Annotated in this window: 78 protein-coding genes and 2 pseudogenes (2 of these 80 running past the window's edge); 27 read left to right on the forward strand and 53 right to left on the reverse strand. The window is 73.2% G+C overall.

The features are described from left to right. Positions 1–255: the 3' end of a hypothetical protein gene (locus AC0ZLC_RS00250; RefSeq protein ID WP_476749769.1), read on the forward strand. Its footprint begins 408 nt before the window's first position; only the last 255 of its 663 coding nucleotides appear in the window; its start codon lies off the left edge, out of view; its stop codon occupies positions 253–255. A 322-nt stretch (positions 256–577) separates the two neighbouring features. Here AC0ZLC_RS00250 and AC0ZLC_RS00255 read toward each other — a convergent pair whose 3' ends face one another. From AC0ZLC_RS00255 to ggt, 6 genes are all read right to left on the reverse strand, one after another. Further along, positions 578–1,600 carry a TIGR03842 family LLM class F420-dependent oxidoreductase gene (locus tag AC0ZLC_RS00255; RefSeq protein WP_476749770.1) on the reverse strand — a complete coding sequence of 341 codons (1,023 nt, stop codon included), beginning with the start codon at positions 1,598–1,600 and terminating at the stop codon, positions 578–580. A gap of 11 nt (positions 1,601–1,611) precedes the next feature. After that, positions 1,612–3,012, reverse strand: a complete 1,401-nt coding sequence (hydA, locus tag AC0ZLC_RS00260; RefSeq protein ID WP_476749771.1) for a dihydropyrimidinase — start codon at positions 3,010–3,012, stop codon at positions 1,612–1,614. A gap of 195 nt (positions 3,013–3,207) precedes the next feature. After that, positions 3,208–4,491 carry an aspartate aminotransferase family protein gene (locus AC0ZLC_RS00265; RefSeq protein WP_476749772.1) on the reverse strand — a complete coding sequence of 428 codons (1,284 nt, stop codon included), beginning with the start codon at positions 4,489–4,491 and terminating at the stop codon, positions 3,208–3,210. After that, complete coding sequence (locus AC0ZLC_RS00270; protein ID WP_476749773.1) at positions 4,488–5,330, reverse strand: nitrilase-related carbon-nitrogen hydrolase; 843 nt, start codon at positions 5,328–5,330, stop codon at positions 4,488–4,490. Before AC0ZLC_RS00270 ends, AC0ZLC_RS00265 begins: the two co-directional genes overlap by 4 nt. Positions 5,331–5,500: 170 nt before the next feature. Further along, positions 5,501–7,225 carry a hypothetical protein gene (locus AC0ZLC_RS00275; protein WP_476749774.1) on the reverse strand — a complete coding sequence of 575 codons (1,725 nt, stop codon included), beginning with the start codon at positions 7,223–7,225 and terminating at the stop codon, positions 5,501–5,503. A gap of 175 nt (positions 7,226–7,400) precedes the next feature. Then, positions 7,401–9,194: a gamma-glutamyltransferase gene (gene ggt / locus AC0ZLC_RS00280; RefSeq protein WP_476749775.1), complete on the reverse strand. Its 1,794-nt coding sequence runs from the start codon at positions 9,192–9,194 to the stop codon at positions 7,401–7,403. A gap of 264 nt (positions 9,195–9,458) precedes the next feature. On the opposite strand from ggt, the gene AC0ZLC_RS00285 reads away from it, so the two are divergent. Further along, entirely contained in the window at positions 9,459–11,042 is a 1,584-nt protein-coding gene (locus tag AC0ZLC_RS00285; RefSeq protein ID WP_476749776.1) for an alpha/beta fold hydrolase, read from the forward strand. 36 nt (positions 11,043–11,078) lie between these two features. Here the strand turns inward: AC0ZLC_RS00285 and AC0ZLC_RS00290 are convergent, their stop codons facing one another. From AC0ZLC_RS00290 to AC0ZLC_RS00300, 3 genes are all read right to left on the reverse strand, one after another. Then, positions 11,079–11,456: a hypothetical protein gene (locus tag AC0ZLC_RS00290; RefSeq protein ID WP_476749777.1), complete on the reverse strand. Its 378-nt coding sequence runs from the start codon at positions 11,454–11,456 to the stop codon at positions 11,079–11,081. 15 nt (positions 11,457–11,471) lie between these two features. Further along, complete coding sequence (locus AC0ZLC_RS00295; protein ID WP_476750198.1) at positions 11,472–12,215, reverse strand: amino acid ABC transporter ATP-binding protein; 744 nt, start codon at positions 12,213–12,215, stop codon at positions 11,472–11,474. A 198-nt stretch (positions 12,216–12,413) separates the two neighbouring features. Further along, positions 12,414–12,854 carry a DUF6278 family protein gene (locus tag AC0ZLC_RS00300; RefSeq protein WP_476750199.1) on the reverse strand — a complete coding sequence of 147 codons (441 nt, stop codon included), beginning with the start codon at positions 12,852–12,854 and terminating at the stop codon, positions 12,414–12,416. Positions 12,855–13,220: 366 nt separating this feature from the next. Between AC0ZLC_RS00300 and AC0ZLC_RS00305 the strand changes: the two genes are divergently transcribed. Then, entirely contained in the window at positions 13,221–14,996 is a 1,776-nt protein-coding gene (locus AC0ZLC_RS00305; protein ID WP_476749778.1) for an SGNH/GDSL hydrolase family protein, read from the forward strand. A 61-nt stretch (positions 14,997–15,057) separates the two neighbouring features. Here the strand turns inward: AC0ZLC_RS00305 and AC0ZLC_RS00310 are convergent, their stop codons facing one another. The 3 genes from AC0ZLC_RS00310 to pcaDC all read right to left on the reverse strand — a co-directional run bounded on the left by AC0ZLC_RS00310 (position 15,058) and on the right by pcaDC (position 17,941). After that, positions 15,058–15,837 (reverse strand): exodeoxyribonuclease III, encoded by a 780-nt coding sequence (locus tag AC0ZLC_RS00310; protein WP_476749779.1) that lies wholly within the window; start codon positions 15,835–15,837, stop codon positions 15,058–15,060. A 39-nt stretch (positions 15,838–15,876) separates the two neighbouring features. Then, a complete protein-coding gene (locus AC0ZLC_RS00315) occupies positions 15,877–16,512 on the reverse strand; it encodes an MBL fold metallo-hydrolase (protein WP_476749780.1) in 636 nt (211 codons plus the stop codon). A 133-nt stretch (positions 16,513–16,645) separates the two neighbouring features. Next, complete coding sequence (pcaDC, locus tag AC0ZLC_RS00320) at positions 16,646–17,941, reverse strand: bifunctional 3-oxoadipate enol-lactonase/4-carboxymuconolactone decarboxylase PcaDC (protein ID WP_476749781.1); 1,296 nt, start codon at positions 17,939–17,941, stop codon at positions 16,646–16,648. 731 nt (positions 17,942–18,672) lie between these two features. Between pcaDC and AC0ZLC_RS00325 the strand changes: the two genes are divergently transcribed. After that, complete coding sequence (locus AC0ZLC_RS00325) at positions 18,673–19,548, forward strand: NAD(P)-dependent oxidoreductase (protein WP_476749782.1); 876 nt, start codon at positions 18,673–18,675, stop codon at positions 19,546–19,548. Positions 19,549–19,726: 178 nt separating this feature from the next. Here the strand turns inward: AC0ZLC_RS00325 and AC0ZLC_RS00330 are convergent, their stop codons facing one another. The 5 genes from AC0ZLC_RS00330 to AC0ZLC_RS00350 all read right to left on the reverse strand — a co-directional run bounded on the left by AC0ZLC_RS00330 (position 19,727) and on the right by AC0ZLC_RS00350 (position 23,497). Continuing rightward, positions 19,727–19,954 (reverse strand): ferredoxin, encoded by a 228-nt coding sequence (locus AC0ZLC_RS00330; protein WP_476749783.1) that lies wholly within the window; start codon positions 19,952–19,954, stop codon positions 19,727–19,729. Between the two features lie 56 nt (positions 19,955–20,010). Further along, positions 20,011–21,228, reverse strand: coding sequence for a cytochrome P450 family protein (locus AC0ZLC_RS00335; protein ID WP_476749784.1), 1,218 nt, complete (start codon positions 21,226–21,228; stop codon positions 20,011–20,013). 18 nt (positions 21,229–21,246) lie between these two features. Further along, positions 21,247–22,422 (reverse strand): acyl-CoA dehydrogenase family protein, encoded by a 1,176-nt coding sequence (locus AC0ZLC_RS00340; RefSeq protein ID WP_476749785.1) that lies wholly within the window; start codon positions 22,420–22,422, stop codon positions 21,247–21,249. 226 nt (positions 22,423–22,648) lie between these two features. After that, positions 22,649–23,065, reverse strand: coding sequence for a YybH family protein (locus AC0ZLC_RS00345; RefSeq protein WP_476749786.1), 417 nt, complete (start codon positions 23,063–23,065; stop codon positions 22,649–22,651). 54 nt (positions 23,066–23,119) lie between these two features. Next, positions 23,120–23,497: a YybH family protein gene (locus AC0ZLC_RS00350; RefSeq protein ID WP_476749787.1), complete on the reverse strand. Its 378-nt coding sequence runs from the start codon at positions 23,495–23,497 to the stop codon at positions 23,120–23,122. 360 nt (positions 23,498–23,857) lie between these two features. Between AC0ZLC_RS00350 and AC0ZLC_RS00355 the strand changes: the two are divergent. The 4 genes and pseudogenes from AC0ZLC_RS00355 to AC0ZLC_RS00370 all read left to right on the forward strand — a co-directional run. After that, positions 23,858–28,033 (forward strand): annotated as a pseudogene (locus AC0ZLC_RS00355) (type I polyketide synthase); the annotation flags it as partial. Positions 28,034–28,085: 52 nt separating this feature from the next. Continuing rightward, positions 28,086–34,568: a thioester reductase domain-containing protein gene (locus AC0ZLC_RS00360; protein ID WP_476749788.1), complete on the forward strand. Its 6,483-nt coding sequence runs from the start codon at positions 28,086–28,088 to the stop codon at positions 34,566–34,568. Positions 34,569–34,824: 256 nt separating this feature from the next. Continuing rightward, positions 34,825–36,261, forward strand: a complete 1,437-nt coding sequence (locus AC0ZLC_RS00365; RefSeq protein WP_476749789.1) for a flavin monoamine oxidase family protein — start codon at positions 34,825–34,827, stop codon at positions 36,259–36,261. Positions 36,262–36,392: 131 nt separating this feature from the next. Further along, on the forward strand, positions 36,393–37,010 hold the full coding sequence (locus tag AC0ZLC_RS00370) for a TetR/AcrR family transcriptional regulator (protein ID WP_476750200.1): 618 nt from the start codon (positions 36,393–36,395) through the stop codon (positions 37,008–37,010). A 346-nt stretch (positions 37,011–37,356) separates the two neighbouring features. On the opposite strand, the gene AC0ZLC_RS00375 is transcribed toward AC0ZLC_RS00370, so the two are convergent. From AC0ZLC_RS00375 to AC0ZLC_RS00410, 8 genes are all read right to left on the reverse strand, one after another. Next, positions 37,357–37,872: a hypothetical protein gene (locus AC0ZLC_RS00375; RefSeq protein WP_476749790.1), complete on the reverse strand. Its 516-nt coding sequence runs from the start codon at positions 37,870–37,872 to the stop codon at positions 37,357–37,359. After that, the gene (locus AC0ZLC_RS00380; RefSeq protein ID WP_476749791.1) at positions 37,869–38,402 is read right to left on the reverse strand and encodes a flavin reductase family protein; all 534 of its coding nucleotides are present in this window, start codon (positions 38,400–38,402) and stop codon (positions 37,869–37,871) included. Before AC0ZLC_RS00380 ends, AC0ZLC_RS00375 begins: the two co-directional genes overlap by 4 nt. Positions 38,403–38,582: 180 nt before the next feature. Then, a complete protein-coding gene (locus tag AC0ZLC_RS00385; RefSeq protein ID WP_476749792.1) occupies positions 38,583–52,463 on the reverse strand; it encodes a type I polyketide synthase in 13,881 nt (4,626 codons plus the stop codon). Between the two features lie 389 nt (positions 52,464–52,852). Then, positions 52,853–54,442 carry an aspartate aminotransferase family protein gene (locus AC0ZLC_RS00390; protein WP_476749793.1) on the reverse strand — a complete coding sequence of 530 codons (1,590 nt, stop codon included), beginning with the start codon at positions 54,440–54,442 and terminating at the stop codon, positions 52,853–52,855. A gap of 281 nt (positions 54,443–54,723) precedes the next feature. Further along, positions 54,724–56,856 carry a BTAD domain-containing putative transcriptional regulator gene (locus AC0ZLC_RS00395; protein WP_476749794.1) on the reverse strand — a complete coding sequence of 711 codons (2,133 nt, stop codon included), beginning with the start codon at positions 56,854–56,856 and terminating at the stop codon, positions 54,724–54,726. A gap of 304 nt (positions 56,857–57,160) precedes the next feature. Then, entirely contained in the window at positions 57,161–57,955 is a 795-nt protein-coding gene (locus AC0ZLC_RS00400) for an AfsR/SARP family transcriptional regulator (RefSeq protein ID WP_476749795.1), read from the reverse strand. Between the two features lie 981 nt (positions 57,956–58,936). Beyond that, the gene (locus AC0ZLC_RS00405; protein ID WP_476749796.1) at positions 58,937–59,887 is read right to left on the reverse strand and encodes a hypothetical protein; all 951 of its coding nucleotides are present in this window, start codon (positions 59,885–59,887) and stop codon (positions 58,937–58,939) included. Further along, positions 59,878–60,729, reverse strand: coding sequence for a thioesterase II family protein (locus tag AC0ZLC_RS00410; protein WP_476749797.1), 852 nt, complete (start codon positions 60,727–60,729; stop codon positions 59,878–59,880). Before AC0ZLC_RS00410 ends, AC0ZLC_RS00405 begins: the two co-directional genes overlap by 10 nt. Before the next feature lie 807 nt (positions 60,730–61,536). Between AC0ZLC_RS00410 and AC0ZLC_RS00415 the strand changes: the two genes are divergently transcribed. Further along, positions 61,537–63,222 (forward strand): ribonuclease J, encoded by a 1,686-nt coding sequence (locus AC0ZLC_RS00415; RefSeq protein WP_476749798.1) that lies wholly within the window; start codon positions 61,537–61,539, stop codon positions 63,220–63,222. A gap of 64 nt (positions 63,223–63,286) precedes the next feature. Here the strand turns inward: AC0ZLC_RS00415 and AC0ZLC_RS00420 are convergent, their stop codons facing one another. From AC0ZLC_RS00420 to AC0ZLC_RS00465, 10 genes are all read right to left on the reverse strand, one after another. Then, positions 63,287–64,630 carry a sulfite oxidase gene (locus AC0ZLC_RS00420; RefSeq protein ID WP_476749799.1) on the reverse strand — a complete coding sequence of 448 codons (1,344 nt, stop codon included), beginning with the start codon at positions 64,628–64,630 and terminating at the stop codon, positions 63,287–63,289. A 420-nt stretch (positions 64,631–65,050) separates the two neighbouring features. Next, entirely contained in the window at positions 65,051–67,486 is a 2,436-nt protein-coding gene (locus tag AC0ZLC_RS00425; RefSeq protein ID WP_476749800.1) for an SWIM zinc finger family protein, read from the reverse strand. Next, entirely contained in the window at positions 67,483–70,464 is a 2,982-nt protein-coding gene (locus AC0ZLC_RS00430; RefSeq protein ID WP_476749801.1) for a DEAD/DEAH box helicase, read from the reverse strand. The genes AC0ZLC_RS00425 and AC0ZLC_RS00430 overlap by 4 nt, the downstream gene beginning before the upstream one ends. 134 nt (positions 70,465–70,598) lie before the next feature. Further along, entirely contained in the window at positions 70,599–71,180 is a 582-nt protein-coding gene (locus AC0ZLC_RS00435) for a sugar kinase (protein ID WP_476749802.1), read from the reverse strand. Next, positions 71,177–72,358 carry an ROK family glucokinase gene (locus tag AC0ZLC_RS00440; protein ID WP_476749803.1) on the reverse strand — a complete coding sequence of 394 codons (1,182 nt, stop codon included), beginning with the start codon at positions 72,356–72,358 and terminating at the stop codon, positions 71,177–71,179. Before AC0ZLC_RS00440 ends, AC0ZLC_RS00435 begins: the two co-directional genes overlap by 4 nt. A 60-nt stretch (positions 72,359–72,418) precedes the next feature. Then, positions 72,419–73,270, reverse strand: coding sequence for an ATP-binding cassette domain-containing protein (locus AC0ZLC_RS00445; RefSeq protein WP_476749804.1), 852 nt, complete (start codon positions 73,268–73,270; stop codon positions 72,419–72,421). Beyond that, positions 73,267–74,322 carry an ABC transporter permease gene (locus AC0ZLC_RS00450; RefSeq protein WP_476749805.1) on the reverse strand — a complete coding sequence of 352 codons (1,056 nt, stop codon included), beginning with the start codon at positions 74,320–74,322 and terminating at the stop codon, positions 73,267–73,269. Before AC0ZLC_RS00450 ends, AC0ZLC_RS00445 begins: the two co-directional genes overlap by 4 nt. After that, positions 74,319–75,323 carry a sugar ABC transporter substrate-binding protein gene (locus tag AC0ZLC_RS00455; protein ID WP_476749806.1) on the reverse strand — a complete coding sequence of 335 codons (1,005 nt, stop codon included), beginning with the start codon at positions 75,321–75,323 and terminating at the stop codon, positions 74,319–74,321. Before AC0ZLC_RS00455 ends, AC0ZLC_RS00450 begins: the two co-directional genes overlap by 4 nt. A gap of 68 nt (positions 75,324–75,391) precedes the next feature. Then, the gene (locus tag AC0ZLC_RS00460) at positions 75,392–76,384 is read right to left on the reverse strand and encodes a sugar ABC transporter substrate-binding protein (protein ID WP_476749807.1); all 993 of its coding nucleotides are present in this window, start codon (positions 76,382–76,384) and stop codon (positions 75,392–75,394) included. Positions 76,385–76,534: 150 nt separating this feature from the next. After that, positions 76,535–77,272, reverse strand: a complete 738-nt coding sequence (locus AC0ZLC_RS00465) for a GntR family transcriptional regulator (protein ID WP_476750201.1) — start codon at positions 77,270–77,272, stop codon at positions 76,535–76,537. 128 nt (positions 77,273–77,400) lie between these two features. Between AC0ZLC_RS00465 and AC0ZLC_RS00470 the strand changes: the two genes are divergently transcribed. Then, positions 77,401–78,417, forward strand: coding sequence for a Gfo/Idh/MocA family protein (locus AC0ZLC_RS00470; protein ID WP_476749808.1), 1,017 nt, complete (start codon positions 77,401–77,403; stop codon positions 78,415–78,417). A gap of 6 nt (positions 78,418–78,423) precedes the next feature. Here AC0ZLC_RS00470 and AC0ZLC_RS00475 read toward each other — a convergent pair whose 3' ends face one another. From AC0ZLC_RS00475 to AC0ZLC_RS00485, 3 genes are all read right to left on the reverse strand, one after another. Continuing rightward, positions 78,424–79,095, reverse strand: a complete 672-nt coding sequence (locus tag AC0ZLC_RS00475) for a response regulator (protein WP_476749809.1) — start codon at positions 79,093–79,095, stop codon at positions 78,424–78,426. Positions 79,096–79,176: 81 nt separating this feature from the next. Beyond that, positions 79,177–80,217, reverse strand: coding sequence for a hypothetical protein (locus AC0ZLC_RS00480; protein WP_476749810.1), 1,041 nt, complete (start codon positions 80,215–80,217; stop codon positions 79,177–79,179). Between the two features lie 149 nt (positions 80,218–80,366). Next, positions 80,367–81,605, reverse strand: coding sequence for a sensor histidine kinase (locus tag AC0ZLC_RS00485; RefSeq protein WP_476750202.1), 1,239 nt, complete (start codon positions 81,603–81,605; stop codon positions 80,367–80,369). A 258-nt stretch (positions 81,606–81,863) separates the two neighbouring features. Here AC0ZLC_RS00485 and AC0ZLC_RS00490 point away from each other — a divergent pair, with 258 nt between their 5' ends. Continuing rightward, positions 81,864–82,061 (forward strand): hypothetical protein, encoded by a 198-nt coding sequence (locus tag AC0ZLC_RS00490; RefSeq protein ID WP_476749811.1) that lies wholly within the window; start codon positions 81,864–81,866, stop codon positions 82,059–82,061. A gap of 75 nt (positions 82,062–82,136) precedes the next feature. Here the strand turns inward: AC0ZLC_RS00490 and AC0ZLC_RS00495 are convergent, their stop codons facing one another. Continuing rightward, positions 82,137–82,952: an AIM24 family protein gene (locus AC0ZLC_RS00495; RefSeq protein ID WP_476750203.1), complete on the reverse strand. Its 816-nt coding sequence runs from the start codon at positions 82,950–82,952 to the stop codon at positions 82,137–82,139. Between the two features lie 95 nt (positions 82,953–83,047). Between AC0ZLC_RS00495 and AC0ZLC_RS00500 the strand changes: the two genes are divergently transcribed. Further along, positions 83,048–83,821 (forward strand): SDR family oxidoreductase, encoded by a 774-nt coding sequence (locus tag AC0ZLC_RS00500; protein ID WP_476749812.1) that lies wholly within the window; start codon positions 83,048–83,050, stop codon positions 83,819–83,821. Between the two features lie 639 nt (positions 83,822–84,460). Here AC0ZLC_RS00500 and alc read toward each other — a convergent pair. Beyond that, positions 84,461–85,609 (reverse strand): allantoicase, encoded by a 1,149-nt coding sequence (gene alc, locus AC0ZLC_RS00505; RefSeq protein ID WP_476749813.1) that lies wholly within the window; start codon positions 85,607–85,609, stop codon positions 84,461–84,463. Positions 85,610–85,672: 63 nt separating this feature from the next. Beyond that, the gene (gene allB, locus AC0ZLC_RS00510; RefSeq protein WP_476749814.1) at positions 85,673–87,010 is read right to left on the reverse strand and encodes an allantoinase AllB; all 1,338 of its coding nucleotides are present in this window, start codon (positions 87,008–87,010) and stop codon (positions 85,673–85,675) included. A gap of 254 nt (positions 87,011–87,264) precedes the next feature. Here allB and AC0ZLC_RS00515 point away from each other — a divergent pair, with 254 nt between their 5' ends. Beyond that, positions 87,265–88,077, forward strand: coding sequence for an IclR family transcriptional regulator (locus tag AC0ZLC_RS00515; RefSeq protein ID WP_476749815.1), 813 nt, complete (start codon positions 87,265–87,267; stop codon positions 88,075–88,077). Between the two features lie 189 nt (positions 88,078–88,266). Here AC0ZLC_RS00515 and AC0ZLC_RS00520 read toward each other — a convergent pair whose 3' ends face one another. Then, a complete protein-coding gene (locus AC0ZLC_RS00520; RefSeq protein WP_476749816.1) occupies positions 88,267–88,581 on the reverse strand; it encodes a DUF5955 family protein in 315 nt (104 codons plus the stop codon). A 211-nt stretch (positions 88,582–88,792) separates the two neighbouring features. On the opposite strand from AC0ZLC_RS00520, the gene AC0ZLC_RS00525 reads away from it, so the two are divergent. Together AC0ZLC_RS00525 and aceB are read left to right on the forward strand one after the other, a co-directional pair. After that, on the forward strand, positions 88,793–89,392 hold the full coding sequence (locus AC0ZLC_RS00525) for a nucleotidyltransferase family protein (protein ID WP_476749817.1): 600 nt from the start codon (positions 88,793–88,795) through the stop codon (positions 89,390–89,392). 270 nt (positions 89,393–89,662) lie between these two features. Next, on the forward strand, positions 89,663–91,288 hold the full coding sequence (aceB, locus tag AC0ZLC_RS00530) for a malate synthase A (RefSeq protein ID WP_476749818.1): 1,626 nt from the start codon (positions 89,663–89,665) through the stop codon (positions 91,286–91,288). A 74-nt stretch (positions 91,289–91,362) separates the two neighbouring features. Here aceB and AC0ZLC_RS00535 read toward each other — a convergent pair whose 3' ends face one another. Together AC0ZLC_RS00535 and AC0ZLC_RS00540 are read right to left on the reverse strand one after the other, a co-directional pair. Continuing rightward, entirely contained in the window at positions 91,363–92,286 is a 924-nt protein-coding gene (locus AC0ZLC_RS00535; RefSeq protein WP_476749819.1) for a HipA family kinase, read from the reverse strand. Positions 92,287–92,326: 40 nt separating this feature from the next. Beyond that, positions 92,327–93,892: an IucA/IucC family protein gene (locus tag AC0ZLC_RS00540; protein ID WP_476749820.1), complete on the reverse strand. Its 1,566-nt coding sequence runs from the start codon at positions 93,890–93,892 to the stop codon at positions 92,327–92,329. A 142-nt stretch (positions 93,893–94,034) separates the two neighbouring features. Between AC0ZLC_RS00540 and AC0ZLC_RS00545 the strand changes: the two genes are divergently transcribed. From AC0ZLC_RS00545 to AC0ZLC_RS00555, 3 genes are read left to right on the forward strand one after another with little or no spacing between them, the layout of a single operon-like run. Next, positions 94,035–95,546, forward strand: a complete 1,512-nt coding sequence (locus AC0ZLC_RS00545) for an IucA/IucC family protein (RefSeq protein ID WP_476749821.1) — start codon at positions 94,035–94,037, stop codon at positions 95,544–95,546. Between the two features lie 32 nt (positions 95,547–95,578). Next, positions 95,579–96,844, forward strand: a complete 1,266-nt coding sequence (locus AC0ZLC_RS00550) for a VWA domain-containing protein (protein WP_476749822.1) — start codon at positions 95,579–95,581, stop codon at positions 96,842–96,844. Then, the gene (locus AC0ZLC_RS00555; protein WP_476749823.1) at positions 96,844–97,665 is read left to right on the forward strand and encodes a hypothetical protein; all 822 of its coding nucleotides are present in this window, start codon (positions 96,844–96,846) and stop codon (positions 97,663–97,665) included. Before AC0ZLC_RS00550 ends, AC0ZLC_RS00555 begins: the two co-directional genes overlap by 1 nt. Positions 97,666–98,029: 364 nt before the next feature. Here the strand turns inward: AC0ZLC_RS00555 and AC0ZLC_RS00560 are convergent, their stop codons facing one another. Then, a complete protein-coding gene (locus AC0ZLC_RS00560) occupies positions 98,030–98,662 on the reverse strand; it encodes a winged helix-turn-helix transcriptional regulator (RefSeq protein ID WP_476749824.1) in 633 nt (210 codons plus the stop codon). Positions 98,663–98,748: 86 nt separating this feature from the next. Between AC0ZLC_RS00560 and AC0ZLC_RS00565 the strand changes: the two genes are divergently transcribed. From AC0ZLC_RS00565 to AC0ZLC_RS00585, 5 genes and pseudogenes are all read left to right on the forward strand, one after another. Beyond that, a complete protein-coding gene (locus tag AC0ZLC_RS00565) occupies positions 98,749–99,957 on the forward strand; it encodes a pyridoxal phosphate-dependent aminotransferase (protein WP_476749825.1) in 1,209 nt (402 codons plus the stop codon). Positions 99,958–100,080: 123 nt separating this feature from the next. Then, positions 100,081–100,680: a histidine phosphatase family protein gene (locus AC0ZLC_RS00570; protein WP_476749826.1), complete on the forward strand. Its 600-nt coding sequence runs from the start codon at positions 100,081–100,083 to the stop codon at positions 100,678–100,680. A 139-nt stretch (positions 100,681–100,819) separates the two neighbouring features. Beyond that, positions 100,820–101,464, forward strand: coding sequence for a hypothetical protein (locus AC0ZLC_RS00575; RefSeq protein WP_476749827.1), 645 nt, complete (start codon positions 100,820–100,822; stop codon positions 101,462–101,464). 133 nt (positions 101,465–101,597) lie between these two features. Then, the gene (locus AC0ZLC_RS00580; RefSeq protein WP_476749828.1) at positions 101,598–102,020 is read left to right on the forward strand and encodes an acyl-CoA thioesterase; all 423 of its coding nucleotides are present in this window, start codon (positions 101,598–101,600) and stop codon (positions 102,018–102,020) included. A gap of 57 nt (positions 102,021–102,077) precedes the next feature. Further along, a pseudogene (locus AC0ZLC_RS00585) lies at positions 102,078–102,167 on the forward strand (chitosanase); the annotation flags it as partial. A 152-nt stretch (positions 102,168–102,319) separates the two neighbouring features. On the opposite strand, the gene AC0ZLC_RS00590 reads toward AC0ZLC_RS00585, so the two are convergent. The 7 genes from AC0ZLC_RS00590 to AC0ZLC_RS00620 all read right to left on the reverse strand — a co-directional run bounded on the left by AC0ZLC_RS00590 (position 102,320) and on the right by AC0ZLC_RS00620 (position 108,257). Continuing rightward, positions 102,320–103,669 carry a nucleobase:cation symporter-2 family protein gene (locus AC0ZLC_RS00590; RefSeq protein ID WP_476750204.1) on the reverse strand — a complete coding sequence of 450 codons (1,350 nt, stop codon included), beginning with the start codon at positions 103,667–103,669 and terminating at the stop codon, positions 102,320–102,322. Positions 103,670–104,032: 363 nt separating this feature from the next. Next, complete coding sequence (locus AC0ZLC_RS00595; RefSeq protein ID WP_476749829.1) at positions 104,033–105,409, reverse strand: 8-oxoguanine deaminase; 1,377 nt, start codon at positions 105,407–105,409, stop codon at positions 104,033–104,035. Positions 105,410–105,585: 176 nt separating this feature from the next. Continuing rightward, the gene (pucL, locus tag AC0ZLC_RS00600) at positions 105,586–106,533 is read right to left on the reverse strand and encodes a factor-independent urate hydroxylase (RefSeq protein WP_476749830.1); all 948 of its coding nucleotides are present in this window, start codon (positions 106,531–106,533) and stop codon (positions 105,586–105,588) included. Positions 106,534–106,538: 5 nt separating this feature from the next. Continuing rightward, a complete protein-coding gene (gene uraH, locus AC0ZLC_RS00605; RefSeq protein ID WP_358851569.1) occupies positions 106,539–106,928 on the reverse strand; it encodes a hydroxyisourate hydrolase in 390 nt (129 codons plus the stop codon). Continuing rightward, entirely contained in the window at positions 106,925–107,440 is a 516-nt protein-coding gene (gene uraD, locus AC0ZLC_RS00610) for a 2-oxo-4-hydroxy-4-carboxy-5-ureidoimidazoline decarboxylase (RefSeq protein WP_476749831.1), read from the reverse strand. The genes uraH and uraD overlap by 4 nt, the downstream gene beginning before the upstream one ends. Before the next feature lie 200 nt (positions 107,441–107,640). Continuing rightward, positions 107,641–108,009 (reverse strand): helix-turn-helix domain-containing protein, encoded by a 369-nt coding sequence (locus AC0ZLC_RS00615; protein ID WP_476749832.1) that lies wholly within the window; start codon positions 108,007–108,009, stop codon positions 107,641–107,643. Beyond that, positions 108,006–108,257 carry a YkoF family thiamine-binding protein gene (locus tag AC0ZLC_RS00620; protein WP_476749833.1) on the reverse strand — a complete coding sequence of 84 codons (252 nt, stop codon included), beginning with the start codon at positions 108,255–108,257 and terminating at the stop codon, positions 108,006–108,008. Before AC0ZLC_RS00620 ends, AC0ZLC_RS00615 begins: the two co-directional genes overlap by 4 nt. A gap of 137 nt (positions 108,258–108,394) precedes the next feature. On the opposite strand from AC0ZLC_RS00620, the gene AC0ZLC_RS00625 reads away from it, so the two are divergent. From AC0ZLC_RS00625 to AC0ZLC_RS00635, 3 genes are all read left to right on the forward strand, one after another. Continuing rightward, positions 108,395–109,234 (forward strand): TIM barrel protein, encoded by an 840-nt coding sequence (locus tag AC0ZLC_RS00625; protein WP_476749834.1) that lies wholly within the window; start codon positions 108,395–108,397, stop codon positions 109,232–109,234. A 92-nt stretch (positions 109,235–109,326) separates the two neighbouring features. Further along, positions 109,327–110,220: a 2-hydroxy-3-oxopropionate reductase gene (locus tag AC0ZLC_RS00630; RefSeq protein ID WP_476749835.1), complete on the forward strand. Its 894-nt coding sequence runs from the start codon at positions 109,327–109,329 to the stop codon at positions 110,218–110,220. 190 nt (positions 110,221–110,410) lie between these two features. Next, positions 110,411–111,868: a catalase gene (locus tag AC0ZLC_RS00635; RefSeq protein WP_476749836.1), complete on the forward strand. Its 1,458-nt coding sequence runs from the start codon at positions 110,411–110,413 to the stop codon at positions 111,866–111,868. Between the two features lie 757 nt (positions 111,869–112,625). Here AC0ZLC_RS00635 and gcl read toward each other — a convergent pair. Next, complete coding sequence (gene gcl / locus AC0ZLC_RS00640; RefSeq protein ID WP_476749837.1) at positions 112,626–114,410, reverse strand: glyoxylate carboligase; 1,785 nt, start codon at positions 114,408–114,410, stop codon at positions 112,626–112,628. 552 nt (positions 114,411–114,962) lie between these two features. Between gcl and AC0ZLC_RS00645 the strand changes: the two genes are divergently transcribed. After that, on the forward strand, positions 114,963–115,343 hold the 5' portion of the coding sequence (locus tag AC0ZLC_RS00645) for a hypothetical protein (protein WP_476750205.1). The gene runs 402 nt beyond the window's last position; only the first 381 of its 783 coding nucleotides appear in the window; its start codon is at positions 114,963–114,965; the stop codon falls past the right edge of the window.

Here is a 115,343-nt window from a genome sequence, read left to right on the forward strand (position 1 = left end):
ACGACGGAGAGGAGCGGCGGCGGGGCGGTCCCCGGACTCGGGGACGCGGCCTACTCCGTCGTGGACCTCACCACCAAGGACAAGCAGCAGACCCGCGAGGGCGTGGTCGTCGCCCGAGCGTCGAACGCGCTGGTGATCATCACGTACAACGGCAGTGACTTCGAGACGAAGAAGGCGCCCGGTACGGACGAGATCAACAAGGGCGCCATCAAGGCCGCGAAAGAGGCGGTGGCCGCGCTGAAGGCCGCTGGGTAGCACCGGCTCCGGCAGGGCGCACCGCCGGTTCACGCGCTCGACTTGAAGGACCCGAAAGAGGGCGAAGGACAGCCACATGGTCCAGGCGTGGCCGCCGGCCCGGGAGGCGTCCGCCCGGCCGTCGCCTTGGCCGGGAGGGGACTGTCGGCGTGGCGGGGACGGTGCCGGTCATGAGCAGGCCCATCAGGTGAGCAGTGCCGGGAAGTGCCGTGCGGGGAGCGCGCCGGCCCCCTCCCCGGGACGGCGGGAAGGGGGAGAACCGGGGAAGGGCACAACGGCCCTCCTACGGGCGGCCGTCGACGGGAGGGCGGCCGTGACCGGCCTACCGGCCGTTGACGGCGGGGATGACCTTCGTCCCGTACGTGTCGATGACGGCTTCCTGCGCGTCGTGCATGTCGTAGAGGGCGAACTGGTCGACGCCGAGGCCCCGCAGGGCGCGCAGCTTCTCGACGTGCTTCTCGACCGGCCCGATCAGGCAGAACCGGTCGACGATCTCGTCGGGCACGAACGCCGTGTCGGGGTTGCCGCTGCGTCCGTGGTGCGCGTAGTCGTACCCCTCGCGGGCCTTGATGTACGCGGTCAGTTCGTCCGGGACCATGCCGGAGTGGTCGCCGTACCGGGACACCAGGTCCGCGACGTGGTTGCCCACCATGCCGCCGAACCACCGGCACTGCTCGCGGGCGTGGGCGAGTGCCTCGGGCGAGTCGTCCTCGGTGACGTACGCCGGCGCGGCGACACAGACCGTCACCTCGGCCGGGTCGCGGCCGGCCTCGGCCGCGGCCCGCTTCACGGCCTTGACCATGTACTCGGTCAGATAGAGGTCGGCGAGCTGGAGGATGAAACCGTCGGCCTCCTCCCCCGCCATCTTCAGCGCCCTGGGCCCGTACGCGGCCATCCAGACGGGGAGTTCGGCGCCGGGCCTGACCCACGGGAACCGGACGACCGTGCCGCCGAGGTCGGCCTCGTCGCCGCGGCCGAGGGCGCGGATGACCTTCATCGCCCCGCTGATCCTGGCGAGGGTGTTGGGTTTGCGTCCGGCGACGCGCATCGCCGAGTCACCGCGCCCGATGCCGCACACCGTGCGGTTGCCGTACATGTCGTTGAGTGTGGCGAAGGTGGAGGCGGTGACCTCCCAGGTGCGCGTGCCCGGGTTGGTGACCATCGGGCCGACCGTCAGCTTCCGGGTGTTGGCGAGGACCTGGCTGTAGATGACGAAGGGTTCCTGCCACAGGACGGCCGAGTCGAAGGTCCAGCCGTGGCTGAAGCCGTTGCGCTCCGCGCGCTTCATCAGGCTGATGACCCGCGAGGCGGGCGGGTCGGTCTGCAGGACGAGTCCGAAGTCCATGGGCGCCGCTCCTAGTTCAGGTACTGACAGGTCGAGCGGGGGGTGTAGACGCCGTGCCCCGCGCGTCCGGTGAACTCCCGCTCCGTGATGACGAGTTCGCCCCGCGAGAGCACCGTCTCCACCCGGCCGGTGACGTGCTTGCCCTCGTAGGCGGAGTAGTCGACGTTCATGTGGTGCGTCCCGGCGGACATGACCTGTTCGGCGCGCGGGTCGTAGATGACCACATCGGCGTCGGCGCCGGGCGCGATGGTGCCCTTCTTCGGGTACAGGCCGAACATCCGGGCCGGGGTCGCGCAGGCGATCTCGATCCAGCGGCGGCGCGAGATGTGCCCGTCGACGACGGCCTGGTGGAGCAGGTCCATGCGGTTCTCGACGCCCGGCAGACCGTTGGGGATCTTCGAGAAGTCGCCGCGGCCGAGGTCCTTCTGGCCGACGAAGCAGAAGGGGCAGTGGTCGGTGGAGACCACCTGGAGGTCGTTCGTCCGCAGCCCGCGCCACAGGGCGGCCTGGTGCTCCCTCGGGCGCAGCGGGGTGGAGCACACGTACTTCGCACCCTCGAAGCCGGGTTCGGCGAGGTTGTCCGTCGAGAGGAACAGGTACTGCGGGCAGGTCTCGCCGAACACGTTGAGGCCCTCGTCGCGGGCGCGGGCGATTTCGGTGACGGCCTCCTGCGCGGAGACGTGCACCACGTACAGGGGTGCCCCCGCGACCTGCGCGAGCTTGATGGCGCGATGGGTGGCCTCGGCCTCCAGGAGGGCCTTGCGGACCTCGCCGTGGTAGCGCGGATCGGTCTCGCCGCGGGCCAGCGCCTGCTCGACGAGGACGTCGATCGCGATGCCGTTCTCGGCGTGCATCATGATCAGGCCGCCGTTCTCGGCGGAGCGCTGCATGGCGCGCAGGATCTGGCCGTCGTCGCTGTAGAAGACGCCGGGGTAGGCCATGAACTGTTTGAAGGAGGTGACACCCTCCCCCACCAGCAGATCCATCTCCTTGAGCGTCTCCTGGTTCACGTCGGACACGATCATGTGGAAGCCGTAGTCGATCGCGCATGTGCCGTCGGCCTTGGCGTTCCAGGTGTCCAGGCCCTCACGCAGCGAGTGGCCGGGGCTCTGCACCGCGAAGTCGATGATCGTGGTGGTGCCGCCCCAGGCCGCGGCCCGGGTGCCGGTCTCGAAGGAGTCGGAGGCGGAAGTGCCGCCGAACGGCAGCTCCATGTGGGTGTGGGCGTCGACGCCGCCCGGAATCACGTACTTCCCGGTGGCGTCGATCAGCCGCCCGGCCGTCCACGCCCCGGCGGCCGGGGTGCCCGACGCGGCCAGGGCGGCGATGCGTCCGTCCTCGATCAGGACGTCGGCGTGGATCTCGTCGGACGCGGTGATGACGAGGCCACCGCGGATGACGGTACGGCTCATGCTCCCTCTCCTTCCGGTTCGCCCGCGTGCGCCGGATACGGCGGGCCCGCGGGCACTGAGGCGATACCGCTGCTGTGGATCCGTGGGGTCGAGGGCCCGCACCTCCGGTCGACTCGGTGAAGGGGGAAGGGCCGATGGGCCACCACCGTGGGCGGCCCCGGCTCCCCGCGCCGGGCGGGGGACGACCCGTCACCGCTACAGGGTGCTTCTCAGCGCCCCGTCGAGGATCGCGGCGCCCTCCTCCGCCTCGGCGACGGTCAGCGACAACGGCGGGGCGATGCGCAGCACGCTGGTGTCGTGGCCGCCGCCCTTGCCGACCAGGAGGCCCGCCCCGCGGGCCGCCTCCAGGACCGCCGCGGCGGCCTCCGGGTGCGCCTCGCCCGTGCCGGGCTTGACCAGCTCGATGCCGATCATGAGTCCGCGGCCGCGCACCTCCCGTACCTCCGGCAGTTGCGCGGCGACGGCCCGCAGCCGCTCGATGAGCAGACCGCCGACCCGGCGGGCGTTGCCCTGGAGGTCGTGTTCGAGGAGGTAGGTGAGGTTCGCGAGGCCCGCGGCCATCGTCACCGGGGAGCCGCCGAAGGTCGAGATGCTGTTGGAGTCGAGGCAGTTCATGACCTCGGCGCGGGCGACGACTCCCCCGACGGACATGCCGTTGCCGATGCCCTTGGCGAAGGTCAGGATGTCGGGCGGGCCGGCCGCGGCGTGTGCCTGCCAGCCCCAGAAGTGCTCGCCCGTCCTGCCCCAGCCGGTCTGCACCTCGTCGGCGATCCAGAGGATGCCGTGCTCCGCGAGCACCTCGCGGAAGGCCGCGTACAGGCCGTCGGGCGGTGCCGTGAAACCGCCTACGCCCTGGACGGGTTCGGCGATCAGGGCCGCGGGCGCGCGCACGTGGCCGAGCAGGTCCTTCAGGTCGGCGACGCAGGCGGCGATGAAGTCGGCGTCGTCCAGACCGGCATACGGGCCGCGGGAGCGGACACCGCCGTGGACGTACAGCGTCTGGAGGGGTGACAGCGAGGTGGGTGACCAGCCCTTGTTCCCGGTGATGCCGACCGCGCTGAAGGAGCGGCCGTGGTAGCTGTTGCGCATCGCCAGGATCTGGTTGCTCCGCCGGTACGCGGTGGCGAGCAGCAGGGCGGTGTCGTTGGCCTCGGTGCCGGACGTGGTGAAGAAGACCCGCGCGTCCGGGATCCCGGACAACTGGGCGATGCGCTCGGCGAGTTCGACCATCGGCCGGTTCAGGTAGAGCGTCGAGGAGTGGATGATCCGCCCGGCCTGCTCGCTGACCGCCTTGGTCACCTCGGGCAGGGCGTGCGCCGTCATCGTCGTGAGGATGCCGCCGAAGAAGTCGAGGTACTTGTTGCCGTCGGCGTCCCAGACGTGACGGCCCTCGCCGTGGGTGATCTCGATCGGTTCGGCGTAGTAGAGCGCGAGCCAGTCGGGCAGGACGGCCCGGTGGCGTGCGTACAGGTCGGTCACGGCCGCACCAGCCCCTCGTACGCGTCCGGACGGCGGTCCCGGTAGAACGCCCACTGCTGCCGCACGTCCTCGATCAGGTCGAAGTCGAGGTCGCGGACGACGAGCTCCTCGGTCTTGTCGCTCGCCGCGTCCCCGACGAACTGACCGCGCGGGTCGACGAAGTACGACGTTCCGTAGAAGTCGTTGTCGCCGTACTCCTCGATGCCGACCCGGTTGATCGCCGCGATGAAGTACTCGTTGGCGACGGCGGCGGCGGGCTGCTCCAGCTGCCACAGGTGCGAGGACAGACCGCGGTGGGTGGCGGACGGGTTGTACACGAGCTGGGCGCCGTTGAGGCCGAGTTGACGCCAGCCCTCCGGGAAGTGGCGGTCGTAGCAGATGTAGACGCCGACCCTGCCGACCGCGGTGTCGAAGACCGGCCAGCCGAGGTTGCCCGGTTTGAAGTAGTACTTCTCCCAGAAGCCCCTGACCTGCGGGATGTGGTGCTTGCGGTACTTGCCGAGGTAGCTGCCGTCGGCGTCGATCACGGCCGCGGTGTTGTAGTAGAAACCGGACTGCTCGACCTCGAAGACGGGCACGACGATCACCATGCCGGTCTCCCGGGCCAGGTCCTGCATCCGGCGGACGGTCGGGCCGTCCGGTACCGGTTCGGCCCAGCGGTAGTGCTCCGGCTCCTGGACCTGGCAGAAGTAGGGTGCGTTGAAGACTTCCTGGAATCCGATGACCTTCGCGCCCTGGCGGGCCGCCTCGCGCGCGTGTTCCTCGTGCTTGGCGATCATGGATGCGGTGTCACCGGTCCAGGTGGCCTGGACCAGGGCGGCGCGTACGACGTTGGCCATGGTGTGCTCCTTCGACGGGACGTCAGAGAGCTTCTACGCCCGTAGACAAAGGCTGTAGAGGCTCGAAAGTAAGCCTCCGCGGCGGCCTTGCCAAGACCATCGTCGTGAACCCGCTGAGTCGATCATGTTTCACACTCCTGTGGGTGAGCGCGGGCCACCGGGGCGCCGCCTCAGGCGGCGAACCCGGCTACCCGGAGCGCGTGCACGAGGTCCCAGTAGCACTCCTCGGAGGCGCCGCGGGCGGACTCCAGCAGCAGGGGGACCAGGTGGGGCGGGTCCGCGGCCACGCTGCGGGCGGCTTCCTCGGGCGGGCGGACCCGTACGTAGGCGTCGAGCAGCGCGCGGACGTCCCGGTCCCGGCCCGCCGCCGCCAGCTCCAGTACGGCGGCCCCCATCTCCGGGGCGGGCCGGGCGACGCCCTGGCGCAGCATCTGCCGGCCGTCCGCGACGCGGCCCGCCGCGACGAGGGCGTCCGCCGCGGCGACGAGCCGGCCGGCGGGCAGCGAGGCCGCCTCCCACAGCAGTGTGGCCCAGTCGGCGTCCAGGCCCGCCCGGTGCAGTTCGGCGGCGAGCAGCGGGAAGCGGGCGGCGGGCCAGTACGCCGCCTCGACGAGCAGGGCGTGCGCCTCGCCGCTGCGGCCCTCGGCACGCAGGCGCACCAGTGCCGCGACGGTGTCCACGGTGTCCCGCCTTCCCTCTTCGTCCAGCGGCTGTCTGCGGGGTTGCGGGCGTACGGCCTCCTCGGCGGCTCCGGCGAAGCGGGCGCCTCGGGGCGTACGGCGGCCGGGACCCGGCTCCGCGGGGACGACGGGCGCCACCGCGGGGACGGCGACATGGGCGTCGTCCGCCTCCACCATCCCGGCGAACCGGGCCCCGCCGCGGGCGCGGCGCTTGGAGCGCGGCTTGGACACGGAGACCGCAGGCTCGGCGGGCCTGGCGCCGGCGTCGGCGGGGGTCGGGTGAGCGGCGTACGCGCCTTCGTCGACCGGAGCCGGGTGAGCGGCGTACACGTCAGGGCCCGGGTCGGCCGCGACTGGGTGAGCGGCGTACGCGTCAAGGCCCGGGTCGGCCGCCGCGACCGGGTGAGCGGCGTACGCGCCTTGGCCGGCCGCGACTGATCGAGCGGCGTAGGTGTCAGGGTCTGCCGGGTCCGGGTGAGCGGCGTGCGCGCCCGCCCGGGCCTCCGCGAGGTGAGCGGCGTCGACGTGAGCGGCGGGGTCCGGGGTGTTCGGGGTCCCGGGCCCGTCCCGGTGGTCCGGGGTCTGCTGCACCGCGAACGCGGACCAGGAAGCGGGCGCCCCGCCCCTCGGGTGCCCCGTCCGGGAAGGCCCGGCCCCGCCCCCGGCGGCCGGGAGGTCCGCACCTCGCCGCTCGCGGGCGCGCCCCGCACGGCGGTCCAGTTCCCGCATCCGCCGACGCAGCTCCGCGCAGCGCGCCGTGGCACGGTCGTGGTCGTCGCGGGCCCAGTCCAGGTCGAGGCGGATCGAGGCGGCCCTCTCCCGGGAGGCGGCCGCACCCAGCAGGCGCCCGAGTTCGGCCTGGCGTTCGACGGCGTAGCGCTGCTCGCGGAGCATGACGTCGAGACGGTCGCCGAGGGCGTCACGGCCGCCGGGCCGGGCGTCGAACGCGGCGAGCGAGGCCGCGTGCAGCGCGCGGGCCCGCTCCGCCTCCCCGGCGGCGACTGCGGAACCGTACTCCGCCGCGAGGTCCTGGAGGAGCGCCTCCACGACGTCCCAGGGCGGCACCTCCCAGCCGTCCAGGCAGGCCCGCATGCCGTCGGGATCACGCTGCCAGAAGACCCCGCACCAGCCGCCGCCCTGGTCGAGGCGTGTCACAAGACCGTTCAGATAGGCAGCGAACTCCCATACTTCTAACGGGAGTTGTTCCACATCCATCGCCCAACTCCCCGCCCCGACTGGAGTGCTCCGACCCGGTAGCGAACACCAACCGTGTTACGGGACGGCTACGGGGAGTTTTCAGGCGGGAGCGGTCGCTCCCGCGGCTCGCGCTTCCCCGGCCGCAACGTCCGGCCCGGACGCCCTCGGGCGCCCGGACCGGAGCTGAAGTGCTTCACCGCCCGGGCCGCACCACCATCGCCGAGCCGCCTCCCCGGCGCACCCGCTCCGCCGCCGCGAGCCACTTCCCGTCCGGCAGTCGCTGCACGCCCGTGGCGGCGCCGATCTCCGGGTTCTGCCGGAAGCCGTGTCCGAGGGACTCCAGCCGGGCCCGCAACGGGCTGTTCCACAGGGCCGGTTCGAGCTCGGTCGTCGTCTGGTTGCGCTGGCTGGCCCGCGGCGCTGCGATGGCGTCGACCAGCGGCAGTCCCCGGTCGACGAAGCCGGTGAGGGTCTGCAGCACCGTGGTGATGATGGTCGCACCGCCCGGGGAACCGAGGGCCACGACCGGCCGGTCGTGCCGGTCGAGGACGATCGTCGGGGCGATCGAGGAGCGGGGACGCTTCCCCGGCCCCGGCAGGTTCGGGTCGTGGACGCCGGGGCTCGCCGGGGTGAACGAGAAGTCGGTGAGCTCGTTGTTGAGCAGGAAGCCGCGTCCGGGGACCGTGATGCCGCTGCCGCCGGTCTGCTCGATGGTCAGCGTGTAGGCGACGACGTTGCCCCACTTGTCGGCAGCCGTCAGATGCGTGGTGTTCTCGCCCTCGTACGTCGTGGGGGCCGCCGTTCCCGCGGTGTTGCAGGCGGCCGGGTGCCGCGGGTCACCGGGCGCCAGCGGGCTGGTGAGCACCGCGTCGTCCTTGATCAGGCACGCGCGCGAGTCCGCGTACCGCTGCGACAGCAGTTCCTTGGCCGGTACGTCCTCGAAGGCGGGGTCGCCCACCCAGCGCCCGCGGTCCGCGAACGCGATCCGGCTCGCCTCGATGAAGCGGTGCAGGTACCGGACCTCGCTCGCCCTGGAGAGGTCGGTCCGCTCCAGGATGTTGAGCGCCTCCCCGACCGTGGTGCCGCCCGAGGAGGAGGGGGCGATCGAGTAGACCTTCAGGCCTCGGTACGACGTCTTCGTCGGCGCCTGCCTCTTCGCCTCGTAGGCGGCCAGGTCCTTCAGCGTGAGCTCCCCGGGGCGGGCCACGCGTCCCGACGCGGGGTCCACCGGCGGATCGTTCACCGTGTCGACGACGTCTTGGCCCAGCTCGCCGTGGTACATCGCGTCCACGCCACGGCGGCCCAACTCCCGGTAGGTGCGCGCCAGATCGGGGTTCTTGAAGGTCGACCCGACCACCGGCAGCGCGCCGCCGGGCAGGAACAGGTCGGCCGTGTCCGGGAAGTCCGCGAAGCGGGCCTGGTTGGACTCCGTCTGGGAGCGGAAGGTCGCGTCGACCGTGAAGCCGTTGCGGGCCAGCCGCTCGGCGGGCTTCAGGAGGGTACCGAGCGGTTTGCTGCCCCAGCCGTCCAGGGCCTCCTGCCAGGTGGCCGGCGTCCCCGGCGTGCCCACACCCAGCCCGCTGGTGACGGCGTCCGCGAACGGAACCGGCTTCCCGTCCTCCACGAACAGATTCTCGTCGGCGGTGAGCGGCGCGGTCTCCCGGCCGTCGATCGTGTGCACCTTACGGGACTTGGCGTCGTAGTAGACGAAGTAGCCGCCCCCTCCCACGCCCGCCGAGTACGGCTCGGTGACGCCGAGCGCCGCCGCCGTGGCGACCGCCGCGTCGACCGCGTTGCCGCCGTTCTTCAGGACCTCGATCCCGGCGGCGGAGGCGTCCGCGTCGACGCTCGCCACGGCGCCGCCGTAGCCGACGGCGACCGGCACCTTCTCCGCGGCACCGGCCGAGGGCGGCGCCGCCGCGCCCACCGACACCATCGCGGCCGAAGCCGCCAGAACCGCCAGACTCCGTGCCACAGGGCGACGCATCCGTACCTCCAGTCAACAGCCGTCCGCGCAGCGTAACTCCCCTCCACGCTCCCGTCAGGAGCGCCTCGACCATGGTTCGGCGCGAGTGCCGGAGGTCGTCGACTCGCGGGTACGGGCCCGATGCCGTCGGACTCGTGGCCGACGTGCACGAAATGAACACTTCAACAATCGTTACTCGCACGTAACTTACCGACGGGTTACCCGAAGTAAGCCTCCGCGGCTACCTTCGGGTCACTTTGCACTGACACGAGTGAGGAGTGACCCGTGGGACACCCGCGCAAGGCCCTGCGAACCACCGCCGCAGGAGCCGTTTCGGCGACCCTGATCGCCGGCACCGCCCTCGGCCTCGCCCCCACCGCGCAGGCGGCGCCTGCCACCGGCAGCACGGCGGACATCCGCTTCGTCGACATCGCCGGAGACGGCGGCACGATCCTCAGGGCCAACGTGGTCACGCCCGCGGGCTCCGACGGCACCCGGCGCTACCCGCTGCTCGTGCTGCCCACGAGCTGGTCCGTGCCGCAGATCGAGTACCTCGCCCAGGCGCGGAGGCTGGCCGACTCCGGCTATGTGGTGGTCAGTTACAACTCCCGGGGATTCTGGCAGTCCGGCGGGGAGATAGAGGTGGCCGGCCCGCCCGACACCGCCGACGCGTCCAGGGTGATCGACTGGGCGCTGGCGCACACTCCGGCCGACGCCGCGAAGGTCGGCATGGCGGGCGTTTCGTACGCGGCCGGCATCAGTCTGCTCACCGCCGCACAGGACAAGCGCATCAAGGCCGTGGCCGCCCTCAGCGGCTGGGCCGACCTCATCGACTCGATCTACTCCGGCCGCACCCAGCACGTCCAGGCCGCCGCGCTCCTGGGCGGCACGGGCTACCTCACCGGCCGCCCCAGCGCCGAACTCCAGCAGACCCTGAAGAACTTCCTCGGCTCGAACCTGTCGAAGGAGCAGGAGATGATCGACTGGGGGAAGAAACGTTCCGCTGCTTACGCCGTCGACCGGATCAACGCCAACGGCACGGCGGTCATGCTCGCCAACGCCTGGGGCGACTCGATCTTCCCGCCCAACCAGTACGCCGACTTCTACGAGCGGCTGACCGGCCCCAAACGTCTGCAGTTCCGCCCCGGTGACCACGCCACCGCCGAGGCGACCGGCCTGCTCGGGCTGCCCAACGACGTGTGGACGGACACGGGCAGGTGGTTCGACCACTACCTCAAGGGCGAGGACAACGGCGTCGACCGCGAGCAGCCGGTCCGGCTCAAGCCGCGCTCCACGGGCGGCTATGAGGGCTACCCGGACTGGAAGTCCGTGGGCGCCGCCGGCCGGAAGATCTCCCTCGCGGGCGAGAAGACCATCCACACGAACGTCGACTCGGGCGCGAACGGCGGGGTCGTCGTCCTCTCCAGCCTCCTGGACCAGCTCGCCCAGCTGCCGCCGATGGCCTCGATCCCGCTGCTGCCGCGCCGCTGGGCCGCCGTGTGGCAGTCGCCTGCGTACCCGACCGCCCAGCAGGTGCGCGGCACGCCCCGGTTGCACACCACGGTCACCGGCACCAAGGAGAGCGGCACCCTCGTCGCGTACCTCTACGACGTGGGCCCGCTCGGCCTCGGCAAGCTGGTCGGCCACGCGCCGTTCACCTTCCACGGGCAGACGCCCGGCAAGCCGTTCGGCGTCGACCTGGAGCTGTTCTCCACGGCCTACGACGTCCCGGCAGGGCATCGGCTCGCGCTGGTGGTCGACACGGTCGACCCGCTCTACATCGAGCACAACCCGACCGGCGCGCAGCTGACCTTCTCCTCGCCGGAACACGACCCGTCGTATGTGACGGTGCCCCTGCGCGAGCAGTGATCTCCGGCTGCTGCCGGGCGGGCCTGGCCCTCTCAGCTACCGCACACCCGGCAGCAGCGTCCCTGGTTCGGCCGGTGCCGCGGCCTCGGTCTCGGGACTGCGCCGTTCGCACCGGGACACCCGAGGGGTGTACCGGACGAGCGGCCCGCACATCCCGGTGCGGATCGGCGAGGTCACCGTCACCGCGGGGATGAACAGCAAATCGTAGTCGAGGTTCGGCGCGACCCGTTGCCCGGAGGTGCGAAACCCCTCGCGGGCGACCGGCGGCGAGGGGGACACGCCCCTCGACATCACGGCCAACCGGGCCTGAACCGGCGGCAGTACGGGCCGTGCGGACCTCGGCGCGGGCGTGTACGGCGTGACCTGGATCCGGCGAGGGCGGGGCGCGCGGTGCGCACCTGTCGTGCGGATCATGCGAAGCGCTCCCCCTCAGTGCTTGAGAATCTTGGAGAGGAAGTCCTTGGCGCGGTCACTGCGCGGGTCGGTGAAGAACTCGTCGGGGGTGCGGTCCTCGACGATGCGGCCGTCGGACATGAAGACGACACGGTTGGCGGCCGACCTCGCGAAGCCCATCTCGTGGGTGACGACGACCATCGTCATGCCGTCGCGGGCGAGTTGCTGCATGACCTCGAGGACTTCGTTGATCATCTCCGGGTCGAGGGCCGAGGTCGGCTCGTCGAACAGGAGTGCCTTGGGGTCCATGGCGAGGGCGCGGGCGATGGCCACGCGCTGCTGCTGGCCTCCGGAGAGCTGCGCCGGGTACTTGTCGGCCTGCTCGGCGACACCCACCCGGTCGAGGAGTTCGTGCGAGCGCTTGTCGGCCTCGGCCTTCTTGCGGCCGCGGACCTTGATCTGGCCCAGTGAGACGTTCTGCAGAACCGTCTTGTGGGCGAAGAGATTGAAGGACTGGAAGACCATGCCGACCTCGGCGCGGAGCCTGGCGAGGTCCTTGCCCTCGTCGGGCAGCGGCTGCCCGTCGAGCTTGATCGACCCGGAGTGGATCGTCTCCAGCCGGTTGATCGCCCTGCACAGTGTGGACTTGCCCGACCCCGAGGGGCCGATGACCACGACCACCTCCCCCTTGCCGACGGTGAGATCGATGTCCTGCAGGACATGCAGCTCGCCGTAGTACTTGTTCACGTCATGCAGTTCGATCAGCGGATCGACGGCCATCCCGGACCTGCCCACTCTCAGCCGTGTCGGTCAGCGCAAACTATCCACGCGCAACGGGACGCACCGAGCGACACGCCCTGCCCGCGATTAACCGTATTTGAGGGGAACGCGACGACGGCGCGGCGGTGCCGGCCCGCGGACCCCACGCCGTGCCGGCCACCGGACACCGCGGGTCCGGGGTGATCCGGACGGCGGCCGTCAGGCCTCCGCGGCCTCCGCGTAGACCTGCGAGAGCTGCGGGGCGCCGTGCACCGCCCAGTCCAGACCCGCCTCGACGACCGGGATCTCACGGCCCGACGCGAGGCGCACCGCGGGGCTGCCGCCGGGCCACACCTGCCAGGAGGCGCCGGGGACCGTCCGCACGACGACCGAGCCGAGATACAGGCCCGCGTCGTTCGCCAGCCAGGGCAGCGCCTCCGGGTCGTCCCGCCAGCGGGGCAGGAGCTGGTCCAGGGCGGTCAACGAGGCCGGGGAGTCGTCCAGTTCGAGTCCGGCCATGGCGGCTTGGGAGCGGAGCAGCTCGCACTCCGAGAGCAGCTCGGCCACGCCCTCGGGGTCGTCCTCGAATGCCGCGGCCAGCACCTGACTGCGCCCCACCAGGTGCCGCCTGCGCCATCTGTCCAGGAAGGGGATGTCCATCACCGGCCTCTCCATCGGGGAACGTTCGCCGACGGGCCCGCGTTCCCGGCATCTCCACGAATGTATCGTGCGGCAGTTGATCACGGAATCATCCGCATTGGCCGCGCCCGTCGAGGGGCCGGTAAGCAGCTCAGCGCAGGACGGCCGCCGGCAGGTCGCCGCCCAGCGCCGTCACCTGGGACAGGTTGAGGGTGTACCGGACGCACCGGGCTCCGGTGCGTGCCGGGCCCCCTGGTGTCCGCGGTGACCTGACTCCGGATGAGTTCACCACTCGTCCGGACGCGGCTCATTGACGCGTACCGGTCGCCTCCCTAGCTTCATGGTGCACCTGTCACCCCGTCGGTCACCGCTCTGGGAGGAACCGGGATGCGCCGATGTCTTCGGGGAGCGGCCGTGCTCCTCGGCCTGTCGCTCGCCGGCACGCCCGTCGCGTACGCCGAGTCCGCGGCTCCTGTCCCGGCCCCGCAAGCCGGTCCGCTTCCCCTGGAGCGGCTCTTCGACAACACCGCGGTCAGCGACGACGCACAGCCGGGCGAAGCCGACTTCGACGGTTTCGGACGATCCCTGTCGGCGCGGGACCTGACGGCCGCGGGCTGGACGCCCGGTCGCGCGCTGACGGTCCAGGGCGCCCGGCTGACCTGGCCGCGCCGCGCGGCGGGCGAGCCCGACAACGTGCGCGCCGACGGACAGGCGGTGCGGCTGCGGGGCCGCGGGGACGCGCTCGCGTTCCTCGTCGCCGGCACCGGCGGCGGTGACGTGAGCGGCACGGGCGCGGTCCGGTACGCGGACGGCTCCGTCTCCTCGTACCGGCTGACCGCCCCCGACTGGCGCGTCGGTCCGCTCGCCACCAAGGCCGTGGCGCTGCCGCACCTCAACACGCCGGACGGCCGGCTCGCCGAGAAGGCGCGACTGTACGTCGTCACGGTGCCGCTCGCGCGGGCCCGCGAGGTCGCCTCCGTGCGGCTCCCCCGGAACCGGCAGCTGCACGTGTTCGCGCTCTCGGTGCGGCCCTCGACGCGCGCCTGGACGGGCAGTTGGGCCGCGGCGACCTCCGGCTACCAGGCCGTCGGTCCCTGGACGGACCGGACGCTGCGCCTGGTGGTGCACACCTCGGTGGGCGGGTCGCGCCTGCGCGTCCGGCTCGACAACACCTTCGCGTCCGCACCGGTGGACATCGGCGGTGCGACGGTGGCCGTCCAGGCTGCGGGTGCGCGGCCGGCCGCCGCGCCCGTTCCGTTGTCCTTCCTGGGCGCGGCCGGGACCACCGTCCCCGCCGGCGCCCAGGCGTTCAGCGATCCCGTGGGCTTCGACGTGCCCGCGGACGCCGGTCTGCTCGTGAGCTTCCATCTGCCGGGGACGGTGACCGCGGCGCCCGTGCACCGGCTCGCGGTGCAGCGCTCGTACGTCAGCGAGCCCGGCGACCACGCCCGCGACTCGGCGCCCGACGCGTACACCTCCACGATCACCAGCTGGCCGCTGCTGACCGGTGTGGACGTGGGCGGCGGCCCCGGTTCCGTGGTGGTGCTCGGAGACTCCGTCACCGACGGGGAGAAGTCGGCGCCGGACGCCGACCGGCGCTGGCCCGACCTGCTCGCCGACCGGATCCGCGCCTCCTCCGGCATCCCCCGCTACGGCATCCTCAACCAGGGCGTCTCGGCGAACCGCGTGGTCACCGACCGCTATCCCGGCGACGGGATCTCCACCGACAGCGGCGGGGTGAGCGCCCTGCACCGCCTCGACCGTGATGTCCTCGCCCAGACCTCGGCCCGTACGGCGGTCGTCTTCCAGGGCGTCAACGACGTGCGCTGGGGCGCGTCCGCGGACCAGGTGACCGCGGGGCTGTGCGAGATCGCGGACCGGGCCCACGCCCGCGGGATCCGGGTCCTCGCCGCGACGATCGCGCCCTGCGAGGGCGAGAGCCTGTGCACCGCGGCGGCGGACGCGCAGCGGGTCGCGGTGAACGCGTGGATCCGGGACAGCGACGGGTTCGACGGGGTCCTCGACTTCGACGCGGTGCTGCGGGATCCGGACCGCCCGGCGCGGCTGCGTCCCGCCTACGACAGCGGGGATCATCTGCATCCGGGGGACGCGGGGCTGGCGGCGCTGGCGGATTCCGTGGACCTGGGGCTGCTGGCGCCCTAGGTGTATTGCCCTGGGAGGTCGGGGACGCGGTCGGTAGGGCTTCGCCCCGCGTCCCCGGCGGCTACACGTCCAGGTCCACCACGACCGGCGCGTGGTCCGAGGCGCCCTTGCCCTTGCGCTCCTCGCGGTCCACGTAGGCGTCGGTGACGGCCTTGGAGAAGGCCTCGTTTCCGTAGACGAGGTCGATGCGCATGCCGCGGTTCTTGGGGAAGGCGAGCTGGCGGTAGTCCCAGTAGGTGAACGGCTGCTCGTACTTGAGGGGGCGCGGGACCACGTCCGAGAGGCCGGTCTCGCGCAGGGAGGCGAGGGCGGCGCGCTCGGCCGGGGTGACATGGGTGACGCCCTCGAAGGCGGCGACGTCGAAGACGTCGTCGTCCGTCGGCGCGACGTTGTAGTCCCCGAGGACCGCGAACGGGCGGCTGCCCGCCGCGTCACCCGCGACCGCCGCCCTCAACGCCTCGAACCACTGGAGCTTGTACGCGTAGTGCGGGTGGCCGACCTCGCGTCCGTTCGGCACGTACACCGACCAGACGCGGGCCGGGCCGCAGGTCGCGGAGACGGCGCGGGGCTCCTGCACGCCCTCGTAGCCCGGGTCGCCGGGCAGGCCCGTGACCACGTCCTCCAGGCCCACGCGGGAGAGCACCGCCACTCCGTTCCACCGGCCCGTGGCGTGCACTGCCGACTCGTAACCCAGCTCGCGGAGCTGGTCGGCCGGGAAGGCCTCGAGGGTGGTCTTGGTCTCCTGGATGCACAGCACGTCGGTGCCGCTGCTCTCCAGCCAGGCCAGCAGCCTCGGGAGTCGGGCGGTGATCGAATTCACGTTCCAGGTGGCGATGCGCATGCCGTCCAACCTACCGGGCGGGTACGACAACGCGGTCGCTCAGACCTCCGCGGACGCTCCCGGCGCCAGCCGCAGGTGCTCCGAGCCGCCCAGGCTGCCGATCTGGTTGTCGTAGATCGGCCGGGCGAGGTCGGTGAGCAGGGCGTCGTGGATGTCGTACGCGCGCTGCGGCTTCACCTCGCGGACGTAGTCGATGACCTCGGAGATCTTGCTCCAGGGGGCCATGACCGGCAGCATCAGCGTCTCGACGCTCCGGTCGGGCACGGTGAGGGCGTCACCGGGGTGGAAGACGCGGCCGCCGTCGATCAGGTAGCCGACGTTGGTGACGCGCGGGATGTCCGGGTGGATCACCGCGTGCAGTTCGCCGTGCACCTGCACGTCGAAACCCGCGGCGGTGAAGGTGTCTCCGTGACCGACGGTGTGCACCCGGCCAGGGAAGGCGGCGGAGATCTTCTCCGCGACGGACTTCAGGGTCCAGATCGCGGCGGCCGGGTTGGCCTCCATGGCGGCCCGCAGCCGCTCCTCGCTGAAGTGGTCCGGGTGCTCGTGGGTCACGAGGATCGCGTCCGCGCCGGCCGTGGCGTCCTCCTCGCTGAACACACCCGGATCGAGGACGAGCGTCCGCCCGTCCTTCTGGAGACGGATGCAGGCGTGCGACTTCTTCGTGAGCTTCATGCGTCCATCCTGCCTCCGCCGGCGCGCCGGGGCGCCGCGCGGGGTGGTGCTCCCGGCACCCGGCTCCGTCCTGCCGTCCGGGAGAGTGCGGTTGCGTGCCGGTCCGCACGGCGGCCCGCGGGGGCCCGGGCGCTCACTCCTGGGGAGTGGTCTCCTCCCGGATGACCTGCTGCGCCACCTTGAAGGCGCTGTTCGCGGCCGGGACACCGCAGTACACGGCGGCCTGGAGCAGCACTTCCTTGATCTCGTCCGGGGTGAGGCCGTTGCGGAGGGCGGCGCGGGTGTGGAAGACGAGCTCGTCGAGGTGACCGCCCGCGACCAGCGCGGTGAGCGTGACACAGCTGCGGGTGCGCCGGTCCAGGCCGGGACGGTCCCAGATCTCGCCCCACGCGTACCGGGTGACGAACTCCTGGAAGTCCCCGCTGAACGCGTCCGCGGAGGCCAGCGCCCGGTCGACGTGCGCGTCGCCGAGCACCTCGCGGCGGACCTTGATCCCGGCGTCGTAGGGATCGGGCCGGCCCAGCGCCTCGGGCTGCGCGACGGCGGGCGCGATCTCGGCGACGGGCGCCACCGGTGCGGGCGGGGCCGGCACCGGCTGTGCGGGGGCCGCCGGGACCGCCGTCTGGCCGGTCGCCGAGTCGAAGGCGTTCTGCCAGGCCGTGGAGAAGTGCCGTACGAGCAGGTCCGTGACGGCGGCGGGCTGTTCCACCGGCACCAGGTGCGAGGCGCCGGGTACGACGGCCAGCCGGGCGTCCGGGATGCCGGCGACCAGGGTGCGCGCCTCGGCGGGCCCGGTGACCCGGTCCTCGGAGCCGACCAGGACGAGCGTCGGCACCCCGATACGGCCGAGTTCGGCACGGACGTCGAACGCGGCGAGGGCCTCGCAGGCCGCGATGTAGCAGCCCGGGTCGGTGGTCCGCACCATCTGCACGGCCCATTCGGTGATCGCGGGCTGGGCCGCGGCGAACCCGCCCGTGAACCACCGCTCCGGGGCCGAGCGCGCGATCGGCTCGAGCCCGTTCGTCCGTACGATCACGCCGCGCCGGCGGAACTCGTCGGCCGTACCGAAGCGGGGCGAGGCCGCGATCACGGCGAGGGAGGCGAGCCGCTGCGGGTGGCGCAGCGCCAGCTCGACCCCGACCGCGCCGCCGAACGCGCAGCCCGCGTACCCGAACCGCTGGACGCCGAGCGCGTCGAGGGTGGCGAGCAGCCGCCCGGCCACCTCGGTGACGGAACCGGTCGGATACGCCGGCGCGCCACCGTGTCCGGGGAGGTCGTACCGGAAGACCCGCCAGTGCTTCACGAGTTCCGGGATCTGCCGGTCCCACATGTGCCAGGTGGTACCCAGTGAGGGACCCAGGATCAGGACCGGAGCGTCTTCCGGCCCGTCAAAGCGGTACTGCAGGGTGTTCGGTGGTGTCTCACTCACGCCCCAGACCCTCTCACGTATCACGGACGCCCCTATAACGGGGGGATGCTGGATGCCGTCCTGACCAGGTTGAAGACCTTCGGGCGGCATATCGCTCGAGGCATCGGACGCCTCTCACGTCGGGTCCTGCCCTCGTGGGTGCGGCGTTCTGCAGTACGCCTGGGTGCGCGGGTCGTGACGCAGCCGGGTGAACACGGTGCGGCGCAGGCGGCGTTGGCCTGCCGGTCGCCGTGATTGAGCCGACGCGAGTCGCTGATTCTCGGCGGCGGGCGCACCACGATTCGCTGATCCGCGCCGGGCCCGGTGCCGGGACCACTGCGGTACGGGTGCGCACCCGATACGGCGATACCTGCCTGGTGTAAGTCGTCCACGGCCGCGGCTGTCGGGCGCGCAGCCAGTACGCGAGGGGGGTTCCTTCTCCGTCGGCTCCTTCGAACCGCTCTTGGAGGCGCTGTGGGCGGCCGGGTGCTGCCGGCCACCGGCGGCGACCATCTGCCGGTGGCGGCGGGCATCCGCTGGTGAACCCCGCTCCGCACCGGGGCCGTAGCCCGCACTGCCGGTGCGCCCCAGTGCGCCCGATTGACGCCCTGTCGACGGCTGGTCCCGGACGGCCCGGACGGACCCAAGACTAAGTAGAGCGTTCGTCCTAGCGTTGTGCTATTTTTCTTTCACGCGCCAAGTGGAGCGCTCGTTCTAGTGCAGCACAGCAGACCAATGGAGGTCCTCCGCCCATGAGCAGCAACCAGTCCGTCACCGTGATCGGGCTCGGCCCCATGGGACAGGCGATGACCAGCGCCTTCCTCGACAGCGGGTACGACGTCACCGTCTGGAACCGCACCGCTTCCCGGGCCGACGACCTGGTGGCCCGCGGCGCCGTCCTGGCCAAGAGCGTCGAGGACGCCGTCGAGGCCAACGACCTGGTGATTCTGAGCCTGACCGACTACGACGCCATGTACGCCGTCCTGGAGCCTGCGGCCGGCGTGCTGTCGGGTCACGTCTTCGCGAACCTCAGCTCCGACACCCCGGAGAAGACGCGGGCGGGTTCTCGCTGGATCACCGAGCGCGGCGGCGTGCACCTCACCGGTGGCGTGACCGTCCCGCCGGCGGGCATCGGCAAGCCCGAGTCGAAGACCTTCTACAGCGGTCCCCGCGCCGCCTTCGACCGGCACCAGCCCGCCCTGGAAGTGCTGACCGGCACGGACTTCCGCGGTGACGAGCCGGGCCTGGCGGCCCTCATGTACCAGATCGGCATGGCGATGTTCTGGCCGTCCATGCTCAGCTACTGGCAGGCGATCGCCCTCGCCGACGCGAACGGCCTCAAGGCGGCGGACATCCTGTCGCACGCCAACGACACCATGCTCGCCATGCCGCACTTCCTCGGCTTCTACGCCGAGCGCATCGACGCAGGCAACCACGAGGGCGACGTCGACCGCCTCGCGATGGGCCTGGCGAGCGTCGAGCACGTCATGCACACCATCGGCGACGCGGGCGTGGACACCTCGTTCCAGGCCGCCGTGGTGGACCAGTTCCGCCGCGCCATGGACGCCGGCCACGCGGGCGACAGCTTCTCCAGCCTCGTCGAACTGCTGAAGAAGAAGTCCGCGTAACACCTGGCAGGTTCGCACCACACCTCCACGGGCCCTCCGGCCCCGGGTGACGGCAACGGCGCCGCCGCCCGCGTCCGGAGGGCTCCGGACGGGAAGAAGGACGAAGGGGTGTCGCACGTACCGCCGTCATGGGCCGGCGGTACGTGCGGCACCCCTTCGCGTTGACCGGACCGTGCGCCTACGAGGCCGCCGTCCCCTCCTCCGCGGCACCGGCCGGCTCGAGCCGGACCGCCTCGGTCGGGCAGACGTCCAGCACACCGGCGGCGGCTTCGATGTCCTGGGGGTCCGTCAGCTCCCGCCTGCTCACCACGGCGTACCCGCCGCCACCCACCCGGAACAGCTCCGGATGCATCGCCTCGCAGGTCCCGGCGCCCGTGCAGGCCGCCGAGTCGATGGACAGGATCATGCGCCGGCCCTCTTCCGCCGTCTCACGCGGATCGGCCGCGTCGCCGCCCCGCCCGCTCACAGCTCGACCGGCAGCGTCGGCAGACTGCGCAGCAGCCAGTTCTCCTCGAAGTGGATCTGCTCCCGCGGGACCGCCAGGCGCAGGCGCGGGAACCTGTCGAGCAGCGCGGGGACCGCGACACCCGTCTCCATGCGGGCCAGTGCCGCCCCCATGCAGTTGTGCAGCCCGTGCCCCAGGGCGAGGTGCCGCTCGCCGGTGCGCGTGATGTCCAGCCGTCGCGGATCGGTGTACTTCTCCGGGTCGTGGTTGGCGGACTGCAGGCCGGCCACGACGGGCGTCCCGGCGGACACCGGCACGCCTCCTATCTCCAGGTCCTCCTTCGCCAGCCGGAACAGGCCGACGCAGAAGGCCCCGTCGTAGCGCAGGAACTCCTCGACGGCGGTCGGCGTGTGCTCGGGGTGCTCCCGCAGCAGCCGCAGCTGGTCGGGGTGGTCCAGCAGCGCGAGGACCGCCGAGCCGATCAGGTTCCGGGTGGTGTCGATCCCCGCCATGATCATCACGGCGACGAGCGAGACGAGCTCGTCCTCCGTCAGCCGGTCCTCCCCGTCCCTGGCCTGGACGAAGTGGGAGGTGAGGTCGTCGCCCGGACTGCGGCGCTTCTCGACGATGAGCTCACGGCCGTAGTCCACGAGCTCCTGGAAGGCAGCGGCCGTCACCGCCTCGTGGTCGGGGTTGTCGGGGTCCGCGTGGAAGGCGCGCTCGATGGCGTCGAGCATCTCGGCGAAGCGGTCCAGCGGGAACCCCAGGATCTCGCCCGTCACGTCGGCGGGGATCCTGCTGGCGAAGTCCATGACATCAGGCGCGTCCGACTTCTCCAGGCGCGTCAGGGACTCCGCGACGATCCGGTCCACCGGCTCCTTCCAGGCGGCCACGCGGCGCGGGGTGAACGCGCCCATGGCCAGCCGCCGCACCCGGGTGTGGTCCGGCGGATCGAGCACGGTGAGGATGCGCCCGATCAGGGTGCCGGCACCGAAGATCATGCCGGAGCGACGGAACTCCTCACTGCCCCACGCCTCCCCGTCGTTGCTGAAGCGCTGGTCGCTCAGCAGGGCCTTGACGTCGTCGTAGCGGGACAGGAACACCATCGGCACGTTCCCGACGGGGAAGCGGAAGCGGTGGACGGGGTCGTTCACCCGCAGCCAGTCGTACACCGAGTACGGGTCGCGGTAGTAAGCGGAGTCGAACAGCACGGCTGTCTGTGCGGTGGTGCCCATGTCGGCCTCCGGGGGCGGTCAGATGTAGTCGGTTCCGGGCTCCAGCCCGAGGAGCACACGGCCGTGCGCCTCCAGGGAGCCGGGGGGTGTCAGCAGACCGTGCAGGGACAGGGCGGCGATGTCGCGGAACGCCCGCTGAAGAGGATTGCTGTGCGCGATGGTGGACGCGGAGCTGATGTTGTAGAGCATGTCCACGGCTTCCTTGGTGGCCTCCACCACGTAGCCGACCTGGCCGCGGACCGTCGCCTTCTCCTCGGTGGTCATCTTCTCGCCACGGTCGGCCCGTTCCTGGATGACCCGCAGCCAGTCGCGGGACAGCGCCTCGCAGGCGGCGATCCGGTTCGCCGCACGCCCCACGGTGATCTGGGTGTACGGGTGTTCGCGCTGGTCGCTCCAGTTCGTGTACGTGATGGGCTTGCCGGCCACCCGCGCGGAGAACAGGTCGAGGGCGGAGCGCGCGATGCCCAGGTACACGGGGGCGCAGGTGGCCACGACGTAGCTCATCAGGCTGTAGTTGCGGCCCTTGACGTCCGCGTTCCAGCGGTCGCCGGTGGAGGCGTCGTAGACCGAGGCGTCGACCACCCGGTGCGCCGGGACGAACGCGTCCTTCACCGTGGAGGTGGCGCTGCCGGTGCCCGCGGCGCCGAACACGTCCCAGTCGTCGGCGACGGAGATGTCCTCGGCCGGGACCAGGGCGAAGAGTTCCTCCTCCCGGCCGTCGGGGTGCTCGACCAGCGCGGCGTGGATGTTCCACTGCGCCCCGGGCACACCGGTGTTGAACCGCCAGCTGCCGTTGAGCCGGTAGCCCCCCTCGACCGGGGTGAGGGTGCCGGAGGGGGTGAAGCCGCCGGACACCCGCACCGAGCCGCCCGAGAAGACCTCCTCCTGGGCGCGGTCGGGGTAGAGGCTGACGATCCAGGCGCTGGAGATCCACACCATGGCCACCCAGCCCGTCGAGGCGCAGCCCTCGGAGATCGCGGTCAGGATCTCCGCCTGCTCGGCGACCGTGAGGTCGATTCCGCCGAATCGCTCGGGAACCGCGGTGCGGAAAACGCCTGCTTTCTCCAGCAATTCGATGTTCTCGTCGACGACGAAACGCCGCTTCTCGGTTTCCGCGGCATTGCGACGAAGAGTGGGCACCACGTCCCGCACCGCGTCCAGAACGTTCTGCGCTTCCGTGCCGAGCCCGGTCATCAGGACCTCCGAAGTAGTTTTCTTTGAGTCTGCGCGGGCACAACCTCGCCCGTTCGCGGCGCTTTCAAGGTAGGTGCGGGCCGGAACCGGCCGCTCACTCGACGGCAACAGGCCGCCCACCGGACCGGCGCGCCGAGCCGGCCGGCGGGCGGGCAGGCCGACGCCCCCGGGCCGGAGGGGGGTGCCGGCCCGGGGGCGTGCTCGGGGAGCGGCGCGCGCGGCCGCGTTACTCGGGCAGCAGGCTTCCCGCGACCGGCCGGTCGATGGCCATCAGCCACCGGCCGTCCTCACCCCTGCGCAGCACGTCCGTGCAACTGCCCTCGAGGTGCATCGGCTTGCCGTCCTGGTCCGTGCCGTCGATCGTGAAGCGCACACCGATCAGCGCGACGTCACCGGCCACCCAGGAGTGGGTGACCTCCGCCTGCAGACTCGGCTTGGAAGCGAGGAACTCCTTGAAGAACTGGCGTCGGGCCGCGCCGGTGAGCGGCTGTCCGGAGAAGTTGGAGATGGAGTCCGGGCGGTACAGCTTGTCGAAAAGGTCGCCGTCACCGGAGTTGAACACCTGCAGGAATATCTCGTTCTGTGTGTCGGTGTCGTCCGTGAGGTCCGGCTTGTCGAAATCGATGTCGACGGTGAAACCCATGGCTGGAGAACCCTCCGATTGCCTTGACTGGTCGATGGTGCCGGGTGGTGCGGCTCAGTTCTCGCCGTACGGATCGTCGATGGCGTAGCGCCAGTTGCCGTCCGAACCGCGGCGCAGGACGTCGAGGCCGACGCCCTGGAGGTGCTCCGGGTTGCCGTCGTCGTCGGTGGTGTCGATGGTCCAGTCGACGACCAGCAGAGCGGTGTCGTCCGTGACGAACGACTGCCTCGGCACCGCCGTCATCCGCGGCCGGCGGGAGAGGAAGTCGCGGACGGACTCGATACGGGCCTCTCCGGTCAGCGGTTTGCCCGGTTCCCAGACGGCGACGGCTTCGTCGGTGTACATGGAATTGACCGCTTCCACATCACCGGCATTGAATGCCTCGACGTAGAGAGCGGTGTGCTTTTCGACATCGTGGGTGAGTTGCGCCATGTCTGCTTTTTCCTTATCACTCGGTGACCGGGCATCGTCTATTCCGCAGCTCCCGCCGAGAGAGTAACGAGCGGCTGACAACCGGGCGCCCACTGCCAGGTAATCGACGGTTGCCTGCCTCGGTCGGTCCCTTGATTACCGGGCCGTGATCGGACCCTCATTAGCATCGGTGGGCGGGTCCTGCGAAAACGCAATACGCGGACCGCGGCAGGGATTCCCGGTGCGGCGGGTTCGAGGCGGGCGACGGGATCGGCCGGCATAGGCGGAGCCACCCGGGAAAGGGCGGGAAAGGCCGGTCCCGGCTGCCCGCGGGCGTCGCACCACATACTTCACTTCGGGGAGCTGAGCACCATGGCGGGCGAGGAACGACTTCGCGACTACCTCAAGCGGGCCATTGTGGAGGCGCGCGAAGCGCGCGAGCGGCTGCGCGAGGTGGAGGACAGGCAGCGGGAGCCGATCGCGATCGTCTCGATGGCGTGCCGCTTTCCGGGCGGTGTCACCTCTCCGGCCGACCTGTGGCGCCTGGTGAGCGACGGCGTCGACGCCGTGACGCCGTTCCCGGACAACCGGGGCTGGGACGTCGAGGCGCTCTACCACCCGGATCCTGAGCGGGAGGGGAGCAGTTACAGCAGGGAGGGCGGATTCCTGCACGACGCCGACCGCTTCGACCCGGCCTTCTTCGACATGTCACCCCGCGAGGCGCTGACCACCGATCCGCAGCAGCGCCTGCTGCTGCAGGCCACCTGGGAGGCGCTGGAGCGGGCCGGCATCGCCCCCGGAAACCTGCACGGCAGCCGCACCGCCGTGTTCACCGGGGTCATGTACAACGACTACGGCTCCCGGCCCGGCCTTCCGGCGCGCCACACCGAGGGCTACCTGTTCAGCGGGAGCGCGGGCAGCATCGCGTCGGGGCGGTTGGCCTACACCTTCGGGTTCGAGGGCCCGGCCGTCTCGGTCGACACCGCCTGCTCCTCCTCCCTGGTGGCGATGCACCTGGCGGCCCGCTCCCTGCGCGCCGGCGAGTGCACCCTGGCGCTGGCCGGCGGGGCGACCGTGATGGCGACCCCTGTGGCGTTCACCGAGTTCTCGCGGCTGCGGGGGCTGGCGCCCGACGGGCGGATCAAGTCCTTCGCCGCCAGTGCCGACGGCACCTCCTGGGCCGAGGGCGTGGGCCTGCTCCTCCTCGAACGCCTCTCCGACGCCCAGCGCAACGGACACCCCGTCCTCGCCGTCCTGCGCGGCTCCGCCGTCAACCAGGACGGCGCGAGCAACGGCCTGACCGCACCCAACGGCCCCGCCCAGGAACGCGTCATCCACCAGGCCCTCACCGACGCCGGACTCCACCCCGCCGACATCGACGCCGTCGAAGCCCACGGCACCGGAACCCGCCTCGGCGACCCCATCGAAGCCCAGGCCCTCCTCAACACCTACGGCCGCGACCGCCCCGCCGACCGCCCCCTCCACCTCGGCTCCCTCAAGTCCAACATCGGCCACGCCCAGGCCGCTTCGGGGGTGGGTGGGGTGATCAAGATGGTGGAGGCCATGCGGCACGGGGTGCTCCCCCGCACCCTGCACGTCGACGAGCCGACCCCGCTGGTGGACTGGAGTTCCGGCACGATCCGGCTCCTGACCGAGGAACGCGACTGGCCCGACACCGGACACCCCCGCCGGGCCGCCGTGTCCTCCTTCGGCTTCGGCGGCACCAACGCCCACGTCGTCCTGGAGCAGGCGCCCGTCCCCGAGGGCGTGAGCGACACGGATCAGGCTTCCGAAACCCCCGCCGGCACCACCGAGCGGACCCCGGCCACGGTCTCGGCACCGGCACCGGCACCGGCACCCCCCGTCCTGCCCTTGCTGCTGTCCGCGAAGACCGAGAGCGCCCTGCGCGCCCAGGCCGGCCGCCTGCTCAGCCACCTCGACACCCACCCGGCCCGCGACCTCGACCTCGCCCACTCGCTCGCCACCACCCGCACCGTCTTCCGGCACCGCGCCGTCGTGTCGGCCGCGGACCGCGACGGACTGGTCGCGGGCGTGCGAGCCCTGGCGGAGGGCCGCACCGCGCCCGGTGTGGCCCGGGGGGAAGCCGTCGTCGGCAAGACCGCCTGGCTCTTCACCGGCCAGGGCGCGCAACGCCCGGGCATGGGCCGGGAACTGTACGAGACGTTCCCCGCCTACGCCCGCGCCTTCGACGCCGCGGCGGCCGCGCTCGAACCGCACCTGGACCAGCCCCTCGGGGACACGCTGCGCACGGGGCACCGGCTCGACGAGACGGCGCTCACCCAGCCCGCGCTGTTCGCCGTCGAGGTCGCCCTGTACCGGCTCCTGGAGTCGTTCGGAATGGCGCCCGACCTCGTGGCCGGCCACTCCATCGGGGAACTCGCCGCCGCCCACGCCGCGGGGGTCCTCGATCTCGCCGACGCCGCCACGCTCGTGGCCGCCCGGGGCCGGCTCATGCAGAGCGCCCCCGCGGGCGGCGCGATGATCGCCGTAGAGGCATCCGAGGACGAGGCCGCCGCCCTCCTCGACGGGCACGCCCACCACCTGGCCGTCGCCGCCGTCAACGGGCCGCGTGCCGTGGTCCTTGCCGGTGACGCCGATGCAGCCGAGGAGGTGGCGCGGCGGCTGCGGGAGGCCGGTCACCGCACCGCACGGCTGACGGTCAGCCACGCCTTCCACTCCCCGCACATGGACGGCGTCCTGGACGAGTTCCGCCGGATCGCCGCCCGGCTGACCTACCGCGAGCCGGGGATCGCGGCCGTCTCCACGGTCACCGGTGAAGCCGTCGGCCCGGGGCAGTGGTCGTCGCCCGAGTACTGGGCCGAGCAGATCCGCCGGCCCGTCCGCTTCCTGGACGCGGTGCGCACCCTGGAGTCCGCGGGCGTCACCACCTTCCTCGAGGTGGGTCCGGACAACGTCTGCGCCGCGCTGGCCGCCGCCTGTCTGCGCGCGCCCGAGGGCAGGGCCGCGATCGCCTCCCTGCGCCGGGACCGGCCGGAGGCCCCGACCCTGATGGCCGCCCTCGGCGAGGCGTTCGTCCGCGGTACCGCCGTCGACTGGGCCGCGCTGTTCGACGGCACCGGCGCGCGCACGGTGGAGCTGCCGACGTACGCCTTCGACAACGAGCGGCACTGGCTCGAACCGGTGACCGGTGGCACCGACACGTCGGCCGGAACCGACACGGGGCATCCGCTGCTGGGACGGGCGACCACCGTCGCCGGGCTCGGCGAAGTGCTGTTCACCCGGCGGGTCTCGGCGCACACGACGCCGCCGCCCCTGCGGCACGGTGTGTTCGGCACCGATGTCGTCGCCGCCTCCGCGCTGGTCGAGTGCGCGCTGCGCGCCGCCGACGAGACGGGCTGCGCCGGCATCGGCGAACTGCACCTGCGGGCCCCGTTGGTGCTGCCGGCCGAGGCCGCGGTGGAGATCCAGGTCCGCGTCGGCCGGCCGGAGGACGACGGCAGGCGCACCCTGACGGTGCACGCGCGGCCGGCGGCCGCGCCGCACGCCGTACCGGACGACGCGCCGTGGACCCTGCACGCCGACGGATTCCTCCTGCCGGCCGGGCCCGCCACCGATCCGGCGGGCGGCGCCGCGCCGGGCTCGCCCGGCGGGGCACAGATCCGGCTCCCCGACGAACTGGCCGGGGAGGCCGAGCGGTACGGCATCCACCCGCACCTGATCGACGCGGCCCTGCGGTCGCTGCCGCACCGCGCCGCCCCCGACCACGTGCCCGTACCGGTGAACTGGCGGGACGTGCGGCTGCACGCCGTCGGCGCCACCGTCGTCCACGCCGAGGTCACCGGGCGGGACGCGGACACCGTGTCCCTGCGGCTCACCGATCCCGCGGGGCGGCCCGTGGCCACAGCAGGCGCGGTCGGCTTCCGCGAGGTGCCGGCCGAGGAGTTCCAGGCCCCGCGCGCAGCGGGGAGCGCCCCTGTGCCGCCGGTCCGGCCGCGGGCGGGGTCCGCGTCGGAGGCCGGCGCTCCGCTGGGCCGGACACTGGCGGCACTGCCGCCGGCGGAGCGTGAACGCCGGACCCTGGAGCTGGTCCGCATCGAGGTGGCCACGGTTCTCGGACACGCGTCCACGGAGGCCATCGCCCCGGACCGGCCGTTCCAGGAGCTGGGCTTCGACTCGGTGACCGCGGTCGAGCTGCGCAACCGGCTCGGCGCCGCGGCCGGGACGGCGCTCCCCGCCACCGCCGTCTTCGACCACCCCACTCCGGCCGCGCTCGCCGCCCTGCTGTGGGAGCGGCTGGAGCCCGCGCCCGACGACACCAACGAGGCGGTCAAGGCCGGGCTCGACCGGCTGGAGACCCTGCTGGCGACACCGCCGAAGGAAGCGCCGCGACGCGCGGAAGTCGCCGAGCGGCTAAGGGCGTTGGCCGCCACCCTGCACGCCTCCGGAACCCGGCACACGGACACCCCGGCAGACGGTGCGCCCGCCCGGCCGGACGCCCCCGCGGCGATCGGATCCGCCTCGGTCGACGAACTCTTCTCCTTCATCGACTCCCGACTCGGCCGGTCCGCCGACTGACCGTGTCCTGAGCCCGCCCCCACGTCCGCACGCCGAGGAGAATCGATCACGCATGTCTCAAGAGACCAACGAAGAGAAGCTGGTTGACTATCTCAGGTGGGTCACCGCCGACCTGCACAAGGCCCAGCAGCGCATCACCGAGCTGGAGAGCGGCGCGGGTGAACCCGTCGCGATCGTCGGCATGGCCTGCCGCTTCCCCGGCGGCGTCGCCTCCCCCGCCGACCTGTGGCGACTGGTCGCCGACGGTGCCGACGGCATCTCGCCGTTCCCCACCGACCGGGGGTGGGACCTGGACCGCCTCTACGACCCCGATCCCGACCGGCCGGGCACCGCGTACACGAGGGAGGCGGGATTCCTGCACGACGCCGCCCTGTTCGACGCGTCCTTCTTCGGCATCTCCCCTCGCGAGGCCCAGGCGATGGACCCCCAGCAACGAGTCCTGCTGGAGACGGCCTGGGAGGCGCTGGAGGACGCGGGCATCGACCCGGCGACCCTCAGGGGCAGCGCCACCGGTGTGTTCGCCGGCGTGATCGAACAGAGCTATCTGGGGCTGGAGGGGCCGCAGGAACTGGAGGGCCATCTGCTCACGGGCAAGCTCTCCAGCGTCGCGTCGGGGCGGGTGTCCTACACCTTCGGGTTCGAGGGCCCGGCCGTCTCGGTCGACACCGCCTGCTCCTCCTCCCTGGTGGCGATGCACCTGGCGGCCCGCTCCCTGCGCGCCGGCGAGTGCACGCTGGCGCTGGCCGGCGGGGTCACGATCACCGCCACCCCGAGCGGATTCGTCGACTTCTCGCGGCTGCGGGGGCTGGCGCCCGACGGGCGGATCAAGTCCTTCGCCGCCAGTGCCGACGGCACCTCCTGGGCCGAGGGCGTGGGCCTGCTCCTCCTCGAACGCCTCTCCGACGCCCAGCGCAACGGACACCCCGTCCTCGCCGTCCTGCGCGGCTCCGCCGTCAACCAGGACGGCGCGAGCAACGGCCTGACCGCACCCAACGGCCCCGCCCAGGAACGCGTCATCCACCAGGCCCTCACCGACGCCGGACTCCACCCCGCCGACATCGACGCCGTCGAAGCCCACGGCACCGGAACCCGCCTCGGCGACCCCATCGAAGCCCAGGCCCTCCTCAACACCTACGGCCGCGACCGCCCCGCCGACCGCCCCCTCCACCTCGGCTCCCTCAAGTCCAACATCGGGCACACGGTCGCCGCCGCCGGGGTGGGCGGGGTGATCAAGATGGTGGAGGCCATGCGGCACGGGGTGCTCCCCCGCACCCTGCACGTCGACGAGCCGACCCCGCTGGTGGACTGGAGTTCCGGCACGATCCGCCTCCTGACCGAGGAACGCGACTGGCCCGACACCGGACAACCCCGCCGGGCCGCCGTGTCCGCGTTCGGGGTGAGCGGGACGAACGCGCACGTCGTCCTGGAGCAGGCGCCCGTACGGAAGACCACTCCCCCGGCCGCGGGCGACGACGGCGCCGGTGCGAGCCCGCGTCCCGTCCTGCCGTGGCTGCTGTCCGCGAGGACCGAGAGCGCCCTGCGCGCCCAGGCCGGCCGCCTGCTCAGCCACCTCGACACCCACCCGGCCCGCGACCTCGACCTCGCCCACTCGCTCGCCACCACCCGCACGGCCCACGACCACCGCGCCGCCGTCGTCGGCGCCGGACACGAGGACCTGGTGGCGGGTCTGACCGCGCTGGCCTCCGGGGATCTGGATCCGCGGGTCCTGCGCGACACCAGGGGGCACGGCCGGCTCGCCTTCGTGTTCACCGGCCAGGGGGCGCAACGGGTGCGCATGGGGCGGGAGTTGTACGACACCTTCCCCGTGTTCGCGTCCGCGTTCGACGAGGTGGCCGCCGCCCTGGACCGGCACCTCGGCGAGCCGGTGGCCGAGGTGATCCGCACCGGCCGCGGGCTGAGCGAGACGGTGAACGCCCAGCCCGCCCTGTTCGCGGTGGAAGTGGCCCTGTTCCGGCTGCTGGAGTCCTTCGGAATCCGGCCCGACCTGGTGGCCGGGCACTCGGTCGGCGAACTGGCCGCGGCCCACGCGGCCGGTGTCCTCGACCTGGCGGACGCGGCGGCGCTGGTGGCGGCCCGGGCCCGGCTGATGCAGTCCGCTCCCTCCGGCGGGGTCATGGTGGCGGTCCAGGCGGAGGAGCCGGAAGTCGCCGAACTCCTCGCCGGCCGCGACGGGCTCGCGGTGGCGGCGGTCAACGGACCGGGGGCCGTCGTGATCGCCGGCGACGCCGACGCGGCCGAGGAGGTGCGGGCGGTCCTCGCCTCACGCGACCGGCGCACCCGCGTCCTGAACGTCAGCCACGCCTTCCACTCGCCCCACATGGACGGCGTCCTGGACGCCTTCCGGCAGGCCGCCGCCGGCGCGACGTACCACGCGCCGCGCATCCCGGTGGTGTCCACCCTCACCGGCGAGCCGGCCCGCGGCGACGACCTGACGAGCCCCGGCTACTGGGCCGCGCAGCTGCGCGGCACGGTCCGCTACGCCGACGCGGTGCGCGCGCTGCGGGCCGAGGGGGCCACCACCCTGCTCGAAGTGGGCCCGGACGCGGTGCTGGCCCCGCTGGCCGCGCAGAGCGACGACACCCTGACCGCGCTGGCCCCGCTGCGCCAGGGGCACGGCGAGGCGGACACCCTGACCACGTGCCTGGCCCGGCTGCACAACCGTGGTGTGGCCGTGGACTGGCCGGCGTTCTTCGCCGGCACCGGCGGGCGCCGCGTGGCGCTGCCGACGTACGCCTTCGACCGTGAACGCTACTGGGTGTCGCCGCAGGCCCAGGGCGGGCCGGACCCGGCAGGTCTGGGTCTCGACCCCGCGGGACATCCGCTCCTCGGTGCCGCCGTGCGACCGGCCGGCTCCGACGAGGTCCTGCTCACGGGGCGCCTGTCCCCGCACACGCGGCCGTGGCCGGTGGAGCACACCGTGGACGGCAGGGTGGTGGTGCCGTCGGCGGTGCTCGTGGAACTCGCGGTCCGGGCCGGCGACGAGGTGGGCTGCACCGTCCTGGAGGACCTGGAGACCGAACCCGTCCTGGTCCTCCCGGACGGTGCCGGGATGCAGGTCCAGGTCCGGGTGGGCGCCGAGCGGCCCGAGGGCCGTGACATCACGGTGCACGCCCGGCCCGACGGCACCGAGGTGCCCTGGACGCGGTACGCCCGCGGCCTCCTGCGCGTCGGACCGCAGGAGCGGGCCGCCGCTGCGGCCGAGTGGCCCCCGGCCGGAGCGGAACCCGTCGGCCCCTTTGACGTGGCGGCGCTCCTGGCAGCAGGCGGTGCCTGGTACGGGCCGGTGTTCCGCGGTGTGAGCGCGGTGTGGCGGCGTGCCGATGAGGTGTTCGCCGAGCTCGCCCTGCCCGCGGACGCCGCGGCGCAGGCCGATGGGTACGTCCTGCACCCGGCGCTGCTCGACGCCGCCGTCCACGCCGGGCGCGCCGTCACGTGCGGCGGGCAGGACACCGCGCCCCGCGCTGTGACCCGGTGGCGGCAGGTACGCTTGACGGCCCGCGGAGCAGCCGCCGTACGGGTGCGGATGACCCTCGAGGGCGACCGTGTGACGTCGCTGGCGCTGACCGATCGGGCGGGGCTGCCCGTCGCCTCGGTCGGCTCCGTCGCGACGCGTCCGTTGGAGGCAGGCGAGATCGCCCTGGCGGCGGCCCGCCCCGCCGACAGCCTCTACCGGGTCGACTGGAGCGCCCTGAGCGGTGCGCCGTCTACGGGACCGGTGCGGTGGGGACTGCTCGGAGCGGCGCCCGCCGGGGTCCCTGGAGTCCGGTTCGCCGACGCGGAGCGGGCGGCGGCCGCCCTCGCGCAGACACCCGTGGACGCCCTGGTGTACGTGCACCGGCCTCCGAGCGCCGCCGCCGAGGGCATGGCGGCGGTGCACCGTGCGGCCGGCGAGACGCTGGAGGAGGTGCGGCGGTATCTCGCCGAGGAGCGGCTCTCGGACACCCCGCTGGTCGTCGTGACGCGCGACGCGATCCGGGTCCGCCCCGAGGAGGCGTGCGATCCCGGCGCCGCCGCGGTCTGGGGTCTGCTGCGGTCGGCGCAGTCGGAGGCACCGGGCCGGCTCGTCCTGGTGGACACCGCCGACCCGGTGGACACCGGCGAGGAGGCCGCGGGCATGGCAGCGGCGCTGGAGGCGGTGTGGGCCTCCGGTGAGCCGCAGGCCGCGGTGCGGGCGGGACGGGTCCACCGGCCCCGGCTGCTGCCCGTACCGGTGCGGGGCGCCGACGACGCGCCACGATTCCGCCCCGACGGCACGGTGCTGATCACCGGCGGCACGGGAGCCCTGGGCGCGCTGTTCGCCAGGCACCTGGTGCGCCGGCACGGCGTGCAGCAACTGCTGCTGGTCAGCCGGAGCGGCGAACAGGCCGCTGGAGCGGGCGAGTTGGCGGCCGAACTCAAGGAGCTCGGGGCGCAGGTCACGATCGCCGCCTGCGACGTGACCGACCGCGCCGAGCTGGCCGCGCTGCTCGCCGGCATACCGAGCGAGAACCCGCTGACCGGTGTGATCCATCTGGCCGGTGTCCGGGACGACGGGATGATCGGAGCCCAGACCCCGCGGCGGCTGACGGACGTCCTGCGGCCGAAGGCCGACGCGGCCTGGCACCTGCACGAGCTGACCGCCGCCGCCGACCTCTCCGCCTTCGTGCTGTTCTCCTCGGTCGCGGGCATCGTGGGCGGCCCCGGTCAGAGCACCTACGCGGCGGCCAACTCCTTCCTCGACGGCCTGGCCGAACTGCGCGCCGCCCGCGGGCTGCCCGCCACCTCCCTGGCCTGGGGCCTGTGGGCGCAGGAGAGCGGGATGTCCGGCGACCTGAGCGAGACGGACCTGCGGCGCATCGCCCGCGGCGGCTTCCGCCCGGTGGACGACACGTCGGGCCCGGCCGTCTTCGACCTCGCCCTCGGCCTCGGCCGGCCGACCCTGGTGGCCTCGCCGCTGGACCTGACCGCCGTACGGGACCACACGCCGGTCCCCCACCTGTTCCGCGAACTGGTGCGCACCACCCACCGCCCGGCCGCCCGCGACACGGAGGCCGCCGAACCGCTCGCGGTGCGGCTGGCCGCCCTTCCGCGAGAGGAACAACTGCTCGCCGTCACCGAGGCCGTCAAGGCGGAGGTCGCCGCCGTGCTCGGCCACACCGGCACCGAGGGCGTCGACGCGGACCGCTCCTTCCAGCAGCTGGGGTTCGACTCGCTCACCGCGGTGGAACTGCGCAACCGGCTCGGCACACTCGCCGGTGTCCGGCTGCCCGCCACCCTGGTCTTCGACCACCCGACTCCGGCGGCGCTGGCCACCTATCTGTGCGGTGCCCTGGTGGACGGCGGGAGCGACACCCCCTCCGCGGCGCAGGCCACTGACTTCGCGGCGGAGGCGGTGCTCGCCGACGACGTGCGTCCGGCGCCGGAGGTGGTCCGGTGCGTGAGCGACCCGCGGCGGGTACTGCTGACCGGGGCCAGCGGCTTCCTCGGCGCGTTCCTGCTGCGTGAGCTGATGCGCACCACCCGGGCCACGGTGCACTGCCTGGTCCGAGGCGCCGACGAGGCCGCCGCCCGGGACCGGCTGCGGCGCAACCTGGAGCGCTACGGGGTGTGGGACGACATCGATCCGCACCGCCTGTCCGTCCTGGTGGGCGATCTGGCGCAGCCGCGGCTCGGCCTGTCCGAGGAGGTCTTCGACTCGCTGGCCGCGACCGTCGACGCCGTCTACCACAACGGCGCCCAGGTGCACTGGCTGCACCCCTACGAGACGTTGCGGGCGGCCAACGTAGGGGGCACCGAGGAGGTGCTCCGGCTGGCGGCGCGCCACCGCAGCGTGCCCGTCCACTACGTGTCGACCGTCGGCGTGTTCGCCGACGCGGCCGAGGACGGGCGGCCGCTGCGGGTCACCGATCCGACCGGTCCGGCGGAGCGGTTGCCCAGCGGCTATCTGCAGAGCAAGTGGGTCGCCGAGCAGTTGACGGCCGCGGCGGCGGAGCGAGGGCTGCCGGTGTCCGTCTACCGCGTCGACGTCGTCTCCGGTGACCAGGTCAGCGGTGCCTGCCAGACGAACGACTTCGTGTGGCTGAGCCTCAAGGGCCTGCTCCAGGCGGGCTCGGTGCCCGCGGGCGTCGACGGACGGTTCCACTTGCTGCCGGTCGACTACGTGAGCGCGGCGATCCTGCGCGTGTCCCGCCGGCCGGAATCGGCGGGCGGCACCTTCCACCTGTTCAACCGGAGTTCGGTGAGTCTGCGGGAATGCGTCCGCCGGCTGCGGGCCCTCGGCTACCCGCTGGAGGAGGTGGACGGGGACGACTGGCGCCGGCGGGTGGAGGGCGACCGCGGGAACGCGATCCTGCCGCTGCTGCACGCGTTCGAGATGATGACCGGTGACGTCGACCGCTTCTATCCGCCCATGGACACCTCGGAGACCGAGGCCGCCCTGGCGGGCAGCGGCATCGTCTGCCCGGAGATCGACGAGGAGCTGTTCGCCACCTACGTGCGGTACTTCGTGCGGGCGGGGCACTTCCCCGCGCCCTGACCCCTCACATCCACGGACTGCGGCCGACGCCCTCGGGGCGTCGGCCGCTTCGCTTTCACCGGGTCTGTCAGGCAATGTCCCAGCGCTCACGGTGAATGGGGAGCGACGTGTTCCCGGTCTTGACGGAGGTAAACCCTCCAATTACCGCTCGGTGACCGATTCACGCCACTCATCCGCTTAGCTCTTCCTGGCCGAAACGGACTCTGTTCCGCTCCTCCATAACCGGTCGATCCATGCAAAAAGAGAAGGTTCGCCGATGAGTTCACGACCTGTTTCCACACCTCGGCACACCGCCGACGCGACGCCCGGACGCCGCCTGTTCCTCAAGGCGACCGGAGTCACCGCGCTGGCCGGGGCACTGGGCTCGATCCCGTATACCGGCTCCTCCGCCCACGCCGTGGACGAGGTGCTCCCCGACGTGCTCGTGATCGGCGCGGGATACGCGGGCGGCACCGCGGCCCGCGAACTGGCCGCCGCCGGACTGAAGGTGACGGTGCTGGAAGCACGCAACCGCATAGGCGGCCGCATATGGACCGACACCCTGGCCGGCCAGCAGATCGAACTGGGCGGTGGCTGGCTGAGCCCGGACCACCACCTGGTCGCCGCCGAAATGCAGCGTTACGGCCTGAGCAACGTGGGCGACGTGGCACCCACCAAGTCGATCATGCCTGCCTCCAACGGCTTCCAGTCGCTGAACCCGGTCGACGCCAACGCGCGGCTGGGTGAACTGTTCGAGCAGTTCTACGACGGCTCGCGGGAGTACTTCGCGCGTCCCGACAACCCGCTGTACCGGGCGGACCTGCTCCAGCAGTTGGACCAGCTCTCCTTCACCGACCGCATCGCCCAGCTCTCGATGTCCGACCTGGACAAGCAGTGGCTGGCCGGCTACTTCACGGCCTACACCGGAAACGAGAACAGCCGCCGCGCCATGACGTCGATGGCGCAGTGGTGGGCCCTGGGCGGCTGGACGATGGAGGGCTGGGAGAAGCAGACCGCCTTCAAGCCGGCGGGCGGCATGACGCAGCTGCTGCAGAAGATGCTGGCCACACCTGGCATCACCGTCCAGCTCTCCTCTCCCGTCGCCTCGGTGACCAGCACCTCGGGCGGCGTCGAGGTGACCCTGACCAGCGGCCGCGTCCTGAGGGCGGGCGCCGTGGTCGTGACGACGCCCGTGAACCTGTGGAAGACCATCCAGTTCAATCCGGGGCTGCCGAGCACGCACACCGCCGCGACGACCGAGGGCGTGGGGGTCTCCCTGGCCACCAAGATCTGGATGCAGCTGAGCGGAAGCGTGGACGCGGTCTACGCGCAGGGCACCGAGAACTCCGCCCTGCCGCTGATGATCCCCCAGAAGGAGCTTCCCGGCGGCGGTCGGCTGATGATCGGCTTCGCCGGTTCCTCCCTCAACGTGGCGGACAAGGCGGCCGTGCAGGCCGCGGTGCGCGCGTACATACCGGGTGCCACCATCGTCTCCTACCGTGCGCAGCAGTGGGGTGCCGACCGCTACGCCCGCGGCGGGTGGGGCCTGCGGCGCCCGACCCAGCTGCTGCGCCAGCTCCCGGCGCTGCAGCAGCCCCAGGGCCGGGTCGTCTTCGCCGGCGCGGACATCGCCTCCGGCTGGAACGGGGCCTTCATCGAGGGCGCCATCGAGACGGGCCTGCGCGCGGCGCGGCAGGCGGCCGCTCTCGTCTGATACCCGCCGTCCCCCGCGGGACGGCGTGCGGTCCACCGGCCGGCACGTCCCCCCGTCGGCCGGCCGGTGGGCTTCCCCGTGCAGCATCGGGCTGGAAAGAGCGCTCTACTGGTACCATGAACAGGGTGAAGATGAAGCCATCGGACGACACCGGTCGACCGTCAGCCGCCCAGGAGCCGGTGCCCGCGACCCGCGAGCGCATCATCCGGGCGGCCTCGCGGCTCATGCAGCGACAGGGCTACGACGGCACGGGCATCAAGCAGATCTCGCAGGAGGCCCGGGCCACGCTCGGATCTGTCTATCACTTCTTCCCCGGCGGGAAGCAGGAGCTGGCCCTCGCGGCCATCAGCCGCGGGGACCAGGAGTTCGTGGAGGAACTGCGGGCCGCGCTCTTCAGCGACCCCGATCCCTCTCGGGCGGTGATCGTCCTGACCCGGAACCTGTCCGAGAGTCTGCGCAGCTCGGACTGGATGGACGGCTGTCCCATCACGACCACCGCCCTGGGGACGATCGGCCGGATGCCGGACATCCAGTCGGCCGCCGCGGACGCCTTCGCGCGCTGGCGCGGGGTGGTCTTCGACCGGCTCCTGGAGTCCGGGATCCGGGAGAGCGACGCGCGGGACCTCGCCCATACGGTGATCAGCACGCTGGAAGGCGCCGAGCTGGCCGCGCAGGTCTCCCGCAGCAGCCGTCCACTCGAAGTGGCGGGCATCCACCTGTCCCGCCTGATCGCCTCCTACCGCCCGTGAGCTGACCGCCGCCCCGGCGGGGTGTGCGCGGGAACTCGGCACGGGAAGCCGGCCGGCCATGGCGGACCGGCCGGCTTCGCGCGTCCCCGGCGCCGGGACGACGTCCTCCCGCCACAGCCGGGGAGCGAGTCTTTGGCCGCGGCGGCCGGGCTCGCCGTGCCCGGGAGCCTTTTGGCGGCTCGGCGGCCGGGATGCGCCGCGTCCGGGGGCCGCTCGACGGCACACCGTCCGGGATCCACCGCATCCCATCGGCGGCGCGGCGGCCGGGAGTTGTCGGCGGGTGCGACCGGGCCGGTCGGTGCGGAGGGTTCCGTACCGACCGGCCAGGGGCGTCTGCCGCGTCCCGTCAGGCTGCCCGCGCCGAACCGCCTCGCGCCGTCCGCAGGGACTCGCCCAGCGCCCGCACCAGGTCGGCGGGGCGCACCGTGCCCGCCGGGAACCGCCGCGCCTCCAGCACCGTGAGCGCCGCGCTCTCCAGCAGCACGGTGTGGACCAGCGTCTCGTGTGCCGGGTCGAGTTCGTCCCGCGCCTTCGGCCAGGGCGGCGAGTGACGTGCCGGGGGGCGGACGGCGGCCAGCGCCTCGGCGAGAACCTGCCGCCCACGCCGCCGCAGCACCACCTGCAGCGCCACGTCCCGGCGCTCCGCGAAGCTGAGCACTCCGGTCAGCGCCGCGTCGAAGGAGGCCAGCACGGCGGTCGCGAACGCGTCGTCGGACCGCCAGGGGTCCGGCGCCGGGACGGTGGTGCGGGCGGGCCCGCCCGGCCCTCCCCTCGCCCTGGCCAGCCCCGCGTTGAGCGCCTCGACGAACAGGCGCCCCACCACGGTCTCCGGGTGGACGGGCCCGTCGCCCGCCTCGCTCATGACTGCTCCGCCTCGATCGAACGGAAACCGCCGTCGAAGAAGAGCAGTCCCGAACCGCCGTCGCTGCGCATGGAGTTGACCACCCGCCCGATGAAGATGGAGTGGTCGCCGGAGTCGTGGGAGTCCGACAGCTCACATTCCAGCCAGGCCGTGGCCCCGTGCAGCAGCGGCGCCTCGGTGACGGGCCCCGGCCGCCAGTCGAGACCGGCGAACTGCTCCGGCCCCAGCGGCCGCTTCTTGTCGGCGAAGTAGCGGGCCAGCGCCTCCTGGTCCGCGCCCAGCACCGAGACACCGAAGTGCCGGGCGGATCGGATGGCCTGGTGCATGACGGCGTCGTGCGCGACGCAGCACAGCACGGTCGGCGGGTCGAGGGAGACCGAGCTGAAGGCGTTGGCGGTCATGCCGTGGATGTGCTCGCCGCCGACACTCAGGACGATGACACCGGTCGCGAAGCGGGCCATCACCTCGCGCAGCGGAAGCGACTGTGCGGGTGTCCGGTCGACGGTTTCCTGGGCGGACAAGGACTGCATGGCGAACCCTTCGAGAGTTGGTGGGAACGGACGCGGGGGTGGCTGGGGCCGCGTCCGTCCTGTCGTGCCGGGGGCCGGCCGGCGCTATCGCCGGCCGGCCGGCCGGCCATCGGTTGTGGGCGGATGTCGGGCGGACGTCGTCGGAGAGTCGGGCGGACCTTTTCGGATGCCGGTCGGAGGTCAGTCGAGCTCGTCGAACAGGGCGAACAGCTCCTCGTCGGTGGCGGTGTCCAGATCGGCTTCCTTGGCGGGGCCCGCGTCATTACCGGTGTCACCGGGCACCGGGGCCGTCACGAGGGACAGCAGTTCGCGCAGCCGGGCCGTGATGCGCTCCCGGGCGCCGTCCGCCGGTGTCAGCGTGCCGATCGCCGAGCCCACCCGGTGCAGTTCGGCGAGTACCGCCTCGCCGGACGTACCCGCCTCGCCGGACGTGCCCGCTTCCCGTTCGACCAGCTCCGAGAGGTGCCGGGCGAGGGCCGTGGGGCTCGGATGGTCGAACACGAGGGTGGTGGGAAGCCGCAGGCCGACCGCGTGTGTGAGCTGGTTGCGCAGTTCGACCGCGGTGAGGGAGTCGAAGCCGAGGTCCTGGAAGGGCAGATCGGCGGTGACGGCCGCGGGGTCGCCGTGCCCGAGCACCGCGGCGACCTGAGCGCGCACGATGTCCAGCAGTGCGCTCTCGCGCTCCACCGGCCCCAGCGCGGCCAGTTGCCCGACCGGTGAGGCCGCCTCGTCCGAGGCGTGCCCCGCCGCGGCGGGGCGTCCGCGCCCGGCGGGCCGCGGCACCAGATCGCGCAGGACCGGCACGGCCCGCTCGCCCTGGCGGCGCAGCGCGTCCCGGTCGACACCGGTCAGCGCCACCACCGGCCGGGTGCCGGCCAGCGCGAGGTCGAACAGGGTCATGCCCTCTTCGGCGGACAGCGGCCGCAGCCCGACCCGCGCCAGTCGCCGCAGGTCCGTCTCGCCCAGGCCGGCGCTGATCGTGCTGGTGTCGGCCCACAGGCCCCACGCCAGCGACGTGGCGGGCAGTCCCAACGCGCTGCGGTGCTGCGCCAGCGCGTCGAGGAACGTGTTGCCGGCCGCGTAGTTGGCCTGGCCGGCGTTGCCGATGAGACCGGCGACGGACGAGTACAGCACGAACGCGGACAGGTCGCGGTCGCGGGTGAGCTCGTGCAGGTTCCACGCCGCGTCGATCTTCGGCCGCAGCACCGCGTCCAGCCGCTCGCGTGTCAGGTCGCCCACCACGGTGTCGTCCAGCACTCCCGCGGTGTGGACGACGGCCCGCACCGGGAACTCGGCCGGGACCGCCGCGAGCACATTGGCGAGCGCCTCCCGGTCGGCGGCGTCGCAGGCGGCGAACGTCACCTCGGCGCCGAGCTCCTCCAGTTCGGCCCGCAGCCGGGCGGCACCGGGAGCCTGGTCGCCGCGCCGCGACAGCAACAGCAGCCGGCTCGCTCCGTGCGCGGTGACCAGATGGCGGGCCAGTACGCCGCCCAGGGCGCCGGTGGCGCCGGTCAGCAGCACGGTGCCGTCGTCCCAGCGGAGTGCTTCGGAGCCGGTTTCCGAGGCGGAGGCGCGGGTCAGCCGGGGCACCAGGAGGCGCCCGCCGCGTATCGCGATCTGCGGCTCCCCCGAGGCGACGGCCGCGCGCAGCTCCGCCTCCTCGCAGCCGCCGGCACCGATGTCCACGACGGTGACGCGGTCCGGGTGCTCGGTCTGGGTCACCCGCAGCAGCCCCCACAGGCCGGCCCCTTCGAGGTCGTCGACCGGCTCGCCGGGTCCGGTTCCCACCGCCCCGCGGGTGCACACCACCAGCCGGGTGCCGGCGAAGCGGTCGTCAGAGAGGAACGCCTGCAGGAAGGTGAGGGCGTCGCCGAGCCGGGCCCGTGCCCGGTCGGGCAGATCGCCCTCGGCCGCCGCCCCCGGAGGTTCCCACAGCAGGGTGGCGGGCCGGGCGTCGGCCGCCGCCCGCAGGTCGGGCCAGGAGGTGAGCGACGCCACGGGGGGCGTACCGAGAGCGGCCCAGCCGGTGGTGTCCAAGGTGCCGTCCGGGACGGGCAGGGCCGACCAGGCCAGCGGGAGGAACCCGTCGCGTCCCGCGCCGGCCGCCCGTACCGCGTCGGCGGACAGCGGGCGCAGCACCAGCGAGCCCACGGTGGCCACCGGCACTCCGGAGCCGTCGGCCACCGTCAGTTCCGCCTCCAGTGTGTCGGCGGCGGTGTCCGCCGGCAGGCGCAGCCGTACGCGCAGCGCCGACGCCCCGGGGGCGTGCACGGTCACGTCGGACCAGGCGAACGGCAGACGGGCCGGTGCGGACTCGTCCGCGACGCCGGGCAGCAGGGGGTGCAGGGCGGCGTCCAGCAGCGCCGGGTGCAGCCCGAACCGCCCCGCGTGCGCCCGCGCTTCCTCGGGCAGGACGACCTCGGCGTACAGCTCGCCGCCGCCGCGCCACAGCCGTCGCAGGCCGCGGAACGCGGTCCCGTAGGCGTACCCCCGCGCGGCGAGGCGCTCGTACACCCCGTCCAGACCGATCTCCGTGGCGCCGGCCGGAGGCCAGACCAGCAGCCCCTCGGCGCGGCCGACCGCGGGTGCCAGCGTGCCGTGGGCGTGCAGCGTCCACTCGTCCTCGCCGGTGCGGCCGTGGATCTCCAGCGGACGCTCGCCGTCCGCGTCGGGGGCGCCCACGGAGACCTGTATCTGGACGCCGTCGTGCTCGGGCAGTACCAGCGGTGCCGCGAGGTTCAGTTCCCCGACCCGGCCGCTGCCGGCCTGGTCGGCGGCGCTGGTGGCCAGCTCCAGCAGTGCCGTTCCGGGCAGCAGCACCGAGCCCGCCACCGCGTGCTCCGCGAGCCAGGGGTGGGTCCGCAGCGACAGCAGGCCGGTGAACAGCACCTCGTCACTGCCCGCCCTGCGGACCGACGCGCCGAACAGCGGATGGTCGACCGCACCCAGGCCGAGACCGGCCGCGTCGCCGCTGCGCGGGGCCGGGGCGTCGAGCCAGTAGCGCCGGTGCCGGAACGCGTATCCGGGCAGCGGCACCCGGCGGGCGCCGGGCAGCAGGGCGGACCAGTCGTGCTCGCCGCCGCGCAGCCGCGCGAGCGCGAGGGCCGCGACGGCCGTCTCGGGCTCCGGCCTGCCCCGGCGCAGGGCCGGGACCAGCACGGCCGCCTCCTCGGTCAGGCCGTCACGGGTGAGGGACGTCAGGACGCCGTCGGGGCCGAGTTCGACGTAGTGGGTGACGCCCTGCTCCTGCAGGCACCGCACCCCGTCGTGGAAGCGCACGGCCTGGCGGATGTGCCGGGCCCAGTAGTCGGGTGAGGTCAGCTCCTCGTCGGTGGCGAGGGTGCCGGTGACGTCGGAGACGACCGGGATCGCCGGCGGCCGGAAGGTCAGCCGCGCGGCCGCGGACCGGAACGCGTCGAGGACGTCGTCCATGTGCGGCGAGTGGAAGGCGTGGCTGACGGTGAGCCGCCTGGTGCGGACCCGCTCGCGCTCCCACCGGGCGGCGAGTGCGTCGACGGCGTCGGCGTCTCCGGAGACCACCACCGCCCGCGGTCCGTTGACCGCGGCGACGGCGACCGTGCCGTCCTGCGCGTCGAGCACCCGGCGGACCTCGTCCTCGTCGGCCTCGACGGCGAGCATCGCACCGCCCGCGCGGGCCGACCGCATGAGCCGGCCGCGCTCGGCCACCAGCGCGGCGGCGTCGCCCAGGTCAAGGACGCCCGCCGCGTGCGCGGCGGCGATCTCGCCGACGGAGTGGCCAAGGACGAGGTCCGGCAGCAGCCCGTGGTGCTCGAACCAGCGGAACAGCGCCACCTCCACCGCGAACAGCGCGGCCTGCGTGAAGTCGGTGCGGTCCAGCAACGCGGCCTCGGCACTGCCTTCCACCGCGAAGAGGACGTCCTTGAGCGGCCGTTCCAGGGCGCCGTCGAGAGCGGCGCACACCGCGTCCAGCGCCCGGGCGAACACGGGTGCCGTCTCGTACATCTCGCGTCCCATGCCCAGGCGCTGACTGCCCTGTCCGGTGAACAGGAAGGCCGTGCGGCCCGCCGGGACGGCGTGGGAGCGCAGCACGCTGCGGCTGGTCCGTCCCTCCGCGAGGGCGTGCAGGCCGTCGAGGAGGGCGTCGCGGCCGGTGCCGACGACGACGGCGCCGTGCTCCATGAGGGACCGTCCGCTCGCCAGGGACAGGGCGACGTCGGCCGGTCGGAGGTCCGGGCGGGCGCTGAGATGGTCGTGCAGCCGTGCGGCCTGCGCGCGCAGCGCGTCCTCGTCCCGGGCGGTGACGATCCAGGGGACCGTCTCCGGAGCCGGGCCGGGTGCCGCGCCGGTCTCGGGCGGGGCGGGTGGCTGCTCGATGATGACGTGGGCGTTGGTGCCGCTGATCCCGAAGGAGGAGATGCCGGCCCGGCGCGGACGGCCCTCGGCCGGCCATGGGCGGGACTCGGTGAGCAGTTCGACCGCGCCGGAGTCCCAGTCGACGTGCCGGCTCGGCTCCTGCGCGTGCAGGGTTCTGGGCAGTACGCCGTGTTCCATGGCCTTGACCATCTTGATGAGGCCGCCCACGCCGGCCGCCGCCTGCGCGTGCCCGATGTTCGACTTCAGCGAGCCGAGCCACAGGGGGCGGCCGTCGTCCGGACGCTCCCGGCCGTAGGTGTTGAGCAGTGCCGTGGCCTCGATGGGGTCGCCCAGTGTGGTGCCGGTGCCGTGCGCCTCGACCGCGTCCACGTCCGCGGGGGTCAGGCCCGCCCCGGCCAGGGCCTGGCGGATGACCCGTTCCTGCGCGGGCCCGTTGGGCGCCGTCAGGCCGTTGCTCGCGCCGTCCTGGTTGACGGCCGAGCCGCGGACCACCGCGAGGACCTGGTGTCCCCGGCGCCGGGCGTCGGAGAGCCGTTCCAGGACGAGTACGCCGACGCCCTCGGACCAGCCGGTGCCGTCGGCGTCGTCCGCGAACGACTTGCAGCGTCCGTCGGGCGCGAGTCCGCGCTGCCGGGAGAACTCCACGAACGTCGTCGGCTGCGCCATGACCGTCACGCCGCCCGCCAGGGCCATGTCGCACTCACCGCCGCGCAGCGCGTTCGCCGCCAGGTGCAGGGCGACGAGGGAGGAGGAGCAGGCGGTGTCGACGGTGACGGCCGGGCCCTCCAGACCGTAGGTGTAGGCCACCCGGCCGGACAGGACGCTGGAGAGGTTGCCGGCGAGCAGGAACCCCTCGAACTCGCCCGCGTCGGCCGACGCCCGGACCGCGTAGTCGTCGTACATGGCTCCCGCGAACACGCCGGTGGGTGTGCCGCGCAGGGCGGCCGGGTCGATGCCGGCGCTCTCGAACGCCTCCCAGACGGTCTCCAGCAGCAGCCGCTGCTGAGGGTCCGTGGCCGTGGCCTCCCGCGGTGACATCCCGAAGAAGCCGGCGTCGAAGAGGTCGGCGTCGTGCAGGAAGCCGCCGTGGCGGGTGTAGCTCGTGCCGTTGCGGTCCGGGTCGGGGTCGTACAGGGCGGTGAGGTCCCAGCCGCGGTTGGCGGGGAACTCGCTCACCGCGTCCACGCCGTCGGTGGCCAGTCGCCACAGGTCGTCCGGTGAGGACACCCCGCCGGGGTAGCGGCACGCCATGCCGACGATGGCGATCGGCTCGTCGGCCGTCGCACGGGTCCGGGGCCGTCCCGCCGGAGCGGGCCGCTCCGCGGTGCTCGCCCGGGTCACCTCGGTCAGCAGGTGGTCGGCGACGGCGCGGGGTGTGGGGTGGTCGAAGACGAGTGTGGTGGGCAGGCGCAGGCCGGTGGCCCGGCCGAGCTGGTTGCGCAGCTCCACCGAGGCCATCGAGTCGAACCCGATGTCCTTGAACGCGCGTTCGGGTACGACGGCTCCCGACGTGCTGTGTCCGAGGGCCGCCGCGACCTGGGTACGGACCAGGTCCAGCACCGCCTCGGCGCGTTTGTCCCCGTCGAGCGCGGTGATCCGCCGCGCCCAGTCGGATCCGTCCCCGGCCTGGTCCGTGCGGCCCGCCGTGGCGCGGCGGGTCGCACGCCCGGGCAGCAGGTCGCGCAGCAGGAAGTGCGGCGGGCCCGACTCGGGGGGCCGCAGGGTGACCGGGGCGAGCACGGGAGCGCCGGCGCCCAGCGCCGCGTCGAACAGGGCCAGGCCCGATTCCGCGGTGAGCGGCGGCAGGCCGGACCGTCGCCAGCGGGCGCGTTCACCGTCGGTGAGGGTGGCGCCCATGCCGCTGCCGGTGTCCCACAGGCCCCAGGCCAGCGATACGGCGGGCAGCCCGCGGGTGCGACGGTGGTGGGCGAGGGCGTCCAGGAAGGTGTTGGCGGCCGCGTAGTTGCCCTGGCCGGGCGTACCGAGGAGACCCGACACCGAGGAGAACAGGACGAAGGCCGAAAGGTCGGCCCCGGCGGTCAGTTCGTGCAGATGCCGGGCCGCGTCGGCCTTGGGGGCGAGCACGGTGTCGAGCCGCTCGGGGGTCAGGGACAGCGCGGTGGCGTCGTCCAGGACCCCGGCGGTGTGCACCACGGCCGTCAGCGGGTGGGCGCCGGGGACGGAGTCCAGCAGCGCGGCCAGCGCGTCGCGGTCGGCTGCGTCCGCCGCGGCGAGCGTCACCGAGGCGCCCAGGGCGCGCAGTTCGCGGGCCAGTTCCCCGGCGCCCGGCGCGTCGGGGCCGCGACGGCTGGTGAGCAGCAGGTGCTGTACGCCGTACCGGCTCACCAGGTGGCGGGCGAAGAGCGCGCCGAGTCCGCCGGTGCCGCCGGTGACGAGGACGGTGCCGTCCGGGTCGAACCGGGGCGGTGCCGCGTCGGGCGCGGGGCGGGCCGCGGTGAGCCGCGGGGTGTGCGGTGTGCCGGAGCGTACGGCCGTCTCCGGTTCCCCCGTGGCCAGCGCGGCGGCCAGCGGCCGGGCGCCGGTGTCGGCGGGGTCGAGGTCGATCAGCAGCAGCCGGTCCGGGTGCTCCGAGCGCGCCGACCGGATCAGGCCCCACACGGTGGCGGCGCCCGGGTCGGCGATGTCCTCGCCGGGCAGCGCGGCGACGGCCCCGTGCGTGACGACCGCGAGCCGGGAGCCGTCGAACCGCGTGTCGGACAGGAACCGCTGGACGGCGTCCAGGACGCGGGTGAGCGCGGCGTGTCCGCCGTCCTGCCCGTCGTCCTCGCCGCCGTCCTGGGCGCGGGCCGCCCGCAGGACGACGACCTCTGCCGGTTCGGTGTGCGTGAGGTCCTCGCCCGCCTCCGTCCACGCGGGGACCGGCCCCTCCGCCGCGTCGGGGGCGGGGGTCCAGGTGAGCTCGTACAGGGAGCCGGCGGCCGGTGCGGTAAGCCGGTTCCTGGCCACCGGACGCAACGTCAGCGACTCGATGTCCGCTACGGGCGCCCCGGCGAGGTCGGTCAGCGACACACTGACGGTGTCGGTGCCGACCGGACGGATCCGCGCCCACAGTCCGGTCGCGCCGCCCGCGTGCACGGTGACGCCGGACCAGGCGAAGGGCAGGCGGATGGTGCCGTCGTCGTCCGCGGGCGCTGAGGCCAGCACGAGCGGGTGCAGGACGGCGTCCAGCAGGGCGGGGTGCAGCCCGAACCGCGCGGCCTGGTCGCGCAGTTCCTCCGGCAGGCGTACCTCGGCGTACGTGTCCGCTCCCTCGTGCCGTACCGACACCAGGTTTTGGAAGGCCTGCCCGTAGCCGTAGCCGAGGCCGGCGAGACGGGCGTAGGTGCCGTCGTCCGGTGCCGGATCGCCTGCCGCGTCACCGACCGGGTGCGGGTCGTCGGCCGGTGCGGCGTCACGGGTGTGCGCGGTGAGCGTTCCCGAGGCGTGCCGGGTCCAGGTGCGCGGGGACGTCTCGTCGGTGTCCGGCGCGGAGTGCACGGTGAACGTGCGCCGGCCCGTCCCGTCGGGGGTGCCCACGCCGACCTGCAGTCTTACGGCCCCGGACGCCGGCAGCGGCAAGGGCGCCTCCAGCGCCAGGTCCTCCACGTACGGCACGCCCAGGTGGTCGCCCGCGGTGACTGCCAGTTCGAGGAAGGCCGTGGCGGGCAGCAGCACGGTGCCGGCGATGACGTGGTCGGCCAGCCAGGGCTGCCCGCTCAGGGAGATCCGGCTGGTGAATACGGCGTCCCCGTGCTCGGCCAGGTCCACGACGACGGTGAGCAGCGGGTGTTCCGCCGCGTCCAGGCCGAGGCCGCGCGCGCCGGCGGCGGGCTGCGGCGCCAGCCAGAAGTGCTCCCGGTGGAAGGCGTAGGTGGGCAGGGCGACGGCGCTGCCCCCCGGGAAGAAGCCGGCCGCGTCGAGCGGGGCGCCCGCCGCGTACGCCCGGGCGATGCCCTCCGCGACGCTCCTGGTCTCGGGACGGCCGGCCCGCATCAGGGGCACGGAGGTGAACGCCTCGTCGACGGCGGCGCTCGCGAGCGGTGCCAGCACGGCGTCCGGGCCCGTCTCGACGACCACGGTGGCACCGCGCCGCCTCAGTTCGCGGGCGGCGTCGAGGAAGCGGACGGTGGCGCGGATCTGCCCGGTCCAGTAGTCCGGCGAGGTCAGTTCGGCGGCGGTGGCGAGGCGGCCGGTGACGGTCGAGACGACGGGCAGCGCGGGCTCGTGGTAGGTGAGCCCGGCGGCCACCGCGCGGAACTCGTCGAGGATCTCGTCCATGTGCGGGGAATGGAAGGCGTGGCTGACCGTCAGTCGTGACGTCCGGCGGCCCCGGGCGCGCCAGGCGGCGGCGATGTCCTCGGCGGCGGTGGCGTCCCCGGAGACGACCACGGAGCGCGGACCGTTGACGGCGGCGACGGCGAGCGCTTTCTCGCGGCCGGCCAGGTCGGCGAGCACCTCCTCCTCCGTGGCCTGCACGGAGATCATGGCGCCGCCGGGGGTGGCGGCCTGCATCAGCCGGGCGCGGGCGGCCACCAGGGCGGCGGCGTCGCCGAGGGAGAACACCCCGGCCGCGTGGGCCGCCGCGACCTCGCCGATGGAGTGGCCGGCCAGCAGGTCGGGGGTCATGCCGTGGTGCCGCAGGAGGCGGAACAGGGCGCTCTCCACGGCGAACAGCGCGGGCTGGGTGTAGCGGGTCTCGTCGAGCAGCGCGGCGGCCTCGCTGCCCGCCTCGGCGAACATCACCTCGCGCAGCGGCCTGGGGAGCAGCCCGTCGAACGCGGCGCAGACCTCGTCGAGCGCGGCGGCGAAGACCGGGTGGGCCCGGTACAGCGCGCGGCCCATGCCGGGGCGCTGGGCGCCCTGGCCGGTGAAGAGGAACGCCGTGCGCCCCTCCCCCGCGACGCTGCCCGTGACGAGGTCCGCGTGGTGCGGCGTGTCCTCGTCGGCGAGCGCCGACAGGGCCGCCAGACGCTCGGGCAGGCTCCCGCCGAGGAGCACCGCCCGATGTTCGAACGCGGTCCGTGTCGCGGCGAGGGACCAGCCCACGTCGGTGTCGTCGGCGTCGGGCGACAGGTGCCGCCGCAGGCGGTCCGCCTGGGCGCGCAGCGCCGCAGGCTCCCGCGCGGACAGCACCCAGGGGGTGGGGAACCGTACGTCGCCGGCGGTGTCCGGCTCCGTCACCGGCAGGCTCGCGCCCGCGCGGGGGGCGGGGCCGGCGTCCGTGGCGGACGCGTCCGGCCGGGGCCCGGTGGGCGCGCCGGCCGGGTCGTCGGAGGGCCGCGCGGGCGGCTGCGCGGGCGTCGGTACGGGCTCGTACTCCAGGACCACGTGGGCGTTGGTGCCGCTGATGCCGAAGGAGGAGACCGCGGCGCGGCGCGGCCGGCCGGTCTCGGGCCAGCCCCGCGCCTCGGTCAGCAGGCCGATGCTCCCCGCCGACCAGTCGACGTGCGGGGTCGGTTCCTCCACGTGCAGGGTCCGCGGCAGGACGCCGTGCCGCATGGCCTCGACCATCTTGATGACGCCGCCCACCCCCGCGGCGGCCTGGGCGTGCCCGATGTTGGACTTCAGCGAGCCCAGGTACACCGGTTCCCGGTCCGCGCGGCCGCTGCCGTAGGTGGCCATGAGCGCCTCGGCCTCGATGGGGTCGCCCAGTGTGGTGCCGGTGCCGTGGGCCTCGACGGCATCGACGTCCGCGGGGGTCAGGCCCGAGTCGGCGAGCGCCTGACGGATGACCCGCTGCTGGGCGAGACCGCTCGGGGCGGTGAGTCCGTTGCTGGCGCCGTCCTGGTTGACGGCGGAGCCGCGGATGACCGCCAGCACCGGGTGGCCGTGGCGGCGGGCGTCGGACAGGCGCTCGACGAGCAGCATGCCCACGCCCTCACCCCAGCCGGTGCCGTCGGCGGACGCGGCGAACGACTTGCAGCGGCCGTCGGGGGCGAGGCCGCGCTGCCGGGAGAACTCCACGAACATGCCCGGCGAGGACATGACGGCGGCGCCGCCCGCGAGGGCGAGGCTGGTCTCGCCCGACCGCAGGGAACGGATCGCCAGGTGCAGCGCGACCAGGGAGGAGGAGCAGGCCGTGTCCGCGGTCACCGCGGGCCCGATCAGCCCGAGCTGGTAGGCGATGCGGCCCGACATGACGCTGGCCGTGCTGCCGGTCAGGACGTGCCCCTGCACGCTCTCGGGCGCGTCCTGCATCCGGGGCCCGTACTCGAGGGAGGTGGCGCCGACGAAGACGCCGGTGCGGGTGCCGTGCAGGTCCGCCGGGAGCAGTCCGGCCCGCTCGACGGCCTCCCAGGCGGTCTCCAGCAGCAGCCGCTGCTGCGGGTCCATGCCGAGGGCCTCGCGCGGTGAGATGCCGAAGAAGGTGGCGTCGAACTCGCCGGCTCCGGTGAGGAACCCACCGTGCCGGACCGCGCTCTTGCCGCGCCGCTCCGGGTCGGGGTCGTAGATGTCGTCGTCCCATCCCCGGTCCCCGGGGAAGGGCGCCACGGCGTCGACGCCCTCGGACACCAGCCGCCACAAGTCCTCGGGGGAGGCGACACCGCCGGGGTAGCGGCATGCCATGCCGATGACCGCGATCGGCTCGTCGGCGTCCGCGTCCGCGGCGCCGTCGGCGGTTTCCGCGGCGTCCTCGCCGAGCAGTTCCGTCTCGATGAACGCGGCCAGCGCGCGGGGGGTCGGGTGGTCGAAGAGCAGCCCGGTGGGCAGGCGCAGTGCGGTGGCCTCGGCGAGGGCCACCCGCAGCTCCGTCGTCATGAGGGAGCTGAAGCCGAGCTCCTGGAACGGCGTCTGCGTGTCCAGGGGTTCGTCGCCCCGGTACTGGAGCACCGCCGCGATGTGGGCGGTTACCAGTTCGTCCACGGCGTGCCTGCGGCCGGCCGGGGACATGGTCCGCAGCCGCTCGGCGAACTCGCCGCCGGGGCGCCCGGCGGGTGCCTCACCCTCGGGTGCGTGTGCGGCGCGGGGGGCGGCACCCGGGATGTCCTCGCGCTGCTCGGCGGGCGGCCGCCCTCCGCCGTCGTCCAGCCAGTGACGGGTCCGCTGGAACGCGTAGGTCGGCAGATCGATGCGCCGCGCGCCGCTGCCGCGCAGGATCTCGCCCCACTCCACCGGTGCGCCGTTGACGTAGGCGGTGGCCAGGGCAGTGAGGAGGGCACCGGTCTCCGGGCGGTCCTGGCGGAGCAGCGCGACCGCGGTGAGGTCCTCGGCGCTCTGCCGGGCCAGCGGGGCGAGCACCGCGTCGGGACCGATCTCGACGAGCGTGGTGACGTTCCGGGCGTGCAGGGTGCGCACCGCGTCGGCGAACCGGACGGTGCCGCGCAGCTGGTCGGCCCAGTAGTCGGGGGTGCGCAGCTCGTCGCCGTGGGACAGGGCTCCGGTGAGCGTCGAGACGACCGGGATGCGCGGCGCGTGGTACGTGAGCTTTGAGGCGGCCCGGCGGAAGTCCCGCAGGATGCCGTCCATGTGCGGGGAATGGAAGGCGTGACTGACCGTCAGCTGCCGGACGCGCCGGCCCCGCACGCGCAGCACCTCGGCGACCTCCGCGGCCTCGGCCGCGTCACCTGCGATGACGGTGGACCGGTCGGCGTTGACCGCGGCCAGCGCCAATTGCGGGCGCTTCGCGATCAGTTCGGCCACCTCGGATTCGTCCGCCTCTACGGCGATCATCGCTCCGCCGCGTTGCGCGGACTGCATCAGCCGCGCCCGCGCGGCCACCAGCGCGGCGGCGTCGGGCAGGTCGAGCACCCCGGCCACGTGCCCGGCGGCGAGTTCGCCGATGGAGTGTCCGGCGACGAAGTCGGGGCGCAGCCCGAACGACTCGGCCAGCCGGTGCAGCGCGACCTCGACGGCGAACAGGGCCGGCTGGGTGTTGACCGTGTCGTCCAGGCCCTGTCCGGTGCGGATCACCTCGGCGGGCGAGACGGGCAGGTGGTCCGAGAGCGCGGCCGCCACCTCGTCGAACGCCTCGGCGTACGCGGGGAAGGCCGAGTACAGGCGCATCCCCATCCCGACGCGCTGCGCGCCCTGGCCGGTGAACACGAAACCGACGGGGCCGGGACGGGCGATCCCGGTCACCACGGCGGGGTCGACCCGCCCCGCGGCGAGGGCTTCGGTGCCGTCCAGCAGGCCGCGCGCGTCGGGCGCCAGGACGACGGCGCGGTGCCGCAGGGCGGCGCGGGTGGTGGCCAGGGACCAGGCCACGTCCGCCGGGTCGGGCGCGATGTCGCTCGCGAACGCGTGCAGCCGCGCCGCCTGGGCGCGCAGCCCGGCCCGGCCGGAGCCGGAGACCACCCACGGCAGCACGCCCGGAACGTTCCCGGCGGTGCCGGACAGATCGTCGTCCCCGCCCCCGGCGGACGTGCCCGAGGCCGTGCCGTCCTCGGCGGTCCTGGCGGTGGCCGGGGCTTCCGCGAGAATCACGTGGCAGTTGGTGCCACCCATGCCGAAGGAACTGACGCCCGCCACCAGTCGGTGGTCGGCGCGCGGCCAGGGGCCGGCCTGCGTGCGTACGGTCAGCCCCAGCTCGTCCAGCGGGATGGCGGGGTTCGGCGTGTCGAAGTTCAGGCTCGGCGGCAGCAGGCGGTGGTGGATGCTCAGCAGCGTCTTGACGAGTCCTGCGATGCCCGCCGCACCCTCCAGATGACCGATGTTGGTCTTCACCGAGCCGACGTGCAGCGCGTCGCCCCCGGTGCGGCCCGCGCCGAGCTCCGCCCCCAGGGCCGCTGCCTCGACGGGATCCCCGACCGGCGTGCCGGTGCCGTGCAGTTCCACGTACTGGACGTCCCCGGCGGCCACACCGGCCTTGGCGCGGGCGGCCCGCAGCACCTCCCGCTGCGCCTCCGCGCTGGGGACCGTGAGGCCGGCCGTGGCGCCGTCGTTGTTGACGGCGCTGCCGAGGATGACGCCGTAGACCCGGTCCCCGTCGGCCACCGCGGTGCTCAGCGGCTTGAGGACGACCACGCCGGCGCCCTCGCCGGGCACGAAGCCGTTGGCGCGCGCGTCGAAGACGTAGCTGACGCCGTCGGGGGACAGGGCGCCGAACCGCTCCTCGGTCACGGTGTGCTCGGCGAGCAGGTTGAGGTTCACGCCCGCGGCCAGCGCGGTGGTGGACTCTCCGCTGCGCAGGCTCTCGCAGGCCAGGTGCACGGCGACCAGCGACGAGGACTGGGCGGCGTCGACCGTCAGGCTCGGGCCGCGCAGCCCCAGGTGGTAGGAGACGCGGTTGGCGATGACGCCCCGGTTGACCCCGGTCATCGTGTGCTGGGTGACGGCCGCACTGCCGCGCTGGTAGAGGAGGCTGGTGTAGTCGTCGCGCAGGGTGCCGACGAAGACCGCGGTGCGGCTGCCCCGCAGGGACGCGGGGACCAGGCCCGCGTCCTCCAGGGCCTCCCAGGCCAGTTCGAGGACGATCCGCTGCTGCGGGTCCATGCCGGACGCCTCACGGGGCGAGACGCCGAAGAAGCCGGCGTCGAAGGCGTCCACGGCGTCGAGGAAGCCCCCGCGCCGCACCGCCGCCGCGGCGGGGTCCGGGAAGCGGCCGGCGGGCACGTCGGTGATGGCGCTGGAGCCGCTGGCCAGCAACTCCCAGAAGCCCGACGGGTTGTCGGCGCCCGGTAGCCGGCAGGCGAGACCGACCACGGCGATCGGCTCGTCGCGGTCGGTGCCGTGTGTGACGCTCGCCGGAGCTTGCTCACTCGTCATGACGTTCCGCTGCCCTTTCATAGCTGAATTCCCGGAATTACCGGGGGAGGTGTTACGCGGTGGCCCGCACCCGGCGACGCGGCCGGCCCTCGGTTCCCGCCGGACGCCGGTCCTCCGCCGACCGGCGGGACCTGTGTCCCGCCCGGCCGGACCGCCCGGCGTCCCGCCCGGCCGGAGGGCCCTGTTCCGCCCGGCCGCGCGTGCGTACGGCCGTCGCGTCCGCGGGGCCGTCGCATCCGTATGGCCGTCGCATCCGTATGGCCGTCGCTTCGGTATGGCCGTCGCACGTCAGGCCGTCGCGTCCGTCGGGCCGGTCGGAGCCGCGTCCTTTCCGGCCGGCCTGTGCCGGCGCGCCGCCGGCCGTTCTCCTCGGTGCCGGGCCGGCCGACTCAGGCCGGGACGGCGAGCCGGTCGGACGCCTGGTCCCGCACGATCAGGCAGGCATCGCTCAACGCCCCCTCCAGGAGCTTGATCTCCTCGTCGGTGAGGAGGAGGGAGGGCTCGAAGCGCAGGGTGTGCACCGCGCTGGCGGTGGGGAAGGTCCGGATCCCGTGCGCGTGCAGCAGGTGTCCGGCGATGACGTACCCGAACAGTCCGGAGCGTGCGGCCTCGGCGAGCCGTGGGTCCCGCGCCCGGGTCTGGTCGTGGAACTCGAAACCCTGCATCAGGCCCCGGCCGCGCACCTCCCTGACGACATCGGGGAACGCCGCCCTGACCCGTTCGAGCATCGCGGCGAGCGCCTCGCCGCGCTCCGCCGCCTGCCGGTAGGCCCGGCCGTCGTCCGCCTCCAGCAGCTCCAGCACCCGGAGGGCGATGTGGCAGGAGAAACTGTCCTTGGCGAAGGTGGAGCTGTGCACCAGCTCGAACTCCGGCCGGTAGCGGGCCTCCCGGACCAGCATCACCGACGCCTTGGCGATGCCGCCGCCCAGGGCCTTGGCGAGGGCGTAGTAGTCGCCGCGCAGGCCCAGTACGGCGCTGGCGAGCAGGGCGCCGGTGCGCCCCATGCCGCTCTGCACCTCGTCGATGACCAGCGGGCAGTCCGCCTCCCGGCCGAACTCCTGGATCTCCTCGGCGAACTGGCGGGACAGCGGCCTGATGCCGCCCTCACCCTGGATCGGCTCCAGTACGAAGGCGCAGTACGCGGGGTGACCGCGCTCGGCCAGCTCGACGCGGCCCGCACGGTGGCGGATCTCGTAGAGGGTGCCGCGTTCCTGCTCCAGGATCTCCTTCAGCGCGTCGGGGCGGTCCATGGGCACGAAGCGCGTCCGCACCCCGAGCGCCGCGAAGGGGGCCCGGTAGCCCTCGTTGTGGGTGAGCTGGACGCTGCCGATCAGTTTGCCGTGAAAGCCGCCCTCCAGGGCCAGCAGCACCGGTGCCCGCCCGGCGACCTCGGCGTTGCGCCGGTCGGCCTCGGCGATCAGCAGCTCGACACCGTCCTCGTCCTGCTCCGGACGCGGCACCCCGAGCCGCTCGTACACGGAGGCGGGGACCGCCGCCTCGCCGGCCAGCACCGCCACGCGCGCGGACTCGGCGCCGGCCGCGATCTCGCTCATGACGGCGGACAGCCGTGCCACGCGGTCCAGTTCGGCGTGTTTCACGGCGGCTTCCACAGCCTCCGCGCCGCTGTTGGCGAAGGTCGCGTAGTAGGGCTCGTCGACGCCCAGTTCGCGGTGGATGATCCGGTTCAGCTCGGCGGCCAGGCGGTTGGCGTACGGGTGGGAGGAGAACTGGGCGTGCACGGGCGAGTGGGCGTCGAGAAGTCCGCGGGCGCAGGCGACGATCTCGGGGTGGTTGTGTCCGAGGATCAGGGAACCGTAGCCGCCCGCGAAGTCGAGCACGGGCGTCAGGGAACCGTCCTCGGCGCGGCGGCGCAGGGTGTTGCCCTCCGCGGACACGTACTCGACGTCGAGTCCGGCGGTGGCCAGCAGTTGGCGCAGGTGGGGCTCGGCCAGTTCGGGTGCAGCGGTTTCCGAAGTCATGTCGCTCCTTGTCGTCACGACATCCTGTGCCTGGGCGCACCAGTGGGCAGTCACGGTGAGGTCATCGGGAGCACCAGCCGCCTGATTACCGCGCGATGGACTTCCGCTTCCGGTACGGGACGGCCTGGACCGGGGGCGGGGAGGCGAGGGCGAGGGGCGGCCGGGCAGCTCCGCGGCGGCCGGGCCGTGCGCCGCGGAGGGGGCGGGCCGGCGGCTGCGGGCACACGTCGTCGCGGACCGGCGCTGGCGGCCGGCCCGCGACGAAGACGGGGGGTGAGCGGTCAGTTGCTGGCGGCGGAGCGCAGGAACTGCGCCAGATGCTCGGTGGTGACGCGCTCGGGGTGGTCGAGGGTCACCGTGGTCGCGTGGTGCATCCCCCCGCACCACGACGGCCGGCGGAGCAGCAGCTCCGGGCCCGCGGCGGCGACCACGAACAGCCGGCTCGGGCCGGCGGACCCGGCGCATTCCTCGATGGCGTCCAGCACGCGGTCCGAGGCACGGTGGAGGTCCTCGACGGCCAGTACGACGGGTCGGCGGCGCGCCACCTCCTGGAAGAGGGTGCGCCAGGCGAGGAGGGTGTCGGCGAGCCGGTCGTCCTCGCCGAAGGCTCCGGTCGGTTCCGCCGCGCCGACCACGAGCGGTGCGAGCCGGGACACGATCCAGTCGGCGGTCCGCTCGGACCGGAACAGGGACCGCACCTTGCCCGCCAGGGCGGCCGTACCGTCCTCCTCCGGCCGCACCCCGCAGTAGGCGGACAGCATGTCCGCCTGGGCCTGCAGCGGGTCGTCGTCGGGCGCCGAGGGGGTCCGCCCGGTGAGGAACAGCGCCGCGTCGGGCTGGTGCGCGGTCCACTCGCGGAAGTCCTCCAGCAGCCGGCTCTTGCCGCTGCCCGCCTCACCCAGGACGGTGACCACGTGCGGCACCGAGCGGTGCCAGGTGCGGCGCACCAGGCCGCACAGCACGTCGAGTTCGCACGTCTGCCCCTCGCCCTCGACGTCCACCCGGTCGGTGCCGGAGTCCCGGCGCCCCGTCACCCGCCACAGGCGGGAGGCGTTCTCCACCTTGCGGTAGGCGATGGTGCTCGCGGTGGCGAGGCGTACCTCGTCGTGGACCCACACCTCTCCGAAGGGCACGCCGGAGAGCAGCGCGTGGGACTCGTCCAGTACGGTGCCGACGACGGTCGGCGCGTGGCCGGGGTCCCGGTGGCGCAGCAGCACGTCGCCGGTGGTGACCGCCGCCTGCACGGTCAGCTGGCGCGGCTCGGCCCCGACGTCGAGGATGTCGCGGATGGCGAGCGCGGCGAGAACCGCCCGGCTCACGTCCTCCTCGGCGGGGTCGTCCAAACCGAACAGGGCCAGGGACACCGACCCTATGGAGGCCGTCACCTGCCCGCCGAAACGCTCGATTTGCTCCCGGACCATCAGGCCCGTTCCGTCCAGGAGGTCGTCGAGGTTCTCGCGGGCGCCGCCGCCCAGTGAGGGAGCCAGCCGGGTGCGGACGGACAGGATGCCCACCCGGCGGCGGGCCGGGTCGGCGACAGGGAGCGCTCCCACCGTGTCGTTCGAAGGCATCGGCCGGGGCGCCGAGGTGATGAGCGCCGTTCCCGCGCGTACGCTCCCCTGGGCGACGGGGCGGGCCCCGCCGTGGCCGAGCGGGTCCGGCAGCGGGCCGCCCCGGCCCGGGGAGAGCGACAGGTCCTGGGTGAGGATCGCCCGCTGCAGGTCCTGCAGCTCGCGGGCGGGTTCCAGGCCCAAACTCTCGACGAGTTCGGCGCGTACGCGGGTGTACGTGTTGAGCGAGTCGGCCTGCCTGCCGCACCGGTACAGGGCGAGCATCAGCTGGCCGCAGGACCGCTCCCGCAGGGGCTCGGCCTGAACCATCGTCTCCAGCTCCGGCAGGATCTCGTAGTGCCGTCCGCAGTCCAGTTGGGCGTCGAAGTAGTCCTCCATGACGTCCAGCCGCGTCTTCTCCAGCGCCGCGAGCTCCGGCCAGTCGATCCCGGCCTCCACCAGGTCGGCGAGGGCGGGTCCGCGCCACAGTCCGAGCGCCTCGCGCAGCAGTACCGCCGCCTGCTCCGGCTTCCCCTGCAGGCGTTGTTCGCGCCCCTGGGTGACCCGGTGGTGGAAACGGTGCACGTCCACGTGCTCGGGCGCCACCCGCATCATGTAGCCGGCGGGCTGGGTGAGCAGCGCGGGGCCCGTCTGCGCGTACGTGTGGGGTTGCGCGGAGACGGCTCGGGGGGAGAGCAGTCCGCGAATGCCGTACACCGCGTTCTGAAGGATCTTGCGCGCCGTCGTGGGAGCGTCGTCGACGCCCCACAGAGCGCTCAACAACTGGCTGACCGGCACCACCCGGTTCGCGTGCAGTAACAGGAATCCGAGCGTGGCGCGCTGCTTGGTACCACGCAAGACCACCGGTGTGTTCTGATCGAGAACTTCCAGCGGGCCCAGTATTCGGAACTGCATTGCTTCCCCCTTCGGTACAGCACGGGTTTCCACGCGATGGCTCGGACTCGGGAAGGGTCGTCGGACAGCTCCCGTCACGAAGAAGATCCGGAATTCAGGGTGAGCTGGTCCGGTCCAAGCCCGCACAAAGGACGTACAAAGCAGGCTCACAGGCATGCGACGGTCCGTCGCCGCCTGAGCGGCCCGCCGTGGTGACCGTCCCGTGGCGCCGTTGCTCACGGGCGGTTCCGCCGAGGGCGGAGGCGCGCGTTCTTCAGGCGGCCCGGCGCATCACCGGGCGGGGGGCCGCGAGGGTGGCCGAGTCGAGGATCTCCGCGTGCAGGTGCCGCAGATCGGCGGAGGGTTCCAGGCCCAGTTCGGCCCGGAGGATGGCGTAGAGGTTCTGGTACGCCTGGAGCGCCTCGGCCCTCCGGCCCACCCGGTGCAGCGCCCTGATGAGCTGGCCGTGGAACCATTCGTGCAATGGGTACTCCTCGACGAGGGCACGCAGGTCGGGGAGCATCTGCCGGAGGCGTCCGCGGGCGTCCGCGATCTCCACGCGCAACTCGTGGGCCCGGATGCGCAGTTCCTCCATGCGGACGGTACGGCCCGCGAGGACCACCCCGACCGGCAGGTTGCTCAGCAGGGGGCCCCGCCACAATGCCAGGGCCTGGGTGACGTGGTGGGAGGCGGCGTCGAGGGTCTGGCTGTCCAGCTCCGACTGGGCGCGCCGGACGAGCAGTTCGAAGGTGCGGGCGTCGACGTCCTCGTCCGCCACGTCGAGCCGGTAGCCCGGTCCTTTGGTCACCAATAACTGGGGGCCGGATGGGCATGCCCGTATGTCGGCGAGCATCCTGCGCGCGTGGTACACGTGGGTCTGCAGGGTGCGCGGTGCGCCGGCGGGCGGGTTCTCGCCCCACAGTTCCCTGATCAGGGTGTCGGTGGTCACGGCGGTGCGGGGCTGGAGCGCGAGGACGGCCAGGAGCCGGGAGACCTTGGGGGCTCTGGGCGCGTGGATCTTTCCGTCGTCGGTGACGAGTTCGAAAGGACCGCTGAGCCTGAATTTCACAACACACGCTCCTGTTCCGGTGCGACCGGCACACGTGGGGGGATGGACGGGTTTCCGCGACGGGGAGGACGACATGCCGCGTGCCTGCTGGGGGCCATGGCTCGGGGTCGGCGGCGGGCCGGGTCACGCGGCGTGGGGGCGGGGTCTCTCGGCGCCTGGCCGCGTGACCGTGAACAGCCGGGCGACGCGGAGGGGGGAGCGGTGGTGCCGACGGCCGTGACAGGACCGCGCGGTGACGCCACGGCCGAGGTGTCCGGCGGGGCCGGCCGTGCCGTGTGCGCGGCGGTCCGGCAGCGGGGCCGGGGCACGGCCGCGGCCGCCCTGCGGCGCGGGGCGGCGGGGGGCGGCGGGGCGCCGGAACGCGTCCGTCGAAGCGTCGGGGTCGGCGGCCGCCGTGCCGTTCTCGGTGTCGCGCCGTGAGAGCAGGGGTCGGTCGCCGCGCAGGGGTGTTCCGGGCGCGGCGTGGCCGAGGACGTCGACTCCGCGTGCGAGGGACCGGCGGGCCGGGCCGGCCGGGCCGCGCGCCCAGGCGCCGCCCGTGGACAGGCCGCGCCGGGACGTGGAGGTGTGCGCCCGCGCATGGATGGGGTGCGGGGCGTGCGTCCCGGTTGTCGCCGAGGGCCGGCTCCCCGCTTCGGTGATCGTCGATGCCGGTACGGATGGATTATGCGCCGCGCGCGCACGCGGCCCTGCACACCACATCGCGGAGCTCCCCCACTGCGTGACACGGACGACTGACTAGAACGAACGCCCTTTACAGATCCGCCGTCCTACGTCCCAAAGAAACCATCCGTGCAGTGATTTGTACAGCCCCTAACGATCTTTACCACCACCCATGAAGTAACAAACAGGCATAAATCGACCCTGAATATGCCCGGAAATTGCCGGGTCAAGGTTGACTTCAAGTCGAGTCAAGGGCGAGGCGCACCAATGGACTAGAACGAACGTCCAAGAGGGGTTGTCTCAGCCGTGGGACGAGGCTCAGCCCATCTCCACCACGGCGCAGCCGAAGCCTCGCGCGTCTCCCCCGGCCAGCACCACGGTGTCCCCGCACGGCAGCCGGTCCTGCTCCAGCAACCCGGCCAGCGCGGCCAGATGGCCGCCCCCGGACAGCCCGCCCTCCCCTCGGCACAGCACGAACCGCGCGACGTCGTCCGCCACGCGGCCACACTCGGCCAACGCCAGGCGCACCGCGTCTAGTTCCCGCCCGCCGAGCCGGTTCCCCTGCCCGGTCGGGGCGGGCGGCGCTGCGGGGCGGCCGCCACCTCCGTCCGTCCGCCGCGTACGGGGCCACGTGCGCGCGAGCGCCCGCAGCCCGGACCGCCGGGCCGGCACGCGCCAGGCGAGGTCGGAGCGGAACAGCGCGCCCTGTGGCGTGGCGCCCAGCACCGCGGTCGCGAGCACCCGGGCCACCCCGGCCGTCGTCGTCAGGACCAGGCCGGTCGCCCGGTCGACGGGAGGACGCCCGGGCAGGCGCCCGCGCCCCTCCTCGTGCCCGGCGCCGTCGGCCGTGGTGACGATGGCGGTCAGCGGCGTCTCCGGCCGCCCCGACACGTACTGCGCCGCCAGGTGCAGGGCCAGCAACCCGCCGGCGACGGGCTGCCGCACGTCCCAGGCGGTGGCGCGGGGACAGCCGAGTCCGCGCAGCAGCCCGGCGGCCGTGCCGTCCTGCGTGTCGGGGCAGCCGGGCGGGCAGTGCACCACCAGGTCCACACCCCCGTCCGGCACTCCCGACCGCTGCCGGGCGGTTCTCGCCGCGCGCAGCACGAGGTCCGGCGTGTGGGCCCCGGCGGTCGGTGCGACGCGCGCGGCTCCCGCCGCGTCGCGCCGGTCCCGGCCGCCCGCCTGCCCCACGGCGCGCCGGGCACCGAGCGGCCCCACGACGGTGGCGGCGGCACCGATCCACACGTCGGGCCAGCACGTCACCTCCACGAGCCGCTCCGGTCCGTGGACCGCCGCCCCGGCTCCTCCGCCGTGCCGCCCTCCGGGGCGCGGGATCCCGCGTACACCGGGCGGCGGTCCGGCTCGGCCAGTGCGGCTGTGACGGTCCGGGCGACGTCGTCCAGGTGGTCGTTCAGGTAGAAGTGGCCACCGGCGAACACTTGGAGCCGTGTCGGTGCGGTGGTGAACCTCTCCCAGGCCGCGGCCTCCGCCCGCGTCACCACGGGGTCGCTGTCCCCGGTCAGCACGGTGAACGGAACGTCCAGTACGGGGCCGGGCGTCCAGGCGTAGGAGGCGAGCGCGCGGTAGTCGGCCCGGAGCGCGGGCAGCACCATGTCCCGGATCTCCGGGTCGTCCAGGAGTTCGGCCGCCGTACCGCCCAACCGGGCTGCGGCACCGAGCAGTTCGGCGTCCGTACGGAGCCGGTCGTGCGGGCTGGGGTCGGCGGCGGGCGCTCCCCGGCCGGACAGGAACAGCCGCGCAGGGGCGGGCGCACCGCGTTCGTGCAGGCGCCGGGCCGTCTCGTAGGCGACGACGGCCCCCATGCTGTGGCCGAATAAGGCGTAGCGGCCGGCGACCTGTCCCGTCACCTCCTCGGCGAGAGCGTCGGCGAGCAGGCCGACGTCCGGTACGGGCTCCTCGTGCCGCCGGTCCTGACGACCCGGATACTGCACGCTCAGCACCTCGCACTCCGGCGCCAGGAGCCGGGCGAGCCGCACGTACCCACTGGCCGCGCCGCCGGCGTGCGGGAAGCAGACCAGTCGCACACCGGGTCCGGCGGCGCCGGGCCGCGCCCAGCCCTGCGCGTACGTTCGCAACCACTCGCTGCCCACGTCACTCCCCTGCCTCGTACGACGACGTCGTGGCCCACCGGCCCCGCACACCATGCTGGGGGTGAGGGCTCAAAGCCGGAGCAAGGAACGCACAAAACGGCCGAAGGGCTGACGGGAAGCGACCGTGCCGCCGGGGTCCCCCGTTCGGTCTGGTTGTCGTAGGCATGCGTCGACCTGGCTGTCGTAGGCATGCGTCGACCAGGTTGTCGTAGGCATGCGTCGACGCACCGCGAGCCGTCGTAGCGGCCCGGTTCGCCGGCGGCGGTGAGGGTCACGGGGGTGAGCTCGGTGAGGAGGGCGAGCGCGCCGGCCGCGGCGAGCAGTCCGGGCACGATCGGCAGCCGGGCCGGCAGCCGGGGCAACAGGCGGCCGGACAGCTGGGCCGACCACCGGCGGGTCATACGCCGCTACGAACGCGAACCGGCCCGGCGAGCCGGCGCAGTCCCCATCAGGAAGCCCGGTGCGCGGGTCTCGGCGCAGGCGGGTCTGCGCGCTCCCGTGCGGGGCCGCGTCGGCCTGCCGGTCGCCGCCACGGTCCTGCCGGCCGTCCGAGGGAACGCTCGACACGGCTGACCCCGCCCAGCCGGGCGGAGGAGGCCCCACTGCCCAGGCGTTCCGGGTCGTCCCCCACCGTGGCCGGCGAGGTGACGGCCGTCAGGCCGCCTGCCGCGTCGCGCGCCCGGGGTGCGCGACGTCCTTGCGGGTCACCATCAGGTAGCCCGCTGACCGCCGCGGCCGTGCCGTGTCCGACCGGCTGGTCGGGCGGCCAGTGGATCACCTCGGCGGGCTCTCCGGTAACGTCGGAATATGAGTCATCCGCATCCCGAACTGAAAGCCGCCCCTCCCCTGCCTGAAGGAGGGCTCAGGATCGTCGCCCTGGGCGGCCTGGGGGAGATCGGCCGCAACATGACCGTCTTCGAGCACGCCGGCAAGCTGCTCATCGTCGACTGCGGCGTGCTGTTCCCCGAAGAGACCCAGCCCGGCGTGGACGTGATCCTGCCGGACTTCACCTCGATCCGCGACCGCCTGGACGACATCGTGGCCGTGGTGCTCACCCACGGTCACGAGGACCACATCGGTGGCGTGCCGTACCTGCTGCGAGAGCGCCGTGACATTCCCGTCGTCGGCTCGAAGCTGACCCTGGCGTTCCTGGAGGCCAAGCTCAAAGAACACGGAATCCGGCCGCGCGCGGTCCGGGTCAGCGAGGGCGACCGGCGCACCTTCGGACCCTTCGACTGCGAGTTCGTGGCGGTCAACCACTCGATCCCGGACAGTCTCGCCGTCGCGATCCGCACCCGGGCCGGAATGGTGCTGCACACGGGTGACTTCAAGATGGACCAGTTCCCGCTGGACGACCGCATCACCGACCTGCGTGCCTTCGCCCGCCTCGGCGAGGAAGGCGTCGACCTCTTCCTCACCGACTCCACCAACGCCGAGGTCCCCGGCTTCACCACCTCCGAACGCGAACTGAACCCGGCGATCGAGCAGGTGATGCGCACCGCCCCGCGCCGGGTGATCGTCTCCAGTTTCGCCAGCCATGTGCACCGCATCCAGCAGGTGCTGGACGCCGCGCACCAGCACGGCCGCAAGGTCGCCTTCGTGGGCCGCTCCATGGTCCGCAACATGGGCATCGCCCGCGACCTCGGTTACCTGAAGGTTCCCAGCGGCCTGGTCGTGAGCACCAAGGAACTGGAGAAGCTCCCCGATCACAAGATCACCCTGGTGTGCACCGGATCCCAGGGCGAGCCGATGGCGGCGCTGTCCCGGATGGCCAACCGCGACCACGTGATCCGCATCGGCAAGGGCGACACCGTCCTGCTCGCCAGCTCGCTGATCCCGGGCAACGAGAACGCCATCTACCGGGTGATCAACGGGCTGACCCGGTGGGGCGCCCACGTCGTCCACAAGGGCAACGCCAAGGTGCACGTCTCCGGGCACGCCAGCGCCGGTGAACTGGTGTACTGCTACAACATCGTCAAGCCCCGCAATGTCATGCCGGTGCACGGCGAATGGCGCCACCTGCGGGCCAACGCCGACCTGGCGATCCGTACGGGGGTGGATCCCGAGCGGGTGGTCATCGCCGAGGACGGCGTCGTCGTCGACCTCGTGGACGGGCGCGCGTCGATCACCGGCAAGGTGCCGGCCGGCAACGTCTACGTGGACGGCATGGAGGTCGGCGGCGCCACCGAGGCGTCCCTGAAGGACCGCGTCACCCTCGCCGAGGAAGGCGTCGTCACCGTGGTGGCGATCGTCGACGCCGACACGGGTGCCCTGGCCGAGACTCCCGACTTCCTGGCCCGCGGGTTCGTCCACGACGACACCACCTTCGAGCCGGTCGTCCCCGTCATCGAGAAGACCCTGGCGACGGCGGCGCAGGAAGGCGTCGGCGACGCACACCAGCTGGAACAGCTGATCGCCCGTGCCGTGGCGAACTGGGCCTTCCGCACCCACCGCCGCAGGCCCCTCATCATCCCGGTCATCATCGACGCCTGACCGGATGCCGCCCTGCCCTGCGGCGTGACCGGAGGGCAGGGGGGTTTCACATCACCGCGGGGGCTCACACCACCCGCACCGGGTGCCGGACCACCGCGTCGAACAGGTAGCCCTGGGTGTTGGGCACGGTCCTGTCCGGCTGGGTGCGGCCCGCCGTGTCGGTGGCCCGGGCCAGGAGTGAGTACGGGCCGGGCGCCGACGGCCGCCAGTCGGTGGACCAGCGGACCCACGAGGCGCGGCGCGGGGCGTCGTGCAGCCGGGCCCGGTGCCAGTGGGCGCCGCCGTCCGTGCTGACGTCCACGCGGGCGACGGCGCCCGCACCCGACCAGGAGCGGCCGGTCAGCCGGTGCTCGGCCCCGGCCGCGACCGTCGCCTCCCACGGCAGCTCGAAGGCGCTCTTGAGCGTCTGCCGGGTGAGCGGCGCGCTGCCGCCCGCGGGCTGTCCGTCGCCGAAGAGGCGGTAGAAGTCGGTGTTCCAGGGCGAGTAGAGGGGCTGGGCGGACACCTCGATGTCGCCGACCCACTTGACCGAGGCGATGCCGATCCAGGACGGCACGAGCACGCGCACCGGATGCCCGTGGTCCGGTGGCAGCGGCTCGCCGTTCATCTCGTACGCGAGCAGGACGTCGTCGAGCGCCTTCGACAGCGGCAGGGGCCGGCGCACGTGTCCCAGGTTCGTGCCGTCCGCGGTCACGTACTCGGCGTCGAGGCCGGTGGGCATGACGTCCACGGCACGGCGGCTCAGCCCGGCGCGCCGGAGCACCTCGGCGAGCCGCACCCCGCGCCACTCGGCCGTGCCGACGGCGCCGAGCGTCCACGCCGTGCCGGTCACGCTCTGCCCCTGCTGGGTGGTGAAGAGGCTGCGGCCGTTGCCCGCGCACTCGACGAAAGCGGTCCGTGTGGTCGCCGGCAGCCGCTTCAGGTCGTCGAGCGTGAACGTGACGGGCCGCGCGCTGCGGAGCCCGTCTCCCCGGACGGTCAGCGTCCACGCGTGGGCGTCCAGGACCGGGGTCGCGGTGTGGTTGCGTACGAAGAAACGGTCGGCCGGGGTGTGGAGTCCGGTGCCGGCGAGGGCGGCGAACTTCGTCTCCGCGTTGGTGCCCCGCACGGTGAACCACTCGTCGGGCAGCGGCTTGACGATGCCGGGCGCGACGGCCAGGGCGCCCGCACCCCCGGCCGCCCGGCCCACCGCGGAGAGCGTCCCGTCCGCGGCGGCCGTCCGGCTCGGCGCGGCCGTCCCGCTCGCGGCCGAGGCCGGGGAGCCCAGGGCGACGGGCGCGGCCGCGGTGAGTCCGGCCGCCGCGAGCAGCCTGAGCATGTCGCGCCGGGCGACCCCGTCGGCGCGGGCGTCTCCCGCCAGCCATTGGCGGAGTCTGCGGCGGTCGTAGGCGACTTCGGAGAGGGACATGGGGCGGGACCTGCCTTTCGGGGCGGTGGCGACTGGCCTGGGACGTGAGGGGAGCGCGCGCGACAGCCCGACGGCGCGACGGCGGCGGGCCGGGGCGGTGCGCGTACAGAGGCGACCGGGGCGTAGGGCGGAGGGCAGCCGGGGAGGACGCGGCCGGGTCCGGGAGGCGAGCCGGGCGGGGCCCGGTACCGAAACGCCGTGCTACAGGGCCGTTTCGGGCTTTCTCTCGCTCATCGCGCCGGGGGAAGGATCAACAACAGCCACGCGGCTGGAGCGCGCGGTTCCGCGGAGCGGGGCGGGGGCTGCCGAGAATCATGGGCGTCATCGTACGAGGCGGAGCGGCGACGCGTCGCGGAATCGGCGGAGTCGGGCCCCGGCATCCCGGGAACGACGGGCACGGACGTCCGGCGGGCGGGGCGCTCAGAGGTCGCCGGACGTACCGAGGCCGGTGAGCGCGCCCACCGGGTCGAGGTCGGGGGTGCCGCGGGGCCACCAGTCGTCGTGGCCCGGTTCGGATTCGTAGGCGTACCAGAGGCCGTCCCGGCCGAGGCGGATCTGGACGTGACCGCGGGGGTGCGTGAGGTGGTTGCGCCACGGGCGGAAGGCGGGGAGGTCGGCCGCGAGGAGCAGCGGACGGGCCCGGTCGAAGCGGCCGGCCGGCGGATCCCAGGTTTCCTCGAGGACCGCGAGCCCCTCGATCCCGCCCTGGCGCCAGGCGGCCACCGCGCGCGCCAGGTCGGCCGGGGTGCGCCGGGTGGCGGTGGCGAGCGAGGAGTACAGGGCGCGGGTGCCCGCGGTGAGGCCGGACCCGGGGCGGGCGGCGGCGAGCCGTACCGCGTCCTGCCACAGCGTCAGGTCCCCCACCGGATCCCGTCCGGCGGTCAGCAGCGCGTGTGCGCGGGCGGCCGCGTCCGTGGCCAACTGGTCGAGCGCGAACGGGTCGGGGCCGCCCGGTGCGCCCGGGTACGTCGGCGGCTGCTCGGGGTGCGAGGGCGCGGGCAGCGGCGCCGGCAGGGGCGGCAGCGAACGCGGGGCGAGAGCGTCCCGGGCCCGTACGCCTGGCAGCGGGGCGGGTTCCCGCTCCTGGGCCGCGCGGGCCGCACGCGCGGCGTTGCGGCGGGAGAGGGCGTCGAGCAGTTCCCGTTCGCCGCGGCCGCGCAGCAGAAGCAGGACGAAGGGGTCCTCGTCGAGCAGGCGCGCGGTCTGGTAGCAGAGGGCCGCCGCGTGTTTGCACGGGTGCCCGGAGTCGGGACAGCTGCACTGCGGCTGGAGGTCTCCGGGGCCGGGGAGCAGGTCCACCCCGCAGTCCGCGAGGGAGTGCGGCAGCTGCTTGTCGAGCAGCGCGGCGATGTGCCCGGGACGCTCGGCCGCGGCGTCCAGGAAGCGGTCCCAGGCGGCGTCGTCGAGCGTCCGCAGCCGTACCCGCACGCGGTACGGCCGTGGCCGGGTGCCGTGCACGTAGGCGAGGACGAGTCCCGGGGTCACCGTGATGGCGTCCACGTGTCCGCGCCCTGCGTACCCGCGCCCCCGGGACAGCCGCGCCCGGTCCAGCGCGCCCTCCTCCAGCGCCGTCACCCACGCGTTTCCCCACCATGTCCCGGCGAAGGCGCCGGACGCGTCCGCGGTCCGGGCCGGGAACGCGGGAAACGTCCGTCGCAGCTCCCCGTCCCGCCCCGGGGAGGCCATGGAACGCTGCCCCGGCCCACCCGTGGGCGCGCCCGGCCCGCCGCTCCCCTGCCGGGCCGGGCGGGGGGCGTCCATGTCAGCAGGAGGAACCACGGCGGGCTCCGTCCCGGAGAGCCGGCCGCGTGTCTCGTCGCCGGGGGTCGCTCCGGTGGCCTCCGCTGCGGCGTACGGCGGGGTCACGGTCCGCGTCTCGTCACCCCGGACCGGCGCGCCCTCTGCGAGCCCTTCGGTCGCCTCCGCCGAGGCCTTCGGCGGTGCCACGGCCCGTGTGTCACCAGGGGTGCTCGCCGCAGTCCCCGCAGGCGCCACGGTCGCGTCCGTCGGGGCACGCGGGGGTGTCACGGCCCGCGTCCCGTCGCCGGGGAGGGCCGGTGGGTCCGTCGGGGCGGCACCGGGGTGGGCCCGTCCGGAGGCGAGCGCGGCCTCGGCGGCTTCCGAGGACCGGTGGGCCGGGTCGTCGTCCGTGGGGAGCGCGAACGCTCCGGCGAGGAGGTCCCGTACGTCCTGGGCCCGGTTTCCCGGCGCCGGGGGCCGCGTGTCACCAGGGTCACCGGAGCCGGCCGGTGATTCCTGCGGGGCCCGCCTTCCGCGCTCGGCTCCCCTGCGCGAGGCGGCCTTCCGCTCCCGGGCCGCCCGGGCTCCGCGCGCGGCACGCAGGGCCTCCCGCGCGACGTCGCCGGGACGCGCGCCCCCGACGGTCTCCGCGGACTGCGCGGTCTCGACGGTCCCCGCAGCGCCTTCCGGCACCTCCGTCGCCGCGTCCTCGGCGGCCGGTGGGCCCTCTCCCGCAGCCCCATCGGGACTGTCGGTCCCGGTCGCCGGGGCGGCACCGGGGCCCGGCCCGCTCCCCGTCGTCGCGGCCCGCCGCAGCGCCTCGCGCGCCACGTCGCCGGGGCGGGCACCGGCCACGGACGTCGTCGCGGGCGCGGCACCCGGGGCGCCACGCCCGGAAGGAGCATGCGGCTGGTCGCCGGCCGGCTCGGCCCCGCGTGCGTCACGCCCCCGGGCGGCCCACAGAGCCCGCCGCGCCACATCGGCGGGGCGCTCGCCCCCGGAACGCTCCTCGGCGGCACGCTCGTCCCCGGCCGCCTCCGCGACCCCGCTCTCCGCAGGGCCGTCCGCGTCCTTCGGCTCCCGCGCCGGCCGGGGGCCGTCCGCCGTCGCGTTCACGTGGTCCTCCGCAGAGAGACCAGGTCCGACAGCTCACGGTCGGTCAGTTCGGTCAGGGATGCCTCTCCGGAGCCGAGAATGGCGTCGGCCAGGGCACGCTTCGCCTCCAGCATCTCCGCGATGCGGTCCTCGACCGTGCCCTCGGTGATCAGGCGGTGGACCTGGACGGGCTGGGTCTGGCCGATGCGGTAGGCGCGGTCCGTGGCCTGCTCCTCGACGGCCGGGTTCCACCAGCGGTCGAAGTGGACGACATGGCCGGCCCGGGTCAGGTTCAGGCCCGTGCCGGCCGCCTTCAGGGAAAGCACGAGGACCGGCGTGGCGCCGCTCTGGAAGCGGTCCACCATGCGCTCGCGCTCCATGACCGGGGTGCCGCCGTGGAGCAGCTCGGCCGGGACCGCGCGGGCGGCCAGGTGGGAGGAGATGAGCCGGGCCATCCCCACGTACTGCGTGAAGACCAGCGCGGAGCCGTCCTCGGCGAGGAGGGTGTCCAGCAGCTCGTCGAGCAGGGCCAGCTTGCCGGACCGGGCCGCGAGGCCCTGGACGGCCGCTGCCGCGCCCTCTTTCAGGTACAGCGCGGGGTGGTCGCAGATCTGCTTGAGGGAGGTGAGGAGCTTGAGGACCAGACCTCGCCGGGCGATGCCCTGTGCGGTCTCGATCGCGAGCATCGACTCCCGCACCACCGCCTCGTAGAGCGAAGCCTGTTCCCGGGTGAGCGGGACGGGATGGTCCGTCTCGGTCTTCGGCGGCAGCTCGGGGACGATGCCGGGGTCGGACTTCTTGCGGCGCAGCAGGAAGGGCCGGACCAGGCGGGCGAGGCGGGCCACGGCCTCCTCGTCCTCGCCGTTCTCCACGGCGCGCGCGTGCCGGGCGCGGAAGGACTTGAGCGGGCCGAGGAGTCCGGGGGTGGTCCAGTCGAGGAGCGCCCACAGCTCCGAGAGGTTGTTCTCCACGGGGGTGCCGGTCAGGGCGACGCGCGCGGGGGACGGGATCGTGCGCAGGGCCTTGGCGGTCGCCGAGTACGGGTTCTTGACGTGCTGGGCCTCGTCCGCGACGACCATGCCCCACGGCTGCTGGGCGAGCCGGGTCGCCGCCGACCGCATCGTCCCGTAGGTCGTCAGGACGAAGCCGGCGCCGAGGTCCTCCAGGGTGCGGTCGGGGCCGTGGTAGCGGCGGACGGGCACGCCGGGGGCGAAGCGGGTGATCTCCCGCTGCCAGTTGCCCAGCAGTGAGGCGGGGCAGACGACGAGCGTCGGCTCGCTGCGGGCCCGTCGCAGGTGCAGGGCGATCACGGTGATCGTCTTGCCGAGGCCCATGTCGTCGGCGAGGCAGCCGCCGAGTCCGAGGGACGTCATCGTGTCCAGCCAGGCCAGGCCCCGGAGCTGGTAGTCGCGGAGGGTCGCCGCGAGGCCGGGCGGCGGCGGCACCGGGGAGATCCCGGCCGTGAGGCGGTCGCGCAGCGCGGCAAGCGCTCCGACGGGCACCGCTTCCACGGTCTCGCCGTCGATCTCGGCGGTGCCGCTGAGGGCGACGGAGAGGGCGTCGACCGGGTCGAGCAGGCCCAGTTCCCGCTTGCGCGCCTTGCGGACGAGAGCCGGATCGACGAGGACCCACTGGTCCCGCAGCCGGACGACCGGACGGTGGGCCTCGGCCAGGACGTCCATCTCGGCGTCGCTCAGCGGATCTCCGCCGAGCGCCAGCTGCCAGCGGAACTGGAGCAGGTCCTCGCTCTCGAAGAACCCCGTGCCGTCGGTCGCCGAGCCGGGCGCCGGACGCACCACGGCCGCCGCGGTCAGGTCCTGAGCCAGGTCCCGCGGCCAGTGCACGGCGACACCGGCCGCGCCGAGCCGAGTCGCGGCGACCCCGAGCAGGTCGGAAAGCTCCTCCTCGGAGAGAGCGAGGACGTGGGGCACGTCCTGCTCCGAGAGCCGGTCCAGGGGCGGCCAGACGCGGGCCGCGCGGCGGACGGCGAGGGCGGTGTCCACCCGCGCGCGGGGCCCGAACGTCGTGTCGGCCGCGCCGGCCCACAGCTCCGCCGCGTCGACCACGAGGGTGGGGTCGGCGAGGCTGTGCACCTGGACGACGGCGGCACCCGCGCGGTGCGCCCCCTCGTCGGCGTCGAAGAGCTGGGAGGCGGACAGGTCGAGGCGCAGGGAGATGCGGACACCGGCGTCCATGCCTGCGGCGACCTCGGCCGCCCAGTCGTGGGCGCCCGGCAGGTGCTGCGGGCCGCGCGCCGCGAAGGGCCTGCCGCAGGCGTACGGCGCGGCGGGGGTGCGCGGCAGGGTGTCGGCGACCGCGTCCAGGAAGGAACGCATCAGCGCTTCCGGTTCGGGCAGCCGGAGCGGGCCCTTGCCCGGCAGCGGCACCGCGTGTCCCTCGGGGGGCAGGGCCGCGGCGACCGCCCTCAGGTGGCCGATGTCGTCCGGGTCGAGGGGTCCCGCGCGCCAGGCGTCGTGGCCGTCGGGCGTCAGGCCCGGCAGCAGCCGTCCGCGCGCGGCGAGCCGCAGCGCGTGCAGTGCGGCCGCGCCCCAGCAGGCGGTGGCGAGGTGGGCGCCCGGATGGCGGCGGGCGTCGGTGAGCAGGGACAGGGCGTCGGCGATCTCCAGCGTCCGCGCGGGCACGGTCACCCGTCGCACTCCGGTCCCGTGGCGCCGTACGACCGTGAGCTCGATCGGCTCCCCGGGCTCGGCCCCGGGCTCGTCGGCGCTCTCCCCGCCCGGTCCGGGCGGCCCGCTCACCCGCCTGGCGGGCGACGTCCCTGCACCCTCGGGCCGGCGCCCGGTGGACGACCGGTCCGCGTCGGCCGTGTCCGGGTCCCAGAAGGCGATCCGTCCCTCGCGCGGCAGCGGCGCGGGCAGGAAGACGGCGGCGAGCCGCACGGAGACGGCGGGGCCGCCGCCCGTCGCGGAACGCGCGGAGACGTCGCCGGGGGCGCCCTTGCCGGCTTCGGGGGTCGCGGACAGCACCGCACCGCTCATACGCCCGGTCACCTCCCGCCCCGCAGTCGAATCGGATGTCTTCGACTGTACGGGCGAGGTCTGACAGTCGATCGCGCCACCGGCCCCGACGAGCACCGCCGGGGCCTGCCCGCGGGGCCCGGGGGCCGGTCCCGTCAGGGAGTCGTGCGCGAGACGACGTACACCATGGGGTGCTCCGGGTCCGCCAGGTTCACGACGACGTCGTGCGTGGGCGCCGGGTCCTTCTGCTCGTGGACGAGGCCCGACCACGGGCCGGGGCCCGTGAACTCCCAGCCGACGACCCGCCGGTCGCGGGCACCGATGGTGATGTGGTCCTGTTCCAGGGCGGCCCGGCTGGTCCCGATGTTCTGGAAGAACTCGGTCAGCTCCGCGTCGCTGGTGCGGAACTGGACGTACAGGCGGCTGGTCTTCCAGTTGTTCGTCTCGTAGTAGGCGACGTCGGTGGAGTCGCCGGGTACGGGGATCTTGTAGAGACGTCGCTGGACGCGGGAGGGCCAGGCCTCGGTGAGGCCGGTCGCCGAGTACTTCGCCTCCTTGTCCTTGCCGCTGTTGCGGCTCTGGTCGGCCGAGATCATCAGATAGCCGGCCGGGACCCCGATCAGGAGCACGATGATCAGCAGGGTCAGCGCGCGGCGGCGGATCACATGACGCCGGTCCTCGGGCGGCCGCCGGGGCTCGTTTGGCGGTGCCGCCTGGCGCGGCAGCGAGGCCGTCACAGCGAGTCCGTCGTCGTGCGGCGGGACTCGGTGAACCGTTCGTAGCGCTCGTAGCGCTCCACGCGGCGGCGCTTGGCGCGGCGGAAGCGGCGGGCGACCAGGCGGGCGAGGTCGGCGGCGCCGACCATGCCGGCCTCGGGGCCCAGCTGGGCGCGGGCGATCCGGGCCTCGGGGCGGTAGCCGCGGCCCGTGAGGTGCCTGCGGAACGCGTCGCGTGCGGGGCCGATCAGCAGGTCGTCGGCGGCCGAGACGCCGCCGCCGATGACGAAGCAGGACGGGTCCAGAGCGGCGGCCAGGTTGGCGATGCCGACGCCGAGCCACTGGCCGATGTCCTGGAGGAGTTCGATGCACATGGCGTCGCCCTCGCGGGCGAGTTCCGTGATGAGCGGGCCGGTGATGTCGGGGATGCTGCCCTTGACGCGCTCGACGATCCCGTACGCCACCGGGGAGTCCGCGGCGGCGAGTTCGCGGGCCTCGCGGACCAGGGCGTTGCCGGAGCTGTACTGCTCCCAGCAGCCGCGGTTTCCGCACGGGCAGCGGTGTCCGCCCGGCACGACCTGCATGTGGCCGAACTCGCCCGCGACGCCGAACTTGCCGCGCTTGACCTGGCCGTCCTCCAGGATCGCGCCGCCGATGCCGGTGCCCAGCGTGATCATGACGAGGTGGTCCTCGCCGCGGCCCGCGCCGAAGCGCCATTCCGCCCAGGCGGCCGTGTTGGCGTCGTTGTCGACCAGGACGGGGACGGCGAGGCGCCCGGCGATCCGGTCCCGGAGGGGCTCGTTGCGCCACGAGAGGTGGGGCGCGAACAGGATGCGGTTGCGGTCCGCGTCGACCCAGCCCGCCGCGCCGATGCCGACGGCGTGCACGTCGTGCCGGTCGGAGAGGTCCAGGACCAGCTCGACGATGGTGTCCTCGACGACCCTGGGGCTCTTGGACTTGTCCGGGGTCTCGGCGCGGACCTTCTCCAGGATGTTGCCGTCCGCGTCGACGACGCCCGCCATCACCTTCGTACCGCCGATGTCGATGCCCACGGTGGGGACGCGCGGCGCCGTCAGGTGGGATCGGCGCTCACGCGTACCCACGGTCAGGACGGTGGCCCGGCGGGAGCCGATGGGGGCGCCCCCTGCGCGAGCCGAGCCGAGAGCTCGGGGCAGGGCGAGGTCGCGGTAGGTGCTCATCGCGCCGATTCTGCCTCACACCGCCGCGGCCCCGCATGGCGGCGCCCTGACAAGCGCCCGTCACCCCTCGGGGACGTCGTCCCGGGAGTGTCCGCCGAGGTGGGTCGGGACGGGCGCGCGCTCCAGTTCGTGCCGGAGATCGTCCAGCTCGCTGCCGCCCGCCATCTGCCGGGTCAGCTCGTCGAGGGTGATCTCGTCCCTGGTGTGGCTGCCGAACATGGCGCCGCGCTTGAGGAGCACGAAGCGGTCGCCCACGAGGTAGGCGTGGTGCGGATTGTGGGTGATCAACACAACACCCAGTCCGGCGTCCCGTGCCGCGGCCACATATTTGAGGACCACACCGGACTGCTTGACGCCGAGGGCGGCGGTGGGCTCGTCCAGGACGAGGACCTTGGCGCCGAAGTAGACGGCGCGGGCGATCGCCACGCACTGGCGCTCGCCGCCCGACAGGGTGCCGATGGGCTGGTCGACGTCGCGCAGGTCGATGCCCATGCGCAGGAGTTCCGCGCGGGTGGTCCTGCGCATGAACTCGACGTCCAGGCGCTTGAAGGGGCCGGCGCCCTTCGTCGGCTCGGAGCCGAGGAAGAAGTTCCGCCACACCGGCATCAGCGGGACGACGGCGAGGTCCTGGTAGACCGTGGCGATGCCGAGGTCCAGGGCTTCGCGCGGGGAGGACAGCCGGGTGTCGGCGCCCTCGATGCGGAAGGTCCCGGAGTCGTGCTGGTGCAGTCCCGCGATGATCTTGATGAGGGTCGACTTGCCCGCGCCGTTGTCGCCGAGCACGCAGGAGATCTCGCCGGCGTGGACCTCGAGGGACACTCCCTCGATGGCGCGGATGTTCCCGTAGTACTTGCTGACGTCGGTCAGCTCCACGAGCGCCGTACGTTCCCCGGCCGCCGTCCTGTCCGTCACTTCGTGGCCTCCGCGCGCTTGCGGACCCAGGCGTTGAGCAGGGTCGCGAGGAGCAGCATCGCTCCGAGGAAGAACTTGAACCAGTCGGGGTTCCACTCGGCGAAGACGATGCCCTTGTCGGTCATGCCGAAGATGAACGCGCCGACCGCCGAGCCCACCGCCGAGCCGTAGCCGCCGGTGATCAGGCAGCCGCCGATGACGGCCGCGATGATGTAGATCAGTTCCTTGCCGACGCCCTCGCCGGACTGCACCACGTCGAAGGAGAAGAGCAGGTGCTGTCCGGAGATCCAGGCGGCGAAGGCGACGCCCATGTAGAGGCCGATCTTGGTCCGGTCGACCGGGACGCCGACCGCGCGGGCCGCGTCCTTGTTGCCGCCGACCGCGAAGATCCAGTTGCCGACGCGGGTGCGCAGCAGGATCCAGGAGGCGACGGCGACCAGGGCGAACCACCACAGGATGGTGATCTTGTAGTCGACGCCGCCGATGGTGACCACGGAGGCGAAGACGTCCTTGGCGGACGAGAACCCCTCCATGTCGGAGATCGACTTGGTGGAGACCGTGCCGCTGATGAACTTGGTGAGACCGAGGTTCATGCCGGTCAGCATCAGGAAGGTGCCGAGCGTGATGATGAAGCTCGGGAGTTCGGTGCGGGTCAGCATGAAGCCGTTGAACGCGCCGATCGCGAGGGTCACCACCAGGGAGACCAGCACGCCGACCCAGACGTTCGTGGTCATCTGGTAGCTGAACATCGAGGAGATCAGCGCGGCCGACGTCACCATGACGCCGGCCGACAGGTCGAACTCGCCGCCGATCATCAGCAGTGCGACGGGGACCGCCATGATGCCGATCGTCGAGGCCGCGTACAGGACCGTGCTGAGGCTGGAGGCCCGCAGGAAGCTGTCCGCGACGACGGAGAAGAAGACGAAGACGGCGACGGCGCCGACCACCGAGCCGAGCTCGGGACGGCCGAGGAGCCTGCGCAGCGGCGAGGTCTTGACGAGCCGTTCGTCGGCGTCGGTCTCCGGCGCCGGTGCCGGTGCTGTCGCGGTCATCGCGTCCCCCGCTTCGTGAACTCCTCGAGCGCGCCGGCCTGGTCCTTGGTGATGATCTGCGGGCCGGTGAGGACCGGCTTGCCGCCACCGAGGACGTCGGCGTTGTACTTGTACAGCCACAGCAGGTCCACCGCCTGGTACCCCTGGAGGTAGGGCTGCTGGTCGACGGCGAAGCCGAGCGTGCCGTCCTTGAGTTCCGCGGCCACCTTGGCGTTCAGGTCGAAGGTGTCGACCTCGGCCTTGCTGCCCGCGTCCTTCTTGGCTTTCACGGCCGTGTCCGCGTAGGGGGCGCCGAGCGTGACGATGGTGTCGATGGACTTGTCGGCCTGGAGCTTGGCGCCGATGGAGGACTGCACGGCGGACATGTCGGTGCCCTGGACGTACAGGTTCTGCACGTCGCCGTCGAAGGTCTTCCTGACGCCGGCGCAGCGCTGCTCGTGACCGACGTTGCCCTGTTCGTGCAGGATGCACAGGGCCTTCTTGCGGTCGCGCTCGTCGAGCTCGTCGCCGACGGCCTCGCCTGCGATGGTCTCGTCCTGGCCGACGTGGGTGAGCGCGCCGAACGCCTTGGACTGCTCGGAGCCGGAGTTCACGGTGATCACCGGGATGCCGGCCTTCCCGGCGCGGGCCAGGGCGGCCTTCATCGCGTCGGGCTTGGCGAGCGAGACGATGATGCCGTCGACCTTCTTGTCGACGGCCGCGTCCACCAGCTGCGCCTGCTGCTGGGCCTCGGCGTTGTGCGAGTACAGGAAGTTGATGTTGTCCTTGACGGCGGCCTGCTCCGCGCCGCTCTGGACGATGTCCCAGAACGTGTCGCCATCACCCGAGTGGGTGACCATGGCGAAGGTCCAGCGGGGCGTGTCCACGGCCGCCTTCCCCTGGGCGGACGCGGCCTTGCGGGCGTCCTCGGCGCGCTTGCCGCCGGTGCTGCTGCAGCCCGCGAGGGACACGCCGAGCGCCCCTGCCAGCGCGATGGATACCCATGTCCGAGTCCGTGCCACGAGGCCGTGCCCTTCTTGCTCTGCTACTTGGTCCGCCCAAGTATCGAACACAGGGAGCCTGCACGTGTTCATCGGGTACCGCGCGCTGTGTACTTCTCGAGTGCCGGCACGTCCTTCTCGGTGATGATCTGCGGGCCGGTGAGGACGGGCTTGCCGCCGCCGAGGGCGTTGGCGTTGTACGCGTGCAGCCACAGCTCGTCGACGGCGAGGTAGCCCTGGAGGTAGGGCTGCTGGTCGACGGCGAAGCCGACCTCCTTGGCCTTGAGCCGCTTGACGACCTCGGCGTTCAGGTCGAAGGTGTCGATCTCCGCCTTGCTGCCCGCGCCCTCCTTGGCCTGGACGGCGACCGCGGCGATCGGGGCGCCGAGCGTGACGACGGCGTCGATGTCCTTGGACGCCTGGAGCTTCGCCTCGATCGCGGACTGGGCGGAGGGCGCGTCGGTGCCCTCGACGTTGAGGTTCTCCACCGGGCCGCCGAAGGTCTTCTTGACACCGGCGCAGCGCTGCTCCAGGGAGACGTTGCCCTGTTCGTGGATGACGCACAGCGCCTTTTTCAGGCCCCGCCCCCTGAGCTCGTCGCCGACCGCCTCGCCGGCCACGGACTCGTCCTGGCCGATGTGCGAGAGCGCCCCGAACTGCTTCGAGAACTCGGACCCGGAGTTGATCGTGACGACCGGGATGCCCGCCTTCGCGGCCTTGGCGAGGACGTCCTTCATGGCCTCGGGCTTGGCGAGCGAGACGACGACGCCGTCGACCTTCTTGTCGATCGCGGACTGGACGAGCTCGGCCTGTCCCTTGGCCTCCTTGTCGTTGGAGTACAGGAACTGCACGTTGTCCTTGGCCGCCGCCTGCTCGGCGCCGCTCTGCACGATGTCCCAGAAGGTGTCACCGGCGCCCGCGTGGGTCACCATGGCGATCTTCAGGCGGGGTGTGCTGACGGCCTTGCCGCCGCCCGCGCCGCCGTCACCGGAGTCCTCGGAGTCCTTGCCGCCGGAGCTGCTGCATCCTGCGGCGAGCGCGATCGCGGCTATCACCGCTGCGGCTGTGCGTGCTGTACGCATGGTGGGACCACCCTCTCTCGCGCCGCCCCGTTGCGGCTGAGGGGAGTTCTAGCTCCGGGTCCGCACACCCGTCAATGGCTTTGTCTGAACATTCTTACGATTGAGATTCACCGGCGCCCGGGGCGCGCCCCGCGACGCTCCCGAGGCACTTCAGGGCCGTACGAGGAGCTGGAACTCGAAGGAGTAGCGCGAGGCGCGGTAGGTGTGCGAGCCGAACTCGACCGCCCGGCCGGTGTCGTCGAAAGTGGTGCGCTGCATGGTGAGCAGGGGCGCACCCGCGGGCTCGCCGAGCCGTTCGCCCTCCTCGGCGGTGGCGGCGCGGGCGCCGACGGTCTGGCGGGCGCTGTGCAGGGTGATGCCCGCGGCACGCATCAGCCGGTACAGGCCGGTGGCCTCCAGCCGTTCGCTGTCCAGCGGGAGCAGCCCCGGGGGCAGGTGGTTGCACAGGTACGCCATCGGCTCGCCGTGCGCGAGCCGGAGCCGTTCCACGCGGTGCACGTCGCTGTCCTCGGCGACACCGAGTGCGGCGGCGACCTCGGCGGACGCCGGCTCGACGACGTTGTGCAGGACTTGGGTGGCCGGCCGCTGCCCCGCCGCCTCCAGGTCGTCGTACAGACTGCTGAGTTCCAGGGGACGCTTGACCTGGCTGTGCACGACCTGGGTGCCGACGCCGCGGCGGCGCACCAGCAGGCCCTTGTCGACGAGGGACTGGATGGCCTGCCGGACCGTGGGCCGGGACAGGCCAAGCCGTCCGGCGAGTTCGATCTCGTTGCCGAGGAGGCTGCCCGGGGTCAGGGTTCCGTGCTCGATCGCGGCCTCGAGCTGCTGGGACAGCTGGAAGTACAGCGGGACCGGACTGCTGCGGTCGACGCTGAGCTGGAGCGACACGGTCGGATCCACATCTGGTTTCGGCACGGCCCGAGCGTAGCTCCGGGAGAAGATGACGGGAAGTTGTGAAGTTCGATTGTCAGGACAAACCATTGACAGGGCGCCGGGTGCGCCTTCAGTTTGTTCCCATGCGCATCGGACTTATCGGAACGGGTCGTATCGGCACATTCCACGCGACCGCTCTCACCCGCCATCGCGAGGTCGGCTCCCTCATCGTCACGGACGCGGATCCCGCGCGGGCGCACGCACTCGCCGACCGGCTCGGTGCGACGGTGGCTCCCAGCACGGACGAGATCTTCACCTGGGGGGTGGACGCCGTGGTGATCACGGCGGCGACCTCGGCCCACGCCGAACTGATCGGCCGGGCGGCACGCTCCGGACTGCCGGTGTTCTGCGAGAAGCCCATCGCCCTCGATCTGCCGGGCACGCTGGCCGCGCTCGCCGAGGTCGACGCGGCCGGGACGGTCCTCCAGCTGGGTTTCCAGCGGCGCTTCGACGCGGGCTACGCGGCCGCACGCGAGGCGGTGCGCGCCGGCCGGCTCGGGCGGCTGCACACGATCCGGGCGATGACGTCGGACCAGTCGCCGCCCCCGGCCGCGTACCTCCCGCTCTCCGGCGGGCTCTACCGGGACTGCCTGGTCCACGACTTCGACATCGTGCGGTGGGTGACCGGCCGCGAGGTGAGCGAGGTGTACGCGACCGGGTCCGACGCGGGGCCCGCGATGTTCCGCGAGGCGCACGACATCGACACGGCGGCGGCCGTCCTCACCCTGGACGACGGCACGCTCGCCACCGCGACGGCGACCCGGCTGAACGGCGCCGGCTACGACGTCCGCATGGAGCTGGCGGGCGAGCTGGACCAGATCGGCGTCGGCCTCGACGACCGTACGCCGATCGCCTCCACCGAGCCGGCCGGGCCGCCGGCCGCGGACAAGCCGTGGACCGGCTTCCTGGAGCGCTTCGGGCCCGCGTACGAGGCCGAACTCACCGCCTTCGTCGAGGTGGTGCGCGGTGAGCGCGCCAACCCGTGCGACGGCCGCGAGGCCCTGCACGCCCTGCGCATCGCGGAGGCCTGCGAACTGTCCCGCCTCGAACACCGCCCGGTACGCCTGGCGGAGATCCCGGGCGGGCGGGACGGCAGCTAGGGGCGGCTAGGGCGTGTCCTCTTCGAGAAGGCCTGCGTCGTACGTCAACAGGGCTATCTGGACGCGGTTGTTGAGACCGAGCTTGGCGAGGATGCGGGAGACGTGCGTCTTGACCGTCGCGACGCTCATGAACAGCTCCGCGGCGATCTCGGCGTTCGAGCCGCCCCTGCCGACCGCGACGGCCACCTCGCGCTCGCGGTCGTTGAGGGCGGCGATCCGGGGGCGGGCGGCCAGCCTGCGGGTGTCGGCGGGCGCTCCGGCCGCGTGTTCCATCAACTGGCGGGTGACGGCGGGCGAGAGCACCGGGTCGCCCGCCGCGACCCGTCGTACCGCCTGGAGGATCTCCGCGGGCGGGGTGTCCTTGAGGACGAACCCGGCCGCGCCCGCACGCAGCGCCCGCAGCACCTGGTCGTCGGCGTGGAAGGTGGTCAGGACGATCACCTGGGGTGCGTCCTTGCGGCCTCGGAGCTGCTCGGTGGCGGCGAGCCCGTCCACCGTCGGCATCCGGATGTCCATGAGGACGACGTCGGGCCGGGTGCGGTCGACGAGCGCGGCGGCCTCGCTGCCGTCGGCGGCCTCACCGACGATCTCGATGTCGTCGGCGCCGCCCATCATGAAGGACAGGCCGGCCCGTACCAGGGGATCGTCGTCGACGAGGAGCAGTCGGATGGCAGTCATGGCCCTACCGTAGTGAGGCCGCCGCGCCCGACCGCACCGGTTCGGCCCGATGCCTCGAAGCCACCCGGCCGCCTCGTCGTCTCAGCCGCGCAGGGCGACACCGTAGCGGGTGCGCAGCCGGTCGATCTCCCACCAGACCACGGCCGTCACGGACGCCGGTCCGCCGAGGAGGGAGCAGACCTTGATCAGGGGCGGGCCGGGCGGCAGTCCTCCCATGATCAGCCCGATGACGGCGAACTCCCACACCAGGACGCCGGTCAGCAGGGCGGGCAGCGCGGCGTGCACGGCCGCCGTGTTGAAGGCGCTCCGCACCGCGGGTCCGGTGGCGAAGACGACGAAGAGCAGCACCCAGAGCATCGGCACCATCAGCACGATCATGGTCCAGCCGGCCGCGTCGGGTCCGGCGACCTGCTGGATGCCGTACGCCACCACGCTGACCATGGGCACCGCGGTGAAGGCCGCGATGTACCAGGCCGCCGACTCTCCCGCGGCCCGCAGCCGCACCCGCATGCTCCGCTTCGCGGCCGGTGAGGCCCAGCGGAAGAGCACCGCCACGACGACGGGCGTACTCAGCAGCAGCAGCCAGGGGGTGACGAGCAGCCGGAGCATGAACTGCTGCTGCACCTTGGCCATGTCCTCCGGCTTGCCGTACGCGACGAGGATGACCACGGACATGAGAGTGGCGAGCCAGGCACGGGTCTTCTGCACCCGCATGATGTCGGCGTCCTCGATGCGGCGGTGACCGCGCGAGGGGAAGATCCGCCGGGCGCTGCGACGGGCCGAACGGGCCACCGGGTAGCCCAGCACCACGGGCAGGAACACGGCCCAGGTGCACGGGATCAGCAGCAGCGACCACGCGCAGCCGCTGATCCTGCCGGCGACCAGCTCCCGCAGCGGGGGCCACTCGTCCTCACGCAGCCGCTGCCATGCGGTCAGGGGCGGCCGCGGCGGGAGGTACGGCGGGTACGGTCCGGGAGGGGGTGGCCATCCGGCCTGTTGCGGGACGTACGGCCCCGGGTGCGGGGGCCACCCTCCCTGCGGCGGCGGGTACGGTCCCGGCCCCGGTGGTGGCTGGTACGGCCCCGGTGGCGGCTGGTACGGATTGTTTCCCCCGAAAGTCACGCTGTGGCCCCTCCCGTTGCGCATGTGCTTGCTGTGGGGACCAAGTCAACTGCCTCACGGGCGCCAGGACATGAGGTTGCGTACCTTGGTCCGGCACGCGCCCCGGAAACACTGCGCGCGCCCCCGCAGGACCGCCGGGCGGGGCGTGGTCAGCTCCAGGGCAGCCAGGCGCGGACCTCGAACGCACCGCCCCCCGCGGCGCCGTGTTCGAGGCGGCCGCCCGCCAGCGTCGCCCGCTCGGTCAGGCCGATGAGCCCCTGTCCGGAACCGGGGACGGGCGGGACGGCCCCCGGGGGCGCGGGGTTGCGTACGGAGACGGTGAGCCCGTCGCCCGGAGCGCCGGCGACGGACACCGTGACCTCCGCGCCGGGGGCGTGCTTGCGGGCGTTCGTCAGCCCCTCCTGGGCGATGCGGTAGGCGGTGCGCCCGATGGATGCGGGGACGCCCGCCGGGTCGGTGACGCGGTGGTCGAGGACGACCCTCATACCGGCGTCGCGCGACTCGGCCACCAGGGCGTCCAGCGCGGCGAGCGTCGGCTGCGGACGCCCGGAGGCGTCACCGCCCTCGCTCGCCCGCAGGACTCCGATGATCTCCCGCAGGTCCTGGAGCGCCTCGTGCGCGCTCTCCCGGATCACCCCGGCGGCCCGCGCGACCTCCTCCCGCGGGGCGTCCGGCCGGAACTCCAGGGCTCCCGCGTGCACGCTGAGCAGCGTCAGCCGGTGGGCGAGCACGTCGTGCATCTCGCGCGCGATGGACTCCCGGGCGAGCCGCTGCGCCTGCTCGGCCCGCAGCTCCGCCTCGGTCTCCGCCCGCCGTGCCCGGTCCCGCAGACTGAGCAGGAGCTGCCGCTTGGACCGTACGAACATGCCCCAGCCGACCACCGAGACGGTCACGAGCACGGTGAGGGCGACCGCGGCGGCGTAGGGCAGGTCGGGATCGGGGCGCAGCCAGAAGAAGAACGGGATGAGGGCCAGTGACGCCCCGCCGACCCAGCCCACGTACGTGAACGGGCGGTGCACCGCGAGGGTGAAGAGGGCGACCATGCCCGCGCCGCCCGCGGTGTTGGAGAACAGTCCCACGGGGATCATCGCCACGGCGAGCCCGAGGGGCCACCGGCGGCGCAGCCAGACCGCCGCGCAGGCCAGCGCCCCGAGCCACTGGTCGGCGACGGCGACGCCGTGCGGGGTGTTGGGGTCGCCGGTCACCGTGTCCGCGGCCAGCAGCCCGATGCCCACGGCCAGCAGGAAGCATCCGAAGTCGACGAGCCAGTCGCGCACCGTACGGCGCGGACGTCCGGACCGTCCGGTGCGGCCGGCTTCCAGTTCGGCGGTCAGGGCGGACGGCAGCAGCCACCGCGGGCCCGGCAGGGGGCGTGGGGCCGGCACCATCCGCTCCGGGGTCCCCTGCGACACGGACGCCGGATCTCTCTCACTCACGGCCGACAAATCTACGCACGGGCGGGTGCCCGCACCCGGTCGCGGGCGTGATCGCCCACCAAAGTCGCCGGGGCTGCGACCTTCGGCGCGTTTCCGCCGGGCGCGGCCATGCTTCGGTCGCGCACGTCCGGCGCGGGTCCCGCCTTCCGTCGCCCGCACCCCGCCCCGCGGCCGATGAAGGCGAGGGGTCCGCGGGGCGAGGATTCGGGGGTGAAACAGATACTGGAGGTTCTCGGCTTCGTCGCCCTGGTGCAGGGCTCCATCGGCCTGGTGCAGGAGGTCACCGGCTTCCTGCACGGCTGGGGCCTCGTGCAGCGGTTCGGTCTCCTCGACGGGTACGAGATCTATGCGAGCGTCGCGCTGCTCGTCCTCTCGTTCGCCCTGTTCGCGGCCGCCGAGAGTCAGTAGCTGCCGTACGCCGGGCGGCCCGGCGCCCGCAACTCATCGGTCGGCCGCGGCACGGCGGCCGGCCTGGGCGGGCGCTCAGCCCGCGTTCGGCGAGAACACCCCTCCCGTCGGGCCCTGCTTGTCGCCGCCCTGCGCCTTCTTCAGCGCGTTGGCGAGGCTCTCGATGGTGAGGGACTGGAGGATGACGCTGCCGTTGCCCTCCAGGGTGGCGAGCGAGAGTCCCTCACCGCCGAAGACGGCGTTCATCAGCCCCTGCCGGTTGAGCCCGCCGATGCGCTGGACGCCGTACTGGATGCCCTCCTCGAAGGCGACGACGCAGCCGGTGTCGACCTCGATGCGGCCGCCGAAATCGGCGGGGTTCAGGTCGATGAAGTTGCCGGCACCGGCGATGATCACCGTCCCCCGGCCGGTGAACTTCTCCAGGACGAAGCCCTCGCCGCCGCTGCGCCCCGTCCGGCCGCCCTGGAAGGCGATCCCGAAGTCCACGGTCGACTCGGCGGCCACGAAGGCGTCCTTCTCGGCGAACCACGCGCGCGTGCCGTCCAGCTCCAGGGCGCGCATCTCGCCCGGCAGCACGCCCGCGAAGCCGACGGTGCCCTCGCCGCCGGTCGAGGTGAAGTACTGGAACGCCAGCGATTCGCCGGCCAGTGCGCGCTGGCCGGCCTGCATGGCGGTCCCCATGGCCTGGCGCAGCATGCCGCCCATGCCGCCGCCCGATCCGGGCTGCTGGGCGCCACCGCCGCCCGAGGGGCCGGAGAGACGGGTCTCCATGGTCACGTTCGTGGTCTTGAAGAGGAACTTCCCGGCCTCGCAGTACACGGTCTGGCCGGGGGTCAGGTTCACGACCGCCATCTGCATGGCGTTGCCGACGATCTCTCGCTGAAGGGTCACGAGGAGGGAACGCACGAAACGGAGGTGAGAGTTCCGCACAGGTCGGTGTCCGTTCGCCGCCAGCACCTGCCCCGCCCGCCCGCTGGGATGGACCCATGACGACAACGACTTCACAGACGACGACCGCGCGGGAGTCCCTGCGCGGCAAGGTGGCCCTGGTGACCGGCGCGAGCCGCGGTATCGGCGCGGCGACGGCGGTGCGGCTCGCCCGGGAGGGCGCGGACGTGGCGATCACCTATGTGCGGGGCAAGGAGGCGGCGGAGGCCGTCGTACGGGAGGTGGAGGCGCTCGGGCGCCGCGGGCTCGCCCTGCGGGCGGACTCCGGGGACGCGGCGGAGGCCGCCGGGGCGGTGGACCTGACCGTGGAGGCGTTCGGGCGGATCGACGTGCTCGTCAACAACGCGGGGGTCGGGGTGCTCGGCCCGCTCGACTCGCTGTCCCTCGCGGACGTCGACCGGGTGCTCGCCGTGAACGTGCGCTCGGCCTTCCTGGCGTCCCGGGCCGCGGCCGCGCGCATGGAGCGCGGCGGGCGGATCATCACCGTCGGCACGTGCATGACGCAGCGGGTGCCCGGGCCGGGCGGCACGCTCTACACGATGAGCAAGTCGGCGCTGGTCGGACTGACGAAGGCGCTCGCCCGGGAGCTGGGCGAGCGGGGTGTCACCGCGAACATCGTCCATCCGGGGCCGGTCGACACCGACATGAACCCGGCGGACGGGCCCATCGCGGCGGGGCAGGTGGCGATGACCGCGCTGGGACGGTTCGGCTCCGCCGGTGAGGTGGCGGCGATGGTGGCGTTCCTCGCCGGGGCCGAGGCCGCCTTCGTCACGGGCGCAGAGTTCTCGGTGGACGGGGGACACGCCGCGTAGGCCGACCCCGGGGGGCCGCTCGATCCAGCCTGGGGGCGTGCCGCTCGGGTTTGACCGGGCCGCGCCGGGTCCGGCCGGAGGCGTGCCGCTCGGCCCGGCTTCGGGTGTGCCGCTCGGTCGGCCAACCCCCGGGAGGCCGCGCCCGGGTCCGGTCGGGGCGTGCCGCTCGGCCCTGTGGGCGTGCCACTCGGCTCGGCCGACCGTCGGGGGCGGCGCCGGGCCCGGCCGCGGGCGTGTTACTCGGCCCGCCCGGCCCCTGGGGCGGGGCCGCTTCAATCTGGCCGGGGGTGCAGCTCGGCTCTATGGACCACCGGGGGCCGCGCCGGGCCCGGCCGGAGCCTGCCGCGCGTCCCCTCCGGGCGTGCACTCGGCCCCGCTCCGGGCGTGCCAATCAGCCCGGCCGGCCCCCACGGGGGGGCGCGCCGAGTCTGGCCGGGGCTTGCCACTTGGCGCAGCCCACCCCCGGGGAGCGACGCCGGGTCCGGCCTGAGCGTGCCGCTCGGCCCCGCTCCAGGCGGGCCGCCCGGCGTGGCTTCGGGCCGGTGGCCAGGGCCGGCTCAAGCAGGGAATCGCCCCGCGCCCATGCCCCTCCCGGTCCGGGGTTCCGCCCTCGCGTGCCGGAGGGCCGGAACGCCGCGGTCAGCCGCCCAGTTCCTGGTGGCGGGTCGTGAGGCCGGTGGTGCCCTTCTCCGTGAGGGAGCCGAAGAGCCGCAGCCGGGAGATGCCGCCGTCGGGAAAGATGTCCACGCGCGCGTGAGTGGCGACGGCCGGCCCGTCGAGGACGAAGCGGTGGTTCGTGTCGGGCTGTAGGCGGGTGCGCGGGAGGATCTCCGTCCACTCGCCCGAGCCGTCCGCGTCGCCAGGGCCGTCGGGGTCGTCGGGGTCGTTCTTCACGGAGACCGAGGCCCAGCCCGCGGAGTTGCCCTTCAGGTACGCCGTGTCGATCTCGATGGCGCGGATCTCCGCCTGCGCGGCCAGCCGGTAGCGGATCCAGTCGTTGCCGTCGTCGCGGCGCCTGCGGGTCTCCCAGCCGTCGTCCATCTTGCGGGAGCGGCCCGGCTGGATGGTGTTGCCGGCGGGCGAGTAGAAGCGGTCGGACGCGTCCTCGACCTGGCCGCCGTTCTCCAGGGCGACGACGTCGAACGCGCCCAGTACGGACAGCCACGCGGGGTCCGGCACGACCTCGCCGTACACCCGCAGGCGGGCGATGCCGCCGTCGGGGTGCTGGTTGACCCGCAGGTGGGTGAAGCGCTGTTCCACGGAGACCGCGAAGCCGTTGGCCGCGTGGCCGCCGACCGGCGTGCGGGGGACGAGCGTCGTCCACTTCACGTCGTCGCCCAGGAGTTCCCCGGGGGACGGGGAACCGGGGACCGAGGTGCCCTCCACCGAGACCGCCTGGGGGTAGTTGCCGCGGAAGTGGGCGGTGTCGACGACGATGCCGCGTACGACACCGGGGGCGCCCAGGCGGACGAGGGCCCAGTCGTGGTCATCGGCGGTCGGCCACGGGTGCCCGGCCGAGGCGCCGCGCCTGCGGCGGGTCTCCCAGCCGTCCATGATCTTGCCCTTGTGCCCGAAGTGCTCGGGGTCGAACTCGGCGGGTCCCGGCACCAGCAGGTTCTCGCGCTCCGCGAAGAACTCGTCGTTGGCGGCGATGACACCGGCGCCCAGCCGGCGGTCGGCGAGGTCGGCGTACTGGGTGAAGGGGAGGTCGGCGGTGCGGTAGTCCGCGTACGGGTCGCCGCCTCCGTAGGGGTTCGCGTCGCCGGTGAAGCCGGTAATCGCCGTCACGATGATCAGGTCTGCCTTTCGGGTCGGGAGTCGGCCGCTGCGGGTGCGGGCGCGCGGAGTCGGTCAGGGGTGCCGGGCGAGGAGCTGCCCGACCGGCTCGGTGAAGCGGCCGTCGGCCACGATGCGTTCGCCGCGCAGCCAGGTGGACTTGACTACGCCGCTGAGGGTCCTGCCCGCGTACGCGGTGACCCGGTTGCGATGCTGGAGCCGGGCGGGGTCCACGGTGAACGTCTCGTCCGGGGCGAGGACGGCGAAGTCGGCGTCGCGGCCCGCCTCGATGGCGCCCTTCTGGCTCAGTCCGGCGAGCCGCGCCGTGCGGGTCGACATCCAGCGGACGACGTCCTCCAGCCCGTGGCCGCGGGTGCGGGCCGCCGTCCACACCGCGGGCAGGCTCAGCTGGAGGCCCGAGATGCCGCCCCACGCGGTGGCGAAGTCGTCGGTCTTGAGGTCGGCCGTGGAGGGCGAGTGGTCGGTGACCACGCAGTCGATGGTGCCGTCGGCGAGCGCCTGCCACAGCAGGTCCTGGTTGGCGGCCTCGCGGATCGGCGGGCAGCACTTGAACTCGCTGGCCCCGTCCGGGACTTCCTCGGCGGTGAGGGTGAGGTAGTGCGGGCAGGTCTCCACGGTGATCCGCACCCCCTCGGCCTTCGCCGCGGCGATCAGCGGCAGGGCGTCGCTGGACGAGAGGTGCAGCACGTGCACGCGCGCGTCGAGCCGCTTCGCCTGCGCGATGAGGTTCCCGATGGCGGTGTCCTCGGCGTCCCGGGGGCGCGAGGCGAGGAAGTCGGCGTACTTGCGGCCGCCCTTCTGCGGGGCCGCGGCGAGGTGGTGCGGATCCTCGGCGTGCACGATGAGGAGCCCGCCGAAGCCGGCGATCTCCGCGAGGGACTGGGCGAGCTGTTCCTGGTCGAGCTCCGGGAACTCGTCCACGCCGGAGGGCGAGAGGAACGCCTTGAAGCCGAAGACGCCCGCGTCGTGCAGGGGCCGCAGGTCCTTGACGTTGTCGGGCAGGGCACCGCCCCAGAAACCGACGTCGATGTGCGCCTTGGGGCGGGCGACGTCCTGCTTGGTGCGCAGGTTGCCGGCCGTGGTGGTCGGCGGGAGGGAGTTGAGCGGCATGTCGACGAGGGTGGTGATGCCGCCGGCGGCCGCGGCGCGCGTCGCGGTCCAGAAACCCTCCCACTCCGTGCGGCCGGGGTCGTTGACGTGCACGTGGGTGTCGACGAGGCCGGGCAGCAGGACGTCGTCGCCGAAGTCCTCCAGCCGGGCGCCCGGCGGCACCTCGGCGTCGTGCGCGCGTACGGCCGTGATCTTCCCGGCGGCGACCGCGACCGAGGCGGCACGCGTCCCCTCCGGCGTGATGACGCGTGTCGAGCGCAGCACCAGTTCGACGTCGGACACCCGGACCCCTCTCTCTGCCGCTGTCCACTTCCGCGTGGCGGAATTCAACGTTCTGTTGAAAGAGTCTTCACTCCCGCTCCCGCGCCGTCAAGGGCCCCCTTCTCCACTCTGCGCCCGGCGCGCCCCACTCTGTACGTTTCCACAAGGCGGAATTAGTATTTCAGGAAGCAGAACGTAGCTACGCACAGCCGGGGAGTCGACCGACCGCCGGGTAGGCTGCGTCCCTGCCTGCCTGCCCTTGAAAGGACCGCGCCGTGCCGACGTCCAGCGCCAGCGACGCCCCCGCACAAGCCGCCGCCAAGTCTTCCGCCGCCAGCGGTGGCGTCCAGTCCCTCGAGCGCGCCTTCGACCTGCTCGAACGGATGGCGGACGCGGGGGGCGAGGTCGGCCTGAGCGAGCTCTCCGCCAGCAGCGGGCTGCCGCTGCCCACCATCCACCGCCTGATGCGCACACTGGTCGCCTGCGGCTATGTGCGCCAGCAGCCCAACCGGCGCTACGCGCTCGGCCCCCGGCTCATCCGCCTCGGCGAGTCCTCGGCGCGGCTCCTCGGCACCTGGGCCCGCCCCCATCTCGCCCGGCTGGTCGAGGAGACCGGGGAGACGGCGAACATGGCGCTGCTCGACGGGGACGAGATCGTCTACGTCGCCCAGGTGCCGTCCAAGCACTCGATGCGGATGTTCACCGAGGTCGGCCGCCGGGTGCTGCCGCACTCCACGGGGGTGGGCAAGGCCCTGCTGGCGCACACGCCCGACGACGAGGTGCGCTCGCTGCTGGCCCGCACCGGCATGCCCGCCGCCACGGAGAAGACGATCACCACGCCGGACGGTTTCCTCGCCGCGCTGGAGGAGGTCCGCCGGATCGGCTACGCGCTCGACGACAACGAGCAGGAGATAGGAGTCCGCTGCCTCGCGGTCTCCGTACCGAACTCCCCCACCGCCGCCGCGATCTCGATCTCGGGCCCGGCAGGCCGCGTCACCGAGGCCGCCACGGAGAAGATCGTCCCCGTGCTCCAGCAGGTGGCGACGGAGCTCTCGGAGGTCCTGGCGAGCTCGGGCCCGCCCGCCTGACCGGATCCCGCCCCCGCCTCCCCACCGCGCCCGCCTCACCGAGCCGGGCACGGTGGCGCGTCCCGGGCACGGTGGCGCGTCCCGGGCGCGGTGGCGCGTCCCGAGGGGTGGTGGCGCGTCCCGGGCGCGGTGGCGCGTCCCGAGGGGTGGGCCTGTCCCGGGGCGCATTCCGGGGCGGCCGGCGCACCCCTACCGCCCCGGCGGCGCCCCGAAGAGTTCCACCGCTCTGCGCACGTCGGCGAGGCCGGCCGCCAGGGCGCTGACCGAGCCGATGGCGCCGGCGATCAGGAGCAGGGCGCGCCGCAGTCGCGGGACCTCGGGAGCGCCGCCGACGGTCAGGGCGGCCAGCGCCGCGAGCTCGTCCTCGGCTATGCAGCGGTCGGGGAACTCGGCGGGAATCGCGGCCAGTTCACGACGCAGTCGCGAGACGGCGGAGTGCAGTTCCGCCACCCTCGGATCCTCGTCACTGCCGGCCACCGGCTTCTGTCCCAGGCTCCGCAACACAGCTCTCCCCCCTCGCACGTCCTTGTGCGACGTCCCGCGTCCCCTCGGCTCCAACTCCCCCCGCGGCACGGGCCGGACGCCGGGGGCGCGGGCCAGTAAACGCCACCCGGCACGGCGGGCGCCACTCCACGGACGGAAATTCGCCGCGCGGACGTCCCGCGCACCGCACGGCTGTGGGGCAGGCCCGCGCGGTGTCGGGTATGCAGGGGGGATGACGGAGAAGAAGGAACAGGTCACGGGCCTGCTGCTGGCGGCCGGGGGCGGACGCCGGCTCGGAGGCCGGCCCAAGGCGTTGCTGTCGCACCGCGGACGCCCGCTGGTCGAACACGCGGTCGGGGTCCTGCGGGCGGGCGGGTGCAGCCGCGTCCACGTGGTGCTGGGCGCGCGGGCCGCCGACGTCCGGGAGCGGGCCGTGCTGGACGGGTGCGTGCTCGTGGACAACCCCGAGTGGGAGGCCGGGATGGGCACGTCGCTGCACGCCGGCCTCGGGTCGCTGGCGGACAGCGGAGCCGGGGCGGCCCTGGTCTCACTGGTCGACCAGCCGGGGATCGGACCTCGGGCGGTGGCCCGGGTCCTCGCCGCGTACGCGTCGCCGGGGACGCTCGCCGCGGCCGCGTACGGCGGTGAGCGCGGCCATCCGGTGCTGTTCGGCGCCGGGCACTGGGCGGGCGTCGCCGCGTCCGCCACCGGGGACCGCGGCGCGCGCGCCTACCTCGCGGCCCACCGGGACGAGATCACGCTCGTCGAGTGCGGCGACGTGGCGCAGGCGTACGACATCGACACCGAGGCGGACCTCGTCCACTTGGAGTGAACGGGGTGGCACCGAGCGCCACCTTCTGTCGACCCGGAGAATCTCGACATCAACAAACCATTGAACTTCCACCATGAGGAAACTAGTATCCACTGCTCAGAAGCGCCCGGCTGTTCCGAGGGCGCCGTCCGCCGCACCCTGGGCCCCTGGCACCCAGTGCCGCGGCGTACGCGCTCCGCACGTGGTTCGCTCGGGTGGTTCAGGAGAAGCCGTACCGCGTGAGAAGCCGCAAACCCCTCGTACGTAGCTCGCTGAAGGAAGTGACAGCTCATGTCCGCACCAGCGCCGTCCCCGCTGGCCATCGTCGACGCCGAGCCCCTGCCCCGGCAGGAGGAGGTCCTCACCGACGCGGCCCTCGCCTTCGTGGCCGAGCTGCACCGGCTGTTCACGCCCCGGCGTGACGACCTCCTGGCCCGCCGCGCGGAGCGCCGCGCCGAGATCGCCCGCACCTCCACGCTCGACTTCCTCCCCGAGACCGCCGCGATCCGCGCGGACGACTCCTGGCAGGTGGCCCCCGCTCCGGCCGCGCTGAACGACCGCCGGGTCGAGATCACCGGCCCCACCGACCGCAAGATGACGATCAACGCCCTCAACTCGGGCGCCCGGATCTGGCTCGCGGACTTCGAGGACGCCTCCGCTCCCACCTGGGAGAACGTGATCCTCGGCCAGCTCAACCTGACCGACGCCTACGAGCGCCGCATCGACTTCACGGACCAGCGCACCGGCAAGTCGTACGCGCTGAAGGACAACGCCGAGCTGGCGACCGTCGTGATGCGTCCGCGCGGCTGGCACCTGAACGAGCGCCATCTCGTGGACGGCGACGGCACGCCCGTCCCCGGCGCGCTCGTCGACTTCGGCCTGTACTTCTTCCACAACGCGCGGCGGCTCCTCGACCTCGGCAAGGGCCCGTACTTCTACCTGCCGAAGACGGAGTCCCACCTGGAGGCGCGCCTGTGGAACGACGTCTTCGTCTTCGCGCAGGACCACATCGGCATCCCGCGGGGCACCGTCCGCGCGACCGTCCTGATCGAGACGATCACGGCGGCGTACGAGATGGAGGAGATCCTCTACGAACTCCGCGACCACGCCTCAGGACTGAACGCGGGCCGCTGGGACTACCTCTTCTCGATCGTCAAGAACTTCCGTGACGGCGGTGCCAAGTTCGTCCTGCCGGACCGCAACGCGGTCACGATGACGGCCCCGTTCATGCGGGCGTACACCGAACTCCTCGTGCGTACCTGCCACAAGCGCGGAGCGCACGCGATCGGCGGCATGGCCGCGTTCATCCCCTCGCGCCGCGACGAGGAGGTCAACAAGGTCGCCTTCGAGAAGGTCAAGGCGGACAAGGACCGTGAGGCGGGCGACGGTTTCGACGGCTCCTGGGTCGCGCACCCCGACCTGGTCCCGATCGCCATGGAGTCCTTCGACAAGGTCCTCGGCGACCGGCCGAACCAGAAGGACCGGCTGCGCGAGGAGGTGTCCGTGGCCGCCGGCGACCTGATCGCGATCGACTCGCTGGACGCCCGGCCCACGTACGACGGCCTGGTCAACGCCGTCCAGGTCGGCATCCGTTACATCGAGGCCTGGCTGCGCGGTCTCGGCGCGGTCGCGATCTTCAACCTGATGGAGGACGCCGCGACCGCGGAGATCTCCCGCTCGCAGATCTGGCAGTGGATCAACGCGGGCGTCGAGTTCGAGAACGGCGAGAAGGCCACTCCCGAGCTGGCCCGCAGGATCGCCGCCGAGGAACTGGCCGCCGTCCGGGCCGAGACCGGTGACGAGGCCTTCGCCGCCGGCAACTGGCAGCAGGCCCACGACCTGCTGCTCCAGGTGTCCCTGGACGAGGACTACGTGGACTTCCTGACCCTGCCGGCGTACGAGCGGCTCGCCGGCTGACTCGCCCGCACGGCACTGCGCCCCCGGTACCGCACAGCACCGGGGGCGCAGTGCCGTGCGGTGAGGTCACGCGGTCAGGGCTTCCTTTCGAGGTGCACGGACCAGTCCTGCTCGGCGGCCGGTTTCCCGTGCAGGTCCGGGACCCGCTTGAGCCAGTCCGGGCGGCCCCGCTGCGTCCTGGCGGCGCGGCGGGCGTCCTCGGCAGCCAGCTGTTCCCGGGTCGGGAAGCCGGTGGGCAGCCAGGCGGCGGAGGCCCGCACGCGGGCGGCGAGATAGCGGACGTAGGCCTCGCGGACCTCCTCCGGACCGGTGAAACCGGGCTCGTCGGCGAGCCAGACGTCCGGCACCTCGGCCGTGACGGTGCGCAGCAGCTCCTCGGTCACCCGGGGGGCGAGCTCGGCGTCGGCCGCCCGCAGGTCCGGCGCGAAGGCGCCGAGCGCGTGGTGGCGGAAGTCGTAGGCCTTCTCCGGCGCCGACGCGTCCCAGCGGTGGTGGAAGACGAGGGCCGCGCCGTGGTCGATCAGCCACAGACGCGGCGGTGCGACGCCGAGCGTGGGCCAGACCATCAGGTTCGAGCTGTGCACCGTCCGGTCGACGTTGACCGTGAGGGCGTCCAGCCAGATCACCCGGCCCGCCTCCAGCGGGTCGACGGGGAACTCCGCGGCGATCTCCGGGGTGAAGTCCCGGCCGCCCGACAGGTAGTCCATGCCGAGATTGAGTCCGGCGCTGGCACGCAGCAGGTCCTGGACCTCCTGGTGCGGCTCGTGCGCGGCGACCGCGGGGTCGAAGTGCGCGAGGACCAGCTCGGGGATCCTGAGGCCGAGGGCGCGGCCCAGCTCCCCGACGATCACCTCGGCGACCAGCGCCTTGCGGCCCTGCGCGGAGCCGGTGAACTTCACGACGTACGTCCCGAGGTCGTCGGCCTCGACGACTCCGGGCACGGAGCCGCCCGCCCGCAGTGGGGTCACGTATCGGACGGCAGTCACTTCGCGCAGCACACGGCAACTGTAGATCAGCCGGTCGCGGGGGCCGCGGGCATTATCCGGGGCCCGGACCGGGGGCGTTCTCCGGCTGGCCGCCGGACGTGTCCCGGGCCAGCGGGTTCGGGAGCGGCAGGTAGCGGGCGTCGGCGCCGTCGGCGCCCGTCCAGCGCAGCAGCAGGTTCGTCTTGCCGGGGAGGGCGGGGGCGGCGAGGAGTTCGCGGATCTCGGGGAGGCCGTGCTCGGTGTCGTAGCGGGTCAGCTCGCTCCGTACGGCGGGCCACGGGTCGGTGCCCGGGTGCCGTTCCGCGAGCAGGGCCGCGAGTTCGGTGAGGTGGTTGACCAGCAGGCAGTACACGAGCCGCTCCCATCCCGCGGCGCGGGACACCTCGCCCAGCAGCTTGACGCCCTCCGCGTCCCGGAACAGGGCCTGCACGGGCATGCCGTCCGCGTCCACGGCGACGAGCGTGTTCTGCAGGTGCGCCTCGAGGACGACGCCGTGGCGTGCGAACGCGTCGAGGACCGGTGGCACGACCTGGCGCAGGTACGCCGCCCACCAGCCGCGGGGGTCCTCGGTCCGGTCGAGGGGGCTGCCGTCGAACCCCTCCACCAGGGCGGCCGCGAGGAGCGGTGTCGCGCCGGGCAGGACGTGCTCGCGCAGTCCGTCGCGGACGAGGACGGCGAGTTCCTCGAAGGCGAAGTCCGCGGTGCGGTAGCCCCGGTCGGACAGCCAGGCGGCGGGCCCGCCCAGGGCGGCGAACGCGGAGGTGACCACCTCGTCCGTGCGGCGCAGTCTCAGCAGGTCGTGGCGCCACAGGCGGCGGATGTCGTTGGTGATGCGCACGTCGAGGCTGAACTTGAGGAAGAGGTCGTCCCCGGGGGCGTACAGCGTGCGCACGGCGGCCGTGGGCCACAGCGGACGGGCGGTGCGGCCGAGGCGCAGGAGCCGGCCGTCCGCGAGGGCGTCCCGGATCTCGGGGCGGGCGGCGACCAGGCCGAGCTGCCAGGGGTGCGCGGGCAGCAGCCGGTAGCCGGCCGGGGCGGTGCCGAGGGTGTCGAGTGCCGCCGGGTCGCCGTCCTCGGCCACCGCGTCCTCACGCACGGCGAGCAGCTCCAGCGGGAACCGGGCGTACGCCTCGGGCGCGTACGGCAGCCAGCCGGCGACCGGACCGCCGCCGCGCGCCTTCGGGGCGGGGTGGTGCGGGTGCCCGGTGACCAGGGACTGCTCGGAGCGCCGGTACAGGTCCTCGGGCGGCTGCGTGCCCGCGCGTGCGGCGAGCAGCGCGGCGACCGCGTCGCGGCTGTCAGTGATCTCGGCGGGCAGTTCGGAGTTGGACAGGCCGGTGAGGCGGCGCAGCTCCTCGGCCGTGAGTTTCACCAGTTCGGCGTGGGTCAGCCGGTGCCAGGCGCCGTTCGTGCGGACCTCGGGGCACGCGGGCCGGCGGGTGCCCCGGACCCGCAGCAGCCGGCCGCCGGCCCGGAGCCGGTACACGCCGGGAGCTCCGGCGGGCTCGGCGGCCTCGCGCAGCAGACAATTGAGCAGCGGCGCGGCGGCATACACGTCGGCCGCCTCCGCCGTGTCGTCCGGGGAGGGCCGGGGGTGCAGGGGATCCACGCCGTCCATTCGTTCCCCACGTTCCGTACGGTGCACTGTTCTCCGGTGATCAGTATGACCGTGTGTGATCAGCGCGCGTGCGCACGGGCGGTCCGTCCGTCGTCCGTCGCCGGTGGTCGCGACGCCGTCCCCGTACCAAAGGAGCCCGACCGTGCACCGTCCCTCCCGGCCCGAGGCCGAGTTCGCCGCCGACCTGGACGCCGTACGCCCCGATCTGTCGGCGCCGTACGCGGCGGGGCTGCCGGGTGCGCGTGCGGCCGTCCTGTCGCGGCTGTGGCGCGCGCTGGTCCATGAGCCGCTGCCGTGGGTCGACGGCCGGGAGCAGGGCCACGACGACGTCACGGTCCGGCTCGCCGACGGGCGCCGGCTGCGGGGTCCGCTCGCCGACCCGTACGCGACCACCGCGTACGCGCCCGAAGTCCGGCTCGACGGGCGGCGGTACGACCGTCCGGACGAGCTGATGGCCGCCCTGGGAGTGGCTCACGGGCAGGACTTCGCCGCCGAACTCGCGCACAGCGTGGCCTCGTTGGCGCTGTCGCGGGCCGGCCTGCCGGCCGCGGACCGGCCCGCGGAGACCGGCTGGGAGTGGGAGCAGCGGGTGGTGGACGGCCACCCGTACCACCCCAACTGCCGTTCCCGGCCCGGATTCTCGGTGGCCGAGCAGCTCGCGTACGGTCCCGAGCACGGGCCGTTGGTGGAGCTGCGGTCGGCGGCCGTGGACGACTGTCTCGTCACCGGCGAGTGGCCGGGCTGGCTGCGGGACGGCGGGCGCGTCCTGATCCCGGTCCATCCCTGGCAGGCGGATCACGTGCTCGACACCCCGAGCCACAAGGGGCCCGTCGCCCATCCGCTGATGTCGCTGCGCACGCTCGCCCTCCCGGACGGGCCGCACATCAAGACCGCCCTGAGCGCGCGGCTGACCTCCTCCGTGCGGGACATCTCGGTCTACTCGATCGCGACGTCCGAGACCGTCTCGGCGTTCATGGAGAGCGTCTCGGCGCGCACGGACGGCCTGCTGGACGTCACCCGCACGCTCGGCGCGGCCACCGCCGGGTCCCCGGACCTGGCCGCCGTGGTGCGCGAGTCCCCCGAGGCGTACGCGCGCGAGGGCGAGCGGGTCGTCCCGGTGGCCGCACTCGCGACCACCGGGCTGCCCCGGTCGGCGGCCTGGCTCGCCGATCTCACCCGGCTCGCGCTGACCGCCTGCCTGCGCCTGCTCGACCTGGGCGTCGCCCTGGAGGCGCACGGCCAGAACCTCCTCGTCGTCCTCTCTCCCGCGGGCGCCCCGCTGCGGCTCGTCTACCGGGATCTCGCCGACATCCGGGTCAGTCCGGCCCGCCTCGCCCGCCACGGCATCCCGGCGCCGGAGCTGTCCGGACGGATCGTCACGGACGACGAGACCGCCCTGCGCCGCAAGCTGTTCGGTTCGCTCGTCGGCGGCGCGCTCGGCGCGACGGCGGGCTCCTCCGCCGTGCTGCGCGAGGCCCTGTCCACCGCCGTACGGGACCTGCCGCGCACCCCGGATCTCGTCGCGCTGCTCGAAGAACCGCTGCCCACCAAGGCGTTGACCCTGATGCGGCTGTCCCCGGACACCTCCGGCGATCTGTGGGCGCGGCTGCCCAACCCGGTCTCCGGCGCGGGCGCCGCCACCCGCTCGTTTTGAAGCGCGGCACCTTTGATCAATAGGATCCGCCGATGATCACAAGACAACGGCTGGCGGCGGGAATCTGCGCCCTGCTCGCCGCCCTGACGGCCGGGGCCGCCTTCCCGGCCACGGCGGCCGCCGGTGAACCGGCGGAGCAGGCCGCTCCCAAGGTCGAACTCGTGCTGGACGTCAGCGGTTCGATGCGGGCCCGGGACATCGACGGCGGGTCGCGGATGGCCGCGGCCAAGCAGGCCTTCAACGAGGTGCTCGACGCCACACCCGAGGAGGTCCGGCTCGGCATACGCACACTCGGCGCCAACTACCGCGGCGACGACCGGAAGACGGGCTGCAAGGACACCGAGCAGCTCTACCCGGTGGGGCCGCTGGACCGGACCGAGGCCAAGACCGCCGTCGCGACGCTCGCGCCGACCGGCTGGACACCGATCGGGCCCGCGCTGCGCAAGGCGGCCACCGACCTGGACGGCGGTGAGGGCACCCGGCGCATCGTCCTCATCAGCGACGGCGAGGACACCTGCCAGCCGCTTGACCCCTGCGAGGTGGCCCGCGAGATCGCCGCCAAGGGCATCGGGCTCACCATCGACACGCTCGGGCTCGTGCCCGACGCCAAGACCCGCGACCAGCTCAGCTGCATCGCGGACGCCACCGGAGGTACGTACACCTCCGTCCGGCACAAGGAGGAACTGTCGGACCGCGTCGGCCAGTTGGTGGAGCGGGCCGCCGACCCGGTGGTGACGCCGGTCGCCGTGGACGGTGCCGACGCCTGCGCGAAGGCGCCGACGCTGAAGTCCGGCCTCTACACCGACCGCGAGGAGTTCGGGCAGCACCGCTGGTACCGCGTGGACGTCGAGCCCGGCAAGGAGCTGCGTGCCTCCGTGAGCGTGGCCGCCGACCGACAGGTCAACCCGGACCACGGCGTGCTGCTGCGCGCGGTGACCGTGCACGGGCGGGAGATCGTCCGCGGCGAGGCGGCGGGCAACGGCCGCACCGACGTGGTGTCGACCGGCCTGCGCTACCCGAAGGCCGAGAGCGACGACGAGGACGCGCCCGCCGAGGCCGTGTGCCTCCAGGTGTCCCACTCCTTCTCGGCCGCCGGTGGCGTGAAGACCTCGCCCGGCCTGCCCCTCGAGCTGACGGTCGACGTCGTCGACGGGCCCGACGGAGCGGACGACGTGGCCGCCTTCGGGCTCGGGCGCGGCTGGTGGCTGCTCGGCGCCCTGGTGCTCACCGGCTTCCTCGCGGGTGTGCTGTGGGGCTGGATCTCCCGCTGGCGGGTCGCGGTCTGGAGGACCAACTGATGCGTATCGCACGTGTATTGACCGCGGCACTGTTCATGCTCGGCGTCGCCGTGGCCCCGGCGCTCGCCGACTCCACGCCCTCGGCGAGCCCGTCGGCCGACGGTGACGCGCCCACGGAGGCCGGTACGTCGTTCCGTACGGCGACCGAGATCGACCAGGGTCAGGAGGCCACGGCCGGCGGGTCCACCGGCGACTACCTGTACTGGTCGTACCCGGCGGACGCCGGACAGCGGCCCACCGTGAAGGCGACGGTGAAGCTGCCCGAGGCGTCCACCCGGCACGCCGCCCAGACCTGGCAGATCGACGTGTACGACGGGCTGCGGCGCCGGCAGGCGTGCCAGTACGGGGCGCAGACGCGCACGGCCGCGCGGGACGCGGCGACGGTGGAGCTGTCGTGCACCCTGCGCACGGTCCGTGCCTGGTCCGAGACGTGGGCCAACGACCCGCTGCCCGGCACGTACTACGTCCGGCTGACCGTCCTGGACCTCCAGGTGTCCGACCTGGGGCTCCCGGTCGACGCGGAGGTCCGGGTCGACGGCAAGGACATCGGCGGTTCCGCCGCGGTGGACGGGTCGCTGGGCCGGCCGCTCGTCCCGGGGATCGCGACGGCGTCCGAGGGGTCCGGCGACGCGGAGGACTCCGACTCGCCGGCGGCCGTGCTGTCGTCGATCGAGCCCGACGACGGGTGGGCCTCCGGCTGGTGGACCGACCGGTGGGCGTGGACCGCGGCCGGGGGCGTCCTCGCGGCGCTCGCCGGGGTCGGCGGGTACACGCTGACGCGCGGCTCGGGCCGGCCGTCCCGGGTGCCCCCGGGCGCCTGAACACCGGAGCCTCCCCGCAGGAGACACCAGGCCCGCCGCGCCCCTGGGTGCGGCGGGCCTGCGTACGTCCGCGGGCCTGCGTACGTCCGCGGGCCTGCGTACGTCCGTGGGCCTGAGTACGTCCGCGGGCCTCCGTACGTCCGCGGTCCCCGGCCCGGTCCTGTAGCCCGGCGACCCTGTGGCTCGGTGACCCGGTGGCTCTGTGGCCCGGCGGTCCTGTAGCCCGGCGGCCCTCCGGTCTGTAGCCCTGTAGCCCTGTGGTCCTGCGGCCCGGCGGCCCTTTGGCCTGTAGCCCGGCGGGCCGCCGGCCCGGCGGCCCCACGCGAAGCCTGCCGCGCGGCGCGCGGGGAAGGCCCCCTCGGTGTCACTCGCCCCGCAGGGCCTTGGCCAGCGTGCCCTCGCCCGCGACCTCGACCCGGCCGTCGCGTACCGCCTGGCGGAGCGTCAGTTCGCCCCGGCTCAGGGCGGTGCACGTCGGCGCGTCGAGGGTGAGCCCGGTGTCGGGCTCCGCGGGCGCGGGCCCCTCCCCGTACACCGGGCCCTCCCCGGCTCCCACCCGGACGTGGAACTCCCCCTCGTCCAGGCGGACTTGGACGAGCCCGTCACCCTCACCCGCGAGGCAGCGCAGCAGTGGCAGCGCGAACCAGTGGGCGCGGACCGCGTCCGTGGGCCGGCGCTCCTGGAGAGCGGGCGCGCCCCACTCCCCGAGCGCCTGCAGCACGGGGAGCAACTGCCCTCCACGCGCGGTGAGTTCGTACACGTACGCCGCACTCGGCGGCGGCAGCCGGCGCCTCGCCGTCAGCCCGTCGCGCTCCATGTCCTTGAGCCGGGAGGCCAGGACGTCCGTGCTGACGCCCGGCAGATCCGCGTGCAGATCGGTGTAACGGCGCGGCCCGGCCAGCAGTTCACGGACGATCAGGAGGGTCCAGCGGTCACCGACGACATCGAGGGCCCGGGCAGCGGAACAGTACTGGTCGTAGCTTCGGCGAGGTGACATGCGACGCAGTCTAGACATGTTGTTGGACTTTCCAAGCACCTACTTGGTAAAACCAAGCAACACCACAACACGGAGGTGCGCACCGCATGGAGTTCCGGCAGTCGAGCAAGCTCAGCGAGGTCTGTTACGAGATCCGTGGCCCGGTGATCGAGCACGCCAACGCCCTGGAGGAGGCAGGCCACAGCGTGCTGCGCCTCAACACCGGCAACCCCGCGCTCTTCGGCTTCGAGGCGCCGGAGGAGATCGTCCAGGACATGATCCGGATGCTCCCCCAGGCGCACGGCTACACCGACTCGCGCGGCATCCTCTCCGCCCGCCGCGCGGTCGCCCAGCGCTACCAGGAGCGGGGGCTGGACGTCGGCGTGGACGACGTCTTCCTCGGCAACGGCGTCTCCGAGCTGGTCTCCATGGCGGTCCAGGCCCTGCTGGAGGACGGCGACGAAGTCCTCATCCCCGCCCCGGACTTCCCGCTCTGGACGGCCGTGACGACCCTCGCCGGCGGCACGGCGGTGCACTACCTGTGCGACGAGCAGGCCGACTGGTACCCCGACCTCGCCGACCTGGAGTCGAAGATCACCGACCGCACCCGGGCCGTCGTGATCATCAATCCGAACAACCCCACCGGCGCCGTCTACCCGAAGGAGATCGTCGAAGGCATCCTCGACCTGGCCCGCCGCAACGGCCTGATGGTGTTCGCGGACGAGATCTACGACCAGATCCTGTACGACGACGCCGTGCACCACAGCGCGGCGGCCCTCGCGCCGGACCTGGTGGTCCTCACCTTCTGCGGTCTGTCGAAGACCTACCGCGTCGCCGGGTTCCGCTCCGGCTGGCTGGTCGTCACCGGGCCCAGGCAGCACGCGCGCAGTTATCTGGAGGGGCTGACGATGCTCGCCTCCATGCGGCTGTGCGCCAACGCGCCCGCGCAGTACGCCATCCAGGCCGCGCTCGGCGGCCGCCAGTCCATCCACGAGCTGACGGCACCCGGCGGCCGACTGCGCGAACAGCGCGACCGCGCCTGGGAGAAGCTCAACGAGATCCCGGGCGTCTCCTGCGTCAAGCCGAAGGGCGCGCTGTACGCCTTCCCGCGCCTCGACCCCGAGGTGCACCGGATCCACGACGACGAGAAGTTCGTCCTCGACCTGCTGCTGCGCGAGAAGATCCAGGTCGTCCAGGGCACCGGCTTCAACTGGCCCCGACCCGACCACTTCCGCATCCTCACCCTGCCGCACGCCGACGACCTGGACGCGGCGATCAGCCGCATCGGGCGCTTCCTGAGCGGCTATCGCCAGTAGCGCGCCGCGGTCACCGGGCGCGGAGGTTCCCGTCCGTGCCGAGCCGCCGTCTGGCGGAGCCGCTGCTGCGCGCCGCCGGGGCCGGTGGCACCGTACGGGGAGAGCGACGGGAAGGTGCGGGCGATGGGTGATGTGCTTCTCGTGCGGCACGGTGAGACCGAGTGGGCGCTCACCGGCCGGCACACCGGCCGGACGGACGTCACGCTGACCGAGAAGGGCCGCGAGCAGGCGCGCGTCGTCGCGCCCCTCATCGGCTCGCACCGCATCGGCACCGCGTTCGTCAGCCCCCTGCGCCGGGCCCGGGAGACGGCGGAACTCGCGGGGCTCGACGACGTACGGATCGACGCCGACCTGTGCGAGTGGGACTACGGCGGCTACGAGGGCATGACGACCGTCGAGATCCAGCGCACCCGGCCCGGCTGGTTCCTCTTCCGGGACGGGGTGACACCGGGACCGCCGGAACGCCCCGGCGAGAGTCCCGAGCAGGTCGGGGAGCGTGCCGACCGGATGCTCGCCAAGGTGGACGCGGCGCTCGCCAACACGGAGGGCAGTGTCGTGCTGGTCGCCCACGGGCACTTCCTGCGGGTCCTCACCGCGCGGCGCCTCGGGCTGCCGCCGTCGGGCGGTGCGCTGTTCCTGCTGGCCACCGGAACCGTCTGCCGGCTCAGCACGGAGCACGGGCGCCCGGTCGTCGCGAGCTGGAATGTCAGACCCCCCTCGTAGTCTTCGGGAGTGCCGGTGCCCGCGCGTGCCGGTGACAGGGTTCCGTGCCCGTGCGGGCCGGTGACAGAGTTCGGTGCCCGCGAGGGCCGGTGACGTCGACAGTGCCGGGCCCGGGCCGGCCGAGGGGAGGGAGCGCGCCGTGACTCGACCGCCGACCGCCGCCCAGCGGCGCGTCATAGGCGCCGCGGACCCCGTGACGGGGCGGCTGCGGGGCACGGAGACCCAGCTCGCCGCGCTGGTGAAGCGAGGGCTCGCCTTTCGGCACCCGAGACCGCCGCACGACCACTTCCTGACGCCCGCCGGTCATCGGGTGCGCGAGAAGGAGCCCGCGCCCGGGGAGACGCCCGCCGTCCCCGTCGCGGCCCCCTCCGTCGCTGGCGCCTCCGGGGTCTTCGCCGCGCGGATCGGCGGCGAGGAGGACGCCGCACCGGGCCCTGCGCGCGCCCGTGAGGTGCACAGTGCCTGGCAGGGGCTCCTGGAGCTGCGCCGGATGACCGGTCCGGGCGGCGCCACCGACCGGCCCTGCGGCTGGGAACGCGCGCATCTGGTGCAGGCCGCCGCGCTGGCCCTGGAGGCCGCGGGCCACCCCCCGGACGGCGCGGCGGGCCCCGGCTACCGGGTCCGGGCCACTCCGCAGCCGGAGGCCGTCGCGGTGCGCGATCCGGACCCCGGGCGGCTGCGGTCCTGCGCGGCCACCCTGGAGGGGGCGGGCTGGCAGGTCAGCACGCACACGGAGCCGCGCACGCGGGAGCAGTACGTACTGGCCTCACCGCGGCGCGCGTGAGGCCGGCACGGTGGCGCCAGGTGTGACTCCCGGGCCGCGGAATGGCCCGTGGGACGGGGAAGTTGTGGTCTGTGAGACCCGGGCACAGGCGTTCGCCCACCCGGGTGCGTCCGACCGTCGTGAAGGGGAAGTCGTGGCAGAGCCGTTTTCCGTGGGAGTGACCGTCCGCGGGTACGAGACCGACGTGCAGGGACACCTCAATCAGAGCGTGTACCTCCAGTACGCCGAGCACGCCCGGTGGTCCCTGCTCCAGGCGGCCGGGATCCGGCAGACCGATCTGATGGCCGAAGGTGTGGGGCCGGTCGCGCTGGAGACGACCATCCGCTATCTGCGGGAGCTGCGCGCCGGGGACGAGACCGAGGTGACGTGCGTCTTCGTCTGGGGCGAGGGCAAGACGTTCCGGATCGAGCAGACGATCCGCAGGCTGGACGGTACGGTGGCCGCCGAACTGACCGGGGTCGGCGGACTGATGGACCTCACGAAGCGCAAACTGGTCGCCGACCCGCGCGCGTACTTCCGCACCCTGGCCGACGACCCCGCCCGGTTCGGCTTCTGACCGACCCGGGCGCGCGCCCGCCCGGCGTCTGCGTCACGGTCACGCTCTCCCGGCGCGGCGCAGCGGGACTTCCTGCACAAGCGCAACCTGGACCTCGACCCGCCGCTGGACTGGAAGGTCCACGGGGACAGCTTCCACATCGGCTGACCGTCCGCCCGGGGCGACGGGACGGCCGGCGACGAGGATCCCGCCTTCGGCCTCGACGAGGGGCCAGGACGGCACAGGGCGCGGCACACCCGACGTGCCGCGTCCTCCGTGTGCCCCGACGTGCTTCGAGGTTCCGTGTGCCGGTGCCGTCGTCAGTGGGCCGGGACCGTCTTGCCGGCCCGTCCCCCGCCGAGCTCCTCACCGGCCTCCATCGGGTGGGTGACGTCCTCCGCGTCAGCGTTCCTGCCGAGGTGGTTGAAGACCAGGTTGAGGACCACGGCCGCCACACATCCGGTCGAGATCCCCGAGTCAAGGACGATCTTCGCCGTTTCCGGGAAGGCGTGGTAGAACTCCGGCGCGGTGATCGGGATGATGCCGACGGCCAGCGACACGGCGACGATCAGGACGTTGTTGTCCTTCTCGAGGCCGGCCCGTACCAGGGTCTGGATGCCGCTCGCGGCGACCGAGCCGAACAGGACGATGCCCGCGCCGCCGAGCACCGGCCGGGGCACGCCCGCGATGAGCGAGGCGGCCATCGGACACAGGCCCATCAGCACCAGGAAACCGCCGCCGGTGGCGACGACGTACCGGCTGCGGACCTTCGTCATGGCGACGAGTCCGATGTTCTGTGCGAAGGCGCTGCACATGAAACCGTTGAAGAGGGGGCTGAGCGCCGAACCGAGGGTGTCGGCGCGCAGACCCGCCGCGATGGTCTTCTCGTCGGCCGGCCGCTCGACGATCTCACCCAGCGCCAGCATGTCCGCGGTGGACTCGGTCATCGAGACCACCATCACCACGCACAGCGAGAGGATCGCGGCGACCTGGAACTGCGGGGCACCGAAGTGGAACGGGGTCGGGAAGCCGACCACGTCCGCGTCGGCGACCGGCCCGAAGTCCGTGACGCCGAACGGGATCGCGACGAGCGTGCCCAGCACCAGGCCGAGCAGGACGGCGATCTGCTTGACGAAGCCCCGCGTGAAGCGGCGCAGCAGCAGCACCATGGCGAGGGTCGCGGCCGCGAGGCCGAGGTAGGTCGTCGAGCCGTAGTCGTGGGCCGTCGGGTCGGGCCCCTGGGCCCAGCCGAAGGCGACGGGCAGCAGGGATATCCCGATCAGCGTGATCACCGTGCCGGTGACGACGGGCGGGAAGAAGCGGACCGCTTTGCAGAACACCGGCGCGGCCAGGAAGCCGAGGAGGCCCGCGACGATGACCGCGCCGAAGATGATCGGCAGGGCGTCGCGCTTGTCGTCGGTGGAGGCGACGACCGCGGTCATCGGTGCGACGCCGGCGAAGGTGACGCCGTTGACGAACGGCAGCCGGGCGCCGATCTTCCAGATGCCGAGCGTCTGGAGAAGGGTGGCGAGTCCCGCGGTGAACAGGCACGCGCCGGTCAGGAAGGTCAGCTCGGTGGCGGACAGGCCGACCGCCGCTCCGACGATCAGGGGTGGGGCGACCACTCCCGCGTACATGGCGGCCACGTGCTGGAGGCCGCTGGTCGCCATCTTCAGGGGCGGGAGCTTCTCGTCAACCGGATGCGTCGGCTGACCAGTGGGGACTGCATCGGTGCTGGGCGCGGGCTGGGCGGCCACGGCGGCTCCTCCGGTCGGTTACGCGTCCGCCACGGCGGCGACGCGGGTATCAGGGAGGTGATGCGCGGTCGTGCGGGACCGGGACGATACGTCGGGGAGAGGGGACTCCCCGGCGTTGGCCGTCGCGAGGCTCCGGTTCACCGGCGGCTTCGCGACGGAGACCGTTCCGGGGAGCGCACGTCCACGCGCGCTCCCCGGACACGGCCACCACGGACCCCGCTCGGGTCCATGGCCACCGGCCGAGGGCCGTCCCCCTCGGCCGGAGCTCTGTGGTTGTCAGGCCTGCGCGGTGATCCGCGCGAGGCGCTGCGCCTCGGCCCGCGTGGAGCGGGCGACGGCGTCCTCGTCGACGTTCAGGAGCCGGCTGTCCTCGACGACCGGCCTGCCGTTGACGAGCGAGAGGGTGACCGGGGCGGCCGCGCCGAAGACCAGCGCGGTCACCGGGTCGGCGATCGAGGCGTGGGCCAGGGTGTCCAGCTTCCACAGCACCAGGTCGGCGAGCTTGCCCGCCTCCAGGGAGCCGATCCGGGTGGCCCGGCCGAGGACCTGGGCGCCGCCGTACGTGCCGAGGCGCAGCGCCTGGCGGGCGTTCAGGGCGGTCTCGCGGTGGGCGCCGAGGCGGTTGATCAGCAGGGCGTTGCGCAGTTCGGTGTGCAGTTCGCCCGACTCGTTGGACGCCGTGCCGTCGACACCGAGGCCGACGGGGACGCCGGCCGCCAGCATGTCGGGAACGCGCGCGATGCCGGCCGCCAGGCGGGCGTTGGACGAGGGGCAGTGGGCCACACCGGTCTTCGTGCGGGCGAAGGCGGCGATGTCGGAGTCGTTCATGTGGACGCAGTGCGCCATCCACACGTCCTCGCCGAGCCAGCCGGTGGACTCGAAGTACTCGGTCGGGCCCATGCCGAACAGTTCCTTGCAGAACTGCTCCTCCTCCACGGTCTCCGAGCCGTGCGTGTGCAGCCGTACGCCCTTGCGGCGGGCCAGTTCGGCGCCCTGCCGCATGAGTTCGGTGGAGACGGAGAAGGGCGAGCAGGGCGCGACGGCGATCTGGGTCATGGCGTCGAAGGACGCGTCGTGGTGCTCGTCGATGGTCGCCTCGGTGGCGGCCAGCGCCCCTTCGAGGGTCTCGACGGCGAAGTCGGGCGGCAGCCCGCCGTCCTTCTCGCTGCGGTCCATCGAGCCGCGGGCGAGGGTGAAGCGGACGCCCGTCTCGCGCGCCGCCCCGATGATGGCGCCGGACAGGTCGCCGGAACCCTTCGGGAAGACGTAGTGGTGGTCCATGGCGGTGGTGACACCGCCGCGCGCCATCATGGCGAGGGAGCCCTGCGCGGCGGCGTAGGCCATCTTCTCGTCGATGCGCGCCCAGGTCGGGTAGAGCGCCACGAGCCAGTTGAAGAGGTTGTGGTCCGTGGCGAGGCCGCGAGTGATCCACTGGTAGAAGTGGTGGTGGGTGTTGACCAGGCCCGGGGTCGCCAGGTGCCCGGTTCCGTCGACGCGACGGACCACGTTCTCCAGGTTCTCGGGGGCCTTTCCGGCACCCACCGACTCGATTTTGTTGCCGGCGACGACGATGTAGCCCGAGGCGTACTCGGTGTCGCCCGCGTCCACGGTCGCGATGGCGCAGTTCTCGATGACGATGCGCTCGACTGCCACGGCGGTTCCTCGTTCTTCCCATCGGCGGACGGACCCGGGGGTCGAGCGGGGTGACGACCGGGTCCGTGGTGCTGTTGTTGCGCAGATGCCCCCGCTCTCCCCCTGGGATGTCGACGCCGGCGCACGCGTCGGGGGCGGTGGTACCGCGGCGGCCCTCGTCGGCCGCCGGCGCGGTACTACAGGTTGGTGAGGTCCACCGGGATGTGCGGCTCGCAGCCGTCGCGCAGGATGGTGGCCTCGATGAGGCCGTACGGGCGGTCGGCCGCGTAGTAGACCTCGTTGTCGTTCTTGAGGCCGAAGGGCTCCAGGTCGACGAGGAAGTGGTGCTTGTTCGGCAGCGAGAAGCGGACCTCGTCGATCTCACTGCGGTGGTTGATGATGCGCGAACCCATCTGGTACAGGGTCTGCTGGAGCGACAGCGAGTACGTCTCCGCGAAGGCCTGGAGCATGTGCTTGCGCACCTGCTCGTACGACTTCTCCCAGTGGGGCATCCGCTGCTCGTCGTCGGTCCAGTTGAACCGCCAGCGCGCGGACACCTGCGTCGCCAGGATGCGGTCGTAGGCCTCCTTGAGCGTCGTGTACCTGTCCTTGACGTAGCCCCAGAACTCGGAGTTCGTCGAGTTCATCACGACCAGGTCCTTGAGGCCGGAGACGACCTCCCACTTCTCACCGTCGAAGGTGATCTGGGTGACCCGGGTCTCCTGCCCCTTGCGCACGAAAGAGTGGTTGACCTCGTCGGCGCCGATGAACTGCGAGTTCGCGTCCGACGTCGCGATGCGGTCCCAGGCGTACTCCTCGATGCGGATGCGCGCCCGGTGGATCGGCTCCTGCGAGGTGACGAAGTGCCGCGCGAGGTGGATGCCGAACTGCTCGGCGGACTCGATGCCGTACTCCTTGGCGAAGGCGTACACCGTGTTCTTGGTGGTGTCCGTCGGCAGGACGTTCGCGTTCGAGCCCGAGTAGTGCACGTCGTCCATGTCGCCGCTGAGCGCGACGGAGACGTTCAGGTCCTTGATGTGGTGCGTGTCGCCGTCACGCGTGATCTTCACGACGCGGTTCTCGGCCTTGCCGTACTGGTTCTGTCCCAGCATCGTCATGCGGGCAGGGCGGGATCGGTCTGTCATGTCTGCTAGCTCCCTCGGTAAACGGAGTAGCCGAACGGGTTGAGCAGCAGCGGTACGTGGTAGTGCTCGCCCGGTACGACGGCGAAGGTGATCGCCACCTCGGGGAAGAACGCACCGCTGTCCCGATTCGCGGGGGCGTCCTGCTGCGCATCGGCTTGCTTCTTCTCGAAGTACGGCTCGACGGCGAAGTCGAGCCGTACGTGGGTCGTCCCCTCCGGCAGTGCCGGCAGGTCCTTGCACCGTCCGTCCGCGTCCGTCGCGGAACCGCCGAGCGGGCGCCAGTCCGCTTCGCGTCCGCCGCGGGCGGCGAGACGGACGGCGACGCCCCCGGCGGGGCGCCCTGCGCTGGTGTCCAGGATGTGGGTGGACACGGAGGCCGTGCTGTCGGTGCTCATGCCTGCTCTTCCTGTACGAGGCCGGTCAGCCGGATGCGGTTGATCTTTCCCAGTTCGGTGCGGACGATCTCCCGCTCCTGCTCGGGCGCGTTGCCGATCCGCTCTCTGACCGCGTCGCGCATCTGCTCGCCGGTCCGGCCGGTGGCGCAGATGAGGAAGACGTGGCCGAACTTCTCCTGGTACACCAGGTTCAGTTCGAGCATCTCCGTCCTCAGCTCCTCGGAGGCACCGGCCATGCCGCGCTGCTCCCGCGAGGAGGTCGGGTCCCCCGGCTCGGGGCGCCCGATCGGCGGGTGCCCGGCCATCGCCTCCGCCAGGTCCGCGGGGGTCAGCTCGGCCGTCGCGGCGTCGCTCGCGGCGAAGAGGTCGTCGGCGGTGGCGTAGGGGCGGCGGGCGAGCAGGGTGCGCGCCCACGCCGTGGAGGCGCAGACCTCGTGGAGGGTGGCGCGAGCCGCGTGTTCCTCCAGGGCGTTGAACCGGGCGAGGCCGCCGGGTGTCGTACTCGAAGTCACGGGAAGCCTCCGTGGCCTTGTGCTGGACGGGCTGCGGACAGCTAACGCCCTCGGAAACACCACGTCAACACTTTGTTGAAAAATGCGGGTAACAAAAACCGCCGTCCGGGCGACACGGACGGCGGCTCACCGCGGGCGGGGCGACCGGGGCCGAGTCGGCCGCGTTTCCCCTGGTCAGACCTTTGCACCCCGCGACGCGGTCAGGATTCCTTCTCGCGATTCAGGTAGTTGTAGACGGTGAAACGGCTGACGCCCAGCGCGCTCGCGACCGTCTCCACGCCGTGGCGCACCGAGAAGGCGCCCCGGGCTTCCAGTATCGCCACGACCTCCTGCTTGGCCTTGCGGTCGAGCTCGGCCAGGGGCTTGCCCCGCTTGCGTTCGAGGGCGGCGAGGATGCGGTCCAGCGAGTCGGCGAGCTGCGGCAGCCGTACGGCGACGACGTCCGCACCCTCCCAGGACAGCACGACGTCGTCGGCGCCGGCCTCCCCGGGCGCCAGCATCTCGCCGCCCATGGCGTCGACCAGCGGCTTGACCGCCGTGACGAAGGGGTCGTCCCCGGTACCGGTCACCTATCGCCCTCCCCGACCACGTTGACCTGGAGCGAGACCCGGGTGGCGCCCGCCTCCAGGGACCTGCGCAGCAGGGCGCCGACTGCGGTGAGCACCTCGTCGGCGGCACCCTCCGCGGTGTTGCCGAACGGGCCGACGTCCACGGCGTCCAGCTCGGCCGCCTCGACGACCTCACGGGCGACCAGCGCGTGCCGCGGCGCCTCGTCGAGGTCGAAGGGCTCGGTCGTGAACTCCACTCTCAATCGCACCCGCTCAACCTACTGCGCGGTGTCGATTTTCCCGCAGCCCCCTCTTGACAAGGCGCGACACCCAGCGGCAGTCTTCCATTAAGCAGAAACGAACTTCCGCAATACGGAATATCGATACGGAAGGGAGCGCCGACCCCATGGGATTCGCAGAGCAGCGCTTCAACGTCAACCTGTCGATCCTCTTCACGGAACTCCCGCTCCTGGAGCGCCCCGCGGCCGCCGCCGCGGCGGGCTTCACCGCGGTCGAGCTGTGGTGGCCCTGGGCCGACTCCCCCACCCCCGAGCAGTCCGCGCTCGACGACCTGAAGAAGGCGATCGAGGACGCGGGCGTCCGGCTGACGGGCCTGAACTTCTACGCCGGGCAGCTGCCCGGCCCCGACCGGGGCGCCCTGTCGCTCCCCGGCGCGGAGTCGGAGAGGTTCCGCGCCAACATCGACGTGGCCGCCGCGTTCGCCGAGTCGCTCGGCTGCACGGCGCTGAACGCCCTGTACGGCAACCGCGTCAAGGGCGTGGACCCGGCCGAGCAGGACGCGCTCGCCCTGGAGAACCTGGTGCTCGCCGCGCGGGCCGCCGACCGGATCGGCGCGATTCTCCTCATCGAGACCCTGAACCAGCCGGAGTCGCCGCGCTATCCGCTGGTCTCCGCCCCGGCGGGCGTGGGCGTGGTCGACAAGGTCAACGCGGCGACGGGACTCGGCAACGCCAGGTTCCTCATGGACCTGTACCACCTGTCGATGAACGGCGAGGACCTGCCGTCGGCGATCGAGCGGTACGCCGACCGGACCGGGCACGTGCAGATCGCCGACAACCCGGGCCGCGGCGCACCCGGCACCGGCTCCCTCCCGCTGGAGGACCTCCTCGACCGGCTCGCGAAGGCCGGGTACGCCGGCTGGGTCGGCCTGGAGTACAAGCCGGGCGACCGGCCGAGCGCGGAGGCCTTCGACTGGCTCCCGCGCGAGGCCCGCGCGGCCCGCTGACCACCGCCGGACGGCACGCCCGGACGCACGGCGACGCGACCGCGCCCCGCGGCAACCCCCAGACGCAGCACAGCAGTCAGAGAGGCACCCGCATGAGCAGCACCCTTCCCAAGATCGCCTGGATCGGCCTCGGCATCATGGGCTCCCCGATGTCGGAGAACCTGATCAAGGCCGGATACGACGTCACCGGCTTCACGCTGGAGCAGGACAAGCTGGACCGGCTGTCCGCGGCCGGCGGCAGGGCGGCGGGCTCGATCGCCGAGGCCGTGCGCGAGGCCGACGTGGTGATCACCATGGTCCCGGCCTCCCCGCAGGTCGAGGCCATCGCGTACGGCCCCGACGGCATCCTGGAGAACGCGCGGTCCGGTGCGCTTCTGGTCGACATGTCCTCGATCACCCCGCAGACCTCGGTGGACCTGGCCGAGGCCGCGAAGGACAAGGGCATCCGCGTCCTGGACGCCCCGGTGTCCGGCGGCGAGACAGGGGCGATCGAGGCCGTGCTCTCGATCATGGTCGGTGGTGAGCAGGCCGACTTCGACGAGGTGAAGCCGGTCCTCGACGCGCTCGGCAAGACCATCGTGCTGTGCGGTCCGCACGGCTCCGGCCAGACCGTGAAGGCCGCCAACCAGCTGATCGTCGCCGTGAACATCCAGGCGTGCGCCGAGGCCGTGGTCTTCCTGGAGAAGTCGGGCGTGGACCTGAAGGCCGCCCTCGACGTCCTGGGCGGCGGGCTCGCCGGCTCCACCGTACTGACGCGCAAGAAGGACAACTTCCTCGACCGCGACTTCAAGCCGGGCTTCCGCATCGACCTGCACCACAAGGACATGGGCATCGTCACGGACGCCGCCCGCAACGTCGGTGCCGCGCTGCCGGTCGGCGCCGTGGTCGCCCAGCTCGTCGCCTCCCTGCGCGCGCAGGGCGACGGCGGCCTGGACCACTCCGCGCTGCTGCGCGCGGTGGAGCGCCTCTCCGGCGCCCGGCTCTGATCCGGCGGCCCCCACAGTCTCCGGGCGGCGCCGCCGCTGACACCTGTCCTGTCGCGCCCAGGCGTCGGCGCCGCCCGGTACCAGCCCCGACCACCGGACTTCAACAAACTGTTGACGTCCAGATCGCCCCGAACCTAGGCTCCACGAAGCGGAAGCAGCTTTCCGCTGCCCCTCGTACGGAAGGTCCACGATGTCGAAGCGCGTGCTTACGACCGAGTCCGGCGCTCCGGTCGCCGACAACCAGAACTCCGCCACCGCCGGCGTCGGCGGCCCGCTCCTCCTCCAGGACCAGCACCTGCTGGAGAAGCTCGCCCGGTTCAACCGCGAGCGCATCCCGGAGCGCGTGGTGCACGCCCGCGGTTCCGGCGCGTACGGCTACTTCGAAGTGACCGACGACGTCACGGACTTCACGTACGCCGACTTCCTGAACACCGTCGGCAAGCGCACCGAGCTCTTCCTGCGCTTCTCGACCGTGGCCGACAACCTGGGAGGCGCGGACGCGGTCCGCGACCCGCGCGGTTTCGCGGTGAAGTTTTACACCGAGGAGGGCAACTACGACCTCGTCGGCAACAACACGCCGGTCTTCTTCATCAAGGACCCCGTCAAGTTCCCCGACTTCATCCACTCCCAGAAGCGCGACCCGTTCACGGGCAGGCAGGAGCCGGACAACGTCTGGGACTTCTGGGGCCACTCCCCCGAGGCGACGCACCAGATCACCTGGCTGATGGGCGACCGCGGCATCCCGGCCTCGTACCGCCACATGGACGGCTTCGGCTCGCACACCTACCAGTGGACCAACGCCGAGGGCGAGGCCTTCTTCGTCAAGTACCACTTCAAGACGAACCAGGGCGTCCGCTGCCTGTCCACCGAGCAGGCCCAGGACATCGCGGGCAAGGACCCCGACTCCCACCAGACGGACCTGCTCCAGGCCATCGAGCGGGGCGTCAACCCGTCCTGGACCCTGCACGTCCAGATCATGCCGGCGGCGGACGCGGCCGAGTACCGCTTCAACCCCTTCGACCTCACCAAGGTGTGGCCGCACGCGGACCACCCGCTGCGGCGCGTGGGCCGGCTCGTGCTGGACCGCAACCCCGACAACGTCTTCGCCGAGGTCGAGCAGGCCGCCTTCTCCCCGAACAACTTCGTCCCGGGCATCGGCCCCTCCCCCGACAAGATGCTCCAGGGCCGGCTGTTCGCCTACGCGGACGCGCACCGCTACCGCCTGGGCGTCAACCACACCCAGCTCGCGGTCAACGCCCCGCGGGCGACGGTCGCGGAGAACTACGGCCGCGACGGCCTGATGGCCGCCAACCCGCAGGGGCGCGCGGCGAAGAACTACGAGCCGAACTCGTACGAGGGCCCGGTCGAGACCGGCCGCCCGCTGTCGGCGCCGCTCGCGGTCCACGGTCACACCGGTACGCACGAGGCCCCGTCGCACACCAAGGACGACCACTTCTTCCAGGCGGGCGAGCTGTACCGGCTGATGTCCGCGGACGAGAGGTCCCGGCTCGTCGCGACCATCGCGGGCAGCCTCTCGCAGGTCTCCCGCGACGACGTCGTCGAGAGGAACCTCGCCCACTTCCACGCCGCCGACCCGGACTACGGCAAGCGCGTGGAGGAGGCGGTCCGCGCCCTGCGCGAGGACTGACCCCAAGGACGCCCGCGACAGCCGAGGACCCGGATGAGGGGTGGTCCACCGGCTGCTCCGGGCAGGACGGGGGCCGCGGCGGCGTGCGAGCCAGTGCGGTGGTGCAGGCCCGCGGACTCCCTTCTCGACCTGAGAGAGGGAAGTCCCGGTCCCGTCGCATCCGCCGCGGTCCCCCACCCACCCCCCTTGCCGGGGGTGCCGCAGACTCCGTCCGGCGGCGCGAACGCCCTGTCGCGCCCGGCCTCGCGCCGTCGGACGGCCACAACCACACAGCCCACCGGCCCAGAGCGCCGGGTACGGACGGTCCCGTACCCGGCGCTCCGCTGTGCCCGGGACCGGCCAGGGGGGATGTGTCCGGGCCCGGCGGCGAGTGCGTCCGGGTCCCGCCGGCGAGTGCGGCACGGCGGTGCGCCGTCCGCCGCAGCGGGGCCGGTACGTACGCAAGCGGGCGTACCTGGCCTACGGAACCCTCAAATCAACCTCTGAACAACGGCGCAGGGCTTCAACTCGCCCCGCCAAAGGCACATCCTCGGCATATGAGGCCCGCCGTCACGGGGGCGGCAGGCCTCACACCGGGGGAAGCACCACAGCACGGGGGAAGCACGACGGCGCGGGGGGAGCACCACAGCACCGCCGCACGGGGGATGCATCACGGGGACGGGAGCCGCGGGGGACGCGGGTCCCGGGCAGGCGGAAGGGCGGCTCACCGGTCGGTGAACCGCCCTTCCGGCCGTCGTGCGGGGAGGAGCCGCCGGCGTCAGACCTTCAGCGTCCTGACCGAGGTGGGCGCGTGACCCGGCTCGGTCGCGAGCTCCTCGAACTCGACGACTTCACTGATGTCGTTCGTCCTGCTCATCGCGATGTTGGTGACGCGCTCCAGGACGGCCTCCACGACCACCGGCACCCGGTACTCGGCGGCGAGCTTCTTGGCCTGCTCGAAGGCGGCGCCCAGCTCGGCGGGGTCGGTGACCCGGATCGCCCTGCAGCCGAGGCCCTCGACGACCTTGACGTGGTCCACGCCGTAGACGCCCAGCTCCGGGGAGTTGATGTTCTCGAACTCCAGGTTGACCTGGAAGTCGATGTCCAGGCCGAGCTGCGCCTGCCGGATCAGGCCCAAGTAGGCGTTGTTCACCAGGACATGGACGTACGGGATCCGGTGCTGGGCGCCGACGGCCAGTTCCTCGATCATGAACTGGAAGTCGTAGTCGCCGGAGAGCGCCACGACCTGGGCCTTCGGATCGGCCTTGGCGACGCCGAGCGCGGCCGGGACGGTCCAGCCGAGCGGGCCCGCCTGGCCGCAGTTGATCCAGTGCCGCGGCCGGTGGACGTGCAGCATCTGGGCGCCGGCGATCTGCGAGAGCCCGATGGTGGTGACGTACCGGGTCTCGGGGCCGAACGCCTTGTTCATCTCCTCGTAGACGCGCTGCGGCTTGATGGGGATGTCGTCGAAGTGGGTACGGCGCTGGAGCGTCGCCCGGCGCTCCTGCGCGGACGCGGCCCAGGCGGAGCGGTCGGGGAGCCCGCCCCGGGCCTTCAGCTCGCGGGCCACCTCGACGAACAGCTCAAGCGCGGCCTTCGCATCGGAGGCGATGCCGTAGTCCGGTGCGAAGATCCTGCCGATCTGGGTGGGCTCGATGTCGACGTGGACGAACTTCCGGCCGGCCGTGTAGACGTCCAGCCTGCCGGTGTGGCGGTTGGCCCAGCGGTTGCCGACGCCGAGGACGAAGTCGGACTCCAGGAACGTCGCGTTGCCGTAGCGGTGCGAGGTCTGGAGGCCGACCATGCCGGCGTTCAGCTCGTGGTCGTCGGGCAGTATGCCCCAGCCCATGAGGGTCGGGACGACCGGAGTGCCCGTCAACTCGGCGAATTCGACGAGCAGGTGCGAGGCGTCCGCGTTGATCACGCCGCCGCCGGCGACGATCAGCGGGCGCTCGGACTCGTTGAGCAGGGTGATCGCCTTCTCGACCTGGGCACGGGTCGCGGCGGGCTTGTAGACCCCCAGCGGCTCGTACGTCTCCGGGTCGAACTCGATCTCGGTGAGCTGCACGTCGATGGGCAGGTCGACGAGGACCGGGCCCGGCCGGCCGGAGCGCATCAGGTGGAAGGCCTGCTGGAAGACGCCGGGGACCTGCGCGGCCTCCAGCACCGTGACCGCCATCTTGGTGACCGGCTTGGCGATCGAGGCGATGTCGACGGCCTGGAAGTCCTCTTTGTGGATCACGGCGGTCGGGGCCTGGCCCGTGATGCACAGGATCGGGATGGAGTCGCCGGTCGCGGAGTAGAGACCGGTGATCATGTCCGTGCCGGCCGGTCCCGACGTACCGATGCAGACGCCGATGTTGCCCGGGTGGGTCCGGGTGTAGCCCTCCGCCATGTGCGAGGCGCCCTCGACGTGCCGGGCGAGGGTGTGGCTGATCCCGCCGGAGGCCTTGAGCGCCGCGTAGAAGGGGTTGATCGCCGCGCCCGGGACACCGAACGCGTCGCTGACGCCCTCGCGCTTGAGGATCTCGACTGCCGCGCGGGCAGCGGTCATACGAGCCATGGAGTACTCCTGCTTCGCCGGCGGATTCGCGCTCCCGTCGCGCCCCTCGGAGAGCCATGTGATCCGTGTGAACCCCGCACCACGCATTCCGTAATGCGGAAAGTAACTTCTACTATCTGGAAGCAATGTAAGTGGCGGGCCGACGAGCCGTCAAGAGTGGGCGACGTGCCCGGACGCGGGTGCGCCCCGGCCTCGTCCGGTTCCCGGCCGTCGGGCCGTTCCGCTGACCGGAGAGGGTCGGCAGGAGGACGATGGGGGCGCTGTCCCGATGCCACGTCGTCACTGGAGTGGGTCATGGCCGAGAGCGTCCCGGTGCGGTGCCCGGCCTGTCGCCGCGAGCACCGGTACGCCGCGCCGTCCTACCCGTGCGAGTGCGGTGCGCCGGTCACGCCGCCGCTGGACCGGCGCGCGGCGCCGGTCGCCGTCACCCACCGCGTCTGGGCGGAGGACTGGGTCACCGTCCGCTGCGGTGCCTGCGGACGCGAGCACGAGTGGCCCCACCCGGAGCTGGACTGCCCGTGCGGCACGGCCCTGCGCATCCCGGTGCCGAAGATGCCGGCCACCCCGCCCGCGGGACCGAACCCCGGCTCCGGCGCTGCCACGGGCGAAGACTTGGGTGCCGACTCCGGACGGGACACCGCGTCCGGCAGCGGCATCGGTGCCGGGACCGACGCCGACACCGGCACCGGTCCCGGGGGCGCCGTGTCCGGGGACGCGCCCCGCGGTGGTCCCGGAGGCGCCGTGAACGGGGACGCGCCCCGTGGTGGTCCCGGAGGAGAGCGTGGCACCGGCGCCGACGGCCGGTCGGGGGGCGGCCGCGGCGCCGCTTCGGGTGCGGGGCCGTCCGGCGGGACCCGGACCGGGACGGGCCGGTCCTGGCCGTCGGCCTCCGGCCCCGCGTCGGTGGGCCGCGCCCACCGCGGCCCGCTGCCC

It is taken from the genome of Streptomyces sp. GLSS-08 (assembly GCF_056387915.1).

Coding starts and splice junctions, on each gene's coding strand:
- AC0ZLC_RS00255 (WP_476749770.1), bottom strand. CDS start 1,600: ATGGACTTCGGACTCGTCCTGCAGACCGACCCGCCCGCCTCGCGGGTC.
- hydA (WP_476749771.1), bottom strand. CDS start 3,012: ATGAGCCGTACCGTCATCCGCGGTGGCCTCGTCATCACCGCGTCCGAC.
- AC0ZLC_RS00270 (WP_476749773.1), bottom strand. CDS start 5,330: ATGGCCAACGTCGTACGCGCCGCCCTGGTCCAGGCCACCTGGACCGGT.
- AC0ZLC_RS00275 (WP_476749774.1), bottom strand. CDS start 7,225: ATGGATGTGGAACAACTCCCGTTAGAAGTATGGGAGTTCGCTGCCTAT.
- ggt (WP_476749775.1), bottom strand. CDS start 9,194: ATGCGTCGCCCTGTGGCACGGAGTCTGGCGGTTCTGGCGGCTTCGGCC.
- AC0ZLC_RS00290 (WP_476749777.1), bottom strand. CDS start 11,456: ATGATCCGCACGACAGGTGCGCACCGCGCGCCCCGCCCTCGCCGGATC.
- AC0ZLC_RS00295 (WP_476750198.1), bottom strand. CDS start 12,215: ATGGCCGTCGATCCGCTGATCGAACTGCATGACGTGAACAAGTACTAC.
- AC0ZLC_RS00300 (WP_476750199.1), bottom strand. CDS start 12,854: ATGGACATCCCCTTCCTGGACAGATGGCGCAGGCGGCACCTGGTGGGG.
- AC0ZLC_RS00305 (WP_476749778.1), top strand. CDS start 13,221: ATGCGCCGATGTCTTCGGGGAGCGGCCGTGCTCCTCGGCCTGTCGCTC.
- AC0ZLC_RS00310 (WP_476749779.1), bottom strand. CDS start 15,837: ATGCGCATCGCCACCTGGAACGTGAATTCGATCACCGCCCGACTCCCG.
- AC0ZLC_RS00315 (WP_476749780.1), bottom strand. CDS start 16,512: ATGAAGCTCACGAAGAAGTCGCACGCCTGCATCCGTCTCCAGAAGGAC.
- AC0ZLC_RS00325 (WP_476749782.1), top strand. CDS start 18,673: ATGAGCAGCAACCAGTCCGTCACCGTGATCGGGCTCGGCCCCATGGGA.
- AC0ZLC_RS00330 (WP_476749783.1), bottom strand. CDS start 19,954: ATGATCCTGTCCATCGACTCGGCGGCCTGCACGGGCGCCGGGACCTGC.
- AC0ZLC_RS00335 (WP_476749784.1), bottom strand. CDS start 21,228: ATGGGCACCACCGCACAGACAGCCGTGCTGTTCGACTCCGCTTACTAC.
- AC0ZLC_RS00340 (WP_476749785.1), bottom strand. CDS start 22,422: ATGACCGGGCTCGGCACGGAAGCGCAGAACGTTCTGGACGCGGTGCGG.
- AC0ZLC_RS00345 (WP_476749786.1), bottom strand. CDS start 23,065: ATGGGTTTCACCGTCGACATCGATTTCGACAAGCCGGACCTCACGGAC.
- AC0ZLC_RS00350 (WP_476749787.1), bottom strand. CDS start 23,497: ATGGCGCAACTCACCCACGATGTCGAAAAGCACACCGCTCTCTACGTC.
- AC0ZLC_RS00360 (WP_476749788.1), top strand. CDS start 28,086: ATGTCTCAAGAGACCAACGAAGAGAAGCTGGTTGACTATCTCAGGTGG.
- AC0ZLC_RS00365 (WP_476749789.1), top strand. CDS start 34,825: ATGAGTTCACGACCTGTTTCCACACCTCGGCACACCGCCGACGCGACG.
- AC0ZLC_RS00370 (WP_476750200.1), top strand. CDS start 36,393: ATGAAGCCATCGGACGACACCGGTCGACCGTCAGCCGCCCAGGAGCCG.
- AC0ZLC_RS00375 (WP_476749790.1), bottom strand. CDS start 37,872: ATGAGCGAGGCGGGCGACGGGCCCGTCCACCCGGAGACCGTGGTGGGG.
- AC0ZLC_RS00380 (WP_476749791.1), bottom strand. CDS start 38,402: ATGCAGTCCTTGTCCGCCCAGGAAACCGTCGACCGGACACCCGCACAG.
- AC0ZLC_RS00385 (WP_476749792.1), bottom strand. CDS start 52,463: ATGACGAGTGAGCAAGCTCCGGCGAGCGTCACACACGGCACCGACCGC.
- AC0ZLC_RS00390 (WP_476749793.1), bottom strand. CDS start 54,442: ATGACTTCGGAAACCGCTGCACCCGAACTGGCCGAGCCCCACCTGCGC.
- AC0ZLC_RS00415 (WP_476749798.1), top strand. CDS start 61,537: ATGAGTCATCCGCATCCCGAACTGAAAGCCGCCCCTCCCCTGCCTGAA.
- AC0ZLC_RS00420 (WP_476749799.1), bottom strand. CDS start 64,630: ATGTCCCTCTCCGAAGTCGCCTACGACCGCCGCAGACTCCGCCAATGG.
- AC0ZLC_RS00430 (WP_476749801.1), bottom strand. CDS start 70,464: ATGAGCGGTGCGGTGCTGTCCGCGACCCCCGAAGCCGGCAAGGGCGCC.
- AC0ZLC_RS00440 (WP_476749803.1), bottom strand. CDS start 72,358: ATGAGCACCTACCGCGACCTCGCCCTGCCCCGAGCTCTCGGCTCGGCT.
- AC0ZLC_RS00450 (WP_476749805.1), bottom strand. CDS start 74,322: ATGACCGCGACAGCACCGGCACCGGCGCCGGAGACCGACGCCGACGAA.
- AC0ZLC_RS00460 (WP_476749807.1), bottom strand. CDS start 76,384: ATGCGTACAGCACGCACAGCCGCAGCGGTGATAGCCGCGATCGCGCTC.
- AC0ZLC_RS00470 (WP_476749808.1), top strand. CDS start 77,401: ATGCGCATCGGACTTATCGGAACGGGTCGTATCGGCACATTCCACGCG.
- AC0ZLC_RS00475 (WP_476749809.1), bottom strand. CDS start 79,095: ATGACTGCCATCCGACTGCTCCTCGTCGACGACGATCCCCTGGTACGG.
- AC0ZLC_RS00485 (WP_476750202.1), bottom strand. CDS start 81,605: ATGGTGCCGGCCCCACGCCCCCTGCCGGGCCCGCGGTGGCTGCTGCCG.
- AC0ZLC_RS00500 (WP_476749812.1), top strand. CDS start 83,048: ATGACGACAACGACTTCACAGACGACGACCGCGCGGGAGTCCCTGCGC.
- AC0ZLC_RS00525 (WP_476749817.1), top strand. CDS start 88,793: ATGACGGAGAAGAAGGAACAGGTCACGGGCCTGCTGCTGGCGGCCGGG.
- aceB (WP_476749818.1), top strand. CDS start 89,663: ATGTCCGCACCAGCGCCGTCCCCGCTGGCCATCGTCGACGCCGAGCCC.
- AC0ZLC_RS00540 (WP_476749820.1), bottom strand. CDS start 93,892: ATGGACGGCGTGGATCCCCTGCACCCCCGGCCCTCCCCGGACGACACG.
- AC0ZLC_RS00550 (WP_476749822.1), top strand. CDS start 95,579: ATGATCACAAGACAACGGCTGGCGGCGGGAATCTGCGCCCTGCTCGCC.
- AC0ZLC_RS00555 (WP_476749823.1), top strand. CDS start 96,844: ATGCGTATCGCACGTGTATTGACCGCGGCACTGTTCATGCTCGGCGTC.
- AC0ZLC_RS00560 (WP_476749824.1), bottom strand. CDS start 98,662: ATGTCACCTCGCCGAAGCTACGACCAGTACTGTTCCGCTGCCCGGGCC.
- AC0ZLC_RS00565 (WP_476749825.1), top strand. CDS start 98,749: ATGGAGTTCCGGCAGTCGAGCAAGCTCAGCGAGGTCTGTTACGAGATC.
- AC0ZLC_RS00570 (WP_476749826.1), top strand. CDS start 100,081: ATGGGTGATGTGCTTCTCGTGCGGCACGGTGAGACCGAGTGGGCGCTC.
- AC0ZLC_RS00590 (WP_476750204.1), bottom strand. CDS start 103,669: ATGGCGACCAGCGGCCTCCAGCACGTGGCCGCCATGTACGCGGGAGTG.
- pucL (WP_476749830.1), bottom strand. CDS start 106,533: ATGACAGACCGATCCCGCCCTGCCCGCATGACGATGCTGGGACAGAAC.
- uraH (WP_358851569.1), bottom strand. CDS start 106,928: ATGAGCACCGACAGCACGGCCTCCGTGTCCACCCACATCCTGGACACC.
- AC0ZLC_RS00625 (WP_476749834.1), top strand. CDS start 108,395: ATGGGATTCGCAGAGCAGCGCTTCAACGTCAACCTGTCGATCCTCTTC.
- AC0ZLC_RS00630 (WP_476749835.1), top strand. CDS start 109,327: ATGAGCAGCACCCTTCCCAAGATCGCCTGGATCGGCCTCGGCATCATG.
- AC0ZLC_RS00635 (WP_476749836.1), top strand. CDS start 110,411: ATGTCGAAGCGCGTGCTTACGACCGAGTCCGGCGCTCCGGTCGCCGAC.
- gcl (WP_476749837.1), bottom strand. CDS start 114,410: ATGGCTCGTATGACCGCTGCCCGCGCGGCAGTCGAGATCCTCAAGCGC.